Annotated in this window: 108 protein-coding genes (2 of these 108 running past the window's edge); 52 read left to right on the forward strand and 56 right to left on the reverse strand. The window is 66.7% G+C overall.

Annotated elements, in window-relative coordinates; translation table 11 throughout:
* Together glnE and J2W23_RS17130 are read left to right on the forward strand one after the other, a co-directional pair.
* A protein-coding gene (gene glnE / locus J2W23_RS17125; protein ID WP_307649569.1) for a bifunctional [glutamate--ammonia ligase]-adenylyl-L-tyrosine phosphorylase/[glutamate--ammonia-ligase] adenylyltransferase crosses the window boundary here: on the forward strand, nt 1–715 show its final stretch. It extends 2,090 nt beyond the left edge of the window; 715 of the gene's 2,805 nt are visible here — the last part of the coding sequence; its start codon lies off the left edge, out of view; its stop codon occupies nt 713–715.
* Complete coding sequence (locus J2W23_RS17130) at nt 708–1,844, forward strand: septal ring lytic transglycosylase RlpA family protein (protein WP_307649570.1); 1,137 nt, start codon at nt 708–710, stop codon at nt 1,842–1,844. Before glnE ends, J2W23_RS17130 begins: the two co-directional genes overlap by 8 nt.
* 131 nt (nt 1,845–1,975) lie before the next feature.
* Here J2W23_RS17130 and J2W23_RS17135 read toward each other — a convergent pair whose 3' ends face one another.
* The 3 genes from J2W23_RS17135 to J2W23_RS17145 form a co-directional block, all read right to left on the reverse strand.
* On the reverse strand, nt 1,976–2,437 hold the full coding sequence (locus J2W23_RS17135; protein ID WP_176661257.1) for a carboxymuconolactone decarboxylase family protein: 462 nt from the start codon (nt 2,435–2,437) through the stop codon (nt 1,976–1,978).
* A 90-nt stretch (nt 2,438–2,527) separates the two neighbouring features.
* Complete coding sequence (locus tag J2W23_RS17140; RefSeq protein WP_307649571.1) at nt 2,528–3,409, reverse strand: RNA polymerase sigma-70 factor; 882 nt, start codon at nt 3,407–3,409, stop codon at nt 2,528–2,530.
* 97 nt (nt 3,410–3,506) lie between these two features.
* On the reverse strand, nt 3,507–4,364 hold the full coding sequence (locus J2W23_RS17145) for a ferritin-like domain-containing protein (RefSeq protein WP_176661255.1): 858 nt from the start codon (nt 4,362–4,364) through the stop codon (nt 3,507–3,509).
* Nucleotides 4,365–4,492: 128 nt separating this feature from the next.
* Here J2W23_RS17145 and J2W23_RS17150 point away from each other — a divergent pair, with 128 nt between their 5' ends.
* The 6 genes from J2W23_RS17150 (at nt 4,493) to J2W23_RS17175 (ending at nt 10,832) form a co-directional block, all read left to right on the forward strand.
* Entirely contained in the window at nt 4,493–5,107 is a 615-nt protein-coding gene (locus J2W23_RS17150) for a glutathione peroxidase (protein ID WP_176661254.1), read from the forward strand.
* Nucleotides 5,108–5,400: 293 nt separating this feature from the next.
* Nucleotides 5,401–6,705, forward strand: a complete 1,305-nt coding sequence (locus J2W23_RS17155; protein ID WP_307649572.1) for an NAD(P)/FAD-dependent oxidoreductase — start codon at nt 5,401–5,403, stop codon at nt 6,703–6,705.
* Between the two features lie 23 nt (nt 6,706–6,728).
* A complete protein-coding gene (locus J2W23_RS17160) occupies nt 6,729–7,505 on the forward strand; it encodes a DUF1365 domain-containing protein (protein ID WP_307649796.1) in 777 nt (258 codons plus the stop codon).
* Complete coding sequence (locus J2W23_RS17165; protein ID WP_307649573.1) at nt 7,502–8,728, forward strand: SAM-dependent methyltransferase; 1,227 nt, start codon at nt 7,502–7,504, stop codon at nt 8,726–8,728. Before J2W23_RS17160 ends, J2W23_RS17165 begins: the two co-directional genes overlap by 4 nt.
* Nucleotides 8,729–8,745: 17 nt before the next feature.
* Nucleotides 8,746–10,041 carry an MFS transporter gene (locus J2W23_RS17170; protein ID WP_307649574.1) on the forward strand — a complete coding sequence of 432 codons (1,296 nt, stop codon included), beginning with the start codon at nt 8,746–8,748 and terminating at the stop codon, nt 10,039–10,041.
* Complete coding sequence (locus J2W23_RS17175) at nt 10,038–10,832, forward strand: SDR family NAD(P)-dependent oxidoreductase (protein ID WP_307649575.1); 795 nt, start codon at nt 10,038–10,040, stop codon at nt 10,830–10,832. The genes J2W23_RS17170 and J2W23_RS17175 overlap by 4 nt, the downstream gene beginning before the upstream one ends.
* 114 nt (nt 10,833–10,946) lie before the next feature.
* Here J2W23_RS17175 and J2W23_RS17180 read toward each other — a convergent pair whose 3' ends face one another.
* Entirely contained in the window at nt 10,947–11,558 is a 612-nt protein-coding gene (locus J2W23_RS17180) for a glutathione S-transferase N-terminal domain-containing protein (protein ID WP_176661249.1), read from the reverse strand.
* 137 nt (nt 11,559–11,695) lie between these two features.
* Between J2W23_RS17180 and purB the strand changes: the two genes are divergently transcribed.
* From purB to J2W23_RS17200, 4 genes are all read left to right on the forward strand, one after another.
* On the forward strand, nt 11,696–13,075 hold the full coding sequence (gene purB / locus J2W23_RS17185; protein ID WP_307649576.1) for an adenylosuccinate lyase: 1,380 nt from the start codon (nt 11,696–11,698) through the stop codon (nt 13,073–13,075).
* 141 nt (nt 13,076–13,216) lie between these two features.
* A complete protein-coding gene (locus J2W23_RS17190; RefSeq protein ID WP_307649577.1) occupies nt 13,217–14,356 on the forward strand; it encodes a PepSY-associated TM helix domain-containing protein in 1,140 nt (379 codons plus the stop codon).
* 89 nt (nt 14,357–14,445) lie between these two features.
* Entirely contained in the window at nt 14,446–16,578 is a 2,133-nt protein-coding gene (locus J2W23_RS17195) for a TonB-dependent receptor family protein (RefSeq protein ID WP_307649797.1), read from the forward strand.
* A gap of 34 nt (nt 16,579–16,612) precedes the next feature.
* On the forward strand, nt 16,613–17,173 hold the full coding sequence (locus tag J2W23_RS17200) for a YaeQ family protein (RefSeq protein WP_307649578.1): 561 nt from the start codon (nt 16,613–16,615) through the stop codon (nt 17,171–17,173).
* A 19-nt stretch (nt 17,174–17,192) separates the two neighbouring features.
* On the opposite strand, the gene J2W23_RS17205 is transcribed toward J2W23_RS17200, so the two are convergent.
* Together J2W23_RS17205 and J2W23_RS17210 are read right to left on the reverse strand one after the other, a co-directional pair.
* On the reverse strand, nt 17,193–17,498 hold the full coding sequence (locus J2W23_RS17205; RefSeq protein WP_176661245.1) for a putative signal transducing protein: 306 nt from the start codon (nt 17,496–17,498) through the stop codon (nt 17,193–17,195).
* Between the two features lie 13 nt (nt 17,499–17,511).
* Nucleotides 17,512–17,976 carry a DUF3717 domain-containing protein gene (locus J2W23_RS17210; protein WP_307649579.1) on the reverse strand — a complete coding sequence of 155 codons (465 nt, stop codon included), beginning with the start codon at nt 17,974–17,976 and terminating at the stop codon, nt 17,512–17,514.
* A 494-nt stretch (nt 17,977–18,470) separates the two neighbouring features.
* Here J2W23_RS17210 and J2W23_RS17215 point away from each other — a divergent pair, with 494 nt between their 5' ends.
* The 3 genes from J2W23_RS17215 to J2W23_RS17225 all read left to right on the forward strand — a co-directional run bounded on the left by J2W23_RS17215 (nt 18,471) and on the right by J2W23_RS17225 (nt 20,218).
* Entirely contained in the window at nt 18,471–19,217 is a 747-nt protein-coding gene (locus tag J2W23_RS17215; RefSeq protein ID WP_307649580.1) for a TerC family protein, read from the forward strand.
* A 94-nt stretch (nt 19,218–19,311) separates the two neighbouring features.
* Entirely contained in the window at nt 19,312–19,776 is a 465-nt protein-coding gene (locus J2W23_RS17220; protein WP_176661242.1) for a hypothetical protein, read from the forward strand.
* Nucleotides 19,777–19,864: 88 nt separating this feature from the next.
* A complete protein-coding gene (locus J2W23_RS17225; protein ID WP_176661241.1) occupies nt 19,865–20,218 on the forward strand; it encodes a phage holin family protein in 354 nt (117 codons plus the stop codon).
* 15 nt (nt 20,219–20,233) lie between these two features.
* On the opposite strand, the gene J2W23_RS17230 is transcribed toward J2W23_RS17225, so the two are convergent.
* Entirely contained in the window at nt 20,234–21,811 is a 1,578-nt protein-coding gene (locus tag J2W23_RS17230) for a M48 family metalloprotease (protein ID WP_307649581.1), read from the reverse strand.
* 126 nt (nt 21,812–21,937) lie between these two features.
* Here J2W23_RS17230 and moaC point away from each other — a divergent pair, with 126 nt between their 5' ends.
* The 7 genes from moaC to J2W23_RS17265 all read left to right on the forward strand — a co-directional run bounded on the left by moaC (nt 21,938) and on the right by J2W23_RS17265 (nt 30,154).
* Nucleotides 21,938–22,420 (forward strand): cyclic pyranopterin monophosphate synthase MoaC, encoded by a 483-nt coding sequence (gene moaC / locus J2W23_RS17235; protein ID WP_307649582.1) that lies wholly within the window; start codon nt 21,938–21,940, stop codon nt 22,418–22,420.
* A 184-nt stretch (nt 22,421–22,604) separates the two neighbouring features.
* Nucleotides 22,605–23,057: a type IV pilin protein gene (locus J2W23_RS17240; protein WP_307649583.1), complete on the forward strand. Its 453-nt coding sequence runs from the start codon at nt 22,605–22,607 to the stop codon at nt 23,055–23,057.
* On the forward strand, nt 23,057–23,647 hold the full coding sequence (locus tag J2W23_RS17245) for a GspH/FimT family pseudopilin (protein WP_307649584.1): 591 nt from the start codon (nt 23,057–23,059) through the stop codon (nt 23,645–23,647). Before J2W23_RS17240 ends, J2W23_RS17245 begins: the two co-directional genes overlap by 1 nt.
* Nucleotides 23,644–24,069: a type IV pilus modification protein PilV gene (pilV, locus tag J2W23_RS17250; protein WP_307649585.1), complete on the forward strand. Its 426-nt coding sequence runs from the start codon at nt 23,644–23,646 to the stop codon at nt 24,067–24,069. The genes J2W23_RS17245 and pilV overlap by 4 nt, the downstream gene beginning before the upstream one ends.
* A complete protein-coding gene (locus tag J2W23_RS17255; RefSeq protein ID WP_307649586.1) occupies nt 24,066–25,274 on the forward strand; it encodes a PilW family protein in 1,209 nt (402 codons plus the stop codon). The genes pilV and J2W23_RS17255 overlap by 4 nt, the downstream gene beginning before the upstream one ends.
* Nucleotides 25,271–25,918, forward strand: coding sequence for a pilus assembly PilX family protein (locus J2W23_RS17260; protein WP_307649587.1), 648 nt, complete (start codon nt 25,271–25,273; stop codon nt 25,916–25,918). Before J2W23_RS17255 ends, J2W23_RS17260 begins: the two co-directional genes overlap by 4 nt.
* 18 nt (nt 25,919–25,936) lie before the next feature.
* Nucleotides 25,937–30,154, forward strand: a complete 4,218-nt coding sequence (locus J2W23_RS17265) for a PilC/PilY family type IV pilus protein (RefSeq protein WP_307649588.1) — start codon at nt 25,937–25,939, stop codon at nt 30,152–30,154.
* Between the two features lie 34 nt (nt 30,155–30,188).
* On the opposite strand, the gene J2W23_RS17270 is transcribed toward J2W23_RS17265, so the two are convergent.
* The 10 genes from J2W23_RS17270 to sucC all read right to left on the reverse strand — a co-directional run bounded on the left by J2W23_RS17270 (nt 30,189) and on the right by sucC (nt 41,801).
* Entirely contained in the window at nt 30,189–31,964 is a 1,776-nt protein-coding gene (locus J2W23_RS17270; protein ID WP_307649589.1) for a PglL family O-oligosaccharyltransferase, read from the reverse strand.
* A 317-nt stretch (nt 31,965–32,281) separates the two neighbouring features.
* On the reverse strand, nt 32,282–33,517 hold the full coding sequence (locus J2W23_RS17275; protein ID WP_307649590.1) for an isoprenylcysteine carboxylmethyltransferase family protein: 1,236 nt from the start codon (nt 33,515–33,517) through the stop codon (nt 32,282–32,284).
* 46 nt (nt 33,518–33,563) lie between these two features.
* A complete protein-coding gene (locus tag J2W23_RS17280; protein WP_307649591.1) occupies nt 33,564–34,043 on the reverse strand; it encodes a pilin in 480 nt (159 codons plus the stop codon).
* Between the two features lie 206 nt (nt 34,044–34,249).
* Nucleotides 34,250–35,053 (reverse strand): 3',5'-cyclic-nucleotide phosphodiesterase, encoded by an 804-nt coding sequence (locus J2W23_RS17285; protein WP_307649592.1) that lies wholly within the window; start codon nt 35,051–35,053, stop codon nt 34,250–34,252.
* A gap of 29 nt (nt 35,054–35,082) precedes the next feature.
* Nucleotides 35,083–37,335 carry a CHASE2 domain-containing protein gene (locus tag J2W23_RS17290; RefSeq protein ID WP_307649593.1) on the reverse strand — a complete coding sequence of 751 codons (2,253 nt, stop codon included), beginning with the start codon at nt 37,333–37,335 and terminating at the stop codon, nt 35,083–35,085.
* Nucleotides 37,336–37,389: 54 nt separating this feature from the next.
* Entirely contained in the window at nt 37,390–38,040 is a 651-nt protein-coding gene (locus J2W23_RS17295) for an FHA domain-containing protein (protein WP_307649594.1), read from the reverse strand.
* A gap of 70 nt (nt 38,041–38,110) precedes the next feature.
* A complete protein-coding gene (locus J2W23_RS17300; protein ID WP_307649595.1) occupies nt 38,111–38,920 on the reverse strand; it encodes a Stp1/IreP family PP2C-type Ser/Thr phosphatase in 810 nt (269 codons plus the stop codon).
* 28 nt (nt 38,921–38,948) lie between these two features.
* Nucleotides 38,949–39,632, reverse strand: a complete 684-nt coding sequence (locus tag J2W23_RS17305; RefSeq protein ID WP_176661226.1) for a TerC family protein — start codon at nt 39,630–39,632, stop codon at nt 38,949–38,951.
* A 98-nt stretch (nt 39,633–39,730) separates the two neighbouring features.
* Nucleotides 39,731–40,624 carry a succinate--CoA ligase subunit alpha gene (sucD, locus tag J2W23_RS17310; protein WP_007828710.1) on the reverse strand — a complete coding sequence of 298 codons (894 nt, stop codon included), beginning with the start codon at nt 40,622–40,624 and terminating at the stop codon, nt 39,731–39,733.
* A 10-nt stretch (nt 40,625–40,634) separates the two neighbouring features.
* Nucleotides 40,635–41,801 (reverse strand): ADP-forming succinate--CoA ligase subunit beta, encoded by a 1,167-nt coding sequence (gene sucC, locus J2W23_RS17315; protein WP_042577345.1) that lies wholly within the window; start codon nt 41,799–41,801, stop codon nt 40,635–40,637.
* A gap of 207 nt (nt 41,802–42,008) precedes the next feature.
* On the opposite strand from sucC, the gene argC reads away from it, so the two are divergent.
* Nucleotides 42,009–42,932: an N-acetyl-gamma-glutamyl-phosphate reductase gene (argC, locus tag J2W23_RS17320; protein ID WP_307649596.1), complete on the forward strand. Its 924-nt coding sequence runs from the start codon at nt 42,009–42,011 to the stop codon at nt 42,930–42,932.
* 28 nt (nt 42,933–42,960) lie between these two features.
* On the opposite strand, the gene J2W23_RS17325 is transcribed toward argC, so the two are convergent.
* The 4 genes from J2W23_RS17325 to recA form a co-directional block, all read right to left on the reverse strand.
* Entirely contained in the window at nt 42,961–43,689 is a 729-nt protein-coding gene (locus tag J2W23_RS17325) for a hypothetical protein (protein ID WP_307649597.1), read from the reverse strand.
* A gap of 85 nt (nt 43,690–43,774) precedes the next feature.
* Nucleotides 43,775–44,209 (reverse strand): SRPBCC family protein, encoded by a 435-nt coding sequence (locus J2W23_RS17330; RefSeq protein ID WP_176661223.1) that lies wholly within the window; start codon nt 44,207–44,209, stop codon nt 43,775–43,777.
* On the reverse strand, nt 44,187–44,651 hold the full coding sequence (gene recX, locus J2W23_RS17335) for a recombination regulator RecX (protein ID WP_176661222.1): 465 nt from the start codon (nt 44,649–44,651) through the stop codon (nt 44,187–44,189). Before recX ends, J2W23_RS17330 begins: the two co-directional genes overlap by 23 nt.
* Nucleotides 44,652–44,699: 48 nt before the next feature.
* The gene (gene recA / locus J2W23_RS17340; protein WP_176661221.1) at nt 44,700–45,809 is read right to left on the reverse strand and encodes a recombinase RecA; all 1,110 of its coding nucleotides are present in this window, start codon (nt 45,807–45,809) and stop codon (nt 44,700–44,702) included.
* Nucleotides 45,810–45,956: 147 nt separating this feature from the next.
* On the opposite strand from recA, the gene J2W23_RS17345 reads away from it, so the two are divergent.
* The 4 genes from J2W23_RS17345 to J2W23_RS17360 all read left to right on the forward strand — a co-directional run bounded on the left by J2W23_RS17345 (nt 45,957) and on the right by J2W23_RS17360 (nt 49,406).
* On the forward strand, nt 45,957–46,442 hold the full coding sequence (locus J2W23_RS17345) for a MarR family winged helix-turn-helix transcriptional regulator (protein WP_176661220.1): 486 nt from the start codon (nt 45,957–45,959) through the stop codon (nt 46,440–46,442).
* Nucleotides 46,443–46,505: 63 nt separating this feature from the next.
* Nucleotides 46,506–47,177, forward strand: a complete 672-nt coding sequence (locus tag J2W23_RS17350) for a response regulator transcription factor (protein ID WP_176661219.1) — start codon at nt 46,506–46,508, stop codon at nt 47,175–47,177.
* Between the two features lie 49 nt (nt 47,178–47,226).
* Nucleotides 47,227–48,669: a sensor histidine kinase gene (locus tag J2W23_RS17355; RefSeq protein WP_307649598.1), complete on the forward strand. Its 1,443-nt coding sequence runs from the start codon at nt 47,227–47,229 to the stop codon at nt 48,667–48,669.
* The gene (locus J2W23_RS17360; RefSeq protein WP_307649599.1) at nt 48,666–49,406 is read left to right on the forward strand and encodes a HEAT repeat domain-containing protein; all 741 of its coding nucleotides are present in this window, start codon (nt 48,666–48,668) and stop codon (nt 49,404–49,406) included. The genes J2W23_RS17355 and J2W23_RS17360 overlap by 4 nt, the downstream gene beginning before the upstream one ends.
* Before the next feature lie 7 nt (nt 49,407–49,413).
* Here the strand turns inward: J2W23_RS17360 and J2W23_RS17365 are convergent, their stop codons facing one another.
* From J2W23_RS17365 to J2W23_RS17375, 3 genes are read right to left on the reverse strand one after another with little or no spacing between them, the layout of a single operon-like run.
* Nucleotides 49,414–49,611, reverse strand: coding sequence for a sporulation protein (locus tag J2W23_RS17365; protein WP_176661216.1), 198 nt, complete (start codon nt 49,609–49,611; stop codon nt 49,414–49,416).
* A gap of 11 nt (nt 49,612–49,622) precedes the next feature.
* Nucleotides 49,623–50,438, reverse strand: coding sequence for a biotin--[acetyl-CoA-carboxylase] ligase (locus J2W23_RS17370; protein WP_307649600.1), 816 nt, complete (start codon nt 50,436–50,438; stop codon nt 49,623–49,625).
* Between the two features lie 2 nt (nt 50,439–50,440).
* Nucleotides 50,441–51,046 carry an SET domain-containing protein gene (locus tag J2W23_RS17375; RefSeq protein WP_307649601.1) on the reverse strand — a complete coding sequence of 202 codons (606 nt, stop codon included), beginning with the start codon at nt 51,044–51,046 and terminating at the stop codon, nt 50,441–50,443.
* An 87-nt stretch (nt 51,047–51,133) separates the two neighbouring features.
* Between J2W23_RS17375 and J2W23_RS17380 the strand changes: the two genes are divergently transcribed.
* From J2W23_RS17380 to J2W23_RS17390, 3 genes are all read left to right on the forward strand, one after another.
* Nucleotides 51,134–54,100: a DNA topoisomerase III gene (locus J2W23_RS17380; RefSeq protein ID WP_307649602.1), complete on the forward strand. Its 2,967-nt coding sequence runs from the start codon at nt 51,134–51,136 to the stop codon at nt 54,098–54,100.
* 6 nt (nt 54,101–54,106) lie between these two features.
* Entirely contained in the window at nt 54,107–55,093 is a 987-nt protein-coding gene (locus tag J2W23_RS17385) for a tripartite tricarboxylate transporter substrate binding protein (protein ID WP_373423949.1), read from the forward strand.
* Between the two features lie 100 nt (nt 55,094–55,193).
* The gene (locus J2W23_RS17390; RefSeq protein ID WP_307649603.1) at nt 55,194–55,379 is read left to right on the forward strand and encodes a hypothetical protein; all 186 of its coding nucleotides are present in this window, start codon (nt 55,194–55,196) and stop codon (nt 55,377–55,379) included.
* Between the two features lie 14 nt (nt 55,380–55,393).
* On the opposite strand, the gene J2W23_RS17395 is transcribed toward J2W23_RS17390, so the two are convergent.
* Nucleotides 55,394–56,275: a gamma-glutamyl-gamma-aminobutyrate hydrolase family protein gene (locus J2W23_RS17395; protein WP_176661211.1), complete on the reverse strand. Its 882-nt coding sequence runs from the start codon at nt 56,273–56,275 to the stop codon at nt 55,394–55,396.
* Nucleotides 56,276–56,488: 213 nt separating this feature from the next.
* Here J2W23_RS17395 and J2W23_RS17400 point away from each other — a divergent pair, with 213 nt between their 5' ends.
* Nucleotides 56,489–57,544, forward strand: coding sequence for a sugar phosphate isomerase/epimerase family protein (locus J2W23_RS17400; RefSeq protein ID WP_307649604.1), 1,056 nt, complete (start codon nt 56,489–56,491; stop codon nt 57,542–57,544).
* A gap of 51 nt (nt 57,545–57,595) precedes the next feature.
* On the opposite strand, the gene pdxR is transcribed toward J2W23_RS17400, so the two are convergent.
* A complete protein-coding gene (gene pdxR / locus J2W23_RS17405) occupies nt 57,596–59,053 on the reverse strand; it encodes a MocR-like pyridoxine biosynthesis transcription factor PdxR (RefSeq protein WP_307649605.1) in 1,458 nt (485 codons plus the stop codon).
* Between the two features lie 82 nt (nt 59,054–59,135).
* Here pdxR and J2W23_RS17410 point away from each other — a divergent pair, with 82 nt between their 5' ends.
* The 4 genes from J2W23_RS17410 (at nt 59,136) to dbpA (ending at nt 62,890) form a co-directional block, all read left to right on the forward strand.
* Nucleotides 59,136–60,386 (forward strand): MFS transporter, encoded by a 1,251-nt coding sequence (locus J2W23_RS17410; protein ID WP_307649606.1) that lies wholly within the window; start codon nt 59,136–59,138, stop codon nt 60,384–60,386.
* A gap of 389 nt (nt 60,387–60,775) precedes the next feature.
* Complete coding sequence (locus tag J2W23_RS17415; protein WP_176661357.1) at nt 60,776–61,036, forward strand: hypothetical protein; 261 nt, start codon at nt 60,776–60,778, stop codon at nt 61,034–61,036.
* 60 nt (nt 61,037–61,096) lie between these two features.
* The gene (gene infA, locus J2W23_RS17420) at nt 61,097–61,366 is read left to right on the forward strand and encodes a translation initiation factor IF-1 (protein WP_013544282.1); all 270 of its coding nucleotides are present in this window, start codon (nt 61,097–61,099) and stop codon (nt 61,364–61,366) included.
* Between the two features lie 84 nt (nt 61,367–61,450).
* On the forward strand, nt 61,451–62,890 hold the full coding sequence (gene dbpA, locus J2W23_RS17425) for an ATP-dependent RNA helicase DbpA (protein ID WP_307649607.1): 1,440 nt from the start codon (nt 61,451–61,453) through the stop codon (nt 62,888–62,890).
* Here dbpA and J2W23_RS17430 read toward each other — a convergent pair.
* Nucleotides 62,856–64,340, reverse strand: a complete 1,485-nt coding sequence (locus J2W23_RS17430; protein WP_307649608.1) for an MATE family efflux transporter — start codon at nt 64,338–64,340, stop codon at nt 62,856–62,858. The two genes, dbpA and J2W23_RS17430, sit on opposite strands and share 35 nt — an antisense overlap.
* Nucleotides 64,341–64,399: 59 nt before the next feature.
* On the opposite strand from J2W23_RS17430, the gene J2W23_RS17435 reads away from it, so the two are divergent.
* From J2W23_RS17435 to J2W23_RS17445, 3 genes are all read left to right on the forward strand, one after another.
* A complete protein-coding gene (locus tag J2W23_RS17435) occupies nt 64,400–64,570 on the forward strand; it encodes a hypothetical protein (protein ID WP_172672148.1) in 171 nt (56 codons plus the stop codon).
* Between the two features lie 93 nt (nt 64,571–64,663).
* Nucleotides 64,664–64,984 carry a hypothetical protein gene (locus J2W23_RS17440; RefSeq protein ID WP_307649609.1) on the forward strand — a complete coding sequence of 107 codons (321 nt, stop codon included), beginning with the start codon at nt 64,664–64,666 and terminating at the stop codon, nt 64,982–64,984.
* A gap of 84 nt (nt 64,985–65,068) precedes the next feature.
* Nucleotides 65,069–65,956: an EamA family transporter gene (locus J2W23_RS17445; protein ID WP_307649610.1), complete on the forward strand. Its 888-nt coding sequence runs from the start codon at nt 65,069–65,071 to the stop codon at nt 65,954–65,956.
* An 8-nt stretch (nt 65,957–65,964) separates the two neighbouring features.
* On the opposite strand, the gene J2W23_RS17450 is transcribed toward J2W23_RS17445, so the two are convergent.
* The 13 genes from J2W23_RS17450 to J2W23_RS17510 form a co-directional block, all read right to left on the reverse strand.
* Entirely contained in the window at nt 65,965–66,900 is a 936-nt protein-coding gene (locus J2W23_RS17450) for a fatty acid desaturase family protein (protein WP_307649611.1), read from the reverse strand.
* A gap of 61 nt (nt 66,901–66,961) precedes the next feature.
* The gene (locus J2W23_RS17455; RefSeq protein ID WP_307649612.1) at nt 66,962–67,630 is read right to left on the reverse strand and encodes a GntR family transcriptional regulator; all 669 of its coding nucleotides are present in this window, start codon (nt 67,628–67,630) and stop codon (nt 66,962–66,964) included.
* A 20-nt stretch (nt 67,631–67,650) separates the two neighbouring features.
* Nucleotides 67,651–68,928, reverse strand: a complete 1,278-nt coding sequence (locus J2W23_RS17460) for an NAD(P)/FAD-dependent oxidoreductase (protein WP_307649613.1) — start codon at nt 68,926–68,928, stop codon at nt 67,651–67,653.
* Nucleotides 68,925–69,173 carry a 2Fe-2S iron-sulfur cluster-binding protein gene (locus J2W23_RS17465; protein ID WP_307649614.1) on the reverse strand — a complete coding sequence of 83 codons (249 nt, stop codon included), beginning with the start codon at nt 69,171–69,173 and terminating at the stop codon, nt 68,925–68,927. The genes J2W23_RS17460 and J2W23_RS17465 overlap by 4 nt, the downstream gene beginning before the upstream one ends.
* Nucleotides 69,174–69,246: 73 nt before the next feature.
* On the reverse strand, nt 69,247–70,350 hold the full coding sequence (locus J2W23_RS17470; protein ID WP_307649615.1) for an NAD(P)/FAD-dependent oxidoreductase: 1,104 nt from the start codon (nt 70,348–70,350) through the stop codon (nt 69,247–69,249).
* A 10-nt stretch (nt 70,351–70,360) separates the two neighbouring features.
* Nucleotides 70,361–71,296, reverse strand: coding sequence for a 4-hydroxyproline epimerase (locus J2W23_RS17475; RefSeq protein ID WP_307649616.1), 936 nt, complete (start codon nt 71,294–71,296; stop codon nt 70,361–70,363).
* Between the two features lie 11 nt (nt 71,297–71,307).
* Nucleotides 71,308–72,450 (reverse strand): branched-chain amino acid ABC transporter substrate-binding protein, encoded by a 1,143-nt coding sequence (locus J2W23_RS17480; RefSeq protein ID WP_176661196.1) that lies wholly within the window; start codon nt 72,448–72,450, stop codon nt 71,308–71,310.
* A 36-nt stretch (nt 72,451–72,486) separates the two neighbouring features.
* The gene (locus J2W23_RS17485) at nt 72,487–73,401 is read right to left on the reverse strand and encodes a dihydrodipicolinate synthase family protein (RefSeq protein WP_176661195.1); all 915 of its coding nucleotides are present in this window, start codon (nt 73,399–73,401) and stop codon (nt 72,487–72,489) included.
* 165 nt (nt 73,402–73,566) lie between these two features.
* On the reverse strand, nt 73,567–74,541 hold the full coding sequence (locus J2W23_RS17490; RefSeq protein WP_307649617.1) for a tripartite tricarboxylate transporter substrate-binding protein: 975 nt from the start codon (nt 74,539–74,541) through the stop codon (nt 73,567–73,569).
* A gap of 39 nt (nt 74,542–74,580) precedes the next feature.
* On the reverse strand, nt 74,581–75,786 hold the full coding sequence (locus tag J2W23_RS17495; protein WP_307649618.1) for a M20 aminoacylase family protein: 1,206 nt from the start codon (nt 75,784–75,786) through the stop codon (nt 74,581–74,583).
* Nucleotides 75,787–75,881: 95 nt separating this feature from the next.
* Nucleotides 75,882–76,724 carry a pirin family protein gene (locus J2W23_RS17500; RefSeq protein WP_307649619.1) on the reverse strand — a complete coding sequence of 281 codons (843 nt, stop codon included), beginning with the start codon at nt 76,722–76,724 and terminating at the stop codon, nt 75,882–75,884.
* Nucleotides 76,721–77,308 carry an NADPH-dependent FMN reductase gene (locus J2W23_RS17505; protein ID WP_307649620.1) on the reverse strand — a complete coding sequence of 196 codons (588 nt, stop codon included), beginning with the start codon at nt 77,306–77,308 and terminating at the stop codon, nt 76,721–76,723. Before J2W23_RS17505 ends, J2W23_RS17500 begins: the two co-directional genes overlap by 4 nt.
* A 49-nt stretch (nt 77,309–77,357) precedes the next feature.
* The gene (locus tag J2W23_RS17510) at nt 77,358–77,744 is read right to left on the reverse strand and encodes a DoxX family protein (protein WP_307649621.1); all 387 of its coding nucleotides are present in this window, start codon (nt 77,742–77,744) and stop codon (nt 77,358–77,360) included.
* Between the two features lie 85 nt (nt 77,745–77,829).
* On the opposite strand from J2W23_RS17510, the gene J2W23_RS17515 reads away from it, so the two are divergent.
* From J2W23_RS17515 to J2W23_RS17525, 3 genes are read left to right on the forward strand one after another with little or no spacing between them, the layout of a single operon-like run.
* Nucleotides 77,830–78,771 (forward strand): LysR family transcriptional regulator, encoded by a 942-nt coding sequence (locus J2W23_RS17515; RefSeq protein ID WP_307649622.1) that lies wholly within the window; start codon nt 77,830–77,832, stop codon nt 78,769–78,771.
* A gap of 25 nt (nt 78,772–78,796) precedes the next feature.
* Nucleotides 78,797–79,273, forward strand: coding sequence for an FKBP-type peptidyl-prolyl cis-trans isomerase (locus J2W23_RS17520; protein WP_176661188.1), 477 nt, complete (start codon nt 78,797–78,799; stop codon nt 79,271–79,273).
* 12 nt (nt 79,274–79,285) lie between these two features.
* Complete coding sequence (locus J2W23_RS17525) at nt 79,286–80,131, forward strand: DUF6216 family protein (RefSeq protein ID WP_307649623.1); 846 nt, start codon at nt 79,286–79,288, stop codon at nt 80,129–80,131.
* On the opposite strand, the gene J2W23_RS17530 is transcribed toward J2W23_RS17525, so the two are convergent.
* Nucleotides 80,128–81,735: a CYTH and CHAD domain-containing protein gene (locus J2W23_RS17530; RefSeq protein ID WP_307649624.1), complete on the reverse strand. Its 1,608-nt coding sequence runs from the start codon at nt 81,733–81,735 to the stop codon at nt 80,128–80,130. The two genes, J2W23_RS17525 and J2W23_RS17530, sit on opposite strands and share 4 nt — an antisense overlap.
* Before the next feature lie 173 nt (nt 81,736–81,908).
* On the opposite strand from J2W23_RS17530, the gene J2W23_RS17535 reads away from it, so the two are divergent.
* Nucleotides 81,909–82,331 carry a VOC family protein gene (locus J2W23_RS17535; RefSeq protein ID WP_176661185.1) on the forward strand — a complete coding sequence of 141 codons (423 nt, stop codon included), beginning with the start codon at nt 81,909–81,911 and terminating at the stop codon, nt 82,329–82,331.
* A 154-nt stretch (nt 82,332–82,485) separates the two neighbouring features.
* On the forward strand, nt 82,486–83,541 hold the full coding sequence (locus J2W23_RS17540; RefSeq protein ID WP_307649625.1) for a pirin family protein: 1,056 nt from the start codon (nt 82,486–82,488) through the stop codon (nt 83,539–83,541).
* A 22-nt stretch (nt 83,542–83,563) separates the two neighbouring features.
* On the opposite strand, the gene J2W23_RS17545 is transcribed toward J2W23_RS17540, so the two are convergent.
* From J2W23_RS17545 to J2W23_RS17555, 3 genes are all read right to left on the reverse strand, one after another.
* Complete coding sequence (locus tag J2W23_RS17545) at nt 83,564–83,854, reverse strand: YciI family protein (protein ID WP_176661183.1); 291 nt, start codon at nt 83,852–83,854, stop codon at nt 83,564–83,566.
* A 99-nt stretch (nt 83,855–83,953) separates the two neighbouring features.
* Nucleotides 83,954–84,964, reverse strand: a complete 1,011-nt coding sequence (locus J2W23_RS17550; protein WP_373423951.1) for a tripartite tricarboxylate transporter substrate binding protein — start codon at nt 84,962–84,964, stop codon at nt 83,954–83,956.
* 68 nt (nt 84,965–85,032) lie between these two features.
* Nucleotides 85,033–86,127: a tartrate dehydrogenase gene (locus J2W23_RS17555; RefSeq protein WP_307649627.1), complete on the reverse strand. Its 1,095-nt coding sequence runs from the start codon at nt 86,125–86,127 to the stop codon at nt 85,033–85,035.
* A 113-nt stretch (nt 86,128–86,240) separates the two neighbouring features.
* Here J2W23_RS17555 and J2W23_RS17560 point away from each other — a divergent pair, with 113 nt between their 5' ends.
* From J2W23_RS17560 to J2W23_RS17570, 3 genes are all read left to right on the forward strand, one after another.
* Nucleotides 86,241–87,161: a LysR family transcriptional regulator gene (locus J2W23_RS17560; protein ID WP_176661180.1), complete on the forward strand. Its 921-nt coding sequence runs from the start codon at nt 86,241–86,243 to the stop codon at nt 87,159–87,161.
* A gap of 86 nt (nt 87,162–87,247) precedes the next feature.
* On the forward strand, nt 87,248–88,315 hold the full coding sequence (locus tag J2W23_RS17565; RefSeq protein ID WP_307649628.1) for a M4 family metallopeptidase: 1,068 nt from the start codon (nt 87,248–87,250) through the stop codon (nt 88,313–88,315).
* Nucleotides 88,312–88,647: a protealysin inhibitor emfourin gene (locus J2W23_RS17570; protein ID WP_307649629.1), complete on the forward strand. Its 336-nt coding sequence runs from the start codon at nt 88,312–88,314 to the stop codon at nt 88,645–88,647. Before J2W23_RS17565 ends, J2W23_RS17570 begins: the two co-directional genes overlap by 4 nt.
* 15 nt (nt 88,648–88,662) lie before the next feature.
* On the opposite strand, the gene J2W23_RS17575 is transcribed toward J2W23_RS17570, so the two are convergent.
* Nucleotides 88,663–89,991, reverse strand: coding sequence for an Nramp family divalent metal transporter (locus J2W23_RS17575; RefSeq protein WP_307649630.1), 1,329 nt, complete (start codon nt 89,989–89,991; stop codon nt 88,663–88,665).
* Nucleotides 89,992–90,107: 116 nt separating this feature from the next.
* On the opposite strand from J2W23_RS17575, the gene J2W23_RS17580 reads away from it, so the two are divergent.
* From J2W23_RS17580 to J2W23_RS17590, 3 genes are read left to right on the forward strand one after another with little or no spacing between them, the layout of a single operon-like run.
* Complete coding sequence (locus J2W23_RS17580) at nt 90,108–90,416, forward strand: putative quinol monooxygenase (protein WP_176661176.1); 309 nt, start codon at nt 90,108–90,110, stop codon at nt 90,414–90,416.
* Between the two features lie 60 nt (nt 90,417–90,476).
* Nucleotides 90,477–91,046 carry a hypothetical protein gene (locus tag J2W23_RS17585; RefSeq protein ID WP_176661175.1) on the forward strand — a complete coding sequence of 190 codons (570 nt, stop codon included), beginning with the start codon at nt 90,477–90,479 and terminating at the stop codon, nt 91,044–91,046.
* 30 nt (nt 91,047–91,076) lie between these two features.
* On the forward strand, nt 91,077–91,673 hold the full coding sequence (locus tag J2W23_RS17590; protein WP_176661174.1) for a hypothetical protein: 597 nt from the start codon (nt 91,077–91,079) through the stop codon (nt 91,671–91,673).
* A gap of 68 nt (nt 91,674–91,741) precedes the next feature.
* On the opposite strand, the gene gap is transcribed toward J2W23_RS17590, so the two are convergent.
* Nucleotides 91,742–92,743 carry a type I glyceraldehyde-3-phosphate dehydrogenase gene (gene gap / locus J2W23_RS17595; RefSeq protein ID WP_176661173.1) on the reverse strand — a complete coding sequence of 334 codons (1,002 nt, stop codon included), beginning with the start codon at nt 92,741–92,743 and terminating at the stop codon, nt 91,742–91,744.
* A 60-nt stretch (nt 92,744–92,803) separates the two neighbouring features.
* Entirely contained in the window at nt 92,804–94,906 is a 2,103-nt protein-coding gene (locus tag J2W23_RS17600) for a transketolase family protein (RefSeq protein ID WP_307649631.1), read from the reverse strand.
* Between the two features lie 148 nt (nt 94,907–95,054).
* Here J2W23_RS17600 and speD point away from each other — a divergent pair, with 148 nt between their 5' ends.
* The 3 genes from speD to J2W23_RS17615 are packed head-to-tail and all read left to right on the forward strand — an operon-like array spanning nt 95,055 to nt 97,569.
* The gene (gene speD / locus J2W23_RS17605; protein WP_176661171.1) at nt 95,055–95,435 is read left to right on the forward strand and encodes an adenosylmethionine decarboxylase; all 381 of its coding nucleotides are present in this window, start codon (nt 95,055–95,057) and stop codon (nt 95,433–95,435) included.
* A gap of 26 nt (nt 95,436–95,461) precedes the next feature.
* On the forward strand, nt 95,462–96,175 hold the full coding sequence (locus tag J2W23_RS17610; RefSeq protein ID WP_307649800.1) for a nucleotidyltransferase family protein: 714 nt from the start codon (nt 95,462–95,464) through the stop codon (nt 96,173–96,175).
* Nucleotides 96,172–97,569, forward strand: coding sequence for an aminopeptidase P N-terminal domain-containing protein (locus J2W23_RS17615; protein ID WP_307649632.1), 1,398 nt, complete (start codon nt 96,172–96,174; stop codon nt 97,567–97,569). Before J2W23_RS17610 ends, J2W23_RS17615 begins: the two co-directional genes overlap by 4 nt.
* A gap of 20 nt (nt 97,570–97,589) precedes the next feature.
* On the opposite strand, the gene J2W23_RS17620 is transcribed toward J2W23_RS17615, so the two are convergent.
* The 9 genes from J2W23_RS17620 to J2W23_RS17660 all read right to left on the reverse strand — a co-directional run.
* On the reverse strand, nt 97,590–97,955 hold the full coding sequence (locus J2W23_RS17620) for a DUF3325 domain-containing protein (protein WP_176661169.1): 366 nt from the start codon (nt 97,953–97,955) through the stop codon (nt 97,590–97,592).
* On the reverse strand, nt 97,955–99,598 hold the full coding sequence (locus J2W23_RS17625) for a PepSY-associated TM helix domain-containing protein (RefSeq protein WP_307649633.1): 1,644 nt from the start codon (nt 99,596–99,598) through the stop codon (nt 97,955–97,957). The genes J2W23_RS17620 and J2W23_RS17625 overlap by 1 nt, the downstream gene beginning before the upstream one ends.
* Nucleotides 99,595–99,903, reverse strand: a complete 309-nt coding sequence (locus tag J2W23_RS17630; protein WP_307649634.1) for a DUF3649 domain-containing protein — start codon at nt 99,901–99,903, stop codon at nt 99,595–99,597. Before J2W23_RS17630 ends, J2W23_RS17625 begins: the two co-directional genes overlap by 4 nt.
* A gap of 151 nt (nt 99,904–100,054) precedes the next feature.
* The gene (locus J2W23_RS17635; RefSeq protein WP_307649635.1) at nt 100,055–101,407 is read right to left on the reverse strand and encodes an esterase-like activity of phytase family protein; all 1,353 of its coding nucleotides are present in this window, start codon (nt 101,405–101,407) and stop codon (nt 100,055–100,057) included.
* A gap of 75 nt (nt 101,408–101,482) precedes the next feature.
* Nucleotides 101,483–103,804 (reverse strand): penicillin-binding protein 1C, encoded by a 2,322-nt coding sequence (pbpC, locus tag J2W23_RS17640; protein ID WP_307649636.1) that lies wholly within the window; start codon nt 103,802–103,804, stop codon nt 101,483–101,485.
* A gap of 21 nt (nt 103,805–103,825) precedes the next feature.
* Entirely contained in the window at nt 103,826–109,837 is a 6,012-nt protein-coding gene (locus tag J2W23_RS17645; protein WP_307649637.1) for an alpha-2-macroglobulin, read from the reverse strand.
* Between the two features lie 120 nt (nt 109,838–109,957).
* Nucleotides 109,958–110,434, reverse strand: coding sequence for a DUF2269 family protein (locus J2W23_RS17650; RefSeq protein ID WP_307649638.1), 477 nt, complete (start codon nt 110,432–110,434; stop codon nt 109,958–109,960).
* Entirely contained in the window at nt 110,431–110,811 is a 381-nt protein-coding gene (locus J2W23_RS17655) for a DoxX-like family protein (protein WP_307649639.1), read from the reverse strand. Before J2W23_RS17655 ends, J2W23_RS17650 begins: the two co-directional genes overlap by 4 nt.
* Nucleotides 110,808–111,689, reverse strand: partial view of a saccharopine dehydrogenase family protein gene (locus J2W23_RS17660; protein WP_307649640.1) — the 3' portion only. The gene runs 237 nt beyond the window's last position; only the last 882 of its 1,119 coding nucleotides appear in the window; its start codon lies beyond the right edge, outside the window; its stop codon occupies nt 110,808–110,810. The genes J2W23_RS17655 and J2W23_RS17660 overlap by 4 nt, the downstream gene beginning before the upstream one ends.

Below are 111,689 nucleotides of genomic sequence, written 5' to 3' on the forward strand. Positions count from 1 at the left end.
GTTCGTCTACGACGATGACGACGAGCGCGCCGGCGAGGTCTATGCGGCCTACGTGCGCAAGCTCATCAACTGGCTCACGGTGAAGACGCGCGAGGGCGACCTGTTCGAGATCGACACCGCGCTGCGCCCCAACGGCAATTCGGGCCTGCTCACCACCAGCTTCGAGGCCTACGAGAAGTACCAGCTCGGCCGCGGCAGCAACACCGCCTGGACCTGGGAACACCAGGCCATGACGCGCGCGCGCTTCGTGCTCGGCAGTGCCGACCACGGCGCCGAACTGGGCGCGCGTTTCGACCAGGTGCGCGAGGCCGTGCTGGTGTCTCCGCGCGACCGCGAGGCGCTCAAGGCCGAGATCATCGCGATGCGCGACAAGCTGCGCGGCGCACGGCCGGTGAAGGCCGACCGCTTCGACGTGAAGCACAGCCCCGGCGGCATGGTCGATGCCGAGTTCGCGGTGCAGTTCCTGGTGCTGTCGTCGTCGGGCGAGCATCCCGAGCTGATTCCCAACGTGGGCAACATCGCGCTGCTGCTGCGCGCCGAACTGGCGGGGCTGCTGCCCGAGGGCATCGGGCGCAGCGCGGCCCGGGCGTATCGGGAGCTGCGCCGCGTGCAGCATCGCGCGCGCCTGAACGAAGAGCCGACACAAGTCACGCCCCCCGCACTGGCTGCCGAGCGCGATGCCATGCTGGCGCTGTGGAAGGCGGTATTTGGCTGACGAAGCCCGCGCCCGCACGACCACCGCGCTGGCTGCGTGCGCGGTTGCCGTCGCCGTCCTCTTGGCCGGTTGCGCGAGCGGTACACGCAGTGGCGGCGGCAGCGCCTCCAGCGGCCGCGACGGCCCCGGAACGAACATCCCCTCGGACCTGAACCGCGTGCCCGACGCCGAGCCCCGCATCGAACCCATCCGCAGCAGCGGCGGCACCAGCAAGCCCTACACGGTGCTGGGCCGGGGCTACCAGCCGATCACCGACGACCGGCCGTTCCGGGAGTCGGGACTGGCCTCGTGGTACGGCCGCAAATTCCACGCCGCGTCGACCTCCAGCGGCGAGCCCTACGACATGTACGCGATGACGGCCGCGCACAAGACGCTGCCGCTGCCCAGCTATGTGCGGGTGCGCAATCCGGCCAATGGGCGCGAGGTGATCGTGCGGGTGAACGACCGCGGGCCGTTCGTCGACGGACGCGTCATCGACCTGAGCTACACGGCGGCGCTCAAGCTCGACCTGCTGCGCGGCGTCGCGCCGGTGGAGATCGAGCGGATCACGAACGAAGACATCCGCACGGGCGCATGGCGGCGCGATACCGGAACGGCGTATGCGGCCGCCTCGCCGGCACCGCGCGCCGCGGCTGCTGCTTCGGTGCCCGTGCCCTCGGCCTGGGTGGCGCCGGTGGCGATGAGTGCGCCGGCGGCTTCCACGACGCCTGTCGCACCGCAAACACCGGTGACGGCGATGGCGCCTGCGGAGCCGCAACAGGCCGTCGAGGCGGACGTCCCACCTCCGCCGCGCCAGCCGATCGTGGTCACCGACCTGGCGCCGATGGAACCGATCGCTGCGCCGGCACGCACGCCGATGGCACCGCCGACTGCCGCGCCTTCCGCTGCCGCAGTGGCGGGCTTTTGGGTGCAGCTAGGCGCCTTCCGCGAGCGCGACGGTGCGGAGAGCCTGCTGAGCCAGGCCGCGCGCGGATTGCCTTCGCTGGCGCCGCAACTGCGCGTGTTCAGCGAAGCCGGCACGCACCGGCTGCAGGCCGGGCCGTTCGCCTCGCGCAACGCAGCCGGCGAAGCCGTCACGCAGTTGCGCGAGAGCCTGCGGATCGCGCCGATGGTGGTCGAACGCCGCTAAAAAACCGCTCAGAAGGTGTGAAGAAACCGTAGCGAGCGGTTCGAGCTTGCATCGAGGACCGGAACCGTACTCTGTACGGTGAGGACCGCAGATGCGAGATCGGACCGCGCAGTAGGTTTACTCACACCGTCTCAGTCGAGCGCCTTCACCGGCACCGGCACGCGCATGCCGACGTTGATGCGGTTCCAGGTGTTGATCTGCGCGACCGCCACGGTGAGCTCGGCGATCTCGACGTCGCTGAACTGCGCCTTCAGGGCTTGGAACTCGGCTTCGCGCTCATCGTGATGGTCGGCCAGCCGCGTCAGCGATTCGGCCCAGGCGAGTGCGGCGCGTTCGCGCTCGTTGAAGAAACTCACTTCGCGCCAGGTGGCCAGGCTGTTGATGCGCTGCCATCCTTCGCCCTGCTTGCGCAGGTCGCGCACGTGCATGTCGAGGCAATAGGCGCAGCCGTTGATCTGCGAGACGCGGGCGAAAACGAAGTCGAGCGTCGTCTTGCCGACGGTGCTCGCGTCGATGCTGGCGCTGACGGCCAGGATGGCTTCGAAGGTCTTGGGGATGGTCTTGAACCAGTTCAGGCGAGGGGTCGTGTTCATGAGAAGGCTCCGGTGGATGGGTTGAAGAAAAATCTGCTTCCTACCCACTGAAGACGGGCCAGCCCTCGGCCCTGTGACACGCCGCGCGAACTATTTCGAAGCGAAGCGCTGCGCGATGCGGGCGAGCTTGTCGGGATTGCGCTGCACGCGGATGCGCGTGATGCGGTCGTCCTCGATCTCGAAGGTCTGCGCCGATTCGAGTTCGCCGTCGATGAAGCGCAGGAGGCCGGGCTCGCCGTTGATTTCCACCAGCTCCATGCGCACCACCGGGCCCATGCGGCGCCAGAGTGAAAAGTAGAGCTGCGCGAGGCGCTGGTTGCCGGTCAGGACCTTGCTGAACGACTGGACCTTGCCGCCGCCGTCGCCGATGAGCTCGACCTCCTCGGTCATCAGCGCCTTCAGGTCCTGCATGCTGCCGCGCGCGGCGGCATCGGCGAAGGCGCGCAGCAGCCGCTGGTGGGTTTCGCGCGAGACCTGGTAGCGCGGGCGGGCGTCCTGCACCTGCGCCTTGGCGCGGTGCACCAACTGGCGGCAGGCGGCTTCGCTCTTGCCGAGCGTGAGCGCCACTTCGTCGTAATCGGCCTCGAACACCTCGCGCATGAGGAACGCGGCGCGCGCCTCGGGCGCCAGGCGTTCGAGCACGGCGAGGAAGGCGACGGAGATGTTGTCGGCGCGCTCGAGCGATTCTTCCGGCGTGTCGGGCGACTCGGTCAGCGTCGGCTCGGGCATCCAGGCGCCGATGTAGTGCTCGCGCTGGACCTTGGCGGCGCGCAGCCGGTCGATCGACAGCCGCGTGACGACAGTCACAAGCCAGGCTTCGGCGCTGTCGAAACTGGCCTTGTCGGCTTCATGCCAGCGCAGCCATGCGTCCTGCACCACCTCTTCGGCCTCTGCAACGGAACCGAGCATGCGGTAGGCGATGCCCTGCAGGCGGCGGCGGTGGCTGTCGAAGGTGAGGGTCGGGTCGTCCATGCCCGATTAGACGTTCGGCGCCCGCGGGTTGTGACACCCAGGTCCCAAAAAAATCGCCCCGGGATGCGGGGCGATTTTTCTATTTTTGCTTGCTTGCCTATGCGCCTTGGTACTCAGGCTTGGGGCCGAGCGTGGCGGCGATTTCCTTGCGGTAGCGGTTGAGCTCCTGCACGGTCTTGAAGCTGCGGTTCATCAAGAGGCTCAGGTTGTGCAGGATGCGCTCGCCGACCTTGGTTTCCCAGACGGCATCGAACTTGATCTGCTTGTCCAGCCAGTGCTCGAGCCAGTCGGGGTCGGGCATGCGGCTCTGGATGGTGTCGTTCGGGAACAGCGCCTTGTTGACGTGCAGGTTGGTCGGGTGCAGGGCCTGGGCGGTGCGGCGAGCGCTCGCCATCAGGACGCCGACCTTGGTGAACGCGGCACGGGCCTCGTCGCCGAACTTCTCGAGCGCACGCTTCATGTAGCGAAGGTACGCGCCGCCGTGGCGGGCTTCGTCCTGGCTCAGCGTGGTGTAGATGTGCTTGATGACCGGCTCGGTGTGCCACTGGGCGGCGCGGCGGTACCAGTGGTTCAGGCGGATCTCGCCGCAGAAATGCAGCATGAGGGTTTCGAGCGGAGGGGCCGGATCGAAGTCGAAGCGCACTTCGTGCAGTTCCGCCTCGGTGGGCGCGTGCTTGGGGCTGAAGCGCTTGAGGTACTCCATCAGCACCAGGGAGTGCTTCTGCTCCTCGAAGAACCAGATCGACATGAAAGCGGAAAAATCGCTATCGTGGCGGTTGTCGCGCAGGAACATCTCGGTGGCCGGCAGCGCCGCCCACTCGGTGATGGCATTCATCTTGATGGTCTGGGCCTGCTCTTCCGTCAGCAAGGAAGCATCGAACGACTGCCAGGGAATGTCCTTGTCCATGTCCCAGCGGACGGATTCGAGTTGTCTGAAGAGTTCCGGATAGAGCATCAAAGTCTTTCTATGGCCGCCGATTTTAGTCGGCCCGTTTGGCGCGACCATGACAGACGCGCGATGATGCGAATACGTGCGCCGTAGCGGCACGGATGCACACCCCCCTTTTGAACCAGGAGCCCGCCATGCGAACCCTTTTCTTATTGTCGACGCTCTGGCGCTGCGCACCGGCGGTTTCCCTCGTGGCGGGACTGTTTACCGCGCTTCCGGCGAGCGCCCAGACACCACCCTCCGCGCCTGCTCCGGCAGAGGCTGCCGGGTGCCCCGCGATCCTTCAACACACCTTCCCGCGGCTGCAGGATGAAAAGCCCCAGACTTTGTGCCAGTACTCGGGCAAGGTGGTCCTGGTGGTCAATACAGCGAGCTTCTGCGGCTTCACCCCGCAATACAAGGGACTCGAGGCACTGGACCTGAAATACCGCAACCGCGGGCTGGTCGTGCTGGGCTTCCCGTCGAACGATTTCTCCCAGGAATCGGGCTCCAACAAGGAAATCGCCGAATTCTGCGAAAGCACCTTCGGAGTGAAGTTTCCGATGTTCGCCAAGTCGTCGGTGCGCGGAACGGACGCCAATCCGCTGTTCAAGCAACTCGCCCAGGCCTCCGGCACCACGCCGAAATGGAATTTCTACAAGTACCTGATCGGCCGCGACGGCAAGGTTGTGCAGGCGTGGTCGAGCATGACGGCGCCAGACGAAAACGGCTTCGTGAACGTCATCGAGAAGCAGCTCGGGACAAATTAAGACTGACCAGTTCACAAAAAAACGAATCGGTAATATTATTTACCGATGCGTCCACATGATCGTGAACTGAACGTCACAAACGTTTACCACTGCACCGGGAACCGGGCCCCGGGAGCCGCGCTCATAATTTGCGTGGGTGACCAAAGCCCACCGGTTTTCATGTTGCGAGGTCTTCCAGGCGCTTGCCGTCTGGTCGAAATCCCGAGGCGATTCTTCTCCTCCTCCCTCCCTCCCTCCTTCGCGTCGGGGCGCCTCGCAGCATTTTTATATTCCCACCGGAATCGAGGCCCGCGATGACGCGGCCCCCTCGAGTCGGCGTCATCGGCGCCGGCATTTCGGGACTGGCCGCAGCGCACGCCCTTCGCGACGCGGCCCGCATCACGCTCTTCGAAGCCAGTGACTACTTCGGTGGCCACGCCCACACGGCAGCGATCGAGTTGCCGCGCTCCCCGACCGACCCGACCCGCGTCCCCCACGGCGTCGACACCGGCTTCCTGGTCTACAACGACCGCACCTATCCGAACCTGATCCGCCTGTTCGCCGAACTCGGCGTCGAGACCGCGTTGTCCGAGATGTCGTTCTCGGTCCAGGCCACCCGCGACAACGGCGGCCGCCTCGAGTGGAGCGGCAACAACCTCGCCACCGTCTTCGCCCAACGGCGCAACCTCGCCGATCCGCGCTTCCTCGGCATGCTGGCCGACCTCTTGCGCTTCAATCGCCTCACCACGCGCATCGCCCAAGCCGGCACCGAGGGCGAACTGGCCCAGCCGCTCGGCGAGTTCCTGGACGCCCACCGCTTCGGCGCCGCCTTCCGCGACTGGTACTTCCTGCCGATGATGGGTTGCATCTGGAGCTGCTCGACCGCGCAGATGCTGGCGTTCCCGGTCGCGACCATGATCCGCTTCTGCCACAACCACGGGCTGATCCAGATCGCCAATCGACCGCAGTGGCGTACCGTGCGCGGCGGTTCCCGCCACTATGTCGAGAAGATCGTCGCGGGCCTGGAAGACAAGCGCCTGCGCACCCCGGTGCGCCGCATCACCCGAGCCGACGACGGCGTGCTGGTCGCCACCGACGCAGGCACCGAGCGTTTCGACCACGCGATCCTGGCCACCCATTCCGACCAGTCGCTCGCCATGCTCGGCGACGCCAGCCCCGCCGAAGCGGCCGTGCTCGGCGCGATCCGCTACCAGCCGAACCACGCCGTGCTCCACACCGACGCCTCGGTGCTGCCGCAGCGCCAATCGGCCTGGGCCGCCTGGAACTACGAGCGTGCGGCGGCCAGCGAGCGCGAGTCGGGCCGGGTCTGCCTGCATTACCTGCTGAACAAGCTGCAGCCGCTGCCCTGGGAACAGCCGGTGATCGTTTCGTTGAATCCGGCGCGCGAGATCCAGCGTAGTCAGGTCATGGCCGAATACGACTACGACCACCCGGTGCTCGACCTTGCCGCCATACGCGCGCAGGCCGAGGTTCCCGCCCTGCAGGGCCAGCGCAACACCTGGTTCGCCGGCGCGTGGATGGGCTACGGCTTCCACGAAGACGGCCTCAAGGCCGGCCTGGCCGCGGCCGCCGGCCTGCAGGCGAGGTCTGCGGCGTGACCCAGGAGCGCCCGCTTCCGTTGATGGGCTTCGGCGAGGTGCGCCATGCGCGCCTGCGCCCCGTGCGCAACGCCTTCGTCTATCCGACCTATTTCCTGATGCTGCCGATGCGCACCCTCCGCGCACACGGCAGCGAGGCGCTCGCGCTCAATCGCCGAGCGATGCTGTCCTTCCACGACATCGACCACGGCGATGGCCGGACGCCCGCTCGAGGCGGCGCGCTTGCCTGGCTCGACGAGCTGCTGGCCGCCCACCAGATCCACGATGCGACGGGCGAGGCCTGGCTGCACTGCTACCCGCGCGTGTTCGGCTACACCTTCAAGCCGGTGAGCTTCTGGTATTGCCACACGGCCGAGGGCGCGCTGCGCGCCATCGTGGTCGAGGTCAACAACACCTTCGGCGAACGCCACTGCTATCTGCTGGACCGCCCCGCCTATGGCATGGAGCTGAGCGCCACCAAGGCCTTCCACGTGTCGCCGTTCTGCGAGGTCCGCGGCGACTACCGCTTCCGCTTCTTCGTCGATGGTCGATTCGCCCACACGGTGGTGCGAATCGACCACGACGACATCGACGGCCCCTTGCTGCAGACCAGCGTCAGCGGCGAACTCGCCCCGCTGACCGCCGCGACCGTGCGCCGTGCGCTCTGGCGCTATCCCGCCATGACCTTCGGGCTCATCGCGCGCATCCACTGGCAGGCCGCCAGGCTCTGGCTCAAGCGCGTTCCCTTCGTCGCGAAGCCCGCACCGCCTCGCCATTTCGTATCCAGCGACCACTCGCACCAGCAGCAGGCGAACCCATGACCCCGACCACCACCGCCCCCCAGGTTTCGCGCTTTTCATTGCCCCAGGACGCCCCCGGCGCCGCGCGCACCGTGCTCGGCCTGCTGCAGCGCCTGGCGCACGGCTCGCTCACGGTGCGGCTGCCCGACGACTCGGTGCGGCACTTCGGCGCCGTACCCGGCAGCAGCCACCTCACGGCCTCGCTCACGCTGCGCAACTGGGAGGTCTGCAAGGCCGCGCTCAAATCGGGCGACATCGGCTTTGCCGAGAGCTACATCGCGGGCGACTGGACCACGCCGAACCTGGTGGAGCTCATCAAGGTGTTCATCGCCAACCGCCGCGCCATCGAGGACGTGGTCTACGGCAGCTGGTTCGGCCGCCTCGTGTACCGCGTGCGGCACCTGATGCACCGCAACAGCAAGGCCGGGAGTTCCCGAAACATCCACGCGCACTACGACCTGGGCAATGCCTTCTACAAGCTCTGGCTCGACGAGACGATGAACTATTCGTCGGCCTGGTTCGAAGGCAACTTCGACAAGCCGATGCCCGACGCCCAGCGCGCCAAGGTGCGGCGCGCGCTCGACATGGCCGGCGTGAAGCCCGGCGACCGCGTGCTGGAAATCGGCTGCGGCTGGGGCGCGCTGGCCGAGATGGCCGCTTCCGACTTCGGCGCGTCGGTGACAGGGGTGACGCTCTCCACCGAACAGCTCGCCTTCGCCCGCCAGCGCACCGCGGGCCTTTCCGCCGACCTGCGCCTGCAGGACTACCGCGACATCGACGACGCGCCGTTCGACGCTGTCTGCTCGATCGAGATGGTCGAGGCCGTGGGCCGCGAATACTGGCCGACCTACTTCCAGGGCGTGAGCCGGCTCTTGAAGCCCGGCGGCCGCGCCTGCGTGCAGAGCATCGTGATCGACGACCGGCTCTTCGACCGCTACATCGACTCGACCGACTTCATCCAGCAGTACATCTTCCCGGGCGGCTGCCTGCCCTGCCCGCGCGAGTTCCGGCGCGAGGCCGAGGCGGCGGGGCTCGCGGTGGTGGACGAGTTCGCCTTCGGCGCCGACTACGCCGAGACGCTGCGCCGCTGGTGCGAGCATTTCCTCGCGCAGCGCGGGCAGATCCTGCAGCTGGGCTTTGACGAGCGCTTCATGCGCATCTGGGAGTTCTACCTGGCCTATTGCGAGGCGGCGTTCTCACAGGCCAACATCGACGTGGTCCAGTACACGCTGCAAAAGCGCTAGAGACGGCGCGGCCCTTCGTGTCCTCTTTCGGCCCCCTCGACGGCGTGCGCTACGGGCTGCTCGGCCTGCCGCTCGCGTTCGTCGCGCTACCCCTCTACGTGCTGCTGCCGAACCACTACGCACGCGCCTTCGGCGTGCCGCTCGCCACGCTGGGTGCGGTGCTGCTGGGTGCACGGCTGCTCGACGCGGTCATCGATCCGCTGCTCGGGCGGCTCAGCGATCGGCTGCATGCGCGCTCGGCGCGGGCCGTGCTCGGCTTCGGCGCCGTCGCCGCGGGCGTCCTGCTGCTGGGCTTCGGGCTGCTTTTCTTTCCGCAGCTGCTGGTCGACCCTGCGCGCCATGGCGCGCTGCTCGTGGTGGCCGCCGTGCTGCTCGCGCTGACCTACGCGGGCTACAGCATGCTGAGCATCGCGCATCAGTCGTGGGGTGCGATGCTGGGCGGTGACGCACTGCAGCGCAGCCGCATCGTGGGCTGGCGCGAAGGGATGGGACTGGTCGGCGTGGTGCTGGCCTCGGTTGTGCCGACGCTGGCGGGCCTGCCCGCGACGGTCGCGCTGTTCGGTGTGCTGCTGGCGGCGGGATGGGTCTTCTGGACGCAGGCGCCGCGGCCGGGGCGCACCGACGTGCCGCATGTATCGATCGACCTGCGGCTGCCGCTGCGCCGTGCGCCGTTTCGCCGCCTGCTCGCGGTGTTCGTGCTCAACGGCATCGCGAGCGCGGTGCCGGCCACGCTGGTGCTGTTCTTCGTGCAGGACCGGCTGCGGGCCCCCGCTGCCATGGAGCCCGCGTTCCTCGGCCTCTATTTCGTGATGGCCGCCGCGTCGATCCCGGCGTGGCTGCGCATCGTGCGCCGCTGGGGCCTCGCGCGCAGCTGGCTCGGCGGCATGTGCATGTCGGTGGCGGTGTTCGCATGGGCCGGCGCGATGGGTGCCGGCGATGCGGTTCCTTTTCTTGTCGTCTGCGCGCTGTCGGGTTTCGCGATCGGCTCGGACCTCGTGCTGCCGAGCGCATTGCTGGCAGGGATCATTGCCGAGGCCGGCGACCAGCCGCATGCCGGCGCGTACTTCGGCTGGTGGAATTTCGCGACCAAGCTCAACCTCGCGCTGGCCGCCGGCCTCGCGCTGCCGTTGCTCGGGCTGGCCGGCTACGTGCCCGGCGCGCGCGATGCGTCGGCGCTGCAGGCGCTGTCGCTTGCCTACTGTCTCCTGCCCTGCGTGCTCAAGGTGGCGGCGGGTGCGACGCTGTGGGCGCTGGTGATTCGAGCGCCCGCGCCCGCATCGCCCCGGCCGCTCCCGGCAAAGGCTGCGCCGTGAAGCCCTTCAACCCGCCGCTCGCCGACTGGCAGGGCAAGACCGCGTGGATCGTCGGCGCCTCCTCGGGCATCGGGCGCGCGACGGCACTGGCGCTGCTCGAAGGCGGCGCGCGGGTCGCGGTATCGGCCCGCAACGGCGAGGCGCTCGAAGAGCTCGCGGCGCTGCACAACGATGCCGCGGGGCCGCCGCGCGTGATCGTGCTGCCGCTCGATGTGCGCGATGCCACCGCGGCGGCCGCCGCCTATGCGCAGTTGCAGGCGATGGCCGGCACCGTCGATCTCGTGCTCTTCAACGCCGCCACGTATGGCGTGCTGCGCGCCGATGCCTTCGCGCTCGACGAGATGCTCGCGCACCAGCAAGTCAACTACGTCGGCGCACTGAACGTGCTGGCCGCCGTGCTGCCCGGCTTCGTGGCGCGCGGTGCGGGGCACGTCTCGCTCACGGCGAGCGTCGCCGGTTTTCGCGGGTTGCCAAAGAGCCTGGCCTACGGCCCGACCAAGGCCGCGCTGACCAACCTGGCCGAAGTGCTCTATATCGATCTGCACGCGCGCGGCATCGGCGTGAGCGTGATCCAGCCGGGCTTCGTGGCCACGGCGCTCACCGCGAAGAACGACTTCGCGATGCCGTCACTGATCACGCCGGCGCAGGCGGCCGAGGCCATGCTCGAGGGCTGGCGGCAAGGCGCGTTCGAGATCCACTTTCCGCGTCGCTTCACGTTCTGGATGAAGCTGATGCGGCTGCTGCCGTACCGGCTCTACTTCCCGGCCGTCGCCAGGTTCACCGGGCTCTGAAACGAAGGGGCTTCTTCGCGGGACCCCGTGGAGCCGGCTTTGCCGGGCCAGCGGTGTCGCCCCCCGGCGAGGGGGTTGCGAAGCGACACGAAGTGCGCGAAGCCTGGGGAAGAGTCAAGGTTTTGTGTCGATGAAGCTCGGGCGAAGCATGAGCTTGTCGTAGAGCTTCGCCAGGTTGCCGTGCTCGCCGCGCCAGTCGATGTCGGGAAAGCGCAGGCTCAGCCAGCCCAGCGCGCAGCCCACCGCGATGTCCGACAGGCTCAGGTGGATGCCGCTGCAGAAGGGCTTGTCGCCCAGCCCCTTGGACATGGCGGCCACGCCGTCCACGACCTTCACGCGCTGGCGCTCGATCCAGGTCGTGCTGCGCTCGTGGTCGTTGCGGCCGGACCAGGTGGCTTCCAGGCGCCAGAGCACGCCGGCGTCCATGACGCCATCGGCCAGCGCCTCCCAGGTCTTGACCTCGGCGCGCTCGCGGCCCTGCTGCGGGATGAGCTTGCCTACCGGAGACAGCGTGTCGAGATATTCCACGATCACGCGCGAATCGAACATCGCCTCCCCGCCTTCCATGATCAGGCAGGGCACCTTGCCCAGCGGATTGGAATTGGAGATGGTGGTGTCGGCGGACCAGACGTCCTCGAGCACGAACTGGTAATCGAGCCGCTTTTCGGCCAGCACCACGCGCACCTTGCGCACATAAGGACTGGCGGCGGATCCGATCAGTTTCATGAAGGCTCTCTCCCTTTGTTCTCAACCTGATAACACTTGTTCATAATCATTTTAGGTGAACGGAACCACCAGGGGCCCGGATCCACCCCGATGTGTCGGTACGGCCCCACGGACCGCCGGCCGCCTAAAATTCGGGCATGAGCTTTTCCACCGTCTCCGCCCTCTCCCCCCTTGACGGCCGCTACGCGGCCAAACTCGCGGCCTTGCGCCCGCTGATGAGCGAACAGGGCTACATGCACCGGCGCGTGCAGGTCGAGGTGGCGTGGTTCATTGCGCTGTCCGACTGCGGCTTCGCCGAATTCAAGCCCCTCACCGGCGGCGCCCGCAAGTACCTGCTGGGCCTGGTCTCCCACTTTTCCGAGGCCGATGCGCTGGCCATCAAGGAGATCGAGAAAACCACCAACCACGACGTGAAGGCCGTCGAGTACTGGATCAAGTCCAAGTTCGAAGCCCGGCCCGAGCTGCTGGCCGCCGCCGAGTTCGTGCACTTCGCCTGCACCAGCGAAGACATCAACAACACCAGCCACGCCCTGCAGATCCAGGCCGCGCGCGAAAAGGTGGTGCTGCCCGCCATCGACGGCCTGATCGCCAAGCTGCGCGAAATGGCGCACCAGTTCGCCGGCGTGTCGATGCTCTCTCGCACCCATGGCCAGACCGCCAGCCCGACCACCGTCGGCAAGGAAATCGCCAACGTGGCCGTGCGCCTGTCGAAGGCCCGCGCGCAGATCGCCTCGGTGCAGCTGCTGGGCAAGATGAACGGCGCCGTCGGCAACTACAACGCCCACCTGGCCGCCTGGCCCGACTTCGACTGGGAGGCCTTCAGCCGCAAGGTCATCGAGACGCCCGCGCCACTGGGCCTCGGTCTGAGCTTCCAGCCGTACAGCATCCAGATCGAGCCGCACGACTACATGGCGGAGCTGTTCGACGCGGTGGCGCGCGCCAACACGATCCTGGTCGACTTCTCACGCGACATCTGGGGCTATGTGAGCCTGGGCTACTTCAAGCAGCGCCTGAAGAAGGGCGAGATCGGCTCCTCGACGATGCCGCACAAGGTCAACCCGATCGACTTCGAGAACGCCGAAGGCAACCTGGGCCTGGCCAACGCGGTGCTGCGCCACCTGAGCGAGAAGCTGCCCATCAGCCGCTGGCAGCGCGACCTGACCGACAGCACGGTGCTGCGCAACATCGGCGTGGCCTTCGGCTATGCGACGCTGGCCTATGCGAGCCTGGCCACGGGCCTCGGCAAGCTCGAACTCAACGAAGAGGCGCTGGCCGAAGACCTCGACGCATCGTGGGAAGTGCTGGCCGAGCCGATCCAGACCGTGATGCGCCGCTACGGCGTGCAGGGCGCCTACGAGCAACTGAAGGAAGTGACGCGTGGCAAGACCGTCACGGCCGAGGCGCTGCATGGGCTGATCCGTTCGCTGGCCATTCCGGACGAGGAAAAAGCCCGCCTTCTAGCCATGACGCCCGCCAGCTACGTCGGCAAGGCCGCGGAACTCGCCAGTAGAATCTAAGTTCCCGTGTATCGATCCACCCACCGCAGCGAACGGTTGGTCTGACGCGATCGCGGCCCCCCAAACTTTCCAGCCAACGCGCCTTTTCACGGGTGCGCCAGCCAACAACCATGACGGGACTCCTCGAGGTCCCCGTGATTCATGCTGCGCGCTCCGCTGCGACGTCTCTGGCTGAAAATTCACCGCTGGACCGGGCTCACGCTCGGCCCGATCCTGGCCCTTACCGCGCTGCTCGGCGCAGTGCTGGTGGTGGCCCAGCCGATCGACCGCAAGGTCCATTCCGATCTCTTCGTCTCGCGCAGCGCGGGTGATGCCATCGCGGCTGCGGCCGCATTGCCGCTCGAGCCGCTGCGCCGGCGCATCGTGTCCGAGTTCGGCCCCGACACCAATTTCACGCTGCGCCCGCCGCACCACGCCGACGAAACGCTCTGGGTGCTGGTGCGCGGCAAGTGGAACGGCACGCTCTACCTCGACCCCGCCAACGGCACCGAGCAAGGCCGGCGCGGCGCCGAGGAGGGTTTCTACAACCTGGCCTACAAGATCCACAACAGCCTGCTGCTCGACAGCACCGGCAAGGGCATCCTGGCTTTCGTGGCGCTGTCCTACCTGTTCCTGCTGGTGACGGGCCTGGTGCTGTGGTGGCCGGTGCGCTGGCCGCCGTCGCTGCGCATCGTGCTGAACCGCGGCCTCCTGCGCGGGCTGTTCGACCTGCACCGCACGGGCGGCGCGGTGCTCGGCCTCCTGATCGCGGTGTCTGTCGCCACGGGCGCCTACATGGCCTGGCGACCACTGGGCGATTTCATTTCCGCCGCCATGGGGCAAAAGCCGGTCAAGGCGCCGGCCATCGCCAAGGGCAGCGCCAGCGGCCCGCGCATGCCGCTGGACGAACTCGTGGCCCGCGCGCAGCAGGTGTTTCCGGGCCAGCCGATCGGCTACGTGCTGGTGCCCGGCAAGGCGGACCGCCCGATCCGCGTGCGCTTCCGCCTTGCCGACGATCCGCACCCGAACGGCATCAGCTCGGTGTGGCTCAACCCCGTCAGCGGGGAGGTGCTGGCCGCGCGCAAATGGCAGGACCTCGATGCCGGCAACGGCGCGGTGGCGGTGATCTTTCCGCTGCACACGGGCGAGTTGGGCGGCGTGGCCCACCAGATCGTCACCGCGCTGCTCGGCCTGGCACTCGGCGGCCTGGGTTTCAGCGGCATCTGGCTCTGGTGGCGCCGACGCGCCATGGCCGCCGCGGCCCGCAACAACAACGCGCTTTCCAGTCGAACGACGTCCTGAAGAAGAAGCCCCACGGCCCGCCGCACGTTTTCTGTTTTTTATCCCGGAGGAGTTCCCCCTTGTTCCCGCACAAACGCACCGCCATCGCGATGGCCTTGTTGCCCCTGAGCCTGCAGAGCTTCGCAGCCGACGCAGAACCTGCCGCCGACCCGTCGAAGTCGCTGGAGACCATCACCGTCACGGGCGACTGGCTCGCCAGCCCCAACGAGACCAAGGTGCTCGAGCACGCCGGCGCGCGCAGCATCGTCGAGCGCAAGCAGATCCAGGAAAGCGGCGCCTCCAGCGTGCGCGACGTGCTGCGCCAGATCCCGGGCGTGCAGGTGCAGGAGAGCAACGGCACCGGCGGCAGCGACATCTCGCTGAACGTGGGCGTGCGCGGCCTGACCTCGCGCCTCTCCCCGCGCTCGACCATCCTGCTGGACGGCGTGCCGCTCGCCTACGCGCCCTACGGCCAGCCGCAACTGTCGCTCGCGCCGCTGTCGCTCGGCAGCATCGAGACGGTCGACGTGGTGCGCGGCGCGGGCTCGGTGCGCTACGGCCCCCAGAACGTGGGCGGCATCATCAACTTCGTGACGCGCGCGATTCCCAAGCAGTTCTCGGGTGAAGTCGGCGTGGGCGTCGAAGGCGCGAGCCGCGGCGGCGGCACCAAGACCACGCCCACGCTGTTCGTCGGCGGCACCAACGAGAACGGCCTGGGCCTCGCGCTGCTGTACTCGGGCACGCATGGCGACGGCTTTCGCCAGAGCAACGACCACACCAGCATCGACGACCTGATGCTCAAGGGCGCCTACCGGATCTCGAACACCGACGACATCGCCATTTCGCTGCACCGCTTCGAAGGCAAGGGCCGCATGCCGGGCGGGCTGACCACCGCGCAGTTCGCAGCGAACCCGTTCCAGTCGGACCGCCCCTTCGACGAATTCACCGGCAGCCGCACCGACGGCTCGATCAAGTACACGCACAACGACGGCGTGAACAAGTTCGAGATGCTGACGTACTACACCGACTCGTACCGCAGCAGTTACCTGGAGCAGGAAGGCACCGGCGCCAACGCCGGCAAGCGGCGCCTGACCACCGCACCGCGCAACTACAAGACCTTTGCTGTCGAGCCCCGCTACTCGCGCCTGATCGATTCGGGCAGTGTGGTGCAGGAAGTCAGCGTCGGCTTCCGCTATCTCAGGGAACAAGCCTCCGAGGTGGCGGCGCGCACCCGCTACTACACGCCCTCGCCCCTGGAGAACGCCTACAGCCTCACCCAGGCGCCGTACCAGACCAGCACGGGCGGCACGATTGCGCACGCGTTCTACATCGACGACCGCATCGACTTCGGCAACTGGACGGTCACGCCCGGCGTGCGCTACGAATCCTTCCGCTCGCACAACGACGTGTTCACCGTAGCGAACAACCGCGTCACGAACGCGATCTATCCGAAGATCGAATCCAACGAGGTGCTGCCGACGCTGTCGGTGCTCTACCGCGCGAGCGAACGCTGGACGCTGTTCGCGAATGCCGGCGTGTCGTTCGGCCCGCAGCAGTACGCCCAGCTCGCGCAGTCCACCACCAGCCTGCACCCCGAGAAGGCCAAGACCTACGAAATCGGCACGAAGTACAAGGGCGAAGCCTGGAGCGGCGAGCTGACGCTGTTCAACATCAACTTCGACAAGGAACTGCAGCTCGCCCGCTCCATCACCGGCGACGTCGGCCAATGGACCGACCTGGGCGCCACGCGCCACCGCGGCCTGGAATCGGCGCTGCGCTACGACCTCGGCGACCTGAGCGCATCGCTCAAGGGCCTGTCGGTGTCGGGCACGTACACCTACACGCAGGCCACGTCCAAGGCCGGCAACTTCGCCGGCCGCGACCTGCCGTTCTACTCGCGCCAGATCCTGACGCTGGGCGCGCGCTACGAGCGCGGTCCGTGGACGCTGAATGCCGACGTGTATGCGCAGTCGAAGCAGCGCTCGCCGGGCTCGCCGGACGATGGCAAGCCGTACGTCACGCTCGAAGATTCGACCGGCCGCCTCGGCAACATCCCGGGCTACAGCACCGTGAACCTGCGCGCCGCCTACGACTTCGGCCCGTCGATGAGCAACCTGAAGCTGGCCGTCGGCATCAAGAACCTGTTCGATCGCCGCTACTACAACCGCTCGGTGGACAACAACGGCGGCAAGTACGTCGGACAGCCGCGCACGCTGTACCTGCAGGCGTCGGTGGCGTTCTGAAGCCAAGGGAGCGCGGGCATACACTCGCGCACCCATGGCCCTCAAATCCACCATCTTCAAGGCCACCCTCGCGGTGGCCGACATCGACCACGGCTACTACGCCGACCATGCACTGACCCTGGCGCGCCACCCGAGCGAGACCGACGAGCGGATGATGATCCGGCTCGTCGCGCTCGCGCTCAACGCCCACCAGCTGCAGGACATCTGCCAGGGCGACGGCACGCTGGCCTTCGGCGCGGGCCTCTCGAACGTCGAGGAGCCGGACGTGTGGCTGCGCGACTTCACGGGCGAGACCAAGATCTGGATCGAGGTCGGGCAGCCCGAGGACAAACCCATCATCAAGGCCTGCGGCAAGGCGGACGAGGTGATCGTCTACTGCTTCAACCACGCCGCCGAGATCTGGTGGCGCGGCATCGAGAACAAATTGACGCGGCCGCAGAACCTGAAGGTCTACCGCGTGCCGACCGAGGCCTCGCAGGCGCTGGCCGCGCTCGCGCAGCGCAGCATGCAGCTGCAGGCGACGATCCAGGAAAACACGCTGACGCTGGGAGACGGCACGAACAGCATCGACGTCGAGCTGCTTCGCTGGAAGTAGCTCTTCTGCTTTTGCAGCGCTAGGCGGCCGGCATCATCTCGCCGCACTGCCAGCACTGCTCGAAGCCGCCCTCGATCCGCTCGCCGCACACGCATTGCCAGTCGTGCTGGGGTCGGTGCTGCACCGCATGCAGCAATTCCTTGGCGCGCTCAAACTGGCTCTCGTCGTCGATCCAGATTTCCGGCAGGCACTGGTCGGGCGGCAACTGGCCCATCACGGCGCCGAGGAACTCGCGCTGCACCGAGGCCTCGACGCCGTCTTCACGCAGGGCGTGCACCCACAAGGTCGCGATGGCGAGATTGGGCGCTTGGGCAAGACGACGCACGGCAATTGCCTCTTCAGGGCGTGTCGTCGGGACCGAGGGGTTCGGCGGGGTCGTCGGGCCACTGCGGCGGTTCGGCTTCACGCGCCCGCTCGGCGTACTTGTTGAAGCGCCAGGCCGAGTCTTCCATCGTGATGCGGCGCCAGGTCACGCGCTTCTCGACGGGCGTCATGGCGGGCCAGTGCTGCACTTCGTCGAAGGTGCGGCCGCACCCCTTGCATTCGTCGTCGCCCTGGCTGGTGGAGCAGATCGCGATGCAGGGCGTGTCGGGGGTGCTGTGGTACCAGTCGAGCCAGGCGGCCCAGGCCTTGGCGGGAAAGCCGACCTCGTCGACTTCGTCCTCGTGGTGGAACACCATGAGCGCGTAGACCTCGGCCAGCGCGCGCAATTCGGGCGCCAGCGTGATGCCGTCGGGCGAGGGACTCTTCTCGCGCCAGTGGTTGATGGCGGCCTCGATGTCGGTGATGTGGATGGCGGCCATGGGGAGTGAAAAAGCAGCGAGCGGCGATCATAGTCCGCCAATGTCCCGCAACCTCGAAGGGACATGGTCGCTACAAATTAGATAGCACGAGAGCTCCTGCTCACAGGCCTTCCCAAGCGGTTCTCATCGAATGGCTGAAAACTTTCGATTGCCACGGCGTGTTCTTCGATGCTCTAATCCCGCCCACGAAGGGGAGTAGCTCCCGACCGTCGTGCACAACGGCGGAAATCGACAGGTCGTCAATACGAAGCACAACACTTCCGGCCTTTCGGACAACGCATGCGCACTGGCGCAGGCGCTGTCGAGCAAGACCTTCGATTTGAACCTGTGCAGGTTTGGTCGAAGCGTTCGCAAGTCCCCGGAGTCACCCGGCGTCTTCGTTTCCTCGCTTTCGACCAGCCCCGTGCGGGATGAATCGAAACGCATCGGTATGCGCCTGCCCGTCGCGATCCACGCAAGGAACGGCAGGACGGCGCGAAGACAAAGAGGAACCTATGGAACAGTTCATGACCCCGGAATTCTGGGTCGCTGTCGGTCAGATCATCATGATCGACATCCTGCTCGGTGGCGACAACGCCGTCGTCATCGCGCTGGCGTGCCGCAAGTTGCCGCCCGCCCAACGCACCCAGGGCATCCTGTGGGGCACCGCCGGCGCGATCGTGCTGCGCGTGATCCTGATCTTCTTTGCGCTCACGCTCCTTGCCATTCCGTTCCTGAAGCTGGTGGGTGCGATCCTGCTGCTGTGGATCGGCGTGAAGCTGCTGGCTCCCGAACATGACGACGCGCACGGCAACATCGCCGGCAGCGACAAGCTGTGGGGCGCCGTCAAGACCGTGATCGTGGCCGACCTGGTGATGAGCGTGGACAACGTGATCGCCATCGCCGGCGCCGCACAGGGTGCGGGCGAAGGCCACCAGATGCCGCTCGTGATCTTCGGCCTGCTCGTGAGCATTCCGATCATCGTCTGGGGCAGCCAGTTGGTCATCAAGCTGATGGACCGCTTCCCGATGATCATCACGCTGGGCGGCATGCTGCTCGGCTGGATCGCCGGCACGATGGCCGTGTCCGACCCGGCCCTGGCGAACCCCGCCAACTGGACCTGGGTGCCGAAGGTGCCGCAGACCGACACGATCAAGTACGCAGCCGGCATCGCTGGTGCGCTGCTGGTGCTCGCGATCGGCAAGTGGGTGGCCATGCGCCAGGCCCGCAACAAGCCGGAAACGGCCGTGACGACCGGCTGAGCACTGGCATACCCCATTGATCGCCAGAAACTTCGCTGAGAAACTTTCCTGTCCAAACCAGTCTCTGCCACTCTAACTATCTGAAGGAGCACTCATGGAAAAGATCATTCTTTATGTCGACGACGCCGTGTATGCCAGCGAGCAGTTCGCCGAACTCGCGCCGGATGCCAACAGCGTCGTGGCGCGCCATTGGGTGCTCGTGGCCTGCGCGCCGCGCATGACACATCGCATCAGCAAGTGGGTGAGCCACAGCGCACGCGAGAACTGGCGCGCCAAGTGGTTCAGCAAGGTGCAGGCGCAGTTGCTGCCCCTGCTCGAGCGCAACGGCGGAGAGGTGACGGCGGTGCTGGCCAAAGGGCCGCTGGCGGACCTCACGGTGCAACTCAAGCGCGAGCACGGTGCATCCCACGTGGTCGATGCGCGTCGCCCGAAGATCGGCGTCGACCTGGAGCCGGTCACGCCCGACCAGACGCCCGCGCATCAATCGGGCTGGGCCTTTCCCGGCGCCGTGATGGGCATGGGCGCATTGCTGGTGCTGGCGAACGAACTGGCCGAGTAAGCCGCAAGGCGACCCCCTTCTTACGAGCCCCGGTGCGGCAACGCACCGGGGCTCGTTGTTTTGGGAGCGCTGGGGTATCCTGCGCCGCATGCGCATCATCATCAAATGGCTGCTCAGCGCCGTCGCGCTGCTGGCGGTGGCCTATCTCTACAGCGGTGTCCAGGTCAACAGCTTCGGCTCCGCGCTCATCGCGGCCGCAGTGATCGGATTGCTCAACATGATCGTGCGGCCGGTGCTGGTGGTGCTGACATTGCCGGTCACCATCGTCACCCTCGGGCTCTTCCTGTTCGTGATCAACGCGCTGCTGTTCTGGGCCGCGTCGGGGCTCCTCGGCGGCTTTCACGTCAACGGCTTCGTGGCCGCGCTGATCGGCTCGTTGATCTACTCGCTGCTGGGCCTTCTCATCGAGACCGCGCTGGGCGGCCTGCTCTCCAGGCGCTGAGCAGCAGCAACACGGCTACTTCAGCGGCGGCTCTTCCGCCTGCTGCTTGACCAGCGCATCGACGGCCCGTGCGCGGGTGTCGATGATCGACGCCTCGTAGTGATCGATCGGCGCACCCGAAGCGCCCGACTTGCGCACCAGTTCCTGCGCCGCCTTGAAACGATCGCGCGCCGCGGGGTAGTCGAGGATCGCCACGTTGGCTTCGGCGTCGGCGCGCACCGCACGCAGCGTGTCGTTCTGCGCGCCATACAGGTTGCTCAGCACGCGCCAAGCCGTGGCATCGCGCGGATTGGCGGCCACCCAGTCACGCAGCACGGGAATCATCGGCGCGGGCTGGCGCGTGGCGGTCGCGGCTTCGGCTGCGAGGATCATCTCGGGCCGCTCCTTCGACTTGGCATCGAGGAGCGCTGCCGCCTTGGCCGGGGCGCCGGCGGCCAGCTCGATCTCGGCACTGAGCCAGCGCGCCTGTTTCGCCGCGGCCGGGTCTTCCGTGGTGCGCGCGACGAGCCGCTCGGCCAGCGCGCGCGCCGCCTTGTAGTCGCGCAGTTCCTTGGCTGCCAGCGCCGCCGCGTAGAGCGTGCCGGCCTGCTGGGCCGGCGTGCTTTTGGCGAACTCGCCGCTGGCGGCCGACTGGATCCAGAGCCGCAGCACGTCGACGCCCGGCCGCGTCAGTACGCGGGCACGCGAGGCGATCATCGCGTGGTCCATTTCGAGCGGCAGCGCGGGGGCCGTGTCCATGCGGAACTGGAAGCGGCCCTGCATGTCGGAGATGCGCTCGGTCGTGAGCGGGTGGCTCCGCAGGTACGGGTAAGAGCCGTTGTCGTTCAGGCGCGAGGCGTACTGCAGCTTCTCGAACATGGCCGCCGCGCCCTGCGGCGCAAAGCCCGCCTGCGTCATCACGCCGAAGCCGATGCGGTCGGCCTCGCGCTCCATGTCGCGCGAGAAGCTCAGCTGGTTCTGCATGAAGAGCGCCTGGCTGCCCATGATCACGGCCTGGCCGGCATCGCCGTTGCGGCTCTTGCTGGCGGCGATCATCCCGAGAATGAGGCCCGCGATCATCAGCGGCATCTGCTTGCCCTGCTTGCTCATCATCCGGGAGATGTGGCGCTGCGTGACGTGCGAGAGCTCGTGCCCGAGCACCGTCGCCAGCTCGTCGCGGCTGCCGACAGCAGCCACAAGCCCGAGGTTCAGGCCCAGGTAGCCGCCCGGCAGCGCAAAGGCGTTGATGTTGCGGTCGCGACCCAGCACGACGGTCCAGGCGAAGCGCTCGTCCAGTTCGGGCGTGAGCTCGCCGCGCGCGCGGGCGGCGGTCAAGAGGCGCTGCCAGATCTCCTGGACATAGGCGGCGATCACCGGATCGTCGATGTAGTCGGTGTCGCGGTACAACTCGCGGGCGATCTGGTCGCCGAGGCTGCGCTCGGCGCTGGCGGTCATTTCGCCGCCGTCGCCGAGGCCGGGCAGGATCGGCTGCATCTGCGCGCCGGCGGGTATCGGCAACAGGGCCTGCGCCGCTATCAAAACGGAAGCGCATAGCGCGCGCAGGGTGGGCGTTGCGGTGGTCTTTGGCTTTGCGGAGGGAGTCAAGCGCAGCATTCCTCGTCCATGGCTCGGGCTCGTATGATGCATCTTCAAAACGAACGTTCACCCATGAGCGCCGCGCCGGGCCGCCCCAAGCAAGCAAGCGCGCACCGCAGTGCGAAGTACGAAGGTACCCAACCCATGAACACCCTCACCCATTTTGACGCCCAGGGCCAGGCCCACATGGTCGACGTGGCCGCCAAGCCCGCCACCCACCGCGTGGCCGTGGCCACGGGACGCATCGAGATGCAGGCCGCGACGCTGGCGCTGATCGAATCCGGCACGGCGAAGAAGGGCGATGTGCTGGGCATCGCGCGGATCGCCGGAATTCAGGCGGCAAAGAAGACAAGCGACCTGATTCCGCTGTGCCATCCGCTGGCGTTGACGCGCGTGGCCGTGGCGTTTGCGCTGGCCGAAGGGGGCAGCGCGCCGCAGGTGGCTTGCACGGCGACCGTCGAGACGGTCGGACGGACCGGCGTGGAGATGGAAGCGCTGACGGCCGTGCAGGTGGCGCTGTTGACGATCTACGACATGTGCAAGGCGGTGGACCGGGGGATGCGGATCACCGATGTGCATGTGTTGGAGAAGCATGGGGGGAAGTCGGGGAGTTGGGTGGCCGAGTGAGCGGGCACTCACCAATTTTTAGGGTTGCAGCCTGCTGCGACCGCTCGACGCCCGACGAAAGGTCTTGATCGAGCGCTGAGCGGTTTTGCAAAAAGACACAATTAAAGACATCCTTTGACAATTGATTCTGATCGTTGCCGCGCTGGTGCGGCGGTGATCGTCTCAACCCCCAAAGGTGTCTTCGTTGATCAAACTATCGCCCCCACATAAAGCCACTCGCCGCCTCGATCGCGTGACTGGCTTCACGCTGATCGAAGTGATGATCACCGTGGCAATCATCGGCATCCTTGCAGCCATTGCGCTTCCCAGCTACAGGGACTACGTATTGCGCGGCAAATTGGTCGACGGCGCCAATGCGCTCTCGATCGCGAAGGCCGATATGGAACGGTACTTCCAGGACAACCGCACCTTCGTCGGCGCCGGACCCTGCACATCCTCCACCGTTGGCAGCTTTACCGTTTCTTGTGTAGGAACTCCCACGGCGACAACTTATTCGCTGCAAGCGGTGGGCACCGGGGCAGTGAACGGGTTCACCTTCACCATCAACCAGCGAGGAGACAAGGCTTCCACCGTCAGCGGTGTTGCTGGCTGGAGCAGTTGTAGCAACAACTGGGTAATGAAGAAAGGCGCGTGCTGATGGCGCGCCCCGACCGTTCCTCGGGATTCGGCCTGATCGAACTGATGGTAACGATCACCTTGCTCAGCATCCTCATGGCCCTGGCGGTTCCGTCGATGGGGGCCTGGATCCGGAACAACAAGATCCGCACCGTTGCGGACTCGCTCCAGAACGGGTTGCGCCAAGCGCAAACGGAAGCCTTGCGCCGCAGCCGCCAAGTGGTTTTTTCCTTGACGAACAGCACGGCCCCGCAGACCAGCCTGGCTGCCGCAGACAACGGCCGCAATTGGTCGATCAATGTGATCAAGCTGCTGACGGACGATACCGATGTCTTCGTCGCGTCTGGCGTTCTCGGATCCGTCGGCTCCGATGTCCAGATCACCGGGCCGGCAGCCGTTTGCTTCAACTCGATGGGCCGGCTGGTTGCCAACTCGGGCACCGGCGTTTCCGGCAGCACAAGTTGCGATGCCGCGTCGATCCCCCCGACATACAACGTCACCTTGCCGGGCGCCGATCGACCCCTGCGGGTGCTAGTCGCACTCGGCGGCCAAGTCCGCATCTGCGACCCGAACAGAAGTCTTTCGTCGGGTCAACCGGACGGCTGCCCATGACCAAAAATTCCAATCTTCGGACTCGCCAGCGCCGGCAGGCAGGCGTCGCCCTGCTCGAGGTGCTCGTCTCCATCCTGCTGTTTTCACTCGGTGTGCTGGGTTTGATCGGCTTGCAGGCGCGAGCCATCAGCCTTTCCGTCGATGCGGAGGATCGCAACCGTGCCGCCCTGATTGCCAACGAGATCGCAACCACGATGTGGATCAACAAGTCCGTGACCGTGGCGACCGGCGCCGGCTCGGATTGGGAAGCGCGGGTAAAGGATCAAGACAAGGGCGGCCTTCCCAACGGAGAAATCAGCGTGACGGCGGTCGCCGGCATCGCAAACAGCGCTGACGTGCTCATCCAATGGAAAGCACCGCAACGCCGCGACAGCGAGGCCAAGAGCCAGCTCAAAACCCGGGTCACCCTGCCTCCCACATGAAATACATGACGCACTCCGGTGCTGCGCGCATGCGCGGCATGACGCTGATCGAACTGCTGGTCGCCGTGACCATCGGCTTGATCGTCACCCTGGCCGTGACCAGCGTGGTGAGCATCGGCGAAGCACACAAGCGAACCACCACGTCCACCAACGACATGGGCCAGAGCGGTGCCTTCGGCGCCTATGTTCTGGACCGAGTCTTGCGAAGTGCAGGTTCTAGCTTCACGCAGGCCTGGAACCTTGGCGCTTTCGGCTGCAAGCTCAGTGCTGCGCGACCCGTCGGTGCGGCAGCGACGACCATCTTGCCGCGAGGCGCAGCCTTTCCCGCGCCGTTCGCGGGCGTGTTGGGTGGGTCCGGCGAGCTCTACCTGGCGCCTTTGCTGATTGCGCAAGACCAGTCGTCATCAGGCTCCGACGTTCTTGTCGTGATGGGAGGAAACGCCGCCGCGGGCGATGTCCCCCGCCCGGTGCGCTCCGGCATACCCGGCACCAACAACCTGCGCCTGGACAACACCGTGGGCCTTGCACACAACGACATCGTGCTCGTCACGCAGGAAGGCACGACCGACTGCCTCATCGAACAAGTCAATGTGACCGATGCCACCGCATTCAGTGCGGCGGCCAACGAAACGCTTCCGCTCGGAGGAACGTACTTCACCTCGAGCGGCCCCACCACGTCACTTGCGACGTTCGCTGCGAGCGGCTCCGCCTACGTCACCACGCTGGGCAACGCCGGAGCCAACAACATCCAGTTCCAGCTCATCGGCGTGGGCGACAACCGGACCTTGTTCAGCTACGACCTGATGCGCATGGCCGGCACCGGCGCGGACGCTGGAGCCGATGCACAAGCCCTGCAGGCGCTGGCCGACGGCGTCGTCGAACTCCATGCGCTGTATGGCCTGGACACCAACAACGACGGCAAGGTGGACTCATGGACGGCGCCCACCGGGACCTACGCCATTGCCACGGCCATGACGACGCCGAGCACGCTCAGACAAATCGTTGCGGTTCGCGTCGCTCTGGTCATGCGCAGCGCCCTCGCCGAGAAAGACCCCGTGTCGCCCACCTCGCTCGGCATGTTCAACGATCTCGACGCGGCACTCCATCGCACCGTCAACTTGAGCGAGCCCGAGCGGCACTTCCGCTATCGCGTCATTGAAACCACGATTCCATTGCGCAACATGCTGTTGCTCCCTACGTCATGAAGAAAACCCATATGCGATCCGGTCGCACGCGGCAGCGCGGCGTCGTGCTGCTTTTCTGCCTCGTCATCCTGGTGGTTCTGCTCGCCGGCGGCGTGGCTGTGATGCGGTCGATGGATACCTCCCTGGCCGGCGCGGGCAACCTTGCGTTCAAGCGGGACCTGCTCAATCAGGGCGAGCTGGCCGTCTCCAAGGTCATGACGGCATTCACGGCGGGGGGAGCGCTCGACAACGCCACCAAGACAGCTGCAAGCCTGCCTTCAGCCAACTACAGCGCAATCGAATTGGTGACCAACGCCCGAGGCATCCCCGACGTGTTGATGAAAAAGGGAAGCGGCCCCACTGGCTCCGATGTCTATGGCAACACGTTTGCACCGACAGGCGCCGATATCGAAGGCGGAACCTCCGACGTGAAGGTGCGCTATGTCATCGATCGCCTGTGCAACACAGCCGGCAGTTTTGCGACGCTCGGCAAGACGCGCTGCGTCTACACCCCCTCGAACACCCAGGTCACAGGCGGCAGCAGCCAGCGCGCGCAGGACGACCTGCCCGCGCCGGTTCCGGCGATCTACCGCTTGAGCATTCGCGTGGACGGCCCCCGGGACACGCAGGTCTTCATGCAGACCTCTTTCACCAATCCTGAGTAACGCAAGCAAGGCGCATTCATGAAACCCGAATTCAGTTCTTTCTCGGGCGCACTTCGGCGCGTCGGTGTTGCTGCAGCAGTTGCTGCCACACTCAGTGCAACGCTGTATGCATCCGCCACGACGCTGGCGGATCAACCGATCTTCTCGACGTCCGACGTTCCGGGCAACCTTGCATTGGCGCTGTCGGTTGAATGGCCCACCGCATCGCGCACGGCGCACACCGATAACTATTCGAGCGCGGCAACCTTCCTCGGATATTTCGACCCGGACAAGTGCTACCTGTATCAGTACGACGCTACCGCAAATAGCACAGCCACCGGCAACACAAGCTACTTTTATCCAGCGGCCTCGGCAACGAACCACACATGTACGGGGACCAATGACGACAAATGGAGTGGCAACTTCCTGAACTGGGCGGGCACAGCCACCATCGATCCGTTTCGCTGGGCAATGACCGGCGGACGCCGTGTCGTCGACGAGACCAACAGAACAATTCTTGAAAAGGGTTGGCACTCTGGACAAGGCCTGTTCGGCGATCGGTCGATTTCCGCAGCAGACAGCGTTGGAGCGACGCCTCTGACCGATGCCAACAAAGCCGCGATGCTTCTGCGCGTGAACGGCATGGGCTTTCGCATGCGCTTCACGGTGGCACCGACACGGGTATTGAAAGGTGAATATTTCAACAACATCACAGCCACCGGCACGGTTGTGTCCACCAACAACAATGCAACCGCAGACTACGCTTGGAGCGGCAGTCCGGCGACCAACGTCAATGCAGATAATTTTTCGACTCGTTTCACTGGAACCTTCAAGGCTCCTGTTACTGGAACCTATGTTTTCCGAACAATCTCCGACGACGGGGTGCGACTTTGGATCGATAAAACCGGGAACAACAATTTCAGCGATACGAATCGCGTAATCAACAACTGGACAGGCCACGGATCGACTATCGATGACAGCGCCCAGATCACGTTGACCGCGGGGAGCAATTTCAGCATACGGCTGCAACATTACGACAGTGGCGGAGACGCCGAGATACGCCTGTTGTGGCAAACGCCGTCATCTCCAGGTGTGTTCAAGAAATTCAGCAATCCAATCGACGGTAGCCCGAATGACGCCAGCGGCGCCACGCCCTATCAAAACGCGATCGGCGTAGACGGCATTTACGATTTGACGATGCGCGTCAAGGTCTGTGACTCTTCTGTGGGAGTCGAAGCCAATTGCAAGGCGTACGGGAGCAACTACAAGCCTGAAGGCCTCATTCAGAAGTACTCGCAGAAGATGCGTTTCAGCGCCTTCGGCTACCTCAACGACGGCAGCGACCAGCGCGATGGCGGCGTCATGCGCGCAGGCCAGAAGTTCGTGGGTCCAACGCAGCCCCGGCCCGGCCTGCCGAACGTCGACAACACCCAGAAGGAGTGGAGCGATACGACCGGCGTCTTTTTCCAGAACCCGAACAGCGCAGATGCAACTGCCACGACCGAGGCAACCGGGATCCAGATCAATGACAGCGGTGTTGTCAACTACTTGAACAAGTTTGGTCAACTCATACCAGGCAACTATAAAAGTTATGACCCCGTCAGCGAGATGTACTACGCCGTGCTCCGCTACTACAAGAATTTGGGCAACATTTCGTCTTGGAGCGACATGGGCGGCGCCGATGCCAATACCAAGAAGATCTATCTCGACGGCTTTCCTGTAGTGACCGGCTGGACCGATCCGATCCAGTATTCCTGTCAGCGCAACTTCGTCCTCGGCATCGGCGACATCTACACACACGTGGACAAAAACGTGCCAGGCAATACGGCTTACAGAACCCGCGAGCCGGCTGCGCCCGACTTCACCACGGACACGGTGAATGCGGTGACCGCAACCAACAAGGTCGGGAACCTTCAAGGGCTGGGCAACATCGGCAACACCAACAGCTACAGCGGCCGAGACAACTCTGCCTACATTGCGGGGCTGGCCTACGATGCAAACACCACGGACATCCGGCCTGAAGTCACAGGGAAGCCGCAGACCGTCGGCAAGCAAACTGTCCAGACCTATTGGGTGGACGTGCTCGAGCAAGCCTTCCAGGCCAATAACCAGTTCTATCTTGCGGCCAAGTACGGCGGACTGAAGGTTCCGAGCAACTTCAACCCCTACGCCAATGACGTCGGCACGATTCCGGATACATGGTGGTCCACCAACGGCGAAACCCTGACCGATACCCGCACGAATCCCGCTACCGTGCAGAAGAAGCCTGACAACTATTTCACTGCCGGGCGCCCAGACACTATGGTTTCGGGCCTGACGAGGGCATTCGAGAGCATTGCAAACGCCATTAAGGCCTACACCACCTCGTTCTCTCTCTCGACAGTTCAAGTTTCTTCGCTTGGCGCTGCGTCCTATGCATCGCAGTACGACGCCGGCGCGTGGACCGGCGTGCTGTCGGCGAGCCAGATCACCTTTGCTGCGGATGGCACGCCCACTTCGACGGTCAAATGGCAGAGTTCGACGACGCTCGAAACGCAGCTCGCCGGAACGGGATGGAACAGCGGCAGAAATGTCGTGACCTGGAATGGCTCGGCAGCCGTTCCATTCCGCAGCGGCACCGGCGGTATCGGTTCCACCCTGTTGTCGAGCCTGCGAACGACCTATGTCGCCAGCGGCGACGACAGCGCGAACTACCTGAATTACCTGCGCGGTGATCGAAGCAACGAGAAAACCTCCACGGACACCTCCAAGCCCTACCGGCAGCGTGCGCTCCTGCTCGGCGACATCGTGGGTGCCAAGGTCACGCCGGTCGGACCGCCGTCCATGAACTACTCCGACGCGGTCAACCTGGGCTATGCGGCATTCAAGACGGCCAAGGCATCGCGCCCGAACATGGTTTACGTCGGTGCCAACGATGGCATGCTGCACGCGTTCAATGGCGGCCTGACGGGCACCGGGGTCGGTACGGAGCGATTCGCCTACATCCCGGGTGCGCTCTTTCAGGGGCCGAACGGCACCCCCGCGGTCGATGGCCTGGCGCAGCTGGGAAATCCCAACTACCTTCATCACTACTATGTCGACGCCACGCCCAAGGTGTTCGATATCGATTTCAACAATGCGGGCGGGACCTTCACGACGACATCCAGCGCCACGTCCGACTGGCATTCGGTGCTCATCGGCGGACTGGGCAAGGGCGGAAAATCCTTCTACGCGATCGACGTGACCGACCCCGCCAGCATGACCAGCGAAAGCAATGTTGCCGGCAAGGTCCTGTGGGAGTTCACGGACTCGACGATGGGCTACAGCTTCGGCGAACCGATGGTCATCAAGACCAAGAAACACGGCTGGGTGGTGGTCTTGACCTCGGGCTACAACAACAGCGATGGCATCGGCTACCTGTACATCCTGAACCCCAAGACCGGCGCGCTGCTGCAAAAGATCGGAACGGGTTCTGCGTCCAACGGCCTGACGCAGGCGTCGGCGTTCATTCGCGACTTTTCCGACGGCACCGCCGACGCGATCTATGCAGGCGACCTCGACGGCCAGCTCTGGCGCTTCGATGTCACGCTGGCGCGCGCCGCCACCGGTTCGTATCCGGCGCCTGTGAAGCTTGCGACGCTCGCGAGCGCCGGCAACAGTGGCACGCCGCAGGCAATCACGACTCAGCCGTTGATCGAGATCCAGCCGCTCACCAAGAAGCGGTATGTGATGGTCGGCACCGGTCGCCTGCTCGACTCGACCGACATCAACACCTCACAGGCGCAAACGTTCTACGCGATCCTCGACGGCAACGCGAACGCGTTCAATCCCGTGAGCACGCCGATCACGCGCGCCAACCTGACGGAGCTGACCAGCCTGACGGACGGCGTGGCGCTCTCGGCCACGTCGATGGGGTGGTACATGGAGTTGGGTTCGGAATCGAACGTGCCGTTGCGGCTGGTGTCCAGTCCGACGGCTTACTCGGGCATCGTGGCATTCAGCACGCTGTCGACATCGGGCGACGCATGCAGCCCTTCGGGCAAGAGCCGGGTGTACGCGATCGACTTCGGCAGCGGACAGTCGGCACTTACGCCCGAAGGCACGACCTTCGTGAGTTATGACACCGCAGTCACGGACCTGAAATTTGTCGGTGTCGATGGGAAGGCACGTCTCATCACCGGCGACGTCGTCGGGAATCTGAGAAACGTGGGATTCAGGCCGCCCAAGAGCATGTCGCTGCGCCTGCTGAACTGGCGCGAGATACCGACTGTCGACTGACCTGCATGAAGGATGGCTCGAGGCGCCAGCGAAATCAATGCTTGCCCTTGAGCCACAGTTCGTACGCAGCCGGATACGCGATGCGAAACCTTTCGATCTCGGCTCGGGCTTCGTCGGGACGGCCGGACAGCTGCGCGCTTTCGATCAGCTTGATGACCACGCGGGGCTCGGGCGAGAAATGGACCGTCGACCGGGCCATTTCGTACATGCGCTCCGCATTGGCGGGGGTGACATCGGTCAGCGTGAGTTCGGCAAACCTCACCTGGTTTGCGAACAGCCAAGAGCCTTGCAGCTTGGTGAGCGTGTCGTCCTGGTAGCCGCTCAGGCGCTCGCTGCGCGGCAGATAGATTTGACTGATGCGGGTGTAGTCCCAGGCGGCATAAGCCAGGCAGCCGAGCAGCGTGACGGCAGCGAGGGTCAGCCACTTGCGCCCCCCGACAAGCACGGCGAACCCGCGATTGCGGACCGGAAGTTGCGGTAATTCGTTGCTGCTGCCCAGGGTCTGCGGCCACAGCATGCCGAGGCAGACGCCAAAGACCAGCTGAAACGGGCCGTACCAAAGTGGGTACTCGAGCAGGCTGTGCAGCAGGATGACGCCGAGCAAGCCCCAAGCCATCAGTCGTATGGGAGAGCGTTCGGCCCATGGCCGCGCTGCAATCACCATCCAGACAAAACCGCCGCAGATCAGCAGCGCGGCAGGAATGCCGAGTTCCACGGTCAGGTGCAGCGGCAGATTGTGGGCATTGTCGAGGATGACGGGGAAGCGAGGGCCTGCATACGAGGTGCCGTAGTGCGCGTAGCTCAACTCACCCCAGCCCCAACCGGCCCAGGGGCGCTGCGCGATCAGCGTCAGCACGTTGCTCCAAAGATCCAGTCTGCTTTCACTGGCCAATGCGCCTTGGCGCAAGCGCCCGAACATTTCCTGGACTTCACGGCCAACCAGGAGTGGCAGCAGCCAACTTGCTGCGAAGTACAGGGGGATCAGTGCGAGCAGCGCGAGGGGTGAGGGCAGGCGGAATGCGGGATTGCCGTTGACGGCCTTGCGCTCGCGGCGGGCCATGAATGCAGCCAGTCCGACGATGACAAGCAACTGCAGCAGACCGGTTCGCGAAACCGAAGCGGCGAGCCCTACGGTCAGCAGCCCGGAAGCGCCTGTCAACAAGCGTCTGTGCCACACGCCGCGACAGCCGGCATGCAGCCACAGGGCGGCGATCAGCGCGATGATGAGCAAGGTGGCGAACTGGTTGCGCTGGCGCAGATTTCCGTAGGCTTGGCCGATGCTCGGCTCTGCAAGCCATGGGGCAAATGGGCCGGCGAGGCCGTAGTACTGGAGCAAACCGATTGCTGCGCTGATGAGTCCGGCAATCAGGAGGCCAAAAGCCAATGCGCGCTGCGCTCGCATGTCCTGTCGTACCCAACCTGCGCCGACGCATGCGGCGATGCCGATCACGGCGACAGCTGCACTGGTTGCCGATGGAAGCCCTGCACCAAGTTCCGGGCTGCTCCTGAGAGCAATGACTATCGCCGTCGTGCCGAGCCACGCGAGAAGCATTTGATGGGGGTTTGCGACTGGCCCCCTCAGTGCGAGCAAACCCACGCACAGCCACGAGACGATCAGTTGCACCAGGTTGATGGACGGACCGGCGGTGAAGGGAACGACAAATGGCAGTCCAAACAACACTGCGCAAATGGTCACGCTCGATCCCGAACTTTGGCGATGCGCGATGGTTGTTGTGTGCAGACAGACGACTTGTTGAAAGGGTTGCGGTGGCCCACCCTCACTGGAAACTCCGTGAATGCCCTGGGTCACCGCGCGGAACTATAGAGCGCGCCCAGTAAATCTCCTACATCTCACATAAACCCTTGCATTCCCGAAATCTCGGATTCGCCTCTTAGACGCGCTGTGCGGACGGTCTTGTCAATTCGGCCTGAAGGTAGCGCGTGGCCTGTCTGATCGGGGCATCTATCTGTGCGCTGCCGGATAGACAAAACGATATTCAGTCTGAGTCAATTGCTGGCCCTCAGAAATCGACAGGCCTCTTTTTCAAATGGAAGTAGGCCGCGCTGGAGCCGAAGCAACTGCCAGTAGAACAAATATTGAAAGTAAAAATAGGTAGCGCCTCACACTTAACCCGTTGCCAGCTTTTTCTTGCGGACAATCCAATGCGCGAGCCTTTCTAGCAACCCATGCTCTGCAATCCATTTACTGTAAGCTTGATAGGCCGGATCACTCATCAAGTGGCGCTCTTCAGTTACCGCGCGAACGACGTAAATTCCATTGATGACCAGCAACGCAGCACAATTTCCGATCGCGGCGAGGGCGCCCATGTTGGAAACAAAGGGGACCGAGATCAACCACCACGCGATATTTTTTCCAATATAGGACGGATGCTTGAAAAACTGATACGGCCCTGAGGTGATAATTCCTCGATTTGTCAAATTGGAGAAACGCGGACCAAATGCAACGGTGGCCGAAACATATAAGCCTACCGATAGCAAAATCGCTGTACCCCATACAAATGAAATCACAGGCCAATTTTTCAGCCATGCGTCCCATTCGAGTCCATCGCGGTAAGACAGCCACTGGTGCAAAACCAGTAAATTAAGAGGGGGGTAGCACACCAAGGCAGACGCCCACCCCAAAAGGGTGGTTTCGGTTGATCGAATATGAGCATCGATTCTTCTGCTGGTCGAACAATAGCCGACGGTAGCAAATGCCGTGTCCACCGCAAACATCAGCATATAAATAATTCCGAAAATACTCATCCAACCATTTTTTTGCTCAAAAAATGTGTGCGCATTTGTCAAAAACAGATAGGTGCTGCTCAACATGAGCGGCAAGTAAAATGCTTTGACCAGCCAGCCTAGGAGCGCCTGCAAATCGGCGTGGCTCTTTTTTCTTTTTGGCTTAAAAAATCGAACGATTGCCTTGCCAAGCGATTCGACAGAATCCAATGCGCGTCCAACTGGGATGCGTAATGCTATCCATCCCATCCACCCTGCGGCAACGAATGGAACCAAGAGTGACATCGATTCAAAACCCGCAAAAGCCTCCGGACTGAGCATTCGAAACATTGAAGCTGTAACGCAAAACATTGCGATCAAAAAGGCCAGCCCCATCAATCGTAACTTACGGCGCCAGGAAGGTATGCGCTGCTTGGAATAGCGTAGCGCGCGCGAAGGAAATCGCCGCAATTCCAATACCCACATTGGCAGTGCGCACGCGCAAAGGAATAACACCGCATTTAACAGTGCTGGAGGCTCGAATACCCAGATGAGCAGAGAGGCGAGAGCCGCGCCACACACACCCGCCAGAGCGATTCGCGTTGGAACTGCAGTTATAGGTTTTGATGCCTTTTCCATAAAAAAAAGGGGGCACTGCCCCCTTTTCAACTATCGCCAGAAAATATTAGCCGCCTGCAGCGGGGGCAGCAGCGCCGCGGCAGCTTGCCGGCAGGTGCTTGGCTTCGCCTGCAGCCAAAGTGCACGCCCAAGTGATTTGGTCATTGGCAGTCGGTTGTGTCGGGGTCATCTTGAACGAAGGCTGCGTGGTGGCGCCAGTGTTCTTCGTGACCACGGTGATTTCGCCGCCTGCAGCGATCGCAACACTTGCGACGTAGGCGTTGGAAGCGTTAGAAGCGGTGAAAGAATAGCCGGAGTTGGTAGCCGTAACTTGGGCCAGGCCGCCCAGTGCTTGGGCAGTTTCAGCCACAGCCAGCTTGGCAGCTGACGCTTGCGTCAGCGCTTCCGTGACCTTAGCGCGGATCGTGTAGTCCTGATAAGCCGGCAAAGCCACAGCAGCCAAGATACCAATGATCGCCACAACGATCATCAATTCGATAAGGGTAAAGCCGGCCTGTGCGCGGCGGGCGATCTTGCGAACGTTCATGAGAAAAACTCCAGGTTGGTTTGTTGAGCCCGGGAACCAGCCCGGAGCGAAGTACCTTCCGCAGCATCTGTGCCACCCGGTTTCCTACCCCTCCAGTGACCGAACACGTCACCTTTGTTCACATTGGCGTTACAGCAAGTGACACAACTTGCTTCAAGATGCTACAAGCAGTGACAAATTTGTCATGCCGCGCAGCCGGCAAGGGATCAGAAAGTCAGGATCCCATCCGCCTTCAGCCAGCGGATATCCCGCTGCGCCAGCCCCGCCACCTGCCGCCCGGCGAGCGTCTCGATCTGGCTCATGATCTCTTCGGTTTCCGCCGGCTTGGTGTGTGTGATGTAGATCGGGTAGTGCTTTCCCGGATCGATGTGCGCCAACTCGTCGGCCAGCACTGCGGGCGACAGGTGCAGGCTGCGTTCCGCCAGCGCCTGTTCGCGGCTGCTGAAGGCCGTTTCGATGACCAGCATCGCCACGTCGAGCGCGTTGACGCGGTCCCAGAAGGGCGCATTGCGCTCGGTGTCTCCGCTGAAAACCCAATGCGCGCCACCCGTGGCGCGGCGGATGGCGAAACCGCAAGCGGGCACGGTGTGCACGGCCGGCAGCACTTCGATGAGCTTGGGCGCGCTGGTGCCCAGTTGCAGCATCTGCCCGACCGAGATGTCGTGAAAGCTCACGAAGGGCGCCTCGGGGCTCGGAATGCTCTCGAAATCGGGCCAGATCACGTTGTTGAACACATGCGCCCGCAGCGCCTCGATGGTCGCGCGCAGCGCATGCACGCGCAGCGGCTGGGTGCGGCGGCTGCCGACGGCATCGAGCATCAACGGGAGCGCGGCGATGTGGTCGAGGTGGCTGTGGGTGAGCACGACATCGTCGATGCGCGCCATCTCGTCGAGGGTGAGGTCGCCGACACCGGTGCCGGCATCGACGAGCAGGTCCGTGTCGACCAGGAACGAGGTCGTGCGGCAGTCCTTGGCAATGGCGCCTGAGCAACCCAGCACGCGAACCTGCATTGTGAGAGACCCCTTTTGTGTGTCTGTCGTCATTTGGTTTCGAACCGGGTTGCGCCGTCCCATTCCGGGTCTTGCGGCCGCAACGCCATCGAGGCTAAACGCTGCGCGTAGAGCTGGTAAAGGACTTTTTTCGCATCGGCGGCGAGCAGGGGGGCGAGCAAGTTCCGGCCCATGGCCCAGTCCTGGCGGCGGTAGGCCGCGAGCACTTGGGCCCAGCGCTGGAGCTGGCCCGTGCGCTGCGCCGCAATGGCCGCTTCGGTGGTGAGTGGCGTGAAAACGGCCACGGCCTGGGCCTTGCCCTTGACGAGCACACTGTCCAGCTCCTGCCAGGTGCAGCAGTCGGGCGCGAGGTCGCGGGTCGTGCCGCTGGCCACGATCTCGACGCCGTAGTAACCGCTCAGCCCTTCGAGCCGCGATGCGAGATTGACCGCATCGCCGACCACGGTATAGCTGCGGCGCGCGGCCGAGCCCATGTCGCCGACGCTCATCACGCCGCTGTTGATGCCGATGCCCACGCTGATCTCGGGGCGGCCGCCCGCGCGGTGGATGCGGTTGATGTCGCGCACGGCATCGGCCATGTCGAGCGCGGCGCGCACGGCCAGCGCGGCGTGGTCGGGCGTGTCGATCGGCGCGCCCCAGAAGGCCATGACGCAATCGCCCATGTACTTGTCGACGGTGCCGCGGTGCGCGCTGATGACGTTGGTGAGCCGGCTGAAAACCGTGTTCAGAAAGGCCTGCAGTTCGGCCGGCGCCATCTGCTCCGACAGGCGGGTGAAGTCGCGCATGTCGCAGAAGAGCACGGTCATCTCCTTGCTCTCGGCGCGCATGCTGTAGCTGCCCGGGCGCTGGAGCATTTCGTCGACCAGCTGCGGCGGCACGTAGGTGCCGAAGAGGCGCACCAGCCCGCGCCGTGCGCGCGATTCGACGAAGTAGCCCCAGCTCGTGTTGAGCGCGAAGGCCAGCGCCGTCATGACGAGCGCCGATGCGAGCGGCAGCACGAGGCTGTGGCCGGCGTAGAGCCAGGTGTTGAGGCCGATCAGCACCGCGGCCGTTCCCGCGCCCAGCAACACCGCCCGCGGCGCCGACAGCAGCGACAGCCCGAACGCCAGCACGAGCCCCGCGACCAGCACCGTCAGCACCTCGTAGCCGGGCGCGTAGTCAGGCACGGCGAGCAGGCGCTGATCGAGCAGGCCCGAGACGATGTTGGCGTGCACCTCGACACCCGGAAACGCCGCGCCGACCGGCGTCGCGCGCAGGTCCTGCAGGCCGGGCGCCGTCGCGCCCATGAGCACGATCTTGTCCTTCAACTCGCCGGGGGCGAGCCGGCCTTCGACCACATCGGCGGCCGCGACGTAGCGGAACGATCCGCCGCCCGCGCCGCCGGGTCCGCGAAACGGCACCTGCATGCTGGCGGTCTGGTCGACGGGAATGCGCAGGCGCCCGAGCGCCAGCGACTCGAGCCGCTGCATGGCGCCGCCCGGCGCGAGGAGCGGCCGCACCGGCGGCGATCCGTTCGCGAGCCGGTAGACGGCCAGGGCCAGCGACTCGTAGTAGCCGGGCATCGCCTGCTCGCCTTCGTAGCGCGCGATGAGCGGCACGCTGCGAATGACGCCGTCGCCGGTCTCGCCGATCAATGTGTTCAGGAAGCCCGCGACGGGCGCGGCTTCCGCCAGCATCGGCAGGCTGGCGCCGAAACCGCTCCAGGCCGTGGCGTAGGAGGCGCCTGTGGGAAAGATATCGGGCGGCAGCAACGGCGCGGCCGGCAATTGCCCTTTGGCGCTCGGCACCTGAGTCCGGGTGAAGTAGTAGCCGAGTGCGACGCGCCGGTTGCGCAGTGCCGCGGCGAACGTGATGTCGTGGTCGAGCGTGGGCGCGAGCCGTTCGACCTCGGCGGCAAGGCCCGTCATGTTGCGCAGCGGCCCGCTCGCGATCTGGCGCAGCCTCTGCAAGCCCGAGCTCCGGTCGGGCTCGAGGAACATGACGTCGAATCCGAGCACGGCCACCTGCTGGCGAACCAGGAGTTCGGTGGTCAGGCGCGCCATCGTGTCGCGCGCCCATGGCCACTGCCCCTGGCGCGCGAGGCTCGCATCGTCGACGTCGACGATCACCACGCGCGTGTCCAGCGTCCGCGGCATGGTGGCGCGCAGGCGCATGTCGTAGATCAGGTGGTCGAGGCGCTCGAGGGTCGACAAGTGCCAGATGCCGGTGGCATGCGCCAGCGCCAGCAGCACCGGCAGCAACGTGATGGCAATGCGCGGCCAATGCCGCTGCAGCGCGTTCATGGCGCCTCGATCAGCCGGCCTGCGCCGCGCCGTGAAAGAAGAAGAAAAAGAGGCTCAGACCCGGACGAACTGCATGCGCGTGGCGCCGCCGAGTTCGAGGATGTCGCGCTCCTGCAGGGCAACGGCCTCGGTGCCGAGCACCGCACCGTTGAGCGTGACATCGCCCATGACGCTGGCGGCCACGTAGCCCTGCCGGCGACGCGTGACAACCGCGACGGCCACGCCGGGCTTGCCGATGGTGGTGACCACCTTCTGCAGCGGTACGTCGTGGTTGTCGCTGCCGCCCGAGAGCACGCGAAGCATCGGAATGCCCAGCTCGATGAGCGCCCCTGCTTCCGTGGGTGCCGACGACAGCGGAATGGGCGTGGAGAACTCGCCCGACGCCGTGTGCGCCGAGGCGGCGCCGATGGCCAGGTTGCTGCGGGCGCGAAAGTGGATGCGGCAGCCACCGACCTCGATGACGTCGTTGTCCTCGAGCGTCTGCTTCTGGACGGCCAGCGCATTGACGTAGGTGCCGTTGGTGCTGTTGAGATCTTCAATTTGGACTTCGCCATCGCTCATGTGCAGCACGGCATGCTCGCCGCTGACCGCCAGGTTGTCGATCACGATGTCGTTGTAGGCGCGCCGCCCCAGCGTCGTGCGGTCCTTGGCGAGCGCCACTTGCCCGATGACAACGCCATCGACCGAAATGATCATCTTCGGCATTGCCGGCTACTCCCCCAAGTACAGAACGGTATCGACCGCAAGCGCGGCGGCGAGTTGCCGCCCCGGCCTGCTACCCGGCCATGCGGGACGTGTCGCCAACGTCCGCCCTTGCCAGAACAACCGAAATGTTGTCCCGGCCGCCATTGTCGTTTGCAATTGCAACCAAAAGTTGCGCTTTTTTCTGAAGGCCGCCATCGTGTTCTAAAAGCGTGAAAAGCTGCGCATCGGTCACCATCTCGCTGAGACCGTCGGAGCAAAGCATATAGAGATCGCCGGGTCTTGCGCTGTGTTCATGCATTTCCAGCAAGACTTGGGCCTCCACGCCGACCGCCCGGGTCACGAGGTTGCGGGTGGGTGAACTCAGGGCTTCCTCGGCGGTGATGGCGCCGGCGTCGAGCTGCTGCTGGCGCAGCGAATGGTCGCGCGTGAGCAGCTCCAGCTTGTTGTTGCGCAGGCGATAGCAGCGCGAGTCGCCGATGTGGCCGACCAGCACGCGCTGCGCCTGGAAAGCCGCCAGCACCAGGGTCGTTCCCATGCCCTGCAGTTCTTCCTGGGTCGTGCCGGCATGCAGGATCGATGCATTTGCCTCGTCCGTGGCGGCCTGCAGCGCCCGGCGCACCACGCGCGCCGGCGCCTGCGGCCCGCCCTGGGCGAACCAGCGGCCGAAGCTGGCGTGCACCAGCGACACGGCCATGGCACTCGCCACCTCGCCGCCCTTGTAGCCGCCCATGCCGTCGGCCAGCACGGCCAGGCCGAGTGCGGGGTCGACGTGGACGGCATCCTCGTTGTGGGCGCGCACGCGGCCGGTGTCGGTCAGCGCGGCGTACTCCCAGCACAGCGCCGGCCGGCTCGAGAAAATGGATGCGCCGAGGCTCGCCATGGTCTGCGGGCGTCGGCCGGGCAAAGGCTCAGTGCGCAGCGGCGTGGGCGCGCCGTTGCAGCAAGCGGCCCGCGGCCACGACGAACACCGCACCGGCGGCAGCCGCCGCGTAGTGCAACCAGGGGTTGGCAGCCAGCACGCCGCGCAGGGCGACGTCGCTCACGATGGTCTCGCCGCCGACCCAGCCGATCAGCGCGGCACCCAGCATGACGATGATCGGGAAGCGTTCCATGAGCTTGATCATGAGGGTGCTGCCGAAAATGACCAAGGGAATGCTGATCGCCAGGCCCAGGATCAACAGGACCATGCTGCCCTGCGCGGCCGCCGCAACGGCGATCACGTTGTCCAGGCTCATCACCAGGTCGGCCAGGAGGATGGTGCGCACCGCGGCCATCATGCTGCCGTATTCCTTGGATTCGCCCTCGCCGTCGTCTTCTTCGCCCAGCAGCTGCAGGCCGATCCACAGCAGCAGCAGGCCGCCGACGATCTGAAGGTAAGGCAGTGCCAGCAGCTTGGCCGCCACCACCGTCAGCACGATCCGCAGCACCACGGCCGCGCCCGAGCCGAACAGCACGGCCTTTTTCTGCTGCGCGGGCGGCAGCGAACGCGCCGCCATGGCGATCACCACGGCGTTGTCGCCCGAAAGAATGATGTTGATCCAGATGATCTTGACCAGACCGATCCAGAAATCTGTGCTTTGAAGGAGTTCCATGTCTCTGATCCCACTGTGTTTTATTTGAAAAAAGCGCCCGCAATCCAGTGCGGGCGCTTTTTTGTTTCTGCGTGGTCCTGCGGCAAGCCGCGGCGTTTTTAGAGCTGTGCCTTGAGCAGCTTTGCCAACTCGGAGAAGTTGCGCGTCACGGTGAAGCCGCACTCTTCCATGATGGCGAGCTTGGCATCGGCCGTGTCGGCACCGCCCGAGATCAGCGCACCGGCGTGGCCCATGCGCTTGCCGGGAGGGGCGGTGACACCGGCGATGAAGCCGACGACCGGCTTCTTCATGTGTTCCTTGCACCAGCGAGCCGCGTCGGCTTCGTCGGGGCCGCCGATTTCGCCGATCATGATCACGGCGTCGGTGTCCGGATCGTCGTTGAAGGCCTTCATCACGTCGATGTGCTTCAGGCCGTTGATCGGGTCGCCGCCAATGCCGACCGCCGACGATTGGCCGAGGCCGATTTCGGTCAGTTGAGCCACGGCTTCATACGTCAGCGTGCCCGAGCGCGAGACCACGCCGATGCGGCCCTTGCGGTGGATGTGGCCGGGCATGATGCCGATCTTGATTTCGTCGGGCGTGATGAGGCCGGGGCAGTTCGGGCCCAGCAGCAAGGTCTTCTTGCCGCCGGCCGCTTCCTTGGCCTTCATCTTGTTGCGCACTTCGAGCATGTCGCGAACCGGAATGCCTTCGGTGATGCAGATCGCCAGGTCCAGGTCGGCCTCGACGGCTTCCCAGATGGCGGCCGCGGCGCCTGCCGGCGGCACGTAGATCACCGACACGGTGGCGCCGGTTTGCGAAGCGGCTTCCTTGACCGAACCGAAGATCGGGATGTTGAAGATCGACTCGCCGGCCTTCTTCGGATTCACGCCCGCGACGAAGGCGTTCTTGCCGTTCGCGTATTCCTGGCACTTCTCGGTGTGGAACTGGCCGGTCTTGCCGGTGATGCCCTGGGTGATGACTTTGGTGTCTTTGTTGATGTAGATCGACATGACTTGTTCCTTAGGCCTTCTTGACTGCTGCCACGACCTTCTGGGCCGCTTCCGCCATGGTGTCGGCGCTGATGATCGGCAGGCCCGAATCGGCCAGCAGCTTCTTGCCTTCGACTTCGTTGGTGCCCTTCATGCGCACGACCAGCGGCACTTGCAGGTTCACGGCCTTGCAGGCTGCGATCACGCCGGTGGCGATGGTGTCGCACTTCATGATGCCGCCGAAGATGTTCACGAGGATGGCTTCCACGTTCTTGTTCTTCAGCATGATCTTGAAGGCTTCGGTGACCTTCTCGGGGGTGGCGCCGCCGCCCACGTCCAGGAAGTTGGCCGGCTCGCCGCCGAACAGCTTGATGGTGTCCATGGTGGCCATGGCCAGGCCCGCACCGTTCACCAGGCAGCCGATGTTGCCGTCCAGCGAGATGTAGGCGAGGTCGAACTTGGAGGCTTCCACTTCGGCCGCGTCTTCTTCGTCGAGGTCGCGCAAGGCCACGATTTCGGGGTGGCGGAACAGCGCGTTGCTGTCGAAGTTGAACTTGGCGTCCAGCGCCATGACGTTACCCTTGCTGTCACGGTTGAGCGGATTGATCTCGACCAGCGAGGCGTCCGTCTCCATGTAGCAGGTGTAGAGCTTCTTGAGGATGTCGACCGTTTGCGCGGTCGAGTCGGCCGGCATGCCGATGCCGTCGGCGATCTGCTTGGCCTGTTCGTCGGTCAGGCCCTTTTCGGGGTCTGCGAACACGGTGATGATCTTCTCGGGCGAGGAGTGGGCCACTTCCTCGATGTCCATGCCGCCTTCGCTCGAAGCGATGAACGCGACCTTCTGGGTCGCGCGGTCGGTCACGGCCGAAACGTAGTATTCCTTGTTGATGTCGGCGCCATCTTCGATGTAGAGGCGGCGCACCTTCTGGCCTTCGGGGCCCGTCTGGTGGGTCTTGAGCTGCATGCCGAGGATTTCGCCGGCCAGCTTCTTGACATCTTCGATCGACTTGGCGACCTTGACGCCACCACCCTTGCCGCGGCCACCCGCGTGAATCTGGGCCTTGACGACCCAGACCGGGCCTCCAAGCTTCTGGGCGGCTTCGACAGCCTCCTGAACCGTATAGGCCGGAATGCCGCGCGGCACCGGCACGCCGAACTTGGCAAGGATTTCCTTGCCTTGGTACTCGTGAATCTTCATGAGGGATGTCTCTCGGAAGGAGGAGGTTGAGAACGGGAGATCTGGGGTCTGAGGCTTGGATGGACTCTGTTGCTCGCGGGCGACGGCAGCCTGACGGCTGGGGGCGGCGAACAACCGCGGACTGTATCATGGTGCGCCGCACCAATACTCGACGTGCGGTTGCGGTCAATACGTACTTTCTTCTAGCCCCTCTACGCACACTCCGATATGGCCAAGGTTTTCATCGACGGCGAAGCCGGCACCACCGGCCTTCAGATTCGCGAGCGGCTGCAGACGATGCCGCAAATCGAGCTCGTGAGCATCGCGCCCGAGCTGCGCAAAGACGTGAACGCCAAGCGCGAGCTCATGGCCGGCGTCGACCTCGTGGTGCTGTGCCTGCACGACGACGCGGCCCGCGAATCGGTCGCGCTGATCGACCAGTTGCCCGGCAAGAAACCCAAGATCATCGACGCCTCCACCGCGCACCGCGTGGCACCCGGCTGGGTGTTCGGCTTCCCCGAACTGGTCGAAGGCCACTGGCAAGCCGTGGCAAAGGCCGACCGCGTCGGCAACCCCGGCTGCTACGCGACCGGTGCCATCGCGATGGTGCGTCCGCTGGTCGATGCGGGGATCCTGCCGGTCGACTTCCCGGTGTCGCTGCCCTCGGTGAGCGGCTATTCGGGCGGCGGCCGGGCGATGATCGAGGAGTACGAGGGCGGCAAGGCGCCGCTGTTCGAGATCTACGCACTCGGCCTGAAGCACAAGCACATTCCAGAAATCATGGCCTACACCGGCCTCACCCGCCGGCCGGTCTTCATTCCCTCGGTGGGCAATTTCAAGCAGGGCATGCTGGTTCAGCTGCCGCTGCATCTCGACCTGCTGCCCGGCAAGCCGAAGTCCGGCGACCTGCAGGACGCGCTGGCCGCGCACTACGCCCGCAGCAACACGCCCGAGCAGTTCGTGAAGGTGCTGCCGCCCACCGAGAGCGGCAAGCTCGACGCACTGGCGCTCAACGACACCAACCAGCTCGAGATCCGCGTGTTCCCGAACGAAGACCACCGCCATGCCGTGGTGATCGCGCGCCTGGACAACCTCGGCAAGGGCGCCAGCGGCGCCGCGGTGCAGAACCTCAAGCTGATGCTGGCGCTCTGAGCGCCAGGCACTTTCTTTCTCTCTCTTCTTACTTGACGAGCCAGAGGCCCACGCCCAGCAGGACGGCGTGCGCGCCCAGCGCGATATAGAGCGGCGTGCGCGAAGGCGTCGACATCTCCTGCAGCGTCTCGTTGATGCGGCGCGTGAGCAGCGCGCGCAGCGCCGGATCCTGCGGCGCGCCCTCCCCCGCCACCGGCTCGCCCTGCGCGGCGCGGCCTTGCTGCCACTCGGCCAGCATGTCGCTCAATGGCAGGCGATTCAGCACGAAGGCCACCACCGACCGCACCGCCTTGCCCTCGCCCAGCACCGGCGCGAGTTGCTTGGTCAAGGCATCGACCGACAGCCAGTCGGCCGTGCGCTGCAGCGCGCCGTGCGTGCGCGGCATCGCCTCGATGCGGCCCGCGACCGCACCCGCCAACCGCTGCGACACCGCCTCGCCGCGCGCCGCGACCAGGTGCTGCATCGCCTTGGCGCGCCCCTGGTGTACGCCCAGCATCGTGTAGACAACCACGAAAAAGAGCAGCAGCACCGCGATCAGCACCGCAGGCGAAGTGATGAGCGCCACCATGGCCCCGGCACCGCCGGCCCGCGCCGCTGTGTTGCCCGGCCCGTTCAGCTGGCTCAGGTAGAAGAAGAAGACACCACCACCGAGCACCACGCCGAGCAATCCGCCCTTGATGACCGAGCCGGCGAAGGAGAGTCCGGCCTTGGCGCCGGTGCGGACAAGAGATGGTTGACTGACAGGTTCAGACGGCATGAAGACTCCTCCAGTTTGTTCTTGAAAGCCGGCGCGTTCGGGGCCGGCTGCGGGGATCATGCCATCGCCCCGTGCCACCGCCGGCTCAACCCGCCTCGAGCAGCCGCTTGAGCGACTGCAGGTCGCGCGCGATCCACGCGGCATCGCGCTCGAACGCCGCATCGTCCATGTGCGGCTGGCGCAGCAGCGTGAACTGCAACTCGCAGGCATCCGGCGCCACACCGATCACGCGGAACGGCAGGTAGACCTCGGGCACGCCTTCGGGCGCGACCCAGTGGTCGAGCACGCCGAAGTCGTTGGCCGGCGCGAAGCGCATGCGTGCATCGCCGCTTTCGGGCGTGCGCACGATCCAGTGATCGCCCTGCGGCAGCAGCGCGCTCTTGGCGAGACCGCTGGCCCAGTCGGACAACCGCATCGGATCGGCGGCGACCCGGTAGGCGCGGCGCCATTCGCAAGCCACGCGCTGCACGATGACGCGCGACTGAACATCGTGCGCTTCATTCGTCTGCTGCTGATTCATCGAAATCGCTCCTGAGCACCTTGGACACGACGGCGCCCGAGAAACCGCGCGCCATCAGGAATCGCATCTGCTTCGCCCGCTCCTTCGCGTCGGCCGGCGGCGCGTCGAAGCGGCGGCGCCACAGGGCCGTGGCGCGTTCGACCTCGGTGTCCTGCAAGCCAGCCACCGCCTCGGCGATGGCCTCGGGCGCGATGCCCTTGGCCTGCAGTTCCTGCTTCACCCGCAGCGCGCCCGACCGGGCCGCGCGCTGGTTCAGCACCGAGGCCACCACGCGCGGCTCGCTGATGAAATCCTTGGCCGCCAGTTCGTCGAGCGCCTTCGCCAGCGTGCCGGGTTCTTCCTCGTGCCTGGCCAGCTTGCGCTCCAGCTCCGCGCGCGAATGTTCGCGCTGGCTCAGGAGCCGCAGGGCACGGCCTTTGAGGGACGGGGCACCGAAAGCCATTCGAAGAGAGTCGCTGGCGCGGCCCCGTGAAGGGCCGCTCTGTCCAATTTACTCAGCCGCCTTGTCGGCCTTGGGCGCCTTGGCGGGCTTCTCGGCCTTCTCGGGCTCCGATCCGGCATCGGCGGCCAGCAGCGGAATACCCAGCGACTCGCGCACCTTGTTCTCGATCTCGCGCGACAGCTCGGGGTTCTCGCGCAGGAACTCGCGGGCGTTGTCGCGGCCCTGGCCGATTTTTTCGCCGTTGTAGGCGTACCAGGCGCCCGACTTGTCGACGATCTTGGCCGTGACGCCCATGTCGATGATCTCGCCTTCGCGGCTGATGCCTTCGCCGAACAGGATGTCGAACTCCGCCGTCTTGAACGGAGGCGAGACCTTGTTCTTCACCACCTTCACCTTGGTTTCGTTGCCGATGGCCTCGTCGCCCTTCTTGATGGTGCCGATGCGGCGGATGTCCAGGCGCACCGAGGCGTAGAACTTGAGCGCATTGCCGCCGGTGGTGGTTTCGGGCGAACCGAACATCACGCCGATCTTCATGCGGATCTGGTTGATGAAGATGACCATGCAGTTGGTCTTCTTGATCGTGGCGGTGAGCTTGCGCAGCGCCTGGCTCATCAGGCGAGCCTGGAGACCCGGCAGCGAGTCACCCATTTCGCCTTCGATTTCGGCCTTGGGCGTGAGCGCGGCGACCGAGTCGATGACGATCAGGTCGACGGCGCCCGAGCGCACCAGCGAATCGACGATTTCGAGCGCCTGCTCGCCGGTGTCGGGCTGGCTGATCAGCAGGTCCGACAGGTTCACGCCGAGCTTCTGGGCGTACTGCACGTCGAGCGCATGTTCGGCGTCGACGAAGGCGCAGGTGCCGGCCTGCTTCTGCATGGCGGCGATGACCTGCAGCGTGAGCGTGGTCTTGCCCGAGGATTCCGGGCCGTAGATCTCGATCACCCGGCCGCGCGGCAGGCCGCCGACGCCCAGGGCGATGTCCAGGCCGAGCGAACCGGTGGAGACCACCTGGATGTCTTCCAGCGCCTCGCCTTCGCCCAGCCGCATGATCGTGCCCTTGCCGAACTGCTTTTCGATCTGGGCCAGCGCGGCTTGAAGCGCCTTGGCCTTTTCACTGTTGGCGACCGAGATGCTTGCGCCCTTGACGACTGCGTCCATGTGGAAATCTCCTTGAAAATCAACGGTTTGTGTCTGGTTTCAATCCATCTGCTTTTAACCACAGGCTGGATGCTTGAACAGTAGTGTAGGGGCTCATGGGTTTCCGTAAACCCATTTTTTGGTCAGTTTGCTTTACCATCTGACGCCATGGCCGAAGCCGCTTTTCCGACCGATCCCGACGCCTGGCGGCAAACCCACCTGGGTCGCCTGCTGGGCCATGCGATGCGCCGCTTCGACGAGCGCGTGCTGGAGCTGATGGCGCACGACGTCGATGTGCCGCTCGCCCTCTCGAACCTCGCCGCGCGCGCCCAGGTGAGCGCGGCGCACATCCACATCACCCGGCATCTGGCGCGCGAGGGCTCGCGCCTCACCGAGCTGGCCGAGCGCGCCGGCATGACCAAGCAGGCGATGGGTGCGCTGGTGGACCAGTGCGAGGCCTGGGGGCTGGTCACGCGCGGGCCCGATCCGCTCGACGCACGGGCGCGGCGCGTGCTCTTCACGGCCGACGGCCTCGCCTGGCTCGACGCCTTCCGCAGCGCGGTGACCGAGGCCGAGCGGGAGTTCCGCAGCAGCGTCGGCGACGAGATCGCCACCGTGGTAACCATCGGTCTCGAAGCCTATACGGCGGGCTAGACTCGGCCCGAGAGACAAAGTGAATGGCGCCGGCATGGCGCCCGAACCGGCCGGAGGTGGCTCATGCGAATACTGATTGCCGAAGACGACCAGGTGCTCGCCGATGCCCTGCTGCGCAGCCTGCGCACCTCGGGCGCGGCGGTCGACCACGTGGCCAACGGCTCGCAGGCCGACACCGCGCTCATGACCCACAGCGAGTTCGACCTGCTGATCCTCGACCTGGGCCTGCCCAGCCTGCACGGCATCGAGATCTTGAAGCGGCTGCGCGCCCGCGGTTCGCAGTTGCCCGTGCTGGTGCTCACCGCAGCCGACAGCGTGGAAGAACGCGTCAAGGGCCTGGACCACGGCGCCGACGACTACATGGCCAAGCCCTTCAGCCTGCAGGAGCTCGAAGCGCGCGTGCGCGCCCTCACCCGCCGCGGCATGGGCGCCACCAGCAACGCGATCCGCCACGGCCCGCTGGTCTACGACCAGGCCGGCCGCGTGGCGACCATCGACGGCAAGATGATCGAACTCTCGGCGCGCGAACTCGGCCTGCTCGAGGTGCTGCTGCAGCGCGCCGGGCGGCTGGTGAGCAAGGACCAGCTGGTCGACCGTTTGTGCGAATGGGGCGAAGAGGTGAGCCTCAATGCGATCGAGGTCTACATCCACCGCCTGCGCAAGAAGATCGAGAAGGGCCCGGTGCGCATCGCGACGGTTCGCGGACTGGGCTATTGCCTCGAAAAGATCCAGTGACGACGGCGCAGCCGCCCCGCGCGTGCGGCGTGCCGGAGGGTTCGGCCCAATGAAGCTTTTTCAACGCGCGCAGCGCTCCCTGTTCGGCGAAATCCTCGACTGGATGCTCACGCCGCTCCTGCTGCTGGTGCCGGTGAGCATCGGCGTCACCTGGCTGGTGGCACAGGGCATCGCCAACGCGCCCTTCGACCGCGCGCTCGAGCACAACGTGAAGGCCCTGGCCGAACTGGTGACGGTGAAGCAAGGGCACACGGAGTTCGTGCTGTCCCAATCGGCACGCGAGATCCTGCGGGCCGACGACACCGGCCACGTGTACTACCAGCTGCTCGACGGCCACGACACGCTGCTCGGCGGCGAGCGCGACCTCCCGATGCCGGGCCTCGACGAGCCGCTGCCGCCCGGCCAGGTCTTCCTGCACAACAGCGCCCTGCACGGCAATGAGGTGCGCGTGGCCTCGCTGTGGATTCCCAGCGGCGTCGACGACGTGCCGCCCACGCTGCTGCAGCTGGCCGAGACGCGCGAGAAGCAGTCGGTGCTCGCCATCGAGATCATCAAGGGCGTGCTGCTGCCGCAGTTCGCGATCCTGCCGCTCGCGGTGCTCTTGATCTGGCTCGCGCTGGTGCGCGGGATCAAGCCGCTCTCGGTGGTGGAGGCGCGCATCCGCGAGCGGCGGCCCGGCGACCTGAGCCCGCTCGACGAATCGTCGGTGCCGCTCGAAGTCGTGCCATTGGTGTCGTCGGTCAACGAACTCCTGAACAAGCTCAACGACTCCATCGACACGCAAAAGCGCTTTCTCGCCGACGCGGCACACCAGCTCAAGACGCCGCTCGCGGGACTGCGCATGCAGGCCGACCTCGCGCAGCGCGAAGGCGCCAACGCCGATGAACTGAAGCAGTCGCTCAAGCAGATCGGCCGCGCCAGCGTGCGCGCCACGCACACGGTGAACCAGCTGCTGTCGCTCGCACGCGCCGAGGGCAACAGCGCCAACTCGCACCGCCAGCCGTGCGACCTCGCGCGGCTCACGATCGAGGTGGTGCGCGAAGCCGTGCCGCGCGCGATCGAAAAGCGCATCGACCTCGGCTATGACGGCCTGCAAGCCGGCGCGCCCGGCGTGATGTTCGACGGCAACCCGACGCTGCTGAAGGAGCTGGTGCGCAACCTGGTCGACAACGCGATCAACTACACGCCCTCCACGCCCGAGCGCCCCGGTGTGATCACCGCGCGCGTGCTGGCCGACCCCTTCGGCCATGTGCTGCTGCTGCAGGTGGAGGACAACGGCCCCGGCATCGCCGAGTCCGACCGCGAGCTGGTGTTCGAGCCCTTCTACCGCGTGCTCGGCAACGAGGCCGACGGCTCGGGGCTGGGCCTGCCGATCGTGCGGGAGATCGCGAACCAGCACCACGCGCAGGTGAAGCTGGAGGATGCGCATCCCGGCAAGCATCCGCCGGGGGCGCGCTTCACGGTGCGCTTCGAGGGAGAGCAGCCGGCATGAGCACGCCGGCCAAGGAAAGCAAAGCCATCGAGGCGCTGCGTCGCCGCTTCAAGACGATCCGCATCGACACCGACGTGTCGGACATGTTCGACTTCGGCGCCGACCTGCTCGAGCTTCCATCGGCCGAGGCGCTGGCCTTCCACTACGCATTGCTGCGCGACACCGGCATGGACGGCGAGCTGTACGACTGGCTTTGCCGCAAGTTCAGCGAACGCGGCGACGAAGCCGAGGACCATCTGCTCGCGTGTTTCGAGCAGGAGCACGACCCGGCGATGCAGGCGACGGTGCTGCAGATGCTCGGCACCTTCAAATACCGCAAGGGCCGGCGGCTGAAAGAAACGGCGGCACTGGCGCGCGCCGCACTCGCATCGCCGCACGAAGACCTGCGCTGCAAGGGCCTGTGGGTGATCGGCTGGCTCGGTGGCACGGCCGACATCGCGAAGGTGGCGCCTCTGCTCGCCAGCGACCCCGCCGTTGCGAACCGCCAATGGGCCGCCAGCGCGCTGATGCAGATCGTGCTCAACCGCCGCAGCGCGGCGCCCAGGGCGCTCGAATGCCTGCGCACCGCCCTCGAGGCCGAGACCGATCCGGTGGCGCTTCGCGGCATCCTGGTCGCGGTGCAGGAGATTGCGGGCAAGAAGTTCGGCCTGAGTTCAAGCGCGCACGAGCCCCCATCCGAAGAAAAGCTGCAGGCCGCGCTGGCCAAGGCGCGCCGCATGTTCGCGCGCGCCGCCTGATCCCCGGTCAGGGCGCGGGCGCGCCCGCCTTCGTGTCCTTGCGCACCTGCACCCACTCGGGCTTGATCTGCCGCGCCACGCGCTGCGGCTCGCGCTCGTTGAGGCTCGCCGGCGCGAGGCCGAAGCCCACCAGGTCGCCGCGTGCCCACAGGAAGTAGCCGGCATTGGCCAGCAGCAGGACGATCAATGCCAGACGCAGTTTCATGGTGATGATTTTCAGAACGCCATGCCTCGAGGGCGCACGCTCACTTCGTCGCTCGTGATGGCCTGCAGGCCCGCGGCCGTGCGCACCTGCAGCTCGCCGCTCCAGGCCACACCTTCGCAGACGCCTTCGGTGCCGTCGCTCAGCACCACCTCGCGGCCGCGCAGCACATCGCGCGCGGCAAAGCGTTCGGCGAACTGCGCGAAGCCTTGCGCCTCGAAGGCGAGCACGTCGCGCACCAGCGGCTCGGCCAGTTCGCGCAGCACCTCGGGCGCAGTGGCGTCGGGGCGCCATTGGTGCAGCCATGCGGGCGGCGTGCGCATGCCGTCGGCTTCGCGCGCGCCGATGTTGATGCCGATGCCAATCACCACGTAGCGCTGCGCGCCGGGTCCGGCGGCGTGCGGCAATGCGGTTTCGATGAGGATGCCGACCAGCTTGCAGTCGTTCACCCAGATGTCGTTGGGCCACTTGAGGCCGACTTTGTGTGCGCCCGTCGGATCGAGGCTTTCGGCCACGCTGACGCCGACGGCCAGCGACAGGCCCGACCAGTCGGCCGGCGCAAGCGGCAGGCCCAGCGAGAACAGGAGCGATGTCTGCTCCTGGCTCTGCGGCGCGCTCTGCCACGCGCGGCCGAGGCGACCACGACCGGCGGTCTGGCGCTCGGCCACCAGCAGCACGGGCTCGGTGCGCCCGGCGCGCGCGCGGCGCATCAGCTCGGTATTGGTGGAATCGATCTCGGCCACGGCCTCGACCGCGAATCCGGGCAGCAGCGTCGCCACCGACGCGGCGATCCGGTCTTCCTGCCAGGCGACCGTGGTGCTGCTGCTCATGTTCAGTCCTTCTTGGACTTCTTCTTGTCGGCTTTCTTTTCGGCCTTCCTGGCTTCTTTTTTCTTCTCTTCTTTTTTCTCGGCCTTTTTCTTTTCAGCCTTCTTCTTGGCTTTCTTCTTCTTTTTCTTTTCTTCGTCCTCATCCTTGGGTGTCAGCAGCGTGCCGCGGCACTGCTCGGAGCCGCACCAGCAAGGAAATTCGGACAAGAGCTTCGGCGTGTACGGCTCGTCGATGATCAGGCCGTAGTCGTAGTTGAGCTCTTCTCCTGCAGCGATGTTGCGCAGCGCCTTGATATAAACGCGCCCATCGACTTCGTCGGCCTCGCAGTTCGGCTCGCACGAGTGGTTGATCCAGCGGGCGTCGTTGCCCTTGACGTTGCCGTCGATCACGCGACCGTCGTCGATGTGGAAGTAGAAGGTGTGGTTCGGCTGGGCCGGGTCGTGCGGATGGCGGCGCAGCGCCTCTTTCCAGCTGATGAGCTCGCCCTTGTATTCGATCAGCGTCTCGCCTTCGGCCAGGTCGTCGACGGCGAACACGCCGTTGCCGTGGACATCCGAGCGCCGCATCTGGATGCGGCGGCCGGCGAGTTGTGGGGATTTGGAAGGCATCGCCGAAGTCTGTTAGTTTGAATATGCACACATGCGCGTGTGCGCGTGCGCACACGCGGGAAGCCGCAGAGTATAGAGAGCCCTTAGATGACAAAGACGTTGGTAATCGCAGAAAAGCCGTCGGTGGCCCAGGACATCGTCCGCGCCCTCACGCCGGTGGCCGGCAAATTCGACAAACATGACGAGCATTTCGAGAACGACAGCTATGTCGTGACCAGCGCTGTCGGTCACCTGGTCGAAATCCAGGCGCCCGAGGAGTTCGACGTCAAGCGGGGCAAGTGGAGCTTTGCCAACCTCCCCGTGATTCCGCCGCACTTCGACCTGAAGCCGGTCGACAAGACCAAGACGCGCCTGAACGCGGTGGTCAAGCAGGCCAAGCGCAAGGACGTGACGCAGCTCATCAACGCCTGCGACGCGGGCCGCGAGGGCGAACTGATCTTCCGCCTGATCGAGCAGTACGCCGGCGGCAAGAGCCCGTTGGGCAAGCCGGTCAAGCGCCTCTGGCTGCAGTCGATGACGCCGCAGGCGATCCGCGACGGCTTCGATGCGCTGCGCACCGAAAAGCAGATGCAGGGCCTGGCCGACGCCGCGCGCTCGCGCTCGGAGGCCGACTGGCTGGTGGGCATCAACGGCACGCGCGCCATGACGGCATTCAATTCCCGCGACGGCGGCTTCTTCTTGACGACCGTGGGCCGCGTGCAGACGCCGACGCTCTCCGTCGTCGTGGAGCGCGAGGAGCAGATCCGCAAGTTCGTCTCGCGCGACTACTGGGAAATCCACGGCAGCTTCGCGGCCGAGGCCGGCCAGTACCCGGGCAAGTGGTTCAACCCCGACTGGAAGAAAGCGAATGCGCCGCTTCTGGCCAACGGCGAACCCGATGCCGAGCAGCGTGCCGACCGCGTGTGGTCCGAGCAGGAAGCCCGCGCCATCGCCGACGCCTCGCGCGGCAAGCCCGCCACCGTCACCGAAGAGAGCAAGCCCACCACGCAGGCCTCGCCCGCGCTGTTCGACCTGACCTCGCTGCAACGCGAGGCCAACGGCCGTTTCGGCTTCAGCGCCAAGACCACGCTGGCGCTGGCCCAGAGCCTGTACGAACGCCACAAGGCGCTGACCTACCCGCGTACCGATTCGCGCGCGCTGCCGGAAGACTATCTGCCGGTGGTCAAGCAGACCATGGAGATGCTCGCCAACAGCGGCATGAAGCACCTGGCGCCGTTCGCCCAGCAGGCGGTCGATGGCAACTACGTCAAGCCCAACAAGCGCATCTTCGACAACGCCAAGGTGTCGGATCACTTCGCCATCATCCCGACGCTGCAGGCCCCGAGCGGCCTGAGCGAGGCCGAGCAGAAGCTGTATGACTTCGTGGTGCGGCGCTTCCTGTCGGTGTTCTTCCCGAGCGCCGAGCACCAGGTGACCACGCGCATCAGCACGGTGGAGCAGGGCGGCAAGAAGTATCCGTTCCGCACCGACGGCAAGGTGCTGGTCAAGCCGGGCTGGCTCGCCATCTACGGCAAGGAAGCCCAGGACGACGAGAAGGAAGACGACAAGGACGGCAAGCGCCTCGTGCCGGTGAAGCCGGGCGAGATCGTGCAGAACGAGTCGGCCGACCTCAAGGGCCTGAAGACGCGCCCGCCCGCACGCTATTCGGAAGCCACGCTGCTGGGCGCCATGGAAGGCGCCGGCAAGACCATCGACGACGACGAGCTGCGCGAGGCCATGCAGGAGAAGGGCCTGGGCACGCCAGCCACGCGCGCGGCCACCATCGAAGGGCTGATCGCCGAGAAGTACATGCTGCGCGAAGGCCGCGAGCTCATTCCGACCGCCAAGGCCTTCCAGCTCATGACGCTCCTGCGCGGCCTGGGCGTGGAAGAACTCTCCAAGGCCGAACTCACCGGCGAATGGGAATACAAGCTCGCGCAGATGGAGAAGGGCGCCCTGAGCCGCGACGCCTTCATGCGCGAGATTGCCCAGATGACGGAGCACATCGTCAAGAAGGCCAAGGAATACGACCGCGACACCGTGCCGGGCGACTACGCCACGCTCGCGACGCCATGCCCCAACTGCGGCGGCATCGTGCGCGAGAACTACCGCCGCTACGGCTGCGTGGGCAAGAGCGGCACGGGCGAGGACGCCTGCGGCTTCTCGTTCGGCAAGTCGCCGGCCGGGCGCACCTTCGAGGTGGCCGAGGCCGAGGCGCTCCTGCGCGACAAGCACATCGGTCCGCTGGAAGGCTTCCGCTCCAAGGCGGGCTGGCCCTTCACCTCGGAGATCGTGCTCAAGTACGACGACGAGGCCAAGAACTGGAAGCTGGAGTTCGACTTCGGCGACGACAAGAACGGCGACACCGGCGAGATCGTCGATTTCAGCGAGCAGGACACCGTGGGCCCATGCCCGGTGTGCGGCGCGCCGGTGTTCGAGCATGGCAGCAACTATGTCTGCGAGAAGTCGGTGCCGACCAACGCGCAGCCGACGCCCAGCTGCACCTTCAAGACCGGCAAGATCATCCTGCAGCAGCCGGTGGAGCGCGCGCAGATGGAAAAGCTGCTCGCCACCGGCAAGACCGACCTGCTCGACAAGTTCGTGAGCATGCGCACGCGCCGCGCCTTCAAGGCCTTCCTCACCTGGAACGCCGAAGAGGGCAAGGTGACCTTCGAGTTCGCGCCGCGCGAAGGCGGCAGCAAATTCCCGCCGCGCAAGACCTTCGGCAAGCCGGCCGCCAAGACCGCGGCCGCGAAGAAGGTCGCGGCGAAAAAGACGCCGGCCGCCAAGAAGGCGCCGGCCGCGAAGAAGGCCGCCGCGCCGCGCAAGCCCGGCGCGGGCTTGAAGCCCAGCGACTCGCTGGCCGCGGTGATCGGCGCCGAGCCGGTGGCGCGCACCGAGGTCATCAAGAAGCTGTGGGACTACATCAAGGCCAACGGCCTGCAGGACGCGACCAACAAGCGCGCGATCAATGCCGATGCGAAGTTGAAGCCCGTGTTCGGCAAGGACCAGGTGACGATGTTCGAACTCGCGGGCATCGTGGGCAAGCACCTCTCGGCGCCCGACGCGGCCTGACGCGGCATGCAGCGCCGACACCTCGCCGCCGCGCTGGCCACGACAGCGATGCTGCTGGGCGGCGCGGGCCTCGCCCAGGCGGCCGCTGCGTGGCCTGAAAAGCCCGTCAAGCTGGTCGTGCCTTTCCCGCCGGGACAGGCCACCGACATCTTCGCCCGCGCGCTCGCCGAACAGCTCGGCAAGCGGCTGGGCCAGCCGGTGATCGTCGACAACAAGGCCGGCGCGGGCAGCAACATCGGTACCGAGTTCGTGGTGCGCGCGCCGCCCGATGGCTACACGCTGGTGGTGGCCGGCAGCGCGATGGCGGTGAACCAGACGCTCTATGCCAAGCCGGGGTTCGATCCGCGCCGCGACCTGGTCGGCATCTCGCTCGTCGCGAAAGTGCCGCTGGTGTTCCTGGCCACGCCCGAGAGCGGCATCCGCACGCTGGCCGACCTCACGGCGCGCGCGAAGGCCGAGCCCGGAAAGCTCAGCTACGCGAGCGCCGGCATCGGCGGCACGCAGCACCTGTCGGGCGAGATGTACAAGTCGGCGGCGCGTGTGTTCATCACGCACATCCCGTACCGCGGCAGCGGGCCGGCGCAATCGGACTTCCTGGGCAACCAGGTGCCGTTGATGATCGATTCGGTGACGGCCGCGCTGCCGCACATCAAGGCGGGCAAGGCCGTGGCGCTGGCAGTGACTTCCGCCACGCGCTCGTCGCAATTGCCCGAGGTGCCGACCGTGCGCGAGAGCGGCGTGGCGGGCACGAAGAATTTCGAGGCCGTGGGCTGGCTGGGCCTCATGGCGCCGCGCGGCACGCCGCCCGAGATCGTGGCGCGGCTCAACCACGAAGTGACCGACATCCTGAAGACGGAGCAGATGGCGCGCTTCATCCGCGAGCGCGGCTCCGAGCCCGCGCCCACGAGCGGACCCGAGTTCGACCGCTTCGTGGCGAGCGAAATCGGGGTCTGGGGCGCGGCCGTCAAGGCATCGGGCGCCAAGCCCGAATAACGGGGCGGACAAGCGCCCCGGCGGCGGGTGGGTTGTTACAAGGCAGGTCGGGGCGCGCGCCTATAGTGGTCCGCAGTCCCACCCATTCCTGGAGTTTTCCGTGAAGTCATTCATTGCAGCTGTGTTCGCTCTCGCGATGGGCGCCCTCGTGGCGGGTTGCGCCGGCACCGGCTCGGCGGGCCCGGCCAGCGGCACCTCCGGCACCTCGTCCAGCAGCGGCGTCACGGTGTTCGGCACCATCGACGCCAGCGTGAGCGGCAGCACGAACCGCTCGGACCGCCGCTAGGCAGCCCGCGCGCTTCAGCGCCGCAGCAACGCCTGGCGCAGCACCCGCGCCGCGCGGTCGCGGATCTTGCCGGAGCCCGAGCGCGGCGGCGTCTTCGGCGCGACCTTGGCGGTCGCGCAGGCCCACAGGAAGTCATGCAGGATCGGCGTGTCGTCGACCGTCTCGGTGCTGCCGTATTTATGAAATTCGGGGTGCCACTGGGTTGCGGCGATGTAGCTGCGGCCCTTTTCCGGCCGTCGGCGGATGGCCTCGGGCACCCGGTCGGGCAGGCTCCAGGCCTCGATCTCGAACCCCGGGGCGAGCCCCTTGATGCCCTGGTGGTGGATGCTGTTGACGCGCGCCGTGTCCACCTGCGGATAGAGCTTGGACAGGCGCGTGCCCTGCACGATCTCGATCTGGTGGAAGTTCTGGTCGTAGGTCACCGGGTCGCGGTGGCGCAGGCCCCCTTCGTGCTGCGCCTCGATGTCCTGGTAGAGCGTGCCGCCGAAGGCCACGTTGATGAGCTGCAGCCCGCGGCACACGCCGAAGATGGGCTTGCCGGCCTGCTCGAAGGCTTCGACCAATGCCAGGTCGTAGAGGTCGCGGATCTGGTCGCCGATCCACGCGTCCTTCAGCGGCACCTCGCCGTAGCTGCCGGGCCAGACGTCGGCGCCGCCGTGCATCACCACGCCGTCGAGCCATTCCGCATAGTGCGAGAGCTTGGTGTCGCCGCGCGCGGTTTCGCCGGTGGGGCAGGGCACCATCACGACCATCGCGCCGGCCGACATGAGCCAGTGCGCGATCGACTGCTCGACGTACTGCAGCGTCTTGTTGGTGAAGAGCGAGCGGGCCGGGTCGGCGTGCGAGAAGCAGGCCGACAGGCCGATCTTGAGCCGGGCGGAAACAGGTTGCGTCATCGCGGGACTGTCAGCGCGAACTGATCGGGAGGTGCGGAAAGGAAAGTCCATTGTGGCTCGTTGGCCTCTCGCGCGGGGTCGGACGACACGCCAAAGTATGCTCAAGCAAATGTGGCTTCGCCACTTTGCTTGATCCCCCTTGGGGGGCGGGCTGGGCATAGCCCAGCCCTGGGGGTTATTCAACGCCGCCACGACGCATAAGGAAGACAAGCCATGAAAACGATCAAGGGCCCCGCCATATTCCTGGCCCAGTTCGCGGGAGACTCCGCCCCCTTCAACACGCTCGACGGCATCGCCGGATGGGCCGCGGGCCTGGGCTACAAGGGTGTGCAGATCCCGAGCTGGGATGCGCGCCTGTTCGATCTGAAAAAAGCCGCCGAGAGCAAGACCTACTGCGAGGAAGTGAAGGGCACGCTCGCGAAACACGGGCTGGAGATCACCGAGCTCTCGACCCACCTGCAAGGCCAGCTCGTCGCAGTGCACCCAGCCTACGACGCGGGCTTCGACGGCTTCGCCGCGCCCGAGGTGCGCGGCGACCCGGTGCGGCGCCAGCAGTGGGCGGTGGAGCAGTTGCACTTTGCGGCGAAGGCCTCGGCCAACCTCGGGCTCACGGCGCATGCCACCTTCTCGGGCGCGCTGGCATGGCCGTATCTCTACTCGTGGCCGCCGCGCCCGCCGGGACTCATCGAGGAAGCCTTCGACGAACTCGCGCGCCGCTGGCGTCCGATCCTCGATGCCTTCGACGCCGCGGGCGTGGACGTGGGCTACGAGATCCACCCCGGCGAAGACCTGCACGACGGCGTGAGCTACGAGATGTTCCTCGAACGCGTGGGCAACCACCCGCGCGCCTGCCTGCTGTACGACCCGAGCCACTTCATGCTGCAGCAGCTCGACTACCTCGCGTACATCGACCACTACCACGAGCGCATCAAGATCTTTCACGTGAAGGACGCCGAGTTCAACCCGACCGGCAAGCAAGGCGTGTACGGCGGCTTCCAGAGCTGGATCAACCGGGCAGGGCGCTTCCGGTCGCTGGGCGACGGCCAGGTGGACTTCAAGGCGATCTTCTCGAAGATGGCGCAGTACGACTTCCCGGGCTGGGCGGTGCTCGAATGGGAGTGCTGCATCAAGCATCCGGAAGACGGCGCGCGCGAAGGCGCCAAATTCATCGCCGACCACATCATCCGCGTGGCCGACCGGGCCTTCGACGACTTCGCGGCGGGCGGTGTGGACGTGGCGTCGAACCGGAAGATGCTCGGCCTCGGCTGAATCCCGGTCAGCGATGCAGCGGACATCCGTTGCGTGCGCGAAGGGCGGCGCTCAGAGCAGCGTGACGAGGCGGCGGATCGCGCCGTCGATTTGCGATTCGTCGATCAGGCCGTAGCCGAAGGCGAGGCCGTTGGACACGCCGGGTGCCTGCGGATCGAGCGCGAAGCGCGAGAGCGGCGGCAGCGTGATGCCCGCCGCGGCGGCGCGTTCGACCACGGCGTGGTCGCGCGCATCGGTCCGCAGCCAGACCGACAGGTGAAGGCCCGCGTCGGAAGGAATCACCTCGAGCCGGCCCGCGCCGTGCTTTGCCAACGCCTCGAGCAGTGCGGTGCGCCGCGCGCCGTAGACCTTGCGCATCTTGCGGATGTGGCGCGCGAGATGCCCTTCGGCGATGAAGGCGGCGAGCGCCTCCTGTCCGAGCACCGGCCCGTGCCAGTCGGCCAGCTCGCGCGCCCGCACCAGCGCCGCGCGCGCCCACGGCGGCGCTACCACGAAGCCGAGGCGCAGCGCGGGGAACAGGCTCTTCGAAAAGGTACCGACGTAGCAGACCGACTCGGCGCGGTCGAGCGTCTGCAGCGCATCGAGCGGACGGCCGGCGAAGCGGAATTCGCTGTCGTAGTCGTCCTCGATGACGACCGCGTTGCGCGCCCGCGCGAAGGCCAGCAGCGCCGCGCGGCGCTGCGGCGACATCGCGACGCCGGTCGGGAACTGGTGCGAAGGCGTCACGCAGATCACCCGCGCCTCGGGCGGCAGGCAGTCGACGCACAGGCCTTCGACATCGGTCGGCACGGCGACCACTTTCGCGCCCGCTGCGGTCATGGCCTCGCGCAGCGAGGGATAGAAAAGCTGCTCCACCGCGACCACGGTGCGCCCCGGCACGACGAGGATGCGCGCGAGCAATCCGAACGCCTGCTGCGCGCCGGCGGTGACGACGATGTCGTCGGCGGTGCAGCCGACCGCGCGGGTGAACGACACATGCTTTGCGATCGCTTCGCGCAGCGCAGCCTGGCCCTGCGGCTCGGCGTAGTCGGCGGGCTCGCGCGCGATGCGGCGCAGCGCGCGGTCGGAGAGGCGGCGCCAGATGTCGAAGGGGAAGGCGCCGGTGTCGGGCAGGCCGACGCGGAAATCGTCGCGCGCGCGCTGCGGCTGCAGCGTGGGCGCGAGGTCGGCTCCCGGCACGTTCAGCGGCACCAGCCGCGGATCGCGTCGCACGGATGCGTTCTTGGAAATGCGACCGCGGCGCGACTGCGGCAGCGTGTCGGCCACATAGGTGCCGGCGCCGGGACGCGCGAGCAGGTAGCCCTCGCTCAGCAGCAGGTCGTAGGCCGCGAGCATGGTGTTGCGCGACACGCCCAACCGCCCGGCAAGCGCGCGCGTGGCAGGCAGGCGCGCACCGGGCTGCAGCCGGCCGTCGAGGATGGCATCGCGCAGTTGCCGGTGCACCTCGCGCAGCAGGTCGCGCGAGCCGGTGCCCGGCAGGCGGATGGCGAGTTCGAAAAGTGGCTCCATGAAGTTCGTGGATTGTGGTTCTTTTGAAGAGCCAATCGCAAGCCTATTCTGAAGGCCTCAGAACGCTCACCGGAGTCTCGCCATGAACACCGAACCCGTCGCCAATCCGCAAGTGCACCCCGCCGAACGCCTGCCTGTGGGCCTGGCGTGGCTCGCGCTCGGCGCCTTCGCCATCGGCACCGAAAGCTTCATGGTCGCGGGCCTGCTGCCAATGCTGGCGGCCGACCTGCAGGTGAGCGCCACGCGCGCCGGGCAGCTGGTGCTGCTGTTCGCCCTGAGCTATGCGATCGGTTCGCCGGTGATGGCCGCGCTGTTCGCGCGCTTTGGCCGACGCCCGTTGCTGATTGCCAGCCTTGCGGCGTTTTCGGGCATCACGCTGGCGGCGTCGATGGCGGACGGCTTCGCGCAGTTGGCGCTGGCGCGGATCGCACTGGGGTTGGTGGCGGGCGTGTTCCTGCCGACCGCGAGCGCGGTGGCCGCGTCGATGGTGTCGCCCCCGCTGCGCGGCCGGGCGCTCGCCATCGTGTCGGGCGGCGGCACGGTGGCGGTGGCGCTCGGCGTGCCGCTGGGCGCGTGGATCGCAGGTTGGGGTGGCTGGCGCACGGCCTACCTGCTGATTGCCGCGGTGGCGGCGCTGGCCACCTGGGGCCTGGCTGCCGGTTTGCCGCGCGGGCTGGCGTCGGCACCGGCAGCCACTGTCGCGCGCACGTCGTCGTTCTCGGTGGCACGCGAACCCGGCGTGCTGCCGGCGCTGCTGACCACCATGCTGTGGGCGACGGGCGGATTCAGCTTCTATACGTACATCGCGCCGTTCCTGTCCGGCACGTTGGATTTCGGCGCCGAGGGTGTCGGCGCGGTGTTCTTCGCGATCGGCATCGCGGCGGCCATCGGCACCGCGGCCGGGGGCTGGGCGACCGACCGCTTCGGCGCCGATCGCATGGCCCAAGGCTTCGCGCTGATGCTGGTGTTGATTCTGGGGAGCCTGTCGTTCTCGGCGCAGATGCTGTCGCGCGAACTGGCGCTGCCGCTGATCGTCGGGCTGTCGGCGCTCTGGGGCTTTGCGGGCTGGGGCTTCGGCCCGGCGCAGGCGGTGCGGCTGATCCGCCTCGCCCCGGAGCGCGCGCCGATGACGCTGTCGCTCAACGCCTCGGCGGTCTACCTTGGCATCGCGGCGGGATCGGGGCTGGGCGGCATGGTGATCGAATGGGTCGGCGTGAGCGCCGTGGGGTGGGCCGGCGCGGCCTGCCAACTCGCGGGTTTGGGCCTGCTGTTGCGCGCCGCCCACAGGTCGCAGGCTGCGCTTTCTGCGCCGACATCGCCGCTGGCTGCCTGATTGCGCCGGGTTTCGCTATATTTTCAATAGCAAACTTCGCAGAAGCGACCGTCCTTCGCGGGGCCGTGCAGGCCCCGCTTGCTTTGAAGACGAGCAACTGTCATGCCCGTCAAGCTATAATCGCGGGTTCGTTTCGATACCACGACGAAGCACTTCGTCAAATTGCCGGCTGACCTGCACTGTCCCTTGGATTCTTCAGGCCCCCACACTTTCAGCCGGCTTCACAGTGTGTTGGAGCGCCAGACCGGGCGCCCATGATTGCCACCACTGCCTTCGTTCTTGTTGAAGCGAATAGCGCGTCCGCCGCGCCATTCCGGCCGGCCCACGCCCGTTTTCAATTATTTTTCAGGCACTTCGCGTTCAACATTCGCGCGCTGTGCCAAGGCTTCATGGACATCATTCAACACAGTATCGCGGTGGGCAAGTACCTTGTTTCCCCGCTCATTCGACACCAGGACGACGGCAACTACGCCGCCTCCGTCTCGATCCGCTCCGGCCACGGCAGCGGCATGCACGACCGCGTGATGCGTTTCACGCCGCGTTTTGCGAGCCACGCCGCCGCCCTGCGCTACGCCATCGACCAGGGCCTTTGCTGGGTGCGCGAGCGCAACACGCGCCAGGCACCGCTCGCCTTGCCGTGCGCAGGCTGAAACAATCACGCCCATCTTCACATCCAACACACATCGAACGAGATTCAGAGGTAACCAAGCATGCCCAAGGAAGAACTGATCGAAATGAACGGCGCAGTGACCGAAGTCCTGCCCGACTCGCGCTACCGCGTCACGCTGGACAACGGCCATCAGCTGATCGCCTACAGCGGCGGCAAGATGCGCAAGCACCACATCCGCATCCTGGCGGGTGACAAGGTGTCGCTCGAACTCTCGCCCTACGACCTGACCAAGGGTCGCATCACCTTCCGTCACCTGGAACGTCGCGGCCCGCCGCCGACCTCCGGCGGCAACAACTCTCCCCGCCGCTGATCCGCGACGGACACGAGGCCTTGCGGCACCCCGCGAAGGGTGCCGCAAGGCCTTTGTTTTTCCCGGGCCCCGGCTGCTGAAACGATGACCACGACCAATTCCACAGCCGACGGCGCCCCGACCGACAACGGCTTTGCCACCCTGGCGCTTTCGCCCCAGATGCTGGCCAACCTCACCCAGCTCGGCTACACGCAGATGACGGCCATCCAGGCCGCCGCCCTGCCGCCGGCGCTGCTCGGCAAGGACCTGATCGCCCAGGCCAAGACCGGCAGCGGCAAGACCGCCGCCTTCGCCCTTGCGCTGCTTTCCAACCTGAACCCGCGCCGCTTCGCCATCCAGGCGATGGTGCTGTGCCCGACGCGCGAGCTGGCAGACCAGGTCACGACCGAGATCCGGCGCCTTGCGCGCGCGGAAGAAAACATCAAGGTGGTCACGCTCTGCGGCGGCGTCGCGCTGCGCGGGCAGATTGCCAGCCTGGAGCACGGCGCGCACATCGTCGTGGGCACGCCGGGCCGCATCATGGACCACCTGGAGCGCGGCAACCTCGACCTCTCGGCGCTCAACACGCTGGTGCTCGACGAAGCCGACCGCATGCTGGACATGGGCTTCTTCGACGACATCGTGAAGGTCGCGCGCCAGTGCCCGAAAGAGCGCCAGACGCTGCTGTTCTCGGCCACGTACCCCGAAGGCATCGCCAAGCTCGCGCAGCAGTTCATGAAGAGCCCGCAGCAGATCACGGTGCAAGCGCAGCACGAAGGCAGCAAGATCCGCCAGCGCTGGTACCAGGTGAAGGACAGCGAGCGGCTGCACACCGTGAGCCTCTTGCTCGATCATTTCCGCCCCGTCAGCACGCTGGCCTTCTGCAACACCAAGCAGCAGTGCCGCGACCTCGTCGAAGTGCTGCAGGCGCAGGGCTTCAGTGCGCTGGCGCTCTTCGGCGAGCTGGAACAGCGCGAGCGCGACCAGGTGCTGGTGCAGTTCGCCAACCGCAGCTGCTCGGTGCTGGTGGCCACCGACGTCGCGGCGCGCGGCCTGGACATCTCGCACCTCGAAGCGGTGATCAACGTCGATGTGACGCCCGATTCCGAAATCCATATCCACCGCGTCGGCCGCACCGGGCGCGTGGGCCAGTCTGGCGACGCCGAGGGCCTGGCGCTCAACTTGGCCAGCATGAACGAGATGGGCAGCGTCGGAAAGATCGAGCAGTTGCAGGGCCGCGAATCCGAATGGCACGAACTGACCGAGCTCACGCCCGGCAAGGGCGCGCCGCTGCAGCCGCCGATGGCCACGCTGCAGATCGTGGGCGGGCGCAAGGAAAAGATCCGCGCCGGCGACGTGCTGGGCGCGCTGACCGGCGACTGCGGCTACACGAAGGAACAGGTCGGCAAGATCAACGTCAACGAGTTCTCGACGTACGTGGCGGTGGACCGCGCCATCGCCGCCGAAGCCGCGCGCAAGCTCGGCAACGGCCGCGTCAAGGGCAAGTCGGTCAAGGTCCGGCTGCTGACGCTGCAGGACCAGTAACCGCCACCGGCTGCGGCGTGGCGAGTGCCGCCGCATCGCCATGCGCCGAGGTCGGCGCCACCGGTGCATCGAGCACCGGTGCAGGCGCCTTCATCGACGGCTCCTGCCGCGCCAGTTTCGCGGCGAGCCGGAACGCCACCATCACCGCCAGCAACCCGAAGATCGACGAGCCCACGGCCTGCCCGATCAGCACGCCGGCCGCGCCGTGGTGCGAGCCCCACCAGGCGAACGGAATCGTGCCCAGCGTGGCGCGCCCCCAGTTGAAAAAAGTCGACAGCAGCGGATGCCCGAGGTTGTTGAACGACGCGTTCGCCACGAACAACCCACCCGCAAAAAAGAAGCTCGCCGCGAGCCAGGTGCAGAAGAGCGCGATCAGCTCGGCCGCTTGCCCCTCGGCCGAGAACGCGCGAATCAGCGCGCCCTGTCCCAGCGCCAGCACCAGCCAGGCGACGGCCACCGAGGCCACCATGAAGAGCAGGCTGTCGCGCAGCCCTTCCTGCACGCGGCGGTACTGCCCGGCGCCCAGGTTCTGCGCGAGGATCGGCCCGACCGCGCCGCTCAACGCGTAGACGAGCCCGAAGGCCACCGGGCTCAAGCGGTCGATGGTGGCCGCGCCCGCCACAGCAGACGGGCCGAACTGGGCGATCGAATGCGTGACGAACGCCGCGCCCACGGGCGTCGCGAGGTTCGTCAATACCGCCGGCCCCGCAACGCTCGCGAGGGCACGCGCGTCGCCGGCCAGTTGCGCCGCCTCGAAGCGCCCGAGCATCCGGTGCTTCACCATCACACCATGCAGCCCGATCGCCGCAAGCACCATGCGCGAGACCACCGCACTGATGGCAGCACCGTCGAGCCCCAGCCCGAAACCGAAGATCAATATCGGATCGAGCACCGCCGTCACGAAGGCCGCCGCGAGCGTGACCGTCATCGAGCGACGCGCATCGCCGATGGAGCGCAGGAGCGCCGAGCACGCCATGCCGAGGCCCAGCAGCGGCAGCGTGTGCACCGTCACCGCGAGATAGCGCTGCGCAAGCCGCGCCGTCTCGCCCTCGGCGCCGAGCGCGTGCAGGGCGGGGTGCAGGAAGAAGGCCGTGCCGCTGCCCACCACCACCGAAGCAGCCGTCATCAGCACGAGGCTGGACGTGGCGATGCGCCGCGCATCTGCCGCGCGGCCGGCGCCCACCGTGCGCGACACCACGGCCGCGATGCCGATGGTCAGCCCGATGCACAGCGACGCATGAAAGAACCCCACGACGCCCGCGAAACCGACGGCCGCCGCAGTCTCTTTCTCCCCGAGCAGCGAGATGTAGAAAAGGTTGATCAGGTCGACCGCGAACACGGCGATCAACCCGATGGCGCCGGTGCCCGCCATCACGCAAACGTGGCGCAGCAGCGACCCCGAAACGAAGCGCGGACGCTCGACGGCACCCGCCGTTTCGGTTATTGGCATATGAAATCCTCGATGTGGCCTAATTGCGGGTTCGAACATTACTTTTACCCGAGCTTTTCATGCCCAAGACATTCCGTACCGAAGCCGAACGCGTTGCCACCCCGAAGCCGACGCCGCTGCCCGGCTACACGCTGCCCAAGTCCGGTGGCGGCCAGAAGGTCAGCCTGGAACGTGGCACCGCAACGCGCAGCAAGAAGAACCCTGGCAAGCGCGCCAAGAAGGGCGGCTGATCCAGCCCATCTGGCTCCCCGGGAGCCACGACGAACGCGCCCTTGGGCGCGTTTTGTCATTGGGCCAGCCATAAAGCCGCGAACAAAGCTGCCATGTCCGACGACAACCAGATCTTCATTCCGCCCTCGTTCTTCGCGGTCTACAGCGACGTGCGCCAGCGTTTGAGCGAACCGATCGGCGTGGTGCGCGAGCGCTACGAGATCTGCGAGGACCTGGCCAACCACCTCGTGGGCCACGCGCAGATCCAGCACCACACCGAGGTGCCGGTCGAAAGCGAGATCCTGCGGCGCATCCACGCGGGGCTCGCGACGCCGGAATCCGGCGTGTCGCCCGCCGAGGCTGAATGGATCGTGCAGCGGCTGGCCGAACTGTTGGGCTGGCCCGGCCCCGAGCCGGCAGCCTCAGGTGACTGACCCGCAGACGCCGCCTGCCGGCCGATGTGCCGGCAAGTCGCCCGGCGCCCGGACACCAGGTCGCCTCTCCAGGAAGTCCGGGTCATGACCCGCCGAACCACCGACGTTCTCCTCACCGCCACCGCGCCCGCCATCTGGGGCAGCACCTACATCGTCACCACGGAACTTCTGCCGCCGAGCTACCCGTTGACGGTCGCGCTTCTGCGCGCGCTGCCGGCGGGGCTGTTGCTGCTGCTGATCGTCCGGCAGTTGCCCAAGCGCGCATGGTGGGGCCGCATCCTCGTGCTCGGTGCGCTGAACTTCTCGATCCTCTGGGCGATGCTGTTCGTCGCGGCCTACCGGCTGCCGGGCGGCGTCGCGGCGACGATCACCTCGGTGCAACCGCTCTTCGTCGTGTTCCTTGCGAGCCTGTTCCTCGGCTCGCCGATCCGCGCGCTGTCGATCGCGGCGGCGGTGGTCGGCATCGGCGGCGTCGCGCTGCTGGTGCTCACGCCGAATGCCGCGCTCGATGCGCTCGGCATCGCCGCGGCCCTTGCAGCCGCGGTGTCCATGGCCGTCGGCACGGTGCTCGCCCGCCGCTGGCAGCCGCCGGTTTCGGCACTGGTCTTCACGGCCTGGCAACTCACTGCGGGCGGGCTCCTGCTGCTGCCGTTCGCGTTGCTGATGGAGCCACCACTGCCCGCGCTCACCGTGCAGAACTGGATCGGCTTCGCCTGGCTCGGCCTCGTGGGCGCCGCGCTCACCTACATCGTGTGGTTTCGCGGCGTGGCGCGGCTGGAGCCTTCGGCGGTCGCGCCGCTGGCCTTCCTGAGCCCAGTGACGGCGGTGATCCTCGGCTGGGCGCTGCTGGGGCAGAGCCTCTCGATGCTGCAGGTCGCGGGCATCGGCATCGTGATCGCGAGCATCTGGCTGAGCCAGCATGCGCAGCGCGGCGCGCAGCCGCCGGTGCTCGCGAAACCCGCGACGCGCTAGCTAGCCGATCAAGTGACGGGCCGCGCCGCCGTCGCCTGCCTCAAGAGGTGCAGGTAGCCAGCCTGCACTTCCATCCGATCGGTGATGCCCCGGCGCAGCAGCAGGCGATGCGCCTTCGGCAGCGCCCAGCAGGGCAGGCTGGTGAACATGTGGTGTTCGCAGTGGTAGTTGACCCAGTAGGGCGCAATGAAGATGCGCTCGATCAGGTTGGCATGCGTGGTGCGCGCCTGGCGCAGCGGATCGGCCTCGTTCTGCGCGACCAGCGCATGCTCGGCGATGTTGCGCACGCGGCTCACGAGCGGCAGCCACGTCGCCATCGGCAGCAGCCACATCAGCACCCAGGCCCACCAGTAACCCGCCACCGCAAAGGCCAGCAAGCCGAGGCCGTTGCCGACGAGGAAGCGCCTGTCTTTCGCGATCTCGCGGCCGAACACCTTGAGCGCCGATTCGCCCGGCGCGCGATTGCGGATGCCCTCGGCGATGTGCCCGAAGCGCTGTTTGTAGAAGGTCTGCCCGCTCAGGTCGCGCACGACCTTGCGCCACATCGATTCGCGCGTGATCGGAAAGGGCGCCGACAGCACAAGGTCCGGGTCTTCGGTCTGCTGCACGAAGCGGTGGTGCTGCAGGTGATAGGGGCGGTAGTCGCGAAGGGTGTACGAGCACAGCCAGTGGCCGACCCAGTCGTTGACCTTGCGGCTGCGGTGCAGGCCCGCGTGCGCCGCGTCGTGCATGAGGATGAAGAGCCCCAGCTGCCGCGCGCCGACGACCGGCACCATGAGCGGAATGGTCCACGGCCACACGATGCCCGCGAGCATCGCGGCGCCGATCACGCCCCAGCAATGCGCCACCAGCCACAGGCCCTTCCATGACGAACGGCTGGTGAGCGACTGCCACTCTTCGGGCGTGAAGAAGTCTTCGGGTTGGGCACGGGGTGCGACGGCCATCGGGCCAGTATGCGCCGGGGGCCGCGGCAAATCACGCGTAGTTCCCCCGTAGTCCTTCGACCTATTTGTCGATGATCTTGCGAGCGAAAAGCTCCAGGTAATCCATGAGACGTTCGGCGCCTGCAACCGCTGCGGCTTCGTCGCCGGTCGCGATGCCTTGCGCAAGTTCGAGGTGCGCGTTCGCGCCTTCGACGATCTCGCCTTCGTGCTGGTAGGCGTACCAGAAGCGGCGGCATTGCACGATGGGCGGGATCACCGCCTTCACCGCCGAATCGTTGTGGCTCGCCTGGTGGTTGACGAGGTCCAGCGCGTGGTCGGCGCGCATGTAGTCGGTCAGGTCGCCGCGGCCCGCGGCCTCGACCATCGCCTCGGCGCAGCGCACGATGTCCTTGCGCTGCAGCGCGGTCGCCCGGCGCGCCGAGCAGGCCGCGATCACGCGCTCGAGCACGCGCCGGGTCTGGATCACGTCCAGGTGGTCGGCCAGGTCGATGGCCGACACCAGCAAACCGCGGCGCGGCTGCTGCACGATGAGCCCGATCGACACCATGCGCATCAGCGCTTCGCGCACCGGCGTGCGGCCGAGGCCGGTGCGCTCGGCAAGGTCGGCCTCGACGATCTGGCTGCCGGGCTCCAGCTGCATGGTGGACAGCAGCGTCTCGATGGCGTCGTAGGCCACGTCGGCGGCACGGCGCTTGGGCGGGGGGCGGGGGGAGGTCTTCGCGGGGGCCATGGTTGTCTTTGGATGCGGCCTCATTGTCGGTCGCCATCCTCGCTGACCAAGCCGGCCAGTGTCGCGATGCGCACCGGCGACAGCGGCGGGCGCGGCGCGGGCGGCGTCCAGCCGAAGAGGAATTGCGCCGCATCGCCGCACACGCGGCCCTGGCAGGCGCCCATGCCGCAGCGGCGATGCAGCTTGGCATCGGTCCAGCCGGTGCAGTCCGCGAGCGCAGAGAAGGGCACGTCTTCGCAGCGGCACACGAGGGTGTCGGGCTGCGGCATCTGCCGGATCTCGGGGGCCAGCGCGAAGCTGCGGTGCAGTTGCGCGGCGAAGGCGCTCCAGCGGGCGCGTTCGGCTTCATGCTGCTTCGCGGCCCGCTCGTTGCCGACGGCGGTGTAGCCGGCGATGGTGCCCTGCGCGAGCGCGCGTTCGCTGCCGCCAAAGCCGGTGCATTCGCCGGCGGCGTAGACGTCGCTCAGGCTGGTGAGCTGCCGCGCATCGACAACCAGCGCCGGTGCGCCTTCGGCCGTGAGGGTGCAGCCGAGCAGGCGGCCGAGCTGCGTGTTGGGCGTGAGGCCGAAGCCGCAGGCCACGCGATCGCAGGCGATCTCGACTTCGCGACCGCCTTGAAGAAGCCGGACCGACTCGACCTGCGTGCTTCCCCGTGCCGAGGCGATGCGTGACGACGTGCGGTACTGCGGATCGGCCAGCATCACCGACTGCGCGGCCTTGCCCGGCCAGCGCCAGAGGTTCGCGGCGAAGCCCGCTACCGCCGCGAACGAAGCCTGCTCGGCAATGCGCGCGACCTTCGCGCCGGCAGCACGCGCAGTGGCAGCGGCAGCAAGCAGCAAGGGACCGCTGCCCGCGATCACGATGCGCTCGCCTTCGACCGGCAGGCCCGCCTTGATGAGCGCCTGCAAACCGCCCGCGCCCGTCACGCCGGGCAGCGTCCATCCCGGAAAGGGCAGCAGCAGTTCGCGGGCGCCGGTGCAGAGGATCAGCTTTTTCCACTGCACGCGCCAACCGCGTTCGGCATCTTCGAGCAGCAGTTCGTTGCGCGCGGGCACGGCGATCACGCGCGTGCCGCTGCAGACGCGAATGTTGGCGTGGCGTTCGAGCGCATCGCGCCACTTGCGCGCGGCCGCGGGCAGCGATGCGCCGGGGCCGTCGCGCCAGATCTGTCCGCCGGGCACGGGGTTGTCGTCGATCACGACGATCGATGCGCCGCTTGGTGCGGCAGCGACTGCCGCCGCCATGCCGGCAGGACCCGCGCCGACGATCAGCACATCGCAATGTTCGAGCGCGGTCATTCCGAGGTCTCCACGCGCATGCCTTCGCCGCAGACCGTCTGGCAGGCGAGCCGTCGGCGGCCGTCGATCAGCACGCGGCATTCCTGGCACACGCCCATGCCGCAGAACGGCGCGCGCGACTGGCCCGTGACGGAAGTGCGCGCCGCGCCCATGCCGCCGGCCACGCGCAACGCGGCAGCGACCGAACTGCCCGTCTTCACGCGCACGAGATTGCCGTCGATGTGCAGCAGGGTGTGACCGGTCATTGATGCACCCTTGGCGCTGCGCGCCTTCCCGCCAAGCGGGAGCGAGCTTGCTTGGGGCGGCCCGGCGCGGCGCTCATGCCATCTCCAGCAGGCCGCGCGGCGCATAGGGCGCTGCATCGAATTCAGGTGCGGCGCCCGTCATCAGCGCCGCGAGCAAGTGCGCGCTGCCTGGCGCGGTGGTCACGCCCAGGCCTTCGTGGCCGACGGCGAGCCAGAGCTTCTCGCGCCACGGATGCTTGCCCAGCAGCGGCAGGCCATCGGGCGACGCGGCGCGCATGCCGGTCCACGCGCGCACCGCGTTGAGGTTCGCGAGCCCCGGCAGGTAGTCGAGCGTGCGCTGCAGCATGCGCGCGAGCATCGGCGCTTCGACGGCCGGGTCGGTGGTGTCGAACTGGCGCGAGGAGCCGACCAGCAATTGCCCCGTGGGCCGCGGCTGCACGTTGAACGCGACCGAGTCGCCGTCGCTGTGGTGCGCGCTGGTCACGTAGCCGAGCTCGACGAGCTGGTGGTGCACCGTGCCCGGATAGCGGTCGGTGATCAACAGGTGGCCCTTCTTCGGGCGGATGGGGAGTTCGGGGCAGAGCGTCGTCGCCTCGATGCCGTTGGCCAGCACGATCTGCGGGGCGGTGCGGCGGGTGCCATCGGCAAGGCGCAGCGTGCCGTCGTCTTCGATGGCATCGACCTTCGCGTGCTCGATGCGGATCGCATCGCCGCCTTGAGCGAGCAGCCAGCGCGCAGCGTTCGGTGCATAGAGGATGCCGTCGCCCGGCACTTCGAGTGCGCCTGCCAGGCCTTTGCGCAGCGCGGGTTCGGCGCGCGCCAATGCGGCGGCATCGAGCAGGCGGCTGGCGATGCCGTCCGCACGCAGCCGTTGCTGCTTGCGCTGGGCTTCGGCCATTTCTTCTTCGTTCGCCGCGATCCAGAGCGTGCCGCAGGCGCTGTACGCACAGTCTTCGGGCATGCGGGGCGCGAGGGCGCGCCATCGCGCCGTCGAATCGCGGCTCAGTGCGAGTTCGGCCGGGTTGTCGTCCATCACCACGAGGTGGCCCATGCCGGCGCCGGTGGCACCGCCGATGCGCGCATCGAGCACCAGCACCTTGCAGCCGGCCTGCGCCAGCGCATGTGCGCAGGCAGCACCGACGATGCCGGCGCCGATGACGATCGCATCCGCGTTCATGCCAGCGGCGTCAGAGCCGGATGCCCCATCCGAACGGGTCTTCGTCGTCGACCAGCAGCGTGGCTTCGGCGCTGATGTGCGCGCGGCCTCGCAAAGTGGGAATGACCTTGTCGCCGTCCATCGTGTAGCTGGCCTCGAAGCGGCTGCCGATCACGCTGGCCTGCGTCCACACCTCGCCCGGCGCGAGCTTGCCGTCGGCGGCCAGGCAGGCGATCTTGGCGCTGGTGCCGGTGCCGCACGGGGAGCGGTCGTAGGCGTTGCCGGGGCACAGCACGAAGTTGCGGCTGTCCGCGCCTTCGTCATCGTTGGCGAAGAGTTCGATGTGGTCGATCTCCGCGCCGTCCGCGCCCGTGATGCCCTGCGCTGCGAGCGCCTTGCGCAAGGCGGCGGTGTAGTCGGTCAGCGCCGCGAGGTTGTCGCTCGCCACGCGTTGGCCGTGTTCGCTCACCAGGAAGAACCAGTTACCGCCCCAGGCCACGTCGCCGTGCACGACGCCATGGCCCGGCAGCTCGACCGCCACCTGGTGCAGGTGCCGGTACGCCGGCACGTTGCGCACGCTCACCGAGCCGTCGGCATGCAGCGTGGTCGTGACCGTGCCGACCGGCGTCTCGATGCGGTGCTCGCCCACGCCGATGCGCCCCATGTGCGCCAGGCTCGCGACCAGCCCGATGGTGCCGTGGCCGCACATGCCCAGGTAGCCGGCGTTGTTGAAGAAGATCACGCCCGCGGCGGCATCGGGCGACACCGGCTCGCACAGCAGCGCGCCGACCACCACGTCGCTGCCGCGCGGCTCCAGCACGGTGGCCGCGCGCCACTTGTCGTGCTGGTCGGCCAGCAGCGCGCGGCGCTCGGCCATGCTGCCGCCACCCAGGTCGGGAAACCCGCCGATCACAAGGCGCGTGGGCTCGCCGCCCGTGTGCGAATCGACGATCTGGATGCGTTGCATGGGCTGTCCGTTCAGTAGCTGGCGATCGGCACGGGGGCCGCGTTCTTGAAGGTGAAGACGGTGATCGGGGCCTGCTTCATGTTGCCCTTGTCGTCATAGGAATAAGTCGCGGCCACGCCCTTGTAGGTGTCCTTGTAGAGCTGCGCACCCACTTTGTCGGGGTCGATGGAGTTGGCCTTCTTCATCGATTCGCCGATGAACAGCACCTGGTCGTAGTACGAGGCGGCGTAGGCATCCGCATCGGCGTTGAAGCGCTTCTTGAACTTCTCCTTGAAGGCCGGGCCGCTCTGCGCTTTTTCGAGGATCGAGCCGCCCTGCGCGCAGTACACCAGGTCGTTGACCGCGTCGCCGCCGAGCTTGCCGGTGGCGGGGCTGCAGACGGTGTCGCCGCCCAGCAGCTTGCCGGGCACGGCGAGTTGCTTCATCTGGCGTGCCATCGGCGCGGCCTGCGGCGCGTAGCCGCCGAAGAAGATGGCCTCGGGCGCCTTGGCCTTCATGTTGGTGAGGATGGCGGTGAAGTCCACGGCCTTGTCGGTGGTGAATTCCTTGCCCACGACCGTCAGGCCTTGCTTCTGGGCTTCCTTGGTGAACTCGTCCGCGAGGCCCTGGCCGAAGGCGGTGCGGTCGTCGATCACGCCGACCTTCTTCACCTTCAATTCCTTGGCCGCGTACACGGCCATGCTGGAGCCGATCTGGTTGTCGCTCGCGATGATGCGGTAGAGGTTCTTGTAGCCGCCCTGGGTCACCTTCGGGTTGGTGCCCACGGTCGAGACCATGGTGCCGCCGTCGCTGTAGATGCGCGAGGCCGGAATCGCCACGCCCGAGCAGTACGGGCCCATGACGAACTTGACGCCGTCGTCCACGAACTTCTGCGCCACGGCCACGCCGGTCTTGGCATCGCACTGGTCGTCTTCGGAGACCAGCTCGAACTTCAGCGTCTTGCCGCCGACGCTGAGCTTCTTGGCGTTGAGCTCCTCGATCGCCAGGCGCACGCCGTTTTCATTGTCCTTGCCCGCGAACGCGTTGGGACCCGAGAGGGGACCGCTGTGGCCGATCTTGACGACCTGCTCCTGCGCGCTGGCCTGGCCTGCGACGGCGAGCGCCACCAGGCCGATGCCGCCGATGAATGGAACCATGCTTGCTTTTGTCTTCATGCTTCTTCCTAGGTTGGGACAATGAAAGGGCGGTTATTACACAACCGATTGGTACTGCACCGGCCGCGTCGCGAGCGCCTTCTTCACGATGTTCTCGATGAAGGCGCGCTCCTCGCCGATGAGCGGCAGGCGCGGACGGCGCATGTGCTCGGTGCCCACGCCGACCAGGAGGTCGATGAGCTTGAGGTTCTGCACGAGCTTGGTCGATACATCGAGGTGCAGCATCGGCGTCATCCACTGGTAGAGCTTGAGCGCCTCGGCGAACTTGCCGGCCTTCATGAGGTCGTAGAGCGCCACGGTCTCGCGGGGGAACGCGCAGCCCACGCCGGCCAGCAGGCCATCGCAGCCGAGCGCCAGGCCTTCGTAGGCGAGGTCGTCCACGCCAAGGAACAGCTGGTAGCGGTCGCCCACCGTGTTGCGCAGGTCGGTGATGCGGCGGATGTTGTCGGTGCTCTCCTTGATGGCGGCGATCCACTCGCAATCGGCCAGCTCGACCATGTGCTCGGGCTTGAGGTCCACGCGGTAGGCCACCGGGTTGTTGTAGACCATGATGGGTTTCTGCGCGGCATTGGCGATGGTGCGCACGTTGAGCATGGCTTCGCGCGCGTCGGCCACGTAGATCACCGAGGGCATCACCATGAAGCCGGCCACGCCGAGCTTGTTGGCGCCGTCCACGTAGCGCAACGCTTCGCGGGTGCTGGTTTCCGACACGTTGGCCAGCACGGGGATGCGGCCGTCGGCGGCTTCGAGCGCGATCTTGGCGACCTGCAGCTTTTCTTCGAGCGTCAGCGTGCTGGCTTCGCCGAGCGAGCCGCAGGTGACGAGGCCGTGGATGCCGTTGCGGATCTGGAAGTCGATGTGGCGCGCGGTGCCCTCGGCATCGATGCTTTCGTCGGCGTGGAACTTGGTGGTGATGGCGGGGAAGATGCCTTGCCAGCGGGGATTGCTCACGGGTTCGCTCCTGGGGTGTGCGGTGGAAGGAGCCTACTCTAAATATATTTAACGTATATCGTCAATATGCGTGCAGCGGATCACCCCATTTGTTTCATCGGGGTTTGCCCTGAAATGGAGAGCCCGGCGCTGCGGGCCGCGGTGGTGCCTGAGCGGCGCCCGCTGTCAGTCGATCTTCGCGCCCGAGGCCTTCACCACCGCGCCCATCGCATCCCAGTCGGCGCGCAGCAGCTTCTGGAACTCCTCCGCGCTCTGGCTGCGCGGCTCCACGCCCAGCCGCTTGAAGCGCTCCTGGATCGCCGGATCGGCCAGCACCTTGTTGGCCGCGACGTTGATGCGCTCGACTTCCGCCTTCGGCGTGCCGGCGGGCGCCAGCAGCCCGATCCACGAATCGAAGGCGTAGCCCGGCAGGCCGCTCTCGGCCACGGTCGGCAGCTTGGGTAGGAAGGGGCTGCGCGACTGGCCCGTGGAGGCGAGCAGCTTCATGCGCGCGTCGTCCTGGAAGCCCATCACGCCGATGCTCGACGAGATGACCGCCTGCACCCGGCCCGCGAGCACTTCGTTGACGGCTTCTCCCGTCGACTTGGTCGGGATGTGCGTCATCTGCAAGCCGGCCTTCGCGAGGAACGACGCCATCGCCAGATGCGTGGCGCTGCCGTTGCCCGCCGAGGCGTAGTTGTACTTGCCCGGGTTGGCCTTCACCTCCTTGATGAAGTCGGCCGTACTCGACACGTTCATGCCGCTCGCCACCGCCAGCACGTAGCCCGCGTTGCCCACGTTCGCCACGCCGACGAAATCCTTCAGCGGGTCGTAGGGCAGCTTGCTGTAGAGGAACGCCGCGATGTTGTGGCTCGCGGCCGCGAGCACCAGCGTGCTGCCATCGGCCGGCGCCTTGGCCGCGATGGCGGCGCCCACGGTGCCGCCCGCGCCCGCGCGGTTCTCGACGATGGCGCTCGCATTGAGCGCCGCGCCCAGTTCGTTGTTGAAGGCGCGCGCCACCGTGTCCTGCACCGCGCCGGTGCCGAAGGGCACGATGATGTGAATCACGCGCTGCTGTGCGTGAGCGGCGCCGAAGCTGCAAAGGGCCACGGTGGCAGCAACCGCAGCCAGCGAACGTCGGGTGAACAGGGTGGAAGTCATCGTTGTGGCCGCTTTCATCATCAACAGGAAAGAAAAAATTCAGGTGCCCGACTGCAGCCAGCGCTGCACCAGCTTCACGAAGTAGCTGGCACCGATCGGTATGATCTCGTCGTTGAAATCGAACGAGGTGTTGTGAATGATGCAAGGGCCGGGCCCGTGGCCGTCGAGCCGGTGGTCGCCGTCGCCATTGCCCAGGAACGCATAGCAGCCGGGCCGTGCGAGCAGCATGTGCGCGAAGTCTTCCGCGCCCATCACGGCGGGGAAGTTGTCGGTGACCATGTCGTCGCCCACCACCTCGCGCATCACGCCCGCGGCGAAGCGCGCCTCGGCCGGATGGTTCACCGTCGGCGGCGAGGAACGGTTGAAGTACACCTCGGCCGTGCAGCCATGCGCCGCCGCCACGCCGGCCGCCACTTCGCGCAGCCGCGCCTCGAGCTTGTCGATGGCCTCGATGGAGAAGGTGCGGATCGTGCCGCCGACCGTCGCCACATCGGGAATCACGTTGGGCGCATCGGAGCCTTGCAGCTGAGTGACCGCGAGCAATGCGCGCTCGGTGCTGGGAATGGTGCGCGCCACGATGGTCTGCAACTGCTGCGCGAGCGTGACCACCGCGGCCACCGGATCGATGCCGGTGTGCGGCATCGAGGCGTGCGTGCCGCGCCCGCGCACGGTGATCTTGTAGGTGTTGCTCGACGCCATCAGCGCGCCTTCGTTGAGGGCGAAGCGGCCGACATCGCCGACCGGAAAGTTGTGCAGCCCGAAGACCGCGTCGCACGGAAAGCGCTCGAAGAGGCCCTCGTCGATCATCTTCTTGGCGCCGGCCTTGCCCATCTCCTCGGCGGGCTGGAAGATGAAATGCACGGTGCCGTCGAAATCATCCGGCCCCTGTTGCGACAGGTGCCAGGCGGCGGCCAGCAGCATCGTCGTGTGGCCGTCGTGACCGCAGGCGTGCATGCGGCCGGGGTTGGTCGACTTGTGGGCGAACTCGTTGGCTTCGTGCAGCGGCAGCGCGTCCATGTCGGCGCGCAGGCCGATGGTGCGGCTGCCCGTGCCCTTGCGCAGCACGCCGACGAGGCCGGTGCCCGCGATGCCGCGGTGCACCTCGATGCCCCACTCGGTCAGCAGGTTCGCGACCTTCTCGGAGGTGCGGTGCTCCTCGAAGCCGAGTTCGGGGTGGGCGTGGATGTCGCGTCGGATGTCTACGAAGCGGGCGGCGTTGCTGGCGAAAGCGTCGACGATGTTCATGGCGGGTGGGGGCTGCGGGGAGTCGTTCGAAGCGAACGATTCTGGCGCAGCCGCCCGCCGGGCGCACGCTGGTTTGCGCTGGGTCTGCAGGCCGATCAGCCCAGCCGGCCTTCCTGCCGCAGCTTCGCGCCGATGCGCCGGATCTCGGCCTCGCCCTGGTCGAGCGTCGCGCGGCTCGTGTGCACCGAGTAGTGCCCCATCACCAATTCATGCGGATGCTTCACGGCCGAGCCGAGCACGAACGACGTGTCGCCGCGGGCGACGAAGTCGATGGCCTCGCCGGACTCCTCGAACACCGCGAGTTCGCCGGTGTCGATGGGCTCGCCTGCATCGAGCCGCCCCGCATTGACCGCCACCCAGCCCACCGTGTGGCCGGCGGGCGGCGTGTAGCGCCAGTGCTCGCCGTCCTTCAATTGCACGGCCAGGTAGTTCATCGGCGCGGGTGCCGGAATGGCGCTCTGCGCCGCACCGTAGCGCCCGAGCAGTACGCGCGCCGGGCCCTCTTGCGGCACCTGCGAGGGCGCGAGGTAGATGCTTTGCGCGGGCGCGTTTTCTTCCGACGCGGGCAACGCCACCCAGAGCTGGAAGCCGCGCACGCGCTTCACGCCCGGCGCGGGCGCGCCGGTGTGCCACACGCCGTTGCCCGCGCGCATCCACTCGACGCCGCCGCCGCGCAGCACGCCCTGTTCGCCGGTCGTGTCTTCGTAGAGCGTGTCGCCTTCGATGAGCCAGGTCAGCGTGGCGATGCCCGAGTGCGGGTGCATGCCGAAGCCCTTGTGGCCGCCGCCGACATCGAAGCCGAACAGGTCCAGGAACACGAAAGGCTTGAGGAACTCGCCCAGATCGCCAGGGCTCATGAGCCGCGTGATCGGCCCGTGCTGCGCGCCGCGCGTGCGATAGACGATGGCGCGGGCTTCGGTGGCAACGGCGGTGCTCATGCGGCCTCCCTTGCTGTCTTCAGCGCCTTCGTCCACCACGCGAGGTCGTCCAGCATGCCGGTGGCGGCCTGCGCGAGGTGCGGGAAGTCGTCGAAGTTCTTGCCCTGCTGCCAGATACCCAGGAACTCGACCATGCCGATGTGCACGGCATTGCGCACGGGTGCCATCTGCATCTCGACCGCGACCAGCCGCAGTTGCTCGATCGCGCGCGCCGCACCCACGCCGCCGTAGCCCACGAAGCCGACGGGCTTGCGCACGAATTCCTTGTAGGCCCAGTCGATCGCGTTCTTCAGCACCGCGCTCGGGCCGTGGTTGTATTCGGGCGTGACGATGACCAGCCCGTCGAAGGTGGCCAGCTTGGCCTGCCAGCGCTGCGCGGCCTCGTTCTTCACCGGGCCCCAGGCGGGCGCGCCGGCTTCGTTGAAAAAGGGCAGCGGGTGGTCGCGCAGGTCGACCAGTTCGAAGGCGAGGTCGGTGCGCTGCTTCGCGATGTCGTGGATCCATTGCGCGGGCTTCTCGCCGAAGCGGCCTTCGCGGGTCGAGCCGATGACGATGCCGATGAGGGGTTTTTGCTGTTGGGTCATGGGGTACTTGCTCCTGAATGGGGTGGGGAAGAAAGAGAAGGAAGAGGGATCAGGCCGCGATGGCAGCCGGCCGCGACACGGGCCGCAGCCGCCACGCCACGAAGGCCGAAAGCAGCATGAGAACGATGGCCGGCGCGGGGTTGCCGCCGATCAGCACGAGGTGCGTGGCCACGGCGCAGGCCATGGTCGCGGCCAGCAGCAGGCCGCCGAGGAAACCGGTCGCCGGCACGAGCAGCAGCAATGCGCCGCCGACCTCGACCGCGCCCGTCACATAGCGGAACCACTGGCCGAAGCCGATGGCGTCGAACACCTGGACCATCTGCGGCACGCCGGCCAGCTTGGCGGCGCCGGCCGCGCCGAAAGCCAGCGCCAGGAGGATGCGAACGCCCCAGACGATGCGGCGCTGGAGGGGAGAAAGAGAGGATGAGGAAGTCATGGGCACAAGGTTAGGGTCGCACCCATTGATCGACTAGACGGTAGAGTCGGATTGCACTCGTCCATCTAGCGAAGGAATCGACCCCATGCTCGACCTCAACGACATCGCCATGTTCGTGCAGGTGGTGCGCTACGGCAGCTTTGCCGAAGCCGCACGGCGGCTCGGCCTGCCGCCCAACACGGTGAGCCGGCGCATCCAGCAACTCGAGGCGCAACTGGGCACGCGGCTGATGCAGCGTTCGACCCGCAAGCTCACGCTCACGAGCGCCGGGCAGGCGTTTCACGAGCGCTGCGCGGGCGCGGTCGATGGACTGGTCGAAGCCGGGCAGGCACTGATCACCGGCAGCCAGGAGCCCAGCGGGCTCGTGCGGGTGGCGGCGACGGCGGATTTCTTCGACTTCTTTCCGATGGAATGGGTGGCGGACTTCTTGGCGGCGAATCCGCTGGTGCGGGTCGACTTCGTGCTGAGCGACGCGAAGGCCGACCTGATCGCCGAGCAGATCGATGTGGCGTTCCGCGGCGGGGCGCAGCCGGATTCAGGCTACATCGGGCGAAAGCTGCTGGGGCCACGCACGGACGGCATGGTCGCGAGCCCCGCGTACATCGCCGCACGCGGGGCGCCTGCGACGCTGCAGGACCTGGCGGACCACGACTGCGTGACGGCGGCGCACCCGAGCGGGCGGGCGACCTGGCGGCTGGTCGGGCCGGACGGGACGGAGGAGGAAGTGCAGGTCACCGGACGCTTCAGCGGGAACACGGCGCAGGCGCTGAGGAGGGCGGCGGTGGCCGGTCTTGGGATCGCGCTGCTGCCCCCGTCGATGGGGCGGCTGGATGTGGAGGCGGGGCGGCTGGTGCCGGTGCTGCCGCAGTACCAGCGCACGGGGCAGGGGCTGACGGTGCTGTATCCGAGCCGCAAGCACCTGCCGCTGGCGGTGTCGGCGTTCATCGGGATGGTGATGGAGAAATTGAATACGGTGGAAACGCTGCCAGACGCGTTTCGCTCCTGGAAAACCTCAGACCGACGGTGAATCGGTTTCCACAGAAAATGCCCGCATGAAAATCGAAAAAGACACCGTCGTCACCATCAAGTACAAAGTCTCCGACGCCCAGGGCAAGCTCATCGAAGCCAGTCCCGAGCCGATGGCCTACCTGCATGGCGGCTACGAGAACACCCTGCCCAAGATCGAGGAAGCGCTCGACGGCAAGGAAAAGGGTTACCAGACCGTTCTGAATCTCTCCCCCGAAGACGCCTTCGGCCAGCGCGACGAGGCGCTGGTGCGCACCATCCCCAAGACCGAATTCCCGCCGGGCGTGAAAGTGGGCGGGCAACTGCAGGGCCGACTCGACGACGGCACCGAGCACGTCTTCACCGTGACCAAGATCAAGGGCCCGGTCGTGCTGCTCGACGGCAACCATCCGTGGGCCGGCAAGGCGCTGAAGTTCAGCCTGCAGGTGACGGACGTGCGTGCGGCGCTGCCGGTAGAGATTGAGCATCGGCATGTACATGGTGCGCACGGACACCATCACTGACCTGCGCTGCAGATGGATTCAGCAACTGTTTCGAACCTCGCCCAATCTTTCAGTCTGGCCGTGCCCCTTCTGATCGCGGCGGCGTTTGGCTGGGCGATCTACCGAGCGGGCTCCCGACAGGTTGTGGTTCGCAGGCTGTGGCAGTTGGTGCACGGCAAGCAAGAAATCGCCGATCCAAAGGTTCGAGCATTCGTGGAAGACGAAGCCAGCTTGCTTTCATTCCGCATGCTTGCGGGAGTGCCGGTTTCCTCATTGGAAAGGGCCCACCAACTCATCGACTGGACAAAGTCCAATGACGTACAGATGTACAGACTGCGTCTGTGCGGCGACCTGTTTGATCCGGACCTCCGTCGAATCCGAGTAGAGGACTTGCCCTCCAAATGGGCGCTTGGCTTGAGGGGCGCTCGGCTGCTGCTATGCGTGTTTTTTGCAGTCACCAGCGCTGGAATTCTTTTCTTCGACAAGACGTTGATGAAGGTCAACGCAACCGACCGGTATTTCTTTGCGACGACATCGGCGCTGGGATCGCTTGGGTCTGCGATTCCCTTTGGACCTTCCCCATTGAAGGCCGCCGACTGTTCCAAGCCCTCCGACGTGAACGAGGCACGGACCACGTTTACTACGCAGGAGGTCGAAATTCTCTGTGGTGTGCTCAAGGCGCACGATACGCCGTCCTATCTGAGGGCCGCGCTCAATGAGCAGCGTTGGGAATTCGCCAAGTTGCTTGTGATCCTGGTGGTTCTGGCCTGGATGAGCTTTTTCTCATGGGCATCAGGGTTCTCGGCGCACAAGCTGGCGAAGCGCCGCATCGACCCATCGGTCTCTGGGACGCAACTCCATCTCGCATTCGGCGACTAACTGCCCTTCTTCCAGAACCGAGGCGCCTCTTCGATCCCGCCCAGCGCCTTGCGGCATGCCTTCGCATGCACCACATGCCTCGCGCTGAACCAACCCACCGCAAACCACGCGCGCCCATCGCGCGCCGTGGCTTCGCGATAGAGCGCGAGCGCGACGGCCTCGTCGTTGAACTCGCCCAGCGCGTCCTGCGCGGGGCGCAGGTGCTTCAGGTAGCGCTCGGCCACTGAGGAGGACGACTCTCCTTGCGCATCGAACAGCGGCGCGACGAACTCGGCGAGGTAGCGCAGGCGCTTGAGCCGCTTGCGCACGCGGTGCTGGCTTTCGGTGTCGAGCGACTCGAAACGCTTGCCGTCGCGCACTGACTGCTTGTGCAGGTGCTGAAGGCGCTTGCGCAGGAGCCGGCGGGCGTCGTTGAGGCTCAACGGGGTCGGCGTCGGAGGGGTTTCGGCGTCGATGGCCTTCGGCGCGACATCTTCCGACGGCGCTGCCGCGGTGAACCCGATCAGCGAAACCAGCACCGACTGGAACGCCGGCGCACGCACGACATCGCCGGGCGACCGCACATCGGCCGCCGCATCGCCGCCCGCCAGCGGATCGAACTCCGGCGCGCCCGCTTCGCGCAGTTGCGGCTGCGCCAGCTTCACCACCTGTTCGCGATCGCGCAGATCGCCGAGCGCGCGGAAGGCGTCGACGAGCGGCGGCTCCCATCCGGTCGCGTCGAAAAGGCCGCTGCCCGCATCGAGCCCCGCCAGCTCATGCAGCGCGGTGCGCAGGCGCCGGATGCCGATGCGCAGCTGGTGGATCTGCTCTTCGTCCGTGCTGCCCGCGGCGATTTCGCTGGCGTTGGGCAGCATCTGTGCGAGGCACGACGCGACGACGGCCTGCTGGATCGTGCGGCCGTCGAGCTTGTCCTTGCCTTCGCGAAAGCGCGGTGTCTCGGCTTTCACTGCCGGCACGACCTCGACCTTCGCCAGCAGCCGCGCGCCGCGCTCGGCCTTGGACACGGTGCTGAACCACAGCCCGTGCTGCTGCGACCACCGGCGCGCGAGCGCCACGAGCCCCTGCACATCGCCGCGCTTGAGTTCGAGTTCCAGTTCGCACACGGGCGATTCGGCCTCGTCGGGCGTCCCCGCGCAAGCGACGACCTTGCCGACATCGAGCGCCATTTCCACGACCGCGCCGCCGGCCCCCGTGACGCGCACGTCGCGCGTGAGCCGCACGATGTCGGTGGACTGCCGCTCGACCAGCGGCGCACCGCTCGCGGCCAGCACCTTGGCGAGCCGGTCGCCCACGGGCGTGCCCTGGTGGCGCTGCGGGTCGATGGCAGGCAACGCACCGCCTGTGGCGGCGCTGCCGAGGTCGACGTTGTGCTCCAGCCGGTGCAGCGCGTTGTCACCGGTCGCCTTGACGGTCTGCACCCAGCGCCGCCCTTCCTTGCGCAGCCGCAGCACGATGCCCTCGGCGGCGAGTGCCTGGTCGGCGGTGTCGAAATAGCGCGCCTGCAGGCGGGTGCGCACGACGGTGCCGCGCCGCAGCGCGGTCTCGACGGCCTTCAGCCGGTCGGCCGGGATCTGAAACTTGAACTCGATTTCCATGGCGGCCATGATGCCCCGCCTCCTTCGGCCTGGGCGCAATCCCCAAGGGCGAGACCGGGCAAAAACAAAGATCCGAAAAATCATGTGGACACCGTCCATTTTCTTTGATATCTTTTGTGGACGGCGTACACAAGACGTCGGCAAACCTCAAGATCCAACCCTTCATCGACACAGGAAACACCATGGCCAACAAGCAGATCTTCGTGAACCTCCCCGTCAAGAACCTCGAGAAGACCAAGACCTTCTTCGCCGCGCTGGGCTACACCTTCAACCCGCAATTCACCGACGCGAATGCCGCGTGCATGGTGATCGAGAAGGACAGCATCTACGCGATGCTGCTGGTCGAGGACTTCTTCAAGACCTTCACGACCAAGAGCATCACCGACACCAGCAAGAGCACCGAGGTGCTGGTGTGCCTCTCGTGCGAGAGCCGCGCCGAGGTCGACGCGCTGGTGGCCAAGGCAGTGGCCGCCGGCGGCACCACGCCGCGCGAACCGCAGGACTACGGCTTCATGTACGGCCACGGCTTCCAGGACATCGACGGCCACCTCTGGGAGCTGATGTACATGGACCCCAACGCCGTCGTGACTCACCAGAACACGTAACGCCGCGGGCGGGAGGACAAGAGCGATGCCCATCGTTCCATACGCGCTCTTCACTGTTGCAGGCAAGGCCCCTACCGGAAGGCGGCGGCGCCCCGATATTCCTCGCACTGGCACGGCATCATCGGCCGAGCCCCCCATGCAAAGGAATATCGAAATGTCCGACAACAACAAGAGCCCCGTCGTCCAGGTCAAGCCGCTCGGCTTCCCGTGGCAGACGATCGACCCGTTCCTGTTCTGCGTCTATCACGACGACGCCTACCCGAAGGCCAACGGGCACATGGGCCCCGAGGCCTCGCTGGCCGGCCGCCAGATCGGCCAGGACTTCAGCCGCAAGGACGGCTGGAGCATGTACCACGGCGACACGGTGCCGGGCTTTCCCTCGCACCCGCACCGCGGCTTCGAGACAGTGACCATCGTGCGCAAGGGCCTGGTCGATCACTCCGACTCGCTGGGCGCCACCGCGCGCTTCGGCGGCGGCGACGTGCAGTGGCTCACGGCCGGCAAGGGCATCGTGCATTCCGAGATGTTCCCGCTGCTGGATGCGGGCGCACCCAATCCGCTGGAGCTGTTCCAGATCTGGCTCAACCTGCCGGCGAAGAACAAGATGGCCGAGCCGCACTTCACGATGTTCTGGTCGGAAGCAATTCCGCGCTTCGCCTCGGACGACGCGAAGGGCGGCCGCACCGATGTCGCCGTCATCGCCGGCCGGCTCGGCGACGCCGTCAACGGACAAGACCCGATCCAGCCGCTCGCGCCGCCGCCCGCGTCATGGGCCGCACAGGCCGATGCCGACGTGGCGATCTGGACGATCAAGATGACGCCCGGCGCGCAATGGACGCTGCCGGCCGCCACGGGCGAAGGCACGCGGCGGATGCTCTATTTCTTCAAGGGTGGGGCGGCGCAGATCGGCGGCGAACGCATCACCGGCCCCGTCGCGGTCGAGTTGCGCGCGGATGCGGCCGTCGAGCTGGTCAACGGCGACGACGAGAGCGAGTTCCTCGTGCTGCAGGGCCGCCCGATCGCCGAGCCGGTGGCGCAGTACGGGCCTTTCGTGATGAACACGCAGGCCGAGATCAGCCAGACCATGGCCGACTACCGCCGCACACAATTCGGCGGCTGGCCGTGGAACGACTCGGCGCCGGTGCACGACGCCAAGGCCGCGCGCTTTGCGCGGCATCCGGGCGGGCGCGAGGAAGTGCCGGGGGCTTGAGCGAAAAAAAGACGTTCTGGGGTCAGAACGTCTTGAGCGCCTCGATGCTCGGGGCAGTCATGCTGGGGACGAACTCGGTCACGTCCACGCGCGCCACACCGCCCTGCACGAACGGGTCGCGCGCGAGCACCGCCTGCAGCGCCTCGCGGTCGCCCGACCGCGCGAAGATCACGCCCCCCGTACGCGGCACCTGCCGGCCCGAGGCCACGAACAGGCCGCTCTCATAGTGCTTCTTGAGCCACACCATGTGCGGGTCCATCAGCGCATCGACTTCTTCGAGGGGGCGGGTGTAGGTGAGGGTGACGATGAACATGTGCAGGATGGCGGGTGAATACGGAAGCCCCGATCCTATGGCCTCGGCGGGGTACCCGAACCGCCAGTGTGTGCGCGCGCGTAACGGCGCGCCGGCACCCTATTCGATGGCGACGCCACCTTCTTTCACCAACTTCGCGAATCTGGCCGTTTCCTCGCGGATCTGCCGGGCCATGTCGTCCGGCGAGCCGCCCAGCGGCTCGGCGCCGATGGCCTGCATGCGTTGCGCGAAATCGGGCGACTTGATGATCTTCACCATCTCGGCATTGAGCCGTGCCACCACATCCTTCGGTGTCGCGGCCGGCGCGAGCACGCCGAACCAGGTGCCGATGTCGAAGCCCTTGAGGCCCGCTTCCTCCAGTGTGGGCACGTCGGGCAGCACCGACGAGCGACGCGCCGTGGTCACGGCCAGCGCGCGCAGCTTGCCGCCCTTGATGTGCTGCAGCACCGGCGTGATGGTGTCGAAGGACATCGCCACCTGCCCGCCGAGCAGGTCGGTGGTGAGCGGGCCGCTGCCCTTGTAGGGCACGTGCAGCAGCGTGGTGCCGGTGCTGGCCTGGAACTGCGTGCCGATCAGGTGCTGCGCGGTGCCGTTGCCGTTGGAGCCGTAGGCGAGCTTGTCGGGCGCGGCCTTGGCGAGCGCGATCAGTTCGGCCACGTTCTTGGCGGGTGTGTTGGCCGGGTTGATGACCAGCACGTTCGGCACCATTGCCACGACGGTGATGGGTGCCAGGTCTTTCTGGAAGTCGTACGGCAGCTTCTTGTAGACGCTGGTCGCGATGGTGTGGTGCACCGCGCCCATCAACAACGTGTAGCCGTCGGGCTTGGCCTTCGCAACGTAGTCGGCGCCGAGGGTTGCGCCCGCGCCGGGCTTGCTCTCGACCACCACGGGCTGGCCGAGCGACTGCGAGAGCTTGTCGGCCAGCGCGCGCGCCAGCACGTCGGTGGTGCCGCCGGCCGGGAACGGCACGACAAGGCTGATCGGCCGCGCCGGCCATGCCGCCGGCTGCGCGAACGCCAACCCGGCGGCGCCCAGGCCCAGCGCCATCGCGCCGGCCCGGAGCATCGTGCGACGCCGATGCGTGCCCACAGTGAAAGTGAAAGCTGTCATGGTCTTGTCTCCGGCTTGTTGTGGTGGTGCCCGCGCGCTTCGAGGCGCGCTGCGACTGCAAAAGGAAATCAGGCTGCGAGGCGCTGCCGCGTGCCCGCGATGTGCTCGCACACGGCGCGCGTCACCTGCTCTGTGGTGGCGCTGCCGCCGAGGTCGCGCGTGTGCAGCGAAGGGTTTGCGGTGACGTGCTCCACCGCTTCCATCACCTGGCGCGCCGCCTCCGCTTCCCCCAGGTGTTCGAGCAGCATCACGACCGACCAGAAGGTGCCGACCGGATTGGCCAGCCCCTTGCCCATGATGTCGAAGGCCGAGCCGTGGATGGGCTCGAACATCGACGGGTAGCGGCGCTCCGGGTCGATGTTGCCGGTGGGCGCGATGCCCAGGCTGCCGGCCAGCGCCGCCGCGAGATCGCTGAGGATGTCCGCATGCAGGTTGGTCGCGACGATGGTGTCGAGCGAGGCGGGCCGGTTGACCATGCGCGCGGTGCAGGCGTCGACCAGCTCCTTGTCCCATGCCACGTCGGGGAATTCCTTCGAGATCTGCAGTGCGATCTCGTCCCACATCACCATCGCGTGGCGCTGTGCATTGCTCTTGGTGACCACGGTGAGCAGCTTGCGCGGCCGCGAACGGGCGAGGTTGAAGGCGAACCGCATGATGCGTTCGACGCCCGCGCGGGTCATCATGCTCACGTCGGTCGCGGCCTCGATCGGATGGCCCTGGTGCACGCGGCCGCCGACGCCGGCGTATTCGCCCTCGGAGTTCTCGCGCACGATCACCCAGTCGAGTTGGCCCGGCGCGCAGCGCTTGAGCGGACCGTCGATGCCCGGCAGGATGCGCGTGGGCCGCACGTTGGCGTACTGGTCGAAGCCCTGGCAGATCTTCAGGCGCAGGCCCCAGAGCGTGATGTGGTCGGGAATGTGCGGATCGCCCGCGGAGCCGAAGAGGATCGCGTCTTTTCCGCGGAGGGCCTCCAGGCCGTCGGCCGGCATCATCTCGCCGTGCGCGCGATACCAGTCGCCGCCCCAGCCGAAATCTTCGAACGTGAAGTGCAACGCGCCGCCGGAGGCCGCGGCCAGCGCCTCCATCACTTCACGTCCGGCCGGGATCACTTCCTTGCCGATGCCGTCGCCGGGAATGGTGGCAATGCTGTAGCTGCTGCTCATCGTCGTCCTTCATGGATTGCTTCTGGGAACGGCCACTGTAGGATTCGACGCGCCGAACGATTCACGCCTGAAGTGAATCCATCCTTAACCTCAGTTCAACAATCGGATCGCCCATGGCATCACCGATCCAGCCCGCCGAACTCGGCTTCTTCTCCACGCTCGCGGCCTGCGGCAGCCTGAGCGCCGCGGCGCGCGAACTGGGCATCAGCACACCGGCGGTAAGCAAGCGGCTCGCGCAGATGGAGGCGCGCATCGGCGTCACGCTGGTGAACCGCACCACGCGGCGCATGAGCCTCACACCGGAAGGCGAGCTCTATGTGGAACATGCGCGCGGCATCCTCGGTGCGATCGACGACATGGCGCAGCTGCTGGGCGAGGCGAAGGCCGAGCCGCGCGGGCTGCTGCGCGTGAACGCGACGCTGGGCTTCGGGCGCAGCCATGTGGCGCCGCTGATCTCGAAGTTCGCGCGCAAGCACCCGGAGGTGGAGGTGCAGTTGCAGCTTTCGGTGAACCCGCCACCGCTCACGGACGACGCGTTCGATGTCTGCATCCGCTTCGGCGCGCCGCCCGAATCGCGCGTGATCGCGCGGCGCATCGCATCGAACCGACGCCTGTTGTGCGCCTCGCCCGCCTACCTCGCGCGCGCCGGCCAGCCCAAGGTGCCCCACGACCTCGCGCGCCACCGCTGCATCGGCATCCGGCAGGGCGACGAGGCCTACGGCGTGTGGCGCCTGAGTTCGGGCCGCGGCGCCGCGCAGCACACCGAGGCCATCAAGACGCGCGGCGCGCTCAGCACCAACGACGGCGAGATCGCGGTCAACTGGGCGCTCGACGGACACGGCATCCTGATGCGCGCCGAGTGGGACATCGCGCGGTACCTGCGCAGCGGCCGGCTGGTGCAGGTGCTGGCCAACTACCGCACGCCCGACGCCGACATCTACGCGGTGTACCCCCAACGTCATCAGCTCTCGGCACGCGTGAGAGCTTTCGTTGACTTCATCGCAACGGCGCTGGAGGCGGGCAGCATCCGGTGACATCTGCAGAGAGACTTCCGCGACCCGGGTCTGCGGCTTTCTGCTACCGTATTTTTCATCGCTGAACGCCTATCGGAGAACCGCTCATGCCGCTTCGCCCGCCACCGATCCTGCCACCCAGCTTCGTACCTCCGTACCTGCTGGACCGGCTCGCGGCGCACGCCGATGCGCCGGTCAGCGCGCGCGCGGCCAACACGCTGATGCTCGATCGCGAGCACCGCGGGCTGCGCGAATTTCTCGCGCCGCAGGTGTCGTCGAGCCCCTCGCCGCCGTATGCGAAGCGCACCTCGCCCGAACGCAAGATCCATGACGCGGGCAACACCACGCAACTGCCCGGCAAGCTCGTCCGCTCCGAAGGCCAGGCCGCGAGCAAGGACCTTGCGGTCGACGAGGCCTACGACGCCCTCGGCGCCACCTGGCGCCTGTACCACGACATCTACGAGCGCGACTCCATCGACGGCGCGGGCATGCCGCTCACGGGCAGCGTGCACTACGGCAACGACTACGACAACGCCTTCTGGAACGGCACGCAGATGGTGTTCGGCGATGGCGACGGCGAGGTGTTCAACCGCTTCACCATCGCGGTGGACATCATCGGCCACGAGCTCACGCACGGCGTGATCGATCACGAGTCGGGCCTGATCTATCAAGGCCAGTCGGGCGCGCTCAACGAATCGATCTGCGACGTGTTCGGCGCGCTCGTCAAGCAGCACGTCCTCAACCAGACCGCGCAGCAGGCCGACTGGCTGGTGGGCGCGGGGCTCTTCAAGGAGACGGTGAAGGCGCGCGCGCTGCGTTCGATGGCCGAGCCCGGCACCGCCTACGACGATCCGGTGCTCGGCAAGGACCCGCAGCCCGCGCACATGAAGGACATCGTCGTCACGCGGCAGGACAATGGCGGCGTGCACATCAACTCCGGCATTCCGAACCGCGCCTTCTACCTCGCCGCGACCGCCATCGACGGGCCCGCGTGGGAGACGGCCGGGCGCATCTGGTACGACACCGTGTGCGACCGCCGGTTGAAACGGGACGCGGATTTCGCCGCCTTTGCCGAACTGACCGTGAGCACCGCCGCCAGGCGCTTCAGCCCCGGCAGCGCGGCGCACAAGGCGGTCATCGCCGCATGGAACACCGTGGGAGTCACCGCATCATGATCCACCTGCCACCCCTGAACGACGCCACCATCGTGCGCGTGACGCGCGAAGGCGGCATCGCCTACTTGCCGGGCCTCTCGCGGCCACGCAGCTTTCAGCTGGGCGACTGCACAGAAGCGCTGCGCCAGCAGATCGACGACGCGCTGCAAAGCGCCGCGCCGCATGCAGAGGAGAGCAGCGCCACATCGCCGGGCGGCGACCAGCGCGTCTACCGCGTGGAGGTGGTGATGGAGAACACGGCCACCGCCAGCTCGGTCAGCTTCGACGTGCCCGAGACCGAGGCGCCCCCGGCGCTGGTGCATCTCTGGAAGGATGCGGGCAAGCGCCGCTGAGCTGCAGCTTCGGCCTCAGCCCTTGCCGAGGATCACCGAGCCGATCAGCCACACGTTCGCCGCACCGATCACGCCGAACAGGCCCCAGGCCAGCAGCTTGACCACCGGGCCGTTGGCAAAGCCGCCCATCATGTCGCGGCTGCTCGTGAAGCGGATCAAGGGCCACATCGCGAACGGCAGCTGGAAGCTCAGCACCACCTGGCTGAGCACCAGCATCTTGCCCACGCCGCCATCGCCGAACCACCAGACGCCGAGGAACGCCGGCCCCAGCGCGAGCGCGCGCGTGAGCAGGCGGCGCTGCCAGCAGGGGATCTTCAGGTCGAGAAAACCTTCCATGATGATCTGGCCCGCGATGGTGCCGGTGAAGGTCGAGCTCTGGCCCGAGGCCAGCAGCGCGATGCCGAACAGCGTGGCCGCGAACGCGCTGCCGACGATGGGTTCGATGAGCCGGTAGGCATCGTCGATCTCGGTCACGTTCTGGTGGCCGGTGGCGTGGAAGGCACTGGCCGCCAGCACCATGATGGCCGCGTTGACCAGCAGCGCGAGCGACAGCGACACCACCGCATCGAACGTGCAGAAGCGCACCGCCTCGCGGCGCGCCGAATCGGTGTCGGCGATGAGCCGCGTCTGCACGATGGACGAATGCAGGTACAGGTTGTGCGGCATCACCGTGGCACCGACCACGCCGATCGCAAGGTACAGCGCACCCGGCTGCTGCAGCCGCTCGAAGCTGGGCGCGAAGCCCATCGCCACGCCGAACCAGTTGGGCTGCGACATCGCGAGCTCAACCACGAAGCAGCCCGCGATGGTGCCCACCAGCCCGAGCACGATGGCCTCCACGCGCCGGAAGCCGGCGCCCTGCAGGCCGAGCACGAGCAGCGTGTCGAAGGCGGTGATGGCGATGCCGACCGGAATGGACACGCCGAACAAGAGGTGCAATGCGAGCGCGCTGCCCAGCACCTCGGCAAGGTCGCAAGCGACGATGGCCAGCTCGGCGCCGAGCCAGAGGAACCGGTTCACGCGCGGCGAGTAGTGTTCGCGGCAGGCGCGCGCCAGGTCTTTCTGCGCGACCAGCCCGAGCCGCACGCACAGCGTCTGCAGCAGCATCGCCGCAAGGCTCGCGAGCAGCACCACGAAGAGCAGGCCGTAGCCGAAGCGCGAGCCCGCCTCGATGTCGGTCGCCCAGTTGCCCGGGTCCATGTAGCCCACGGAAACCAGCAGGCCCGGGCCCGCGTAGCGCAAGAGCTTCTTGCCGAAAGGCAGGTCCTGCGGGACCGCCACGCTGCCTTTGACTTCGGAGGGGCAGAAGGGCGCGGTCGCCGTGCGGGGGAGCGGGAAGAACATGCGCGCGATGATAGGGTGGGGCCACGGGTCTCGTGCGAGACCTGCGCCGAGGCGGCCGATCTTTTAGATTCGACGCTCGCAACCCGACAACCATCCACACCACCCGGAGCATTCCAATGATTCACGTAGTCGCTGTCATCACCGCCAAGCCCGGCCAACGCGCCAAGCTGCTCGAAGCTTTTGCCGAAAATCGCGCGGCCGTGCTGGCCGAGGAAGGCTGCATCGAGTACGGCGCGACGGTCGATGCGCAAGGCGTTCCCCCGTCGAAGGCCAGCTTCGGCGCCGATACCTTTGTCGTGATCGAGAAGTGGGAAACGCTCGCGCACCTGCAGGCGCATGCCGTCGCGCCGCACATGAAGGCCCATGGCGAGAAGACCAGGGAGCTGGTGGAGAGCAAGCTGATTCACGTGCTCGAACCAGTCTGAGAAAAAAGGTTTACGCCATGTTACTGTCGCGCCTCCAAACAACTCTGGAGGAGAAGGAACATGGCAACCACCCGCCTGCTTGGCGTTGTCATCTGCGCATTGGCCGTCCTGGCGACGGGCTGCGCATCGCCCAAGGCACCGGCTTATTCGCCGGACTACGCGGCCCTTGACCAGCTCAAGGCCGCGAAGCCTTCCACCATCGCGGTGGTCAAGGTTCAGCCGACCGATCCCAATGCGTCCGTCAACCGGATTTCGCTGCGCGGAACCCGGCTCGACTCCCCCAGCGGCACCTTCGCCAAGTACCTCGAGGACGCGATCGTCCGCGACCTGAAGGAAGTCTCCGCCTACGACGCCAAGTCGCGCACACGGCTCGATGCGCGCATCCTCGAAAACGACGTCAGCGTGGGGAACATCTCCACCGGATCGGGCGTGATGACCGTCGAGATCGAAGTCACGCGCGAAGGTGTGCAGCGGCTGAAGAAAACCTACAAGGCCAACATCAGCTTCGAGTCCAGCTTCGCAGGCATGGTGGCCATTCCGGCCGGACAGACGGCCTACCCGACGCTCGTTCGCGCGCTGCTCGGCAAGGTCTACACCGATCCGCAGTTCGCTGCCGCCATCGGCTCCTGAGGCCATCCGAACGAAGAAGGAAGACCCATCATGTCCGTCGTTTCCAGAACCTTTCGCATCGTCCTGGCACTGGCTGCCGCCGCGGTGCTCGCAGGCTGCGCGCATCCGATCTCGCTGAGCACCGACGCTGCGCCTCCGCAGCGCGTCGATGCGTACCTGGTGCAGAAGAAGGTGGCCTACGCCATGACCGAGGCCGATCGCGCCAAGCAGGCGATCACGCCCGGCGGTGGCGGCGACCGCATCAGCTACTACCCGTACCGCGACCTGGAAAAGTCGATCCGCGACGCGCTGCGGGCGGTCTACCAGGACGTGGTCGTCATCAACTCGGCGGCCGATGCCAATGCGGTCAAGGCGTCGGGGGCCGCGTTCGTGTTCACGCCGGTGATCACGACCAACTCGAGTTCCTCATCCGTCCTCACCTGGCCGCCGACAGACTTCAGCACCGAGATCGCGTGCACCGTCACCGATTCGGCGGGCGTCGAAGTCACCCGCGTCAAGGCGACCGGCAAGGGCGCGGCGGAGTTCAGCGAGTTCAAGCACGACCTCGCGCTGTCGGCCAAGCGTGCATCGGCCGACGTGGCGAACCAGTTGGCGAGCGAGATCCGCAGGAACGAAAAGTTGCGCTGAGCGCCCTTTCGGTTGTCCAAGAAAAACGCGCCCGAGGGCGCGTTTTTCATTGAAGCCGCGAAGCCTTCTTACTTCGACACGACCTTCACCATTTCGAGGCACTTGTTCGAGTAGCCCCATTCGTTGTCGTACCAGCTCACGAGCTTCACGAAGGTGCCGTCCAGGGCGATGCCGGCTTCGGCGTCGAAGATCGAGGTGCGCGGGTCGCCGCGGAAGTCGGTGGCCACGACCTTGTCTTCGGTGTAGCCCAGCACGCCCTTGAGCGCGCCTTCGCTCTGCGCCTTCATCTCGGCGCAGATTTCCTTGTACGTGGCTTCCTTCACCAGCTCGACCGTCAAGTCGACCACCGACACGTCGGAGGTCGGCACGCGGAAGCTCATGCCGGTGAGCTTCTTGTTGAGCTCGGGGATCACCACGCCCACGGCCTTGGCCGCACCCGTCGACGACGGAATGATGTTTTCCAGGATGCCGCGGCCGCCGCGCCAGTCCTTGTTGCTCGGGCCGTCCACGGTCTTCTGCGTGGCGGTGGCGGCGTGCACGGTCGTCATCAGGCCACGCTTGATGCCCCACTTGTCGTTCAGCACCTTGGCCAGCGGGGCCAGGCAGTTGGTGGTGCAGCTGGCGTTGCTGACGATGGCTTCGCCGGCGTACTTCTTGTCGTTCACGCCGAAGACGAACATGGGGGTGTCGTCCTTCGACGGTGCCGAGAGAATCACCTTCTTGGCGCCCGCGTCGATGTGCTTCTGCGCCGTTTCCTTCGTGAGGAAGAGGCCGGTCGATTCGAGCACCACGTCGGCGCCGACTTCGTTCCACTTGAGCTGCGACGGGTCGCGCTCTTGCGTGAGGCGGATCTTCTTGCCGTTGACGATCAGCGTGTTGCCTTCGACCGTGACCTCGCCCTTGAAGCGGCCGTGCACCGAGTCGTACTGGAGCATGTAGGCAAGGTAGTCGGGCTCGAGCAGGTCGTTGATGGCAACGATCTCGATGTCGTTCTTGAAGTTCTGCACCGCTGCGCGCAGCACGTTGCGACCGATGCGGCCGAAGCCGTTGATACCGAGTTTGATAGCCATCTGACTTGCTCCTAAGGTTGAAAAACTTGTGATCGAACGGGGAAGAAACGCTGGGGACGATCAGTCCCGAAGCGCCGCTTCCACGGTGGCGGCGACGTTCTCTGCCGTGAACCCGAAATGCTTGAACAGGTCCGGTGCCGGTGCCGACTCGCCGTACGTGTCGATGCCGACGACGGCCGCGCAGCCGTACTTCCACCAGCCGCCGGTGCAGCCCATTTCGACGGCGATGCGCGGAATCTTCTTCGGCAGCACGGCCTTCTTGTAGGCGACGTCCTGGCGGTCAAAGGTGGTGGTCGAGGGCATCGACACCACGCGCACGGCGATCTTCTTGTCGGCCAGCAGTTTCTGGGCAGCCAGCGCGAGCGGCACTTCGGAGCCGGTGGCGATGATGACGGCGGCCGTCTTCTTGCTCTTGAGGCCCACGGTCTCGGGTTCGGACAGCACATAGGCACCGCGGCTGATATCGCCCAGCTCGCTCTTCGGCGCGTAGGCGATGTTCTGGCGGCTCAAGAGCAGCGCGGTCGGGCGCGACTGGTTCTGCAGCGCCACGGCCCAGGCCACGGCGGTTTCAGCCGTGTCGCCCGGACGCCAGACGTCCAGGTTCGGAATGAGGCGCAGCGAGGCCGCGTGCTCGATCGACTGGTGCGTCGGGCCGTCTTCGCCGAGGCCGATGGAGTCGTGCGTGAACACATGGATCACGCGGCGCTTCATCAGCGCGGCCATGCGGATGGCATTGCGGCTGTAGTCGCTGAAGGTGAGGAAGGTGCCGCCGTAGGGGATGTAGCCGCCGTGCAGCGCCACGCCATTCATGATGGCCGCCATGCCGAACTCGCGCACGCCGTAGTTGATGTGGCGGCCGATGGTGCCGTGCGGCACTTCGGCCGGGGCTTCGGGCTTGGCTTCGTCTTCGGCGCCTTGCTTGGCCGGGACGGCCGGCACGTTCATGACCACGGCACCGGTCTTCGCATCGAAGCGCAGGGCGGCGGTGCTCTTGGTGTTGGTGAGGTTCGAGCCGGTCAGGTCGGCGCTGCCGCCGAGCATTTCGGGCAGCGCGGCTGTGAAGGCTTCCAGCGCGAGCTGGCTGGCCTTGCGGCTGGCAACGGTCTCGCCCTTGGTGTGGGCTGCGACCACGGTGTCGAAGGCGACCTGGTGGAAGTTCTTGGGCAGCTCGCCCTTCATGCGGCGGGTGAACTCGGCGGCGAGGTCAGGGAAGGCCACGGCATAGGCGGCGAACTTCTCGTTCCAGGCGGCTTCGGTCTTGGCGCCGGCGTCCTTGTGGTCCCAGTCGGCATACACCTCGGCCGGGATTTCGAAGGCGGGGTAGGGCCAGCCGATGGCTTCGCGGGTGAGGGTGATTTCCTCGGCGCCGAGCGCCTCGCCATGCGCCTTGGCGGTGCCCGCGCGGTTCGGGCTGCCCTTGCCGATGGTCGTCTTGCAGATGATCAGCGTGGGCTTCGATGCTTCCTTCTTCGCCTTGGCGATGGCCTTGGACACGTCCTTGGCGTCGTTGCCGTCGATCGGGCCGATGACGTTCCAGCCGTAGGCCTTGAAGCGCTCTTCGGTGTTGTCGACGAACCAGGGCTTCACCTGGCCGTCGATGCTGATGCCGTTGTCGTCGTACAGCGCGATCAGCTTGTTCAGGTGCCAGGCGCCGGCAAGGGCGCAGGCTTCGTGGCTGATGCCTTCCATCATGCAGCCGTCGCCCAGGAAGGCGTAGGTGTGGTGGTCGACGATGTCGTGGCTCTTGCGGTTGAATTCGGCCGCGAGCAGCTTCTCGGCGAGCGCGAAGCCCACGGCATTGGTGATGCCCTGGCCCAGCGGGCCGGTGGTGGTTTCCACGCCGGGGGTCACGTCGACTTCGGGGTGGCCGGCGGTCTTGCTGTGCAGCTTGCGGAAGTTCTTGATCTCACCGATCGGCAGGTCGTAGCCCGTGAGGTGCAGCACCGAGTACAGCAGCATCGAGGCGTGGCCGTTGGAGAGCACGAAGCGGTCGCGGTCGAACCAGTGCGGGTTGGCCGGGTTGTAGCGAAGGTGATCGCCCCAGAGTGCGACGGCCATGTCGGCCATGCCCATCGGTGCACCGGGATGCCCGGAATTTGCTTGTTGGACGGCATCCATAGCCAGAGCGCGGATTGCGTTGGCCATCAGGGCGTGGTTTGCCATGTGCGGTGGACTTTCGGAGGGAAAAGGAAAGGGTTGGGGTCGGGAGAACCCGCGATTTTACCGGGCGAGCCCCAACCCGCCTCGATACGGGCCGAACACCCGACTGATGTTCTCTTGTGCACCGGGCTGGCTGCTAGAGTTGCCACCCATGCACGGGCTGCACCTCACCGCCGATCTCCACGACTGCCGATGCGGTCTCCAATGGCTCACCGACGGCCCTGCGCTGGGCGCGGTATGCATCAAGGCGGTGACGGCCGCGGGGCTGCAGGCGGTAGGCAAGATCGTCCACTCCTTTCCCGCCACGCCCGAGGGGCCGGGCGGGGTGACGGCCACGGTGCTGCTGGCCGAATCGCACCTGTGCATCCACACCTGGCCCGAGCAGCGCGGCGTGACGCTCGACGTGTACGTCTGCAATTTCGGCGGCGATCATTCGGCGAAAGCGCATGCGTTGATGGAGTGCCTGGTGTCGCTGTTCCAGCCCACGCACAGCGAACGCAACGAGCTGCAGCGCGGCCGCGTCGCAGCGTGAGCACGGCGATTTCCCCCGTGCGGGCGATGATCCTGGCCGCAGGCCGCGGCGAGCGCATGCGGCCACTGACCGACGCCACGCCCAAGCCCCTGCTCGAGGTGCGCGGCAAGCCGCTGATGCAGTGGCCGATGGAAGCGCTGGCCGACGGCGGCTTCACCGAACTGGTGGTCAACACCGACTGGCTCGGCGCGCAGATTCCAGCCCGGTTCGGCGCAACGCCCTTGCTGGATGGGCACGGCGCGCTATCGATTTCATACTCCGACGAGGGCCGCGACTTCGGCGGCGCGCTGGAGACGGCCGGCGGCATCGTCCGCGCGCTGCCGCTGCTGGGCGAGGTTTTCTGGGTGGCGGCCGGCGACGTCTTCGCGCCCGACTTCCGCTTCACCCAGGCCTCGGTCGACCGCTTCTTGGCCAGCGGCAAGCTGGCGCACCTGTGGCTGGTGCCGAACCCGGCGCACAACCCCAAGGGCGATTTCGGTCTCTCCGCCGAAGGCCTGGCGCTCAACACGGCCGCGGAGAAGCACACCTTCTCGACCATCGGCCTCTACCGCGCCGCCTTGTTCGCGCCGCCCTACTGCAGCATCCCGCCCGGCAACCCGGCCGGCGTCAAAGCCCCCCTCGCGCCGATCCTGCGGGCTGCGATGGACAATGAACGCGTGAGCGCCGAGCTCTACACCGGCCCCTGGACCGATGTGGGAACCCCCGAACGGCTTGCCCAACTGAACACCACGCCAAGATGACTTCAGCAGACACCACCACGATCTACGCCGAGCGCCGCGCGCGCCTCGCCTCGCACCTCGGCAAGGACGGCATCGCCATCATCCCGACCGCGCCCGAACGCCCGCGCAACCGCGACACCGACTTCCTGTACCGGCACGACAGCTATTTCTATTACCTGACCGGCTTCACCGAGCCCAACGCCTGGCTGGTGCTGGCGGGCGACGGCCGCGCCACGCTGTTCTGCGCGCCGAAAGACCTGGAGCGCGAGATCTGGGACGGCTACCGCCTCGGCCCCGAGGCGGCGCCCGCCGCGCTCGGCGTCGACGAAGCCTTCTCGGTCACCGACCTCGACGCGAAGCTGCCCAAGCTGCTGGAAAACCGCTCGACCGTGTGGTTTCCGTTCGCCATCCACAAGGGCCTGGAAACCCGCATCGACGGCTGGCTGCAATCGGTGCGCGCGCGCGTGCGCTACGGCGCGCTGTGCCCCGAGGAGCAGCGCGACCTGTGCGGCCCGCTCGACGAGATGCGCCTCGTGAAAGACGCGCACGAGCAGGACATCATGCGGCGCGCCGCGCAGATCAGCGCGCGCGCCCATGTGCGCGCCATGCAGCTGTCGTCCCGCATGCTGCGCGAGGGCAAGGACGTGCGCGAGTACCACCTCGATGCCGAGCTGCTGCACGAATTCCGCTTCGGCGGCTCGCAGTACCCGGCCTACTACTCCATCGTCGCGGCCGGCGCCAACGCCTGCGTGCTGCACTACCGTGCCGACGCCGCGCCCCTGCGCTCGGGCGAGCTGGTGCTGATCGACGCGGGCTGCGAACTCGACGGCTACGCAAGCGACATCACGCGCACCTTCCCGGCCGACGGCAAGTTCACCGGCCCGCAGCGCGCGCTGTACGACCTGGTGCTCGCGAGCCAGGATGCATCGGCCGCCGCCACCAAGGCCGGCAACCGCTTCACCGACCCGCACGACGCCGCGGTGCGGGTGCTGGCGCAGGGCATGCTCGACTTCGGGCTGCTCGATGCCAACAAGGTCGGCAGCGTCGACGACGTGATCGACTCGCGCGCCTACTTCCAGTTCTACATGCACCGCACCGGCCATTGGCTCGGCATGGACGTGCACGACTGCGGCAGCTACGTGGAGCCCACGCAGGTGGGCGAGGTGAGCGAGCGCAAGGACCCGCTCTCGAACGAAGTCATCAAGAACCGCCCGAGCCGCATCCTGCGTCCCGGCATGGTGCTGACGCTGGAACCGGGCATCTACGTGCGGCCCGCCGACGGCGTGCCCGAGCAATTCCACAACATCGGCATCCGCATCGAAGACGACGCGATCGTCACGGCGACGGGCTGCGAACTCATTTCGCGCGGCGTGCCGGTGAAGGCGGACGAGATCGAGGCGTTGATGCGCGGCTGATCGCGCACCGGGCGGCTTTGTCAGGTTCCTGACGCAGCCAACAGCAGACAGGCAAGCAGCCCGAGCAGCGCAGCGGCCGCTGCCGCAGACGCTATCCAGTGAAAGCGCCGCGGCGCGTATCCCAGCAATCCCACGGTCGCCAGCGCGGCCGCGGTGAGCGCGCCCAGCCAGAGCACCCAGCCGATCGCGCTGCCCGCCGCCTGCAGGCTCGCGCCGAGCGAGACGCACAGCAGCACAGTGCCGCCCAGTTGCAGCCAGCGACGCCACGCGCCCGGCGTGCTGCCGCGGCCGAAGACGTCTTCGCTGTGGCGATCCATCGCGAGGCTCAGCGCGCAGAAACCGGCGAGCGAGGCGGCGAACACCAGGGCGAGAAGCAGCGCGCCCATCAGGAGCCCTGGCCCGATGCGGCGAGCCCAGGTGGCGTGGTGGCCGCCGCCTGCTTGGAAATCGCCTTGCGGCGCTTGCGCTCCACGAGCCAGGCCGCGCCTGCAAGTCCCAGGCCCAACGCGATCACGACGAGATCGAAGCCCGCCACCGCATTCGGCCCCGAACGCAGGCTCACCGTCAACGGCGCGGGGCCGGTGAACGCATTGAGCACCGGCAGCAGCACGAACAGCAGCGCGCCGAGCGCGAGCTGCGCCTGCCACATGCGCAGCGTCGGCCGCAGCAGGCCCAGCACGGCACCAGCGCCCCAGACGATGAAGAACCAGCGGATCTCCGCCTCGCCGCGGTCGGCCACATCGAGCGGCAGCAAGCGGTTGGCCCAGAAGAAGGCCGCCATCGCCATCGGCAGGCCGGCAATCGCGCCGAGGTTCAGGCCGTCGACCAGCCGCAGGCCGAAGCCGATGCGGCCGCCCTGCTTGAGCGTCTTGGCGAACTTCTGGCGCTCCTTCACGGCCCAGAGCAGGAGGCCGGTGGCCACCATCAGGCACCCGGCAAGCCCCGAGAGGAAGAACAGGCCGCGCAGCAGCGGATCGGCGAAGCGGCCGATGTGCAGGCCATAGAGCACGCCGCGTGTCTCGGCCGCGGCCTTGGGTACGTCGCCGAAAGTGCCGATCTGCGCGCCGGTGACGCCGTTGAACTGCATCGAAGGCTGGTCGTACGAAAGCCGCTGGGTGCCGGCGCGGGCGATGGACACCACCGCGTTCGCGTCGTTCGGAAAGTGCACGGTGATGCGGCCGACGGGCGCGCCGTTCCAGTGGGAAGACGCCGCTGCCACCATCGGCGCGATGGGCGCCAGCGGCGCCTGGGTGCCCGAGGCCTTGAATTGGGTGCGGCCGCCGCCGGGGAAGGCCTCGGCGAAGAAGGCCTCGGTGCCGCCGTGGTCCTTGTAGGCCGCCTGCGGGGCCCACGGCATGTACATGAACATCAGCGTGACCAGCCCGGTGTAGGTGATCATGGCGTGATAGGGCAGCGCGAGCACCGCGGTCACGTTGTGCGCATCGAGCCACGAGCGCTGGCCCTTCTTCGGGCGGAAAGTGAAGAAGTCCTTGAAGATGCGCCGGTGCGTGACGATGCCGCTGAAGATCGCGACCAGCATGAACATCGCGCAGAAGCCGACGATCCAGCGGGCCCAGATCGCGGGCATGTAGTGCAGGTCGAAATGCAGGCGGTAGAAGAACTCGCCGCCGCGCGTCTCGCGCGGCGCGGTGACCGCCAGGCCGGTGGCCGGATCGAGCAGCGCCACATCGAAGCGGCGGCGCCGCTCGACGGGCGCGGCGCCGGCCGGCGGGGGCGGCTTGAGGTACAGCACGCTGGTCGACGGCTCGCGCTCGGTCGGCAGCGTGATGAACCAGCGGGGCGCATCGGGGCTGTGCTGCTGCAGGAAAGCGACCGCCGTTTCCGTGGCCTTCGCCTGCGGTGCGGCGGTGGGCGACACGGCGTGCAGCTCCGGCTTCATCCAGAAGGTGATCTCGTCCTTGAAGTACGACGCGGTGCCGGCCGCGAACACCATGAAGAGCACCCAGCCGACCAGCAGGCCCGACCAGGTGTGAAGCCAGGCCATCGATTGGCGGAAGCCTTCTTTCATGCGCCGCCTCCGCCCGACCGGGTGAGCAGCAGCAACAGCAGGCCCGGTGGCACCGCCGCAACGGCAAGGCCCGACCATGCACGCCACGCGGTGCGCGCGGCAAAGACCCACATCACGGCCAGCGCGAAGACGATGAAGGAGGCGAGCGTGCCGGTCATCACGGCTTCGCTGCGCGCCATGCCGAAGGCGGCGGGCAGGCACACGGCGAGGGCGGCGGCAAAAAGGGCCGCGACGCCGTAACCACCGGCAATGGCTGCGGCTGCACGCGAGGCCACGCCGAGTCGATAGCGAAAGCTGGCGCTCACAACGTGCGCCGGACGGCGGGCGAAGTCGTTCGGGAATTCATGGAAAAAGGGGGAGAAGAAACCAATCCAGATGAGAATCATACTCATCTAGGCCGATTTCCCCCAACGCCCGGCCCCGGACCGGGGATATCGCGGCTCGGCCGAACGCGCCTTACTTCGCCTGCAGCAGCGCGCCCGCTTCGAGCAGCACCAGTTCGTTGTCGTCCGCCTTGTTCGGCTCGCGGCTGCTCGAGAAGGGCAGGTTGTTGTCGTTGCCGACCACGATGTGCGTGGCATCGACCACATCGACGTTCTCGATCGTGAAGAACGGGAACTTGAGCACGCCGTCGTTCAGCGGCTTGCGCGCGAGCTTGTCGGGGTCGGCGATGTTGAGCAGGTCGATGTAGCCGATCTTGCGCACCGCGCCGCCCACGTTCGCGTCGCTCAGCTCGACCTTGTAGACGCGCTTGAACTTCGCGATGTCGTGGAAGCAGTCGGTGCGCTTCTGGCCTTCGGGGCAGGCCTTGTCGCTCGTGCCTTCGCCGTTGTCGCGCTCGATGATGAGGCCGGTGGTGCCGTCGATCATGTTGAAGTCGCCGATGGCGTTGCCGTTCGCCTCGAGGACGTACTTCCAGTGGCGGCCCGTCCACTTCTCGGTTGCAACGTCGAATTCCAGAACGCGCAGCGCTTCCTTGCCATCGACCTTCTCGTAGTCCTTGGCCTCGGCGTTCCACACCGGGCCTTCGAGCAGCGCATAGAGCTTGCTGCCGTCCTTGGACGACGCCATGCCTTCGAAGCCCTTGGAGCGCTTGATCTGGAAATCGACCGCGCCGCCCGGTGCGCCCGGCGTGGTGACCGCGGGGTGATCGGGCGAGCGCACGGCCTTGCCGTCCACCTGCGTGTCGAACACCGCGAGCACCTTGCCCTTCAGGTCGGCCTTGATCAGGAAGGGGCCGAACTCCTCGCCGATCCACAGCGCGCCGCCTGCGAACTGGAAGCTCTCGGGATCGAAGTCCGAACCCGTCAGGTAGCGCTGCTTCGTGCCTTCGTGAACGATGCGGAACGGCACCTTCTTGTCGGGGTCGTGCAGGAAGATGGTGTTCAGGCGATGGAACTTGCCGCTCTTGAAGTCCACCTTGTAGTGGTTCAAGTAGAGCATGAAGTCGGGCGAGTTGGCCTTTGCGCCGGCGCCGTTGTCGGTGAGGATCCAGAACGAGCCGTCGTCCATCTTCTTGATGCCCGAGTGCCCTTGCAGCGGCTGGCCCTTGAAAGGCACCGACACGCCGGTGCCGCGGCCGCCCGAAAGCCCTTCGACCGTGCCCAGCGCCTCGACGCGCTTGCCCGAGGTGAACTTGCCGCTGACCTGCAGGTCGGCCGGCGCGTCTTTCGGTGCGGCGACAAAGCTCTGCGCAGGCAGCACGGCGTAGCCGGAGAGCGTGGCGGGGAAGGCGGTCTGTGCGGCTGTGCCACCGCAAGCGAGTGCGGCAGCCAGGGCGATGAAGGAGAGGGAGGCGAGACGCGTCATGGGCAGAAGAAAGGTTTCAGTCGAAACGCGAGACCATGCCGAGCCTGCGTGACGGCGCCGTGACATCCACCCGGCTCAAGGTGCGATGTCGACAGTCACTTCGCGTGACTCGGCGCGGCCCTGATCGTCAACTGCACGCAGCACATAGCGCCGGCCTGAATCGGCCATGTCCGGCATCCAGGTGATGCCTTCGCCGGGCGCCGCCTTGCCGACCAGTGCGTCATCGGCGAACCAGTAGATCGTCTGCGTGCCCGCCGCCGCTTCGGCGCGCAGCACGAGCGGCTCGGGCCTCTTCGCACGCAGCGTGTGCCGCACGCCGCGCAAGGGCGATGTGATGAGCGGCGCCGTCTCCGAGGCCTCGCCCTTCTCGCAGCCATCGGCCGGCAGGCTCGCGCGCGGCAGGCCGGCCTGGCGGAACAGCCGCCGCATGTCGCTGCCCCATTGCTCGACCACCTGCTGGCGCGCGTTGGGCTGCGGCCCGCACACCACCTTGCCGGTCGTTTCGTCGACCCACACGGCGCGGTGCAGGTTGCTGACCTGGATCGGCGACTTGCCGGCGATGAACCATGTCGTGGTGCGCACCGGGCACAGCGCATCGGGCAGCCCGCCCGTTGCGGTGCACACCTCGACCTGGCGCAAGTCGGGCGGCTGTCGCGTCGCGATCTCGCCGGGATCGAGCCGCTCGGCGCGCAGCGCATCGACCATGCGCAGGAACAGTGGCGCGGCCGCATCGACGCCCACCAGCGCGGGGTTGCTGGTGCCATCGAAGTTGCCGACCCACACCACGAGCACATGGCGGCCGAACACGCCCGCGGTCCACGCATCGCGAAAGCCCCACGACGTGCCCGTCTTCCACGCGATGGCGGGGCGCGCGGGCAGCGTGGTGTCGGGGCGCGGCGTGTGGCGCAGCATGTCCAGCGTGATGAACGAGGCCTCTTCGCTCAAGAGGCGCAGCGGCTGCACCGGCCGCTCGTCGGGCGCGGGCTGCGTGTAGCGCAGCGGCTGCGAGATGCCGCCGTTCGCGAGCGTGGCGTAGAGACCCGCGAGCTCCTCGGGCGTGACCTCGCCGCCGCCCAGCACCAGCGCGAGGCCGTAGTGCGATTCGCTCTGCAGCTTCTGCACGCCCGCGAGCCGCATGAAGTCGTAGAGCCCCGGCTTCGAGAGTTTCGCGGCGACCGCCACCGCGGGGATGTTGCGGCTGCGGATCAGCGCTTCCTGCGCGGGCAGCGGGCCGGCGAAGCGGTGGTCGAAGTTCTCGGGCGTGTAGGGGCCGAACGATGTCGGCGCGTCCTTGAGCATCGTCTTCGGATGCAGCAGCCCCTGATCGAGCGCGAGCGCGTAGATGAAGGGCTTGAGCGTGGACCCCGGCGAACGCTTGGCCTGCGTGCCGTTGACCTGCCCCGCGATCGCGTCGTTGTGCCAGTCGGCCGAACCGATCAGCGCGCGCACCTGCATGGTCGAGGCATCGAGCAGCAGTGCGCTCGCGTTGGTCATGCCGACGTCGGCGTGCGTGCGCAGGTACTGGCCCATCACGCGTTCGAGCGTGGCCTGCATGCGCAGGTCGATGGTGGTACGTACTTCCTGCACACCGCGTTCCTGCGCGAGCAGCATGTCGGTGGCGTGCGGCGCGAGAAAGGGAAGGCTGCCGCGCGACTGTGCCGAGAGCGCGAGTTGCGCATCGGGCGCATGCTGCTTCGCGGTCGGATCACGCTCGGCCCACAGCGCCCACAAACGTTCGCGTGCCGACTGCAGCTCGGCATTGCGACCGCGCTCGGCGATGCGCTTGACGGGGTTCTGCGGAATCACCGCGAGCGTCAGCGCCTCGGGCAGGCTGAGCTTGGCGGCGTCCTTTCGGAAGTAGATGAGGCTCGCGGCCTGCACGCCTTCGATGTTGCCGCCGTAGGGCGCGGTGTTGAGGTACGCCTCGAGGATCTCGCGCTTGCCGAAGCGTGCTTCGAGCCAGAGCGCCGCGCCGATCTGCGCGATCTTGCCCATGGCCGTGCGGCTGTCGATGCCGTAGACGCGCCGCGCAAGCTGCATCGTAAGCGTCGATCCGCCCTGCCTGCGCTCGCCGCTCGCAATGCGCCACGCGCTGCGCACGAGCGCGGCGGGGTTGACGCCGGGGTGGGTGTAGAAGCGGCGGTCTTCGTACAGCAGGACGGCATCGACCAGCGTCGGCGAGATGCGGTCGAGCGGCACCCAGAGGCGGTATTGCTCGTCGCTTGCGAGGGTGAGGCGCAAGAGTTCGCCACCTTGCGCGTACACGGCGCGCGAGCTACCGACGGTTTCGCTGAGCGGGGCGTGCGGCCACAAGCGCAGCAGCGCGAGCAGGAAAGCAACCGCGAGCGCCCACAGCGCAGGCTTGCGGAGCCTTCCCAACTTCACGCTGAAGCGCATGGCGGCCTCCACTGCCTTGCGTCAGTTCGCGACGACCTGGAAACGCGCACCCGCCGAGCGCGAATACACGCGCCGGTCGTACATCGCCTCGCCATACGCCGCGGGCACCACGAAGTCGCCGACATTGGTGGCGCGCGCCTTGTAGGTCACTTCGAGCAGGTTCTTGTCGACGGCGCCGTAGAACACCACGCGGTCTTCGCGGATGTCGGCGTACTGCACCTTCCACGAACCGCCGCCGCCGAGGCGCTTCTTCCAGATCGGCGCATCGGCATTGGCTTCCTCGTCGTCGCCCACGGCCTGCAGCACCGGCTCCAGGCCGCCGGGCAGCAGGTCGACCAACGCCACGTCGTTCAGCTGTGCGCGCTCCAGGCTGCGCACGCGCACCCGCACCGTGACCTCTTCGCCAAGCTTGGCCTTGGTGATCGGGTTGCCCTTGGCATCGAGCACTTCATGGAAGATCTCGAGGCCCTGGTTCACGGGCGTGGTGGGCACATTGCGCTCGAAGCCCTGTTCGGCCCAGCTGTAGTACAGGTTGAAGTCGCTGTCGTTCGACAGCTTGAGCTTCGCAGTACCGGCGGGCACCGCGGCACGCGTGATCGGGTTCACCGAGCCCAGCGCGAGTGCCGCGGCCTGCCCTTGCGCGTTGACGCTCTGCGCCGTGAGCTTGCCCTCGGCGTTCTGCGCCACCGCTTCGAAGTACGCATCGACCGCAAGCAGCATCGAGGCCGACGACAGGCTGTTGTACCAACCGTCGCGCACCATCGCGCCCATGCCTTCCCACACTTCGGGCTTCAGCGTCTTCAGGCGCGACGGGAAGTGGCGGCCCACCAGGTGCAGCGTCATGCTGTCGTGCACCAGCGGGTCGTAGTAGGCGCCCCACACGTTGCGGCGCTGCTTCTTCTCGGTGCGCGCGAGCAGGTCGGACCACACCGGGTTGAGCAGTTCGTTGGCCACTTGCTCCTGCTTCACGAGCTGGTAGCTCGCGGCGAGGTACACGGCGCCGAGGTCGTCGCTCCAGCCTTGCGTCTGCTTGTTGCGCCAGGCTTCGCGCAGGTTGGCCAGCGCGGCCGGCGCGATGATGCCCTGGCGCGTGAGCAGGTAGGCCGCCTGCGTGCGCTGGCGCCAGCCGTCGAGCGAGGTGTCGCCGCTGCCGAGCCAGCCCTGCAGGTACGTGTTCGCCTTTTGCAGCAGGTCTTGCGGCACGGGCAGCTTGTGGTCCTTGGCTTCGATGAGCAGGTGCACTGCGTAGAGCGTGGCGAAGGCATCGGTGCCCGCGCCGGGCCACAGCGAGAAGCCGCCGTCGGCCGTCTGCCGTGCGCGCAGCTGCACGAGATAGCGCTCGAAGGTCTTGCGCGCCTCGGGCATCGGGCCCTGCTCGGGCGTGCGGCCGCGCGCCATTTCCTTCACCAGCTCGGGGCGGCCCGACAGCAACACGGCCGGGAAGGTCTGGCTCGTGATCTGCTCGGTGCAGCCGTGCGGGTACACCTCCAGGTACTGCATGAGGCCGGTCGCGAAGGCCCACGGCGCGGCGGACACCGCGACATCGCTCTTGCGGAAGTTCGGATACAGGTCGGCCTTGCTGCTCAACTCGCCCGCGCGCTGGAAGCTGCCCGCCTGCACCAGCGTGACGAACGGCGACGCAGGCCGCACGCTCACTTCGGTCGACAGGCGCGCACTGAAGGTCTTGTGCGTCGAGGTGAACACCAGCGCGGAAGAACCCAGCACCGCCTGCTCGCCCGGCTTGGCACGCACGTTGAATTTGGTGCTCGCTTCGCCGCGCTCGTTGACCTTGAGCGTCTGCGTCGCATCGCCCACCACTTCGAGCCCGCCCGAGGCAGTGAGCGTGAGCGCAATGGGCACGTCCTTGCCCGAGCCCACGATGTTGTTCGCGAGGCCCACGCCCACTTCGACCGTGTCGCCGGGCGCCATCGCGAGCGGCGCGTTCGGCAATATCACCATGTCGCCGCGCACCACGGTGCGGGTGCTCTTGGCGGCGGTGGTCTCATCGTTCACCGCAACGGCCATCACACGCAGGCTGCCGTTGAAGCTCTCGGGCACGGTGTAGCTGAACTCGCGGCTGCCGTTCACATCAACGAGGCCCGACCAGTAGGCCACTGGCTTGTCGCGCTTGCGCTTGAACGGGTTCAGGTGCTTGCCCAGTTCGCCTTCGCCGTCGCCACCGGGGGCGGCACCCTGCATGAGCTTCTTGAACTCCGGCAGGATCAGGTCGAGCGTCTGCAGGGTGCCCACTTCGAGCGCGCGCTTCTGGAAGAAGTGCTTGAGCGGATCGGGCGTCTTGTAGCGCGCCACCTGCAGGATGCCTTCGTCCACCGCGAACAGCACGGCGCGCGTGGGCTTGTCGCTGGTGAGCTTCATCTTCACCGTTTGCCCGGGCTTCACCAGTTCGCTGCTGGTGAGCTGCAGGTTGGCGGTGCGTTTGGCGAGGCTGGTGGCGAAAGGAATGACGCCGTACGACAGCGGGCTCATGTAGACCTCGTCCGAGGCCGGGTCACGCACGAAGTGCACGTTGATGTAGCCAGTGCCCTCGAAGTCCTTGGGCAGCACGATCTTCTGCACCGAGGCGGTCTTGTCGGTCTTGAACCACGCGTGGGCGTAGACCTTGTCGCGCTCGATGGTGATGAGGCCGGCGCCCACGTACGGCGCGCGGATGCTCACCTCGATCTCCTGGCCCGGCTCGTAGTCCTTGCGGTCGAGCGTGAGCTGCAGTTCGGCGTTGCGGTCCAGCGAGCGCGAGACGTTCGCGTTGCCCGCCACGCTGTACTCGACGCGGTTCAGCTCCAGCCCGCCGGCATTGCGCACCACGTAGGCGAAGTTGCCGGGCGTGGAGGTGTTCAGCGCAATGGTATTGCCGGCCGCGACGATGGCCAGCGGCTTCTCGTCGATCACGATTTCCTTCTTGCGCGACTCATAGCGGTAGAGGCCGTTGTCCTGCTTCACGAGCACCGACAGCACCTTGCGCTCCACGCGCTCGATCTTCAGGGCGTCCACGGCGGTCTTCTTCGCCTGCGGGTCGATCGCGATCACGGTGGCATTGCGCGCGGCGCCCTTGCTCACGTAGCTGGTGTCGCCATCGACCTTCACGCCCACGAGGTAGGGCATGTCGCTCACCAGCGTCTGCGCCTCGGCCGAGACGCTGCGTCCGCCCTCGGGCTCGAAGGCCTTCGCGAGCACGTGCACCTGGTAGGTTGCCGCATCGAAGCGCGAGAGGCGCAGGTCGAACTCGGCCTTGCCCTCGGCGCTGGTCTGCACGCTGCCCAGGTCGTCGACCTGCTTCTCGGTGGCGCGCTGCGGATCGAAGAAGGCGTAGTCGGCGAACGCGCGGAACACCGGAAAGGCCGGGCTCAGCGTGAGCGTGCCTTCGACCTTGCGGTCGGGCGCGGGCGTGCCGAAGAGGTTCTGCACGTCGATGAGCGCCTTCAGGTCCTTGGGCCTGACCCAGCCTTCGGCCACTTCGCTGCTGAGCTTGGCGACGACCTTGGTGCGGTCGGGCAGGAACTCCTGCACCTTCACCGTGGTGCTGCCGATGAGCAGGCCCTGCACCTCGGGGTTGCCGGGCGACGATTCGCGCGGCAGGTAGAGGTTGACGGTGTAGTTGCCGGTGGGCGAGGTGTCCTGCGTGGCGTGGGCGATTTCAGCCGCGCCGCCGGGGCCGAGCTTGAGCTTCTCGCGACGCACGCTGAGGCCGCGCGCATCGATGATCTCGGCCTCGAGCGGCAGGTCGCGCAGCGACGTGGCCCAGTTGCCGGCCTTGACCATCATCGCGATGTGCATGGTGTCGCCCGGGCGGTAGATGCCGCGGTCGCTGAACACGTACGCGGTCATCTGGTTCGGCACGCCGGCCGCACGCAGGCCGCCGACGTCGAAGCGCGAGATGTCGAGCGTGCGGTCGGTGCGGTTGAAGGGCAGGAAGCTCAGGTCGCCGTCCTTGCGCACCACCAGCACCACGGGCGCTTTCTCGCGCTGGTAGCCGGCGAGGTTGGGCAGCTTGGCGGCGCCCGTGGCGTCGGTGGATTGCGACGCGACGATCATGCCGTTGCGGCCCCACACCTCGACCAGTGCGCCGGCCACCGGCTGGCCGTTGGCGATGCTCTGCACGAACACGTCGCGCGTGCCGTCGAGCGACTTCTTGGCGACGATGCCCAGGTCGGTGACGAGCACCAGGCGCTGGTCCTTCTGGTCTTCGGGGTTGCCGCTCTCGGGGTCGCCTTCGCCCTCGTACTGTTGCTGTTCTTCCTGTTGCTCTTCTTCGGGCTGTGCTTGGGCGGCATCGCCTTCGGCTTTCTTCTTGGCCTTGGGGTCGAAGCCCTGCACCTTGAGCAGGAACACGCCGCGGCGGTCGGCCACGTCGCTGCGCAGGTACTCGGCGAAATCGACGGTCTCGTAGTGCGCCTTGCCGGCGGGGATGCTGAGCGGGATCTCCTTCTGGAAGCGGTCGACGAGGTTGTCCGACTGCAGGCCGCCGTTGAACTGCGGATGTGCGAAGTCGCCGTTGGTCTGCGTGACCAGGTGCTGCAGCTGCTGCGGCAGCAGGCGCCCGATTTCCAGGCGGATGCCGGGCAGGTCGCGCACCAGGATCGGCAGCTTGCGTTCACCCGAAAGTGCGAGCAGCGAACCCTGGCTCATGATGGTGAGTTCGGGCGCGAAAGTCTTGAGCAATCGAACGTCTTGCCGCGCCGCGCCGAGCTGGTAGCCGCCCGGCGTCTTCAGGCCCTTGGCCACGCGCACCAGCAGGTAGCGGCCGCCCTCGGCTTGCGGGAGGCGGAAGCTGACCATCTCGGTCACTTCGCGTTCGCTGGCAATGGGCTGCAGATTGATCTTCTTCGCACGGCGCAGCACGGCGTCGGTCACCTTCGAGGGGTCGGCGGACCAGTCGAACTTTTCTTCGGGGTCGCCCTTGGCTTCTTCTGTGGCGGGCAAGAGCCAGGCCTGCACCACGCGCGCCATTTCGCGCTCGTGCACCGGCATCGAGGCGGTAACGTGCATCACGTGCTCGGGCTCGCCGTTCTCGCCGGTGACGATGGTGGGGTCGATGCTCGAGATGTCGAGGCTGAAGAGGCCGGGGATGTCGACCGCGCGCGAGATGTCGTTACGCTGGCCGGGGCCGCCCTTCTGCGCGACCGCGCCGGAGGTGAGGCTGAGCACCACGGGGCGCGTCTTCTCGGGGATGGGCAGCGGCTCGGACTGGAGGGTGGCGGTGAGGCGCAGCTTGTCGTAGCTGACGGTGAACTTCTCGCTCGCGCACTTGCCCACGCTGAAGATCGAGGTGCCGCAGGCCTGGTCATAGGTCAGCACCAGGCGCTTTTCGAACTCTGCCGTGTTCACGGGGTGCGAAAAGCGCACCTGGAAGAGCGCCCGCCGCACGTTGGCCTGCACCGGGTCTTGGTAGAACTCCGCGCCCGCGATGCGCGCGTTGAATTCGGGCGAGGTGAACTCGTACTTGCGCTGCTCGATCTCGATGTGCGGCGCGAGCGCGTCCTTCGAGAGCTGCACCTTGTAGGGTTGGCCGACCGGCCAGTCCTGCGCGGGAAGGAATTCGAGCTTCTTCTGGCTGCTCCACGACCAGCGCCCGGCAATGGCGGGCTCGATGGTGACGCCGGTCGCCTCCTGACCGATGCGCGCAATGGGCGCGACCGAGGCGGAGAAGTTGATGACGACCGGGTTGGGCCCCTTGTCGTTTTCGATCTGCGTGCGCGGCGGCGGCACGATCTGCGCGGTGGAAACGACCGGCTCGACGCGATCTGGCGTGAGGCCATGCCACCACTTCAGCACATGCGGGCTGGCAAACCAGCCGGCGAGCACCAGCAGCGCCAGCACCACCACCCAGGCCAGCCGTTGCTGCAACCACTGCAGCCCGAAGAGAAGAAAGGCGCCCACGATACGGAGCCACCCCGGGGGTCGCCAAGAACCGATGAGTCCGCGTGCCAGCGGACGCAGAAAACCGAGCGCACGGCCGAGGCCGGTAAAGAGCACGTCGCTCAGCGACGCGAGTTTTCGATTGGCAACTTGAAGCATGGAAGCTCCCCCGATGTTTTTGTTGGCGCCTGGCAGTCTCTTGCCGGTCTGTGAAACCACGGCGCTGTGTGTGAAGTCTGCGTGAAAACTGCACAGGCCCGCGCACCGGCCCGGTTCAAATCAAAACGGAATGGCGGGCTTGTTCACCATCAACCAGAAGACGATGGCCATGGCCACGAAGGCCGGGTAGCCGAGCCACTCCCAGTAGCGTTGATAGCGCGCATACAGCGGCGGCAGCGGCATCGCGTCCCGGTGCGCCTGCCCGGCCATCGCCGCCATGCGGATCTGCAGCCACACCACCGGCAGCCAGCAGAAGCCCGCGAACACGAAGAGCCCCAGCGACACCGCCAGCCACGGCGTCGAGAGCGGCCAACCCGCCATGTGGGCCAGCGCGAAACCGGTGACCGGCTGCAGGATGACCGTGGGCGTGGTGAACCACCAGTCCGCACGCACCACCAGCCGGCTGACCACCGCCTGCGCCGGCACGCTGCCGCTGCGGTTGGCAAAGAACATGTAGAAGGCCGAGCCCAGCCCGGTGCCGACCATCAGCACGCTGGAGACGATGTGCAGCCACTTGAGGACGAGGTAGGTGTTCATGGCGTGGCGCGCCGCCGGTACAGGTGCCAGAGCAACGCGGCGATGGGCAGGTTCTTGAGCAGCGGACCCAGCGGATGAAGCCACAGCGTGGGCTGGAGGAAAGTCGCCACCGCGGTCATGAGCAGCATCAGGCCGAGCGCCGCGAGGTAACTGGCGCGGCCGGGCCGCAGCCAGAGCGCGAGGCCGATGACGAGATCGGCCGCCGCGCCGCCGAGGATCAGCGACTGCACCAGCCACGGCGGCGATGCGATGCCCGCATCGACCAGCACCTGGCGGCTCTGCCCGTTCAGCTCGACGATGCTGGCGAAGGCCGTGAACAGCCAGACCGCGACGAGGCTCAGGCGCAGCAGGCGGTCGTCGTCGGTCGGGCGGGTCATGGGGCGGACGCTGTCTCGTCGATCACATCCGTCACCATGCCCCAGCGTGCAAACTCGGGCGCAAATTCCGGCAGTGTGAGCAGGCCGGCACAGGCGTGCGCGCCGACAGGGGGCGCATCGCCGCGCGCAACCCGGCGGGCCAGCAGGATCGCCGCCATGCAGGGAATCTCGGGACCATGGTTGTCGTCGGCCGCGATATGCCAGGCCCGGCGCGCGGCGGCGCCTTGTGCATCGGTGCCCTCGACGCGCACCACCATGCCGCCCAGCGCCGTACCCAGTGCATCGAACACGCCACCGGTGGAATGCAGCAACGGCGCCAGCTTCTGCGGCGCGCGCAGCAGGCCCACGCGGTGCATGAACGCCATGAAGGCGAAGGCCTGTTGCGCGATGCCCACTTCGAGCGCCGCGCGGAACATGACCGACTGCACGCCCGCATAGCGCGCCGGGAAAAGTTCGAGGTCGGGGATGTCGCACAGCGCTCCCCGGCGTGGCCGCATGCGTGCGAACTGCACCTTCACCGGGTTCGCCCAGCCGGGCTGCTCGGTCCATCGACCGTCCTGCCAGACGCGGATCGGCGCGCCGCAGTAGGCGAGCACGCCCGCGAGCGTGGCTTCGCCGCGCGGCGCGCCTTGCGCCGGCGCAATACAGATGTCGATGCTGCGGATGCCTTGCCAGCCGGCCGCGAGGTGGTCGACCACCGCCGACGAGAGCGCCGGCACGGTGCTGGCGCCTGCGATGGCGGTCCGGCCAGCATCGCGGAACGTGGCGTCCATCGCGGCGGGAAAGTCGCAGACGAAACGGCGGCCGTCAGCCAGGTCGATGTAGTGCGCGCCAGCGGCCGCTGCGGCCAGCGGCACGCGGTAATCCTGGTTCTGGAA

It is taken from the genome of Variovorax boronicumulans (genome assembly GCF_030812215.1).
Lineage (GTDB): Bacteria > Pseudomonadota > Gammaproteobacteria > Burkholderiales > Burkholderiaceae_C > Variovorax > Variovorax boronicumulans_C.

Bases quoted from the DNA above. Each gene is read 5' to 3' on its own strand.
- purB (WP_307649576.1), top strand. From the start codon at position 11,696: ATGAGCTTTTCCACCGTCTCCGCCCTCTCCCCCCTTGACGGCCGCTAC.
- J2W23_RS17475 (WP_307649616.1), bottom strand. From the start codon at position 71,296: ATGCAACGCATCCAGATCGTCGATTCGCACACGGGCGGCGAGCCCACG.
- J2W23_RS17155 (WP_307649572.1), top strand. From the start codon at position 5,401: ATGACGCGGCCCCCTCGAGTCGGCGTCATCGGCGCCGGCATTTCGGGA.
- J2W23_RS17255 (WP_307649586.1), top strand. From the start codon at position 24,066: ATGAAATACATGACGCACTCCGGTGCTGCGCGCATGCGCGGCATGACG.
- J2W23_RS17275 (WP_307649590.1), bottom strand. From the start codon at position 33,517: ATGGAAAAGGCATCAAAACCTATAACTGCAGTTCCAACGCGAATCGCT.
- J2W23_RS17435 (WP_172672148.1), top strand. From the start codon at position 64,400: ATGCCCAAGACATTCCGTACCGAAGCCGAACGCGTTGCCACCCCGAAG.
- J2W23_RS17505 (WP_307649620.1), bottom strand. From the start codon at position 77,308: ATGACCCAACAGCAAAAACCCCTCATCGGCATCGTCATCGGCTCGACC.
- J2W23_RS17400 (WP_307649604.1), top strand. From the start codon at position 56,489: ATGAAAACGATCAAGGGCCCCGCCATATTCCTGGCCCAGTTCGCGGGA.
- J2W23_RS17365 (WP_176661216.1), bottom strand. From the start codon at position 49,611: ATGAAACTGCGTCTGGCATTGATCGTCCTGCTGCTGGCCAATGCCGGC.
- J2W23_RS17150 (WP_176661254.1), top strand. From the start codon at position 4,493: ATGCGAACCCTTTTCTTATTGTCGACGCTCTGGCGCTGCGCACCGGCG.
- J2W23_RS17525 (WP_307649623.1), top strand. From the start codon at position 79,286: ATGGATTCAGCAACTGTTTCGAACCTCGCCCAATCTTTCAGTCTGGCC.
- J2W23_RS17455 (WP_307649612.1), bottom strand. From the start codon at position 67,630: ATGGCCCCCGCGAAGACCTCCCCCCGCCCCCCGCCCAAGCGCCGTGCC.
- pbpC (WP_307649636.1), bottom strand. From the start codon at position 103,804: ATGCGCTTCAGCGTGAAGTTGGGAAGGCTCCGCAAGCCTGCGCTGTGG.
- J2W23_RS17230 (WP_307649581.1), bottom strand. From the start codon at position 21,811: ATGCTGCGCTTGACTCCCTCCGCAAAGCCAAAGACCACCGCAACGCCC.
- J2W23_RS17545 (WP_176661183.1), bottom strand. From the start codon at position 83,854: ATGTTCATCGTCACCCTCACCTACACCCGCCCCCTCGAAGAAGTCGAT.
- J2W23_RS17615 (WP_307649632.1), top strand. From the start codon at position 96,172: ATGACTTCAGCAGACACCACCACGATCTACGCCGAGCGCCGCGCGCGC.
- speD (WP_176661171.1), top strand. From the start codon at position 95,055: ATGCACGGGCTGCACCTCACCGCCGATCTCCACGACTGCCGATGCGGT.
- J2W23_RS17450 (WP_307649611.1), bottom strand. From the start codon at position 66,900: ATGGCCGTCGCACCCCGTGCCCAACCCGAAGACTTCTTCACGCCCGAA.
- pdxR (WP_307649605.1), bottom strand. From the start codon at position 59,053: ATGGAGCCACTTTTCGAACTCGCCATCCGCCTGCCGGGCACCGGCTCG.
- J2W23_RS17330 (WP_176661223.1), bottom strand. From the start codon at position 44,209: ATGAATCAGCAGCAGACGAATGAAGCGCACGATGTTCAGTCGCGCGTC.
- J2W23_RS17210 (WP_307649579.1), bottom strand. From the start codon at position 17,976: ATGGCCGCCATCCACATCACCGACATCGAGGCCGCCATCAACCACTGG.
- J2W23_RS17600 (WP_307649631.1), bottom strand. From the start codon at position 94,906: ATGGCAAACCACGCCCTGATGGCCAACGCAATCCGCGCTCTGGCTATG.
- recA (WP_176661221.1), bottom strand. From the start codon at position 45,809: ATGGACGCAGTCGTCAAGGGCGCAAGCATCTCGGTCGCCAACAGTGAA.
- J2W23_RS17575 (WP_307649630.1), bottom strand. From the start codon at position 89,991: ATGTTCTTCCCGCTCCCCCGCACGGCGACCGCGCCCTTCTGCCCCTCC.
- J2W23_RS17215 (WP_307649580.1), top strand. From the start codon at position 18,471: ATGGAACAGTTCATGACCCCGGAATTCTGGGTCGCTGTCGGTCAGATC.
- J2W23_RS17180 (WP_176661249.1), bottom strand. From the start codon at position 11,558: ATGAAACTGATCGGATCCGCCGCCAGTCCTTATGTGCGCAAGGTGCGC.
- sucC (WP_042577345.1), bottom strand. From the start codon at position 41,801: ATGAAGATTCACGAGTACCAAGGCAAGGAAATCCTTGCCAAGTTCGGC.
- argC (WP_307649596.1), top strand. From the start codon at position 42,009: ATGGCCAAGGTTTTCATCGACGGCGAAGCCGGCACCACCGGCCTTCAG.
- J2W23_RS17460 (WP_307649613.1), bottom strand. From the start codon at position 68,928: ATGACCGCGCTCGAACATTGCGATGTGCTGATCGTCGGCGCGGGTCCT.
- J2W23_RS17350 (WP_176661219.1), top strand. From the start codon at position 46,506: ATGCGAATACTGATTGCCGAAGACGACCAGGTGCTCGCCGATGCCCTG.
- sucD (WP_007828710.1), bottom strand. From the start codon at position 40,624: ATGTCGATCTACATCAACAAAGACACCAAAGTCATCACCCAGGGCATC.
- J2W23_RS17415 (WP_176661357.1), top strand. From the start codon at position 60,776: ATGGACATCATTCAACACAGTATCGCGGTGGGCAAGTACCTTGTTTCC.
- J2W23_RS17590 (WP_176661174.1), top strand. From the start codon at position 91,077: ATGTCCGTCGTTTCCAGAACCTTTCGCATCGTCCTGGCACTGGCTGCC.
- J2W23_RS17370 (WP_307649600.1), bottom strand. From the start codon at position 50,438: ATGAGCAGCAGCACCACGGTCGCCTGGCAGGAAGACCGGATCGCCGCG.
- J2W23_RS17395 (WP_176661211.1), bottom strand. From the start codon at position 56,275: ATGACGCAACCTGTTTCCGCCCGGCTCAAGATCGGCCTGTCGGCCTGC.
- dbpA (WP_307649607.1), top strand. From the start codon at position 61,451: ATGACCACGACCAATTCCACAGCCGACGGCGCCCCGACCGACAACGGC.
- J2W23_RS17220 (WP_176661242.1), top strand. From the start codon at position 19,312: ATGGAAAAGATCATTCTTTATGTCGACGACGCCGTGTATGCCAGCGAG.
- J2W23_RS17225 (WP_176661241.1), top strand. From the start codon at position 19,865: ATGCGCATCATCATCAAATGGCTGCTCAGCGCCGTCGCGCTGCTGGCG.
- J2W23_RS17480 (WP_176661196.1), bottom strand. From the start codon at position 72,450: ATGAAGACAAAAGCAAGCATGGTTCCATTCATCGGCGGCATCGGCCTG.
- J2W23_RS17295 (WP_307649594.1), bottom strand. From the start codon at position 38,040: ATGCCGAAGATGATCATTTCGGTCGATGGCGTTGTCATCGGGCAAGTG.
- J2W23_RS17495 (WP_307649618.1), bottom strand. From the start codon at position 75,786: ATGAACATCGTCGACGCTTTCGCCAGCAACGCCGCCCGCTTCGTAGAC.
- moaC (WP_307649582.1), top strand. From the start codon at position 21,938: ATGAACACCCTCACCCATTTTGACGCCCAGGGCCAGGCCCACATGGTC.
- J2W23_RS17360 (WP_307649599.1), top strand. From the start codon at position 48,666: ATGAGCACGCCGGCCAAGGAAAGCAAAGCCATCGAGGCGCTGCGTCGC.
- J2W23_RS17355 (WP_307649598.1), top strand. From the start codon at position 47,227: ATGAAGCTTTTTCAACGCGCGCAGCGCTCCCTGTTCGGCGAAATCCTC.
- J2W23_RS17620 (WP_176661169.1), bottom strand. From the start codon at position 97,955: ATGGGCGCGCTGCTTCTCGCCCTGGTGTTCGCCGCCTCGCTCGCCGGT.
- J2W23_RS17580 (WP_176661176.1), top strand. From the start codon at position 90,108: ATGATTCACGTAGTCGCTGTCATCACCGCCAAGCCCGGCCAACGCGCC.
- J2W23_RS17465 (WP_307649614.1), bottom strand. From the start codon at position 69,173: ATGACCGGTCACACCCTGCTGCACATCGACGGCAATCTCGTGCGCGTG.
- J2W23_RS17570 (WP_307649629.1), top strand. From the start codon at position 88,312: ATGATCCACCTGCCACCCCTGAACGACGCCACCATCGTGCGCGTGACG.
- J2W23_RS17530 (WP_307649624.1), bottom strand. From the start codon at position 81,735: ATGGCCGCCATGGAAATCGAGTTCAAGTTTCAGATCCCGGCCGACCGG.
- J2W23_RS17325 (WP_307649597.1), bottom strand. From the start codon at position 43,689: ATGCCGTCTGAACCTGTCAGTCAACCATCTCTTGTCCGCACCGGCGCC.
- J2W23_RS17470 (WP_307649615.1), bottom strand. From the start codon at position 70,350: ATGAACGCGGATGCGATCGTCATCGGCGCCGGCATCGTCGGTGCTGCC.
- J2W23_RS17515 (WP_307649622.1), top strand. From the start codon at position 77,830: ATGCTCGACCTCAACGACATCGCCATGTTCGTGCAGGTGGTGCGCTAC.
- J2W23_RS17385 (WP_373423949.1), top strand. From the start codon at position 54,107: ATGCAGCGCCGACACCTCGCCGCCGCGCTGGCCACGACAGCGATGCTG.
- J2W23_RS17535 (WP_176661185.1), top strand. From the start codon at position 81,909: ATGGCCAACAAGCAGATCTTCGTGAACCTCCCCGTCAAGAACCTCGAG.
- J2W23_RS17610 (WP_307649800.1), top strand. From the start codon at position 95,462: ATGATCCTGGCCGCAGGCCGCGGCGAGCGCATGCGGCCACTGACCGAC.
- J2W23_RS17245 (WP_307649584.1), top strand. From the start codon at position 23,057: ATGGCGCGCCCCGACCGTTCCTCGGGATTCGGCCTGATCGAACTGATG.
- J2W23_RS17645 (WP_307649637.1), bottom strand. From the start codon at position 109,837: ATGCTTCAAGTTGCCAATCGAAAACTCGCGTCGCTGAGCGACGTGCTC.
- J2W23_RS17260 (WP_307649587.1), top strand. From the start codon at position 25,271: ATGAAGAAAACCCATATGCGATCCGGTCGCACGCGGCAGCGCGGCGTC.
- J2W23_RS17140 (WP_307649571.1), bottom strand. From the start codon at position 3,409: ATGGACGACCCGACCCTCACCTTCGACAGCCACCGCCGCCGCCTGCAG.
- recX (WP_176661222.1), bottom strand. From the start codon at position 44,651: ATGGCTTTCGGTGCCCCGTCCCTCAAAGGCCGTGCCCTGCGGCTCCTG.
- J2W23_RS17410 (WP_307649606.1), top strand. From the start codon at position 59,136: ATGAACACCGAACCCGTCGCCAATCCGCAAGTGCACCCCGCCGAACGC.
- J2W23_RS17655 (WP_307649639.1), bottom strand. From the start codon at position 110,811: ATGACCCGCCCGACCGACGACGACCGCCTGCTGCGCCTGAGCCTCGTC.
- J2W23_RS17650 (WP_307649638.1), bottom strand. From the start codon at position 110,434: ATGAACACCTACCTCGTCCTCAAGTGGCTGCACATCGTCTCCAGCGTG.
- J2W23_RS17305 (WP_176661226.1), bottom strand. From the start codon at position 39,632: ATGGAACTCCTTCAAAGCACAGATTTCTGGATCGGTCTGGTCAAGATC.
- J2W23_RS17285 (WP_307649592.1), bottom strand. From the start codon at position 35,053: ATGCAGGTTCGCGTGCTGGGTTGCTCAGGCGCCATTGCCAAGGACTGC.
- J2W23_RS17290 (WP_307649593.1), bottom strand. From the start codon at position 37,335: ATGAACGCGCTGCAGCGGCATTGGCCGCGCATTGCCATCACGTTGCTG.
- J2W23_RS17510 (WP_307649621.1), bottom strand. From the start codon at position 77,744: ATGACTTCCTCATCCTCTCTTTCTCCCCTCCAGCGCCGCATCGTCTGG.
- J2W23_RS17195 (WP_307649797.1), top strand. From the start codon at position 14,446: ATGGCCTTGTTGCCCCTGAGCCTGCAGAGCTTCGCAGCCGACGCAGAA.
- J2W23_RS17445 (WP_307649610.1), top strand. From the start codon at position 65,069: ATGACCCGCCGAACCACCGACGTTCTCCTCACCGCCACCGCGCCCGCC.
- J2W23_RS17380 (WP_307649602.1), top strand. From the start codon at position 51,134: ATGACAAAGACGTTGGTAATCGCAGAAAAGCCGTCGGTGGCCCAGGAC.
- J2W23_RS17135 (WP_176661257.1), bottom strand. From the start codon at position 2,437: ATGAACACGACCCCTCGCCTGAACTGGTTCAAGACCATCCCCAAGACC.
- J2W23_RS17520 (WP_176661188.1), top strand. From the start codon at position 78,797: ATGAAAATCGAAAAAGACACCGTCGTCACCATCAAGTACAAAGTCTCC.
- J2W23_RS17565 (WP_307649628.1), top strand. From the start codon at position 87,248: ATGCCGCTTCGCCCGCCACCGATCCTGCCACCCAGCTTCGTACCTCCG.
- infA (WP_013544282.1), top strand. From the start codon at position 61,097: ATGCCCAAGGAAGAACTGATCGAAATGAACGGCGCAGTGACCGAAGTC.
- J2W23_RS17265 (WP_307649588.1), top strand. From the start codon at position 25,937: ATGAAACCCGAATTCAGTTCTTTCTCGGGCGCACTTCGGCGCGTCGGT.
- J2W23_RS17280 (WP_307649591.1), bottom strand. From the start codon at position 34,043: ATGAACGTTCGCAAGATCGCCCGCCGCGCACAGGCCGGCTTTACCCTT.
- J2W23_RS17165 (WP_307649573.1), top strand. From the start codon at position 7,502: ATGACCCCGACCACCACCGCCCCCCAGGTTTCGCGCTTTTCATTGCCC.
- J2W23_RS17490 (WP_307649617.1), bottom strand. From the start codon at position 74,541: ATGACTTCCACCCTGTTCACCCGACGTTCGCTGGCTGCGGTTGCTGCC.
- J2W23_RS17145 (WP_176661255.1), bottom strand. From the start codon at position 4,364: ATGCTCTATCCGGAACTCTTCAGACAACTCGAATCCGTCCGCTGGGAC.
- J2W23_RS17500 (WP_307649619.1), bottom strand. From the start codon at position 76,724: ATGAGCACCGCCGTTGCCACCGAAGCCCGCGCCATCGTCTATCGCACG.
- J2W23_RS17160 (WP_307649796.1), top strand. From the start codon at position 6,729: ATGGGCTTCGGCGAGGTGCGCCATGCGCGCCTGCGCCCCGTGCGCAAC.
- J2W23_RS17560 (WP_176661180.1), top strand. From the start codon at position 86,241: ATGGCATCACCGATCCAGCCCGCCGAACTCGGCTTCTTCTCCACGCTC.
- J2W23_RS17550 (WP_373423951.1), bottom strand. From the start codon at position 84,964: ATGACAGCTTTCACTTTCACTGTGGGCACGCATCGGCGTCGCACGATG.
- pilV (WP_307649585.1), top strand. From the start codon at position 23,644: ATGACCAAAAATTCCAATCTTCGGACTCGCCAGCGCCGGCAGGCAGGC.
- J2W23_RS17430 (WP_307649608.1), bottom strand. From the start codon at position 64,340: ATGCCAATAACCGAAACGGCGGGTGCCGTCGAGCGTCCGCGCTTCGTT.
- J2W23_RS17190 (WP_307649577.1), top strand. From the start codon at position 13,217: ATGCTGCGCGCTCCGCTGCGACGTCTCTGGCTGAAAATTCACCGCTGG.
- J2W23_RS17555 (WP_307649627.1), bottom strand. From the start codon at position 86,127: ATGAGCAGCAGCTACAGCATTGCCACCATTCCCGGCGACGGCATCGGC.
- J2W23_RS17635 (WP_307649635.1), bottom strand. From the start codon at position 101,407: ATGACGCGTCTCGCCTCCCTCTCCTTCATCGCCCTGGCTGCCGCACTC.
- J2W23_RS17440 (WP_307649609.1), top strand. From the start codon at position 64,664: ATGTCCGACGACAACCAGATCTTCATTCCGCCCTCGTTCTTCGCGGTC.
- J2W23_RS17375 (WP_307649601.1), bottom strand. From the start codon at position 51,046: ATGCCTTCCAAATCCCCACAACTCGCCGGCCGCCGCATCCAGATGCGG.
- J2W23_RS17345 (WP_176661220.1), top strand. From the start codon at position 45,957: ATGGCCGAAGCCGCTTTTCCGACCGATCCCGACGCCTGGCGGCAAACC.
- gap (WP_176661173.1), bottom strand. From the start codon at position 92,743: ATGGCTATCAAACTCGGTATCAACGGCTTCGGCCGCATCGGTCGCAAC.
- J2W23_RS17540 (WP_307649625.1), top strand. From the start codon at position 82,486: ATGTCCGACAACAACAAGAGCCCCGTCGTCCAGGTCAAGCCGCTCGGC.
- J2W23_RS17300 (WP_307649595.1), bottom strand. From the start codon at position 38,920: ATGGCGAGCCTCGGCGCATCCATTTTCTCGAGCCGGCCGGCGCTGTGC.
- J2W23_RS17625 (WP_307649633.1), bottom strand. From the start codon at position 99,598: ATGAAAGAAGGCTTCCGCCAATCGATGGCCTGGCTTCACACCTGGTCG.
- J2W23_RS17200 (WP_307649578.1), top strand. From the start codon at position 16,613: ATGGCCCTCAAATCCACCATCTTCAAGGCCACCCTCGCGGTGGCCGAC.
- J2W23_RS17585 (WP_176661175.1), top strand. From the start codon at position 90,477: ATGGCAACCACCCGCCTGCTTGGCGTTGTCATCTGCGCATTGGCCGTC.